101 protein-coding genes, 1 tRNA gene and 2 pseudogenes are annotated in these 104602 nt (G+C 71.1%); 48 read left to right on the top strand and 56 right to left on the bottom strand.

Annotated features, from left to right (window positions below; all coding sequences use genetic code 11):
• Positions 1–51: 51 nt before the first annotated feature.
• A complete protein-coding gene (locus ACFW22_RS17890; protein ID WP_386404979.1) occupies positions 52–516 on the bottom strand; it encodes a GatB/YqeY domain-containing protein in 465 nt (154 codons plus the stop codon).
• A gap of 74 nt (positions 517–590) precedes the next feature.
• On the opposite strand from ACFW22_RS17890, the gene ACFW22_RS17885 reads away from it, so the two are divergent.
• The 3 genes from ACFW22_RS17885 (at position 591) to ACFW22_RS17875 (ending at position 2396) form a co-directional block, all read left to right on the top strand.
• A complete protein-coding gene (locus tag ACFW22_RS17885) occupies positions 591–1529 on the top strand; it encodes a metallophosphoesterase (protein ID WP_386404976.1) in 939 nt (312 codons plus the stop codon).
• A gap of 17 nt (positions 1530–1546) precedes the next feature.
• Positions 1547–2248: a Pr6Pr family membrane protein gene (locus tag ACFW22_RS17880; RefSeq protein WP_386404973.1), complete on the top strand. Its 702-nt coding sequence runs from the start codon at positions 1547–1549 to the stop codon at positions 2246–2248.
• 74 nt (positions 2249–2322) lie between these two features.
• Positions 2323–2396: transfer RNA gene (locus ACFW22_RS17875), tRNA-Pro, on the top strand.
• A gap of 196 nt (positions 2397–2592) precedes the next feature.
• On the opposite strand, the gene ACFW22_RS17870 is transcribed toward ACFW22_RS17875, so the two are convergent.
• Complete coding sequence (locus ACFW22_RS17870) at positions 2593–3372, bottom strand: helix-turn-helix domain-containing protein (protein WP_386405000.1); 780 nt, start codon at positions 3370–3372, stop codon at positions 2593–2595.
• Positions 3373–4501: 1129 nt separating this feature from the next.
• On the opposite strand from ACFW22_RS17870, the gene ACFW22_RS17865 reads away from it, so the two are divergent.
• From ACFW22_RS17865 to ACFW22_RS17855, 3 genes are read left to right on the top strand one after another with little or no spacing between them, the layout of a single operon-like run.
• Positions 4502–4948 (top strand): hypothetical protein, encoded by a 447-nt coding sequence (locus tag ACFW22_RS17865; protein WP_386404970.1) that lies wholly within the window; start codon positions 4502–4504, stop codon positions 4946–4948.
• A 16-nt stretch (positions 4949–4964) separates the two neighbouring features.
• Complete coding sequence (locus ACFW22_RS17860) at positions 4965–7487, top strand: hypothetical protein (protein WP_386404967.1); 2523 nt, start codon at positions 4965–4967, stop codon at positions 7485–7487.
• A 29-nt stretch (positions 7488–7516) separates the two neighbouring features.
• A complete protein-coding gene (locus ACFW22_RS17855; RefSeq protein WP_386404964.1) occupies positions 7517–8263 on the top strand; it encodes a hypothetical protein in 747 nt (248 codons plus the stop codon).
• Between the two features lie 186 nt (positions 8264–8449).
• Here ACFW22_RS17855 and ACFW22_RS17850 read toward each other — a convergent pair whose 3' ends face one another.
• The 3 genes from ACFW22_RS17850 to ACFW22_RS17840 all read right to left on the bottom strand — a co-directional run bounded on the left by ACFW22_RS17850 (position 8450) and on the right by ACFW22_RS17840 (position 11000).
• Positions 8450–9964 (bottom strand): LacI family DNA-binding transcriptional regulator, encoded by a 1515-nt coding sequence (locus tag ACFW22_RS17850; protein ID WP_386404961.1) that lies wholly within the window; start codon positions 9962–9964, stop codon positions 8450–8452.
• Between the two features lie 29 nt (positions 9965–9993).
• Positions 9994–10374, bottom strand: coding sequence for a helix-turn-helix domain-containing protein (locus ACFW22_RS17845; RefSeq protein WP_386404958.1), 381 nt, complete (start codon positions 10372–10374; stop codon positions 9994–9996).
• Between the two features lie 131 nt (positions 10375–10505).
• Entirely contained in the window at positions 10506–11000 is a 495-nt protein-coding gene (locus ACFW22_RS17840; RefSeq protein WP_386404955.1) for a helix-turn-helix domain-containing protein, read from the bottom strand.
• 291 nt (positions 11001–11291) lie between these two features.
• Between ACFW22_RS17840 and ACFW22_RS17835 the strand changes: the two genes are divergently transcribed.
• The 5 genes from ACFW22_RS17835 to ACFW22_RS17815 all read left to right on the top strand — a co-directional run bounded on the left by ACFW22_RS17835 (position 11292) and on the right by ACFW22_RS17815 (position 17103).
• The gene (locus ACFW22_RS17835; RefSeq protein ID WP_386404997.1) at positions 11292–12494 is read left to right on the top strand and encodes a DUF3631 domain-containing protein; all 1203 of its coding nucleotides are present in this window, start codon (positions 11292–11294) and stop codon (positions 12492–12494) included.
• Positions 12495–12833: 339 nt separating this feature from the next.
• The gene (locus tag ACFW22_RS17830) at positions 12834–13778 is read left to right on the top strand and encodes a DUF2637 domain-containing protein (protein WP_386404951.1); all 945 of its coding nucleotides are present in this window, start codon (positions 12834–12836) and stop codon (positions 13776–13778) included.
• A gap of 293 nt (positions 13779–14071) precedes the next feature.
• Complete coding sequence (mobC, locus tag ACFW22_RS17825; RefSeq protein ID WP_386404948.1) at positions 14072–14518, top strand: plasmid mobilization relaxosome protein MobC; 447 nt, start codon at positions 14072–14074, stop codon at positions 14516–14518.
• Complete coding sequence (locus ACFW22_RS17820; protein WP_386404945.1) at positions 14519–16168, top strand: relaxase/mobilization nuclease domain-containing protein; 1650 nt, start codon at positions 14519–14521, stop codon at positions 16166–16168. It begins immediately after the preceding gene.
• A 65-nt stretch (positions 16169–16233) separates the two neighbouring features.
• Positions 16234–17103, top strand: coding sequence for a plasmid replication/partition related protein (locus ACFW22_RS17815; RefSeq protein WP_386404942.1), 870 nt, complete (start codon positions 16234–16236; stop codon positions 17101–17103).
• A gap of 90 nt (positions 17104–17193) precedes the next feature.
• On the opposite strand, the gene ACFW22_RS17810 is transcribed toward ACFW22_RS17815, so the two are convergent.
• From ACFW22_RS17810 to ACFW22_RS17800, 3 genes are read right to left on the bottom strand one after another with little or no spacing between them, the layout of a single operon-like run.
• The gene (locus ACFW22_RS17810) at positions 17194–17547 is read right to left on the bottom strand and encodes a hypothetical protein (RefSeq protein WP_386404939.1); all 354 of its coding nucleotides are present in this window, start codon (positions 17545–17547) and stop codon (positions 17194–17196) included.
• On the bottom strand, positions 17544–18125 hold the full coding sequence (locus ACFW22_RS17805) for a GNAT family N-acetyltransferase (protein ID WP_386404936.1): 582 nt from the start codon (positions 18123–18125) through the stop codon (positions 17544–17546). Before ACFW22_RS17805 ends, ACFW22_RS17810 begins: the two co-directional genes overlap by 4 nt.
• A 23-nt stretch (positions 18126–18148) precedes the next feature.
• Positions 18149–19588 carry a hypothetical protein gene (locus tag ACFW22_RS17800; protein WP_386404933.1) on the bottom strand — a complete coding sequence of 480 codons (1440 nt, stop codon included), beginning with the start codon at positions 19586–19588 and terminating at the stop codon, positions 18149–18151.
• 355 nt (positions 19589–19943) lie between these two features.
• Here ACFW22_RS17800 and ACFW22_RS17795 point away from each other — a divergent pair, with 355 nt between their 5' ends.
• From ACFW22_RS17795 to alaS, 6 genes are all read left to right on the top strand, one after another.
• Entirely contained in the window at positions 19944–20774 is an 831-nt protein-coding gene (locus ACFW22_RS17795; protein WP_386404930.1) for an aspartyl/asparaginyl beta-hydroxylase domain-containing protein, read from the top strand.
• Between the two features lie 42 nt (positions 20775–20816).
• Entirely contained in the window at positions 20817–21689 is an 873-nt protein-coding gene (locus tag ACFW22_RS17790) for a hypothetical protein (RefSeq protein WP_386404927.1), read from the top strand.
• On the top strand, positions 21686–22294 hold the full coding sequence (locus ACFW22_RS17785; RefSeq protein WP_386404924.1) for an LOG family protein: 609 nt from the start codon (positions 21686–21688) through the stop codon (positions 22292–22294). The genes ACFW22_RS17790 and ACFW22_RS17785 overlap by 4 nt, the downstream gene beginning before the upstream one ends.
• The gene (locus ACFW22_RS17780; RefSeq protein WP_386404921.1) at positions 22291–22842 is read left to right on the top strand and encodes an orotate phosphoribosyltransferase; all 552 of its coding nucleotides are present in this window, start codon (positions 22291–22293) and stop codon (positions 22840–22842) included. The genes ACFW22_RS17785 and ACFW22_RS17780 overlap by 4 nt, the downstream gene beginning before the upstream one ends.
• Complete coding sequence (locus ACFW22_RS17775) at positions 22839–23492, top strand: HAD family hydrolase (protein WP_386404918.1); 654 nt, start codon at positions 22839–22841, stop codon at positions 23490–23492. The genes ACFW22_RS17780 and ACFW22_RS17775 overlap by 4 nt, the downstream gene beginning before the upstream one ends.
• A 242-nt stretch (positions 23493–23734) precedes the next feature.
• On the top strand, positions 23735–26389 hold the full coding sequence (gene alaS, locus ACFW22_RS17770) for an alanine--tRNA ligase (protein WP_386404915.1): 2655 nt from the start codon (positions 23735–23737) through the stop codon (positions 26387–26389).
• Positions 26390–26434: 45 nt separating this feature from the next.
• Here alaS and ACFW22_RS17765 read toward each other — a convergent pair whose 3' ends face one another.
• Positions 26435–26995, bottom strand: coding sequence for a GNAT family N-acetyltransferase (locus ACFW22_RS17765; protein WP_177204406.1), 561 nt, complete (start codon positions 26993–26995; stop codon positions 26435–26437).
• Positions 26996–27296: 301 nt separating this feature from the next.
• On the opposite strand from ACFW22_RS17765, the gene ACFW22_RS17760 reads away from it, so the two are divergent.
• The 6 genes and pseudogenes from ACFW22_RS17760 to ACFW22_RS17735 form a co-directional block, all read left to right on the top strand.
• Positions 27297–27866 (top strand): DUF4352 domain-containing protein, encoded by a 570-nt coding sequence (locus ACFW22_RS17760; RefSeq protein ID WP_386404911.1) that lies wholly within the window; start codon positions 27297–27299, stop codon positions 27864–27866.
• A 174-nt stretch (positions 27867–28040) separates the two neighbouring features.
• The gene (locus tag ACFW22_RS17755; protein ID WP_386404908.1) at positions 28041–29714 is read left to right on the top strand and encodes an Eco57I restriction-modification methylase domain-containing protein; all 1674 of its coding nucleotides are present in this window, start codon (positions 28041–28043) and stop codon (positions 29712–29714) included.
• A 12-nt stretch (positions 29715–29726) separates the two neighbouring features.
• Positions 29727–30452: a PaeR7I family type II restriction endonuclease gene (locus ACFW22_RS17750; RefSeq protein ID WP_071281049.1), complete on the top strand. Its 726-nt coding sequence runs from the start codon at positions 29727–29729 to the stop codon at positions 30450–30452.
• Positions 30453–30506: 54 nt separating this feature from the next.
• Positions 30507–31004 (top strand): hypothetical protein, encoded by a 498-nt coding sequence (locus tag ACFW22_RS17745; protein WP_386404904.1) that lies wholly within the window; start codon positions 30507–30509, stop codon positions 31002–31004.
• A 243-nt stretch (positions 31005–31247) separates the two neighbouring features.
• Entirely contained in the window at positions 31248–31970 is a 723-nt protein-coding gene (locus ACFW22_RS17740) for a hypothetical protein (RefSeq protein WP_386404901.1), read from the top strand.
• Between the two features lie 426 nt (positions 31971–32396).
• A pseudogene (locus tag ACFW22_RS17735) lies at positions 32397–32630 on the top strand (serine hydrolase); the annotation flags it as partial.
• A 109-nt stretch (positions 32631–32739) separates the two neighbouring features.
• Here ACFW22_RS17735 and ACFW22_RS17730 read toward each other — a convergent pair.
• Complete coding sequence (locus tag ACFW22_RS17730; protein ID WP_386404994.1) at positions 32740–33336, bottom strand: MarR family winged helix-turn-helix transcriptional regulator; 597 nt, start codon at positions 33334–33336, stop codon at positions 32740–32742.
• 176 nt (positions 33337–33512) lie between these two features.
• Between ACFW22_RS17730 and ACFW22_RS17725 the strand changes: the two genes are divergently transcribed.
• Positions 33513–34052 (top strand): carboxymuconolactone decarboxylase family protein, encoded by a 540-nt coding sequence (locus ACFW22_RS17725; protein WP_386404898.1) that lies wholly within the window; start codon positions 33513–33515, stop codon positions 34050–34052.
• 275 nt (positions 34053–34327) lie between these two features.
• On the opposite strand, the gene ACFW22_RS17720 is transcribed toward ACFW22_RS17725, so the two are convergent.
• The gene (locus ACFW22_RS17720; RefSeq protein ID WP_386404895.1) at positions 34328–34864 is read right to left on the bottom strand and encodes a DUF5994 family protein; all 537 of its coding nucleotides are present in this window, start codon (positions 34862–34864) and stop codon (positions 34328–34330) included.
• 242 nt (positions 34865–35106) lie between these two features.
• Between ACFW22_RS17720 and ACFW22_RS17715 the strand changes: the two genes are divergently transcribed.
• The 10 genes and pseudogenes from ACFW22_RS17715 to ACFW22_RS17670 all read left to right on the top strand — a co-directional run bounded on the left by ACFW22_RS17715 (position 35107) and on the right by ACFW22_RS17670 (position 41814).
• Complete coding sequence (locus ACFW22_RS17715; protein WP_386404892.1) at positions 35107–35379, top strand: hypothetical protein; 273 nt, start codon at positions 35107–35109, stop codon at positions 35377–35379.
• A gap of 118 nt (positions 35380–35497) precedes the next feature.
• Positions 35498–36709: a PP2C family protein-serine/threonine phosphatase gene (locus tag ACFW22_RS17710; protein WP_386404889.1), complete on the top strand. Its 1212-nt coding sequence runs from the start codon at positions 35498–35500 to the stop codon at positions 36707–36709.
• Between the two features lie 154 nt (positions 36710–36863).
• A complete protein-coding gene (locus tag ACFW22_RS17705; RefSeq protein WP_386404886.1) occupies positions 36864–37424 on the top strand; it encodes a DUF5994 family protein in 561 nt (186 codons plus the stop codon).
• 318 nt (positions 37425–37742) lie between these two features.
• Positions 37743–37946, top strand: a complete 204-nt coding sequence (locus ACFW22_RS17700) for a cold-shock protein (RefSeq protein WP_384887224.1) — start codon at positions 37743–37745, stop codon at positions 37944–37946.
• A 443-nt stretch (positions 37947–38389) separates the two neighbouring features.
• Positions 38390–38677: a CBS domain-containing protein gene (locus ACFW22_RS17695; protein WP_386404881.1), complete on the top strand. Its 288-nt coding sequence runs from the start codon at positions 38390–38392 to the stop codon at positions 38675–38677.
• Positions 38678–38765: 88 nt separating this feature from the next.
• A pseudogene (locus tag ACFW22_RS17690) lies at positions 38766–39002 on the top strand (SCO5918 family protein); the annotation flags it as partial.
• 440 nt (positions 39003–39442) lie between these two features.
• Positions 39443–39988 (top strand): RNA polymerase sigma factor, encoded by a 546-nt coding sequence (locus ACFW22_RS17685; RefSeq protein ID WP_386404878.1) that lies wholly within the window; start codon positions 39443–39445, stop codon positions 39986–39988.
• Entirely contained in the window at positions 39985–40485 is a 501-nt protein-coding gene (locus ACFW22_RS17680) for a transmembrane transport protein (protein ID WP_386404875.1), read from the top strand. Before ACFW22_RS17685 ends, ACFW22_RS17680 begins: the two co-directional genes overlap by 4 nt.
• Positions 40486–40539: 54 nt before the next feature.
• Positions 40540–40686 (top strand): hypothetical protein, encoded by a 147-nt coding sequence (locus ACFW22_RS17675; protein WP_384887553.1) that lies wholly within the window; start codon positions 40540–40542, stop codon positions 40684–40686.
• A gap of 792 nt (positions 40687–41478) precedes the next feature.
• Positions 41479–41814 (top strand): hypothetical protein, encoded by a 336-nt coding sequence (locus tag ACFW22_RS17670; RefSeq protein WP_386404872.1) that lies wholly within the window; start codon positions 41479–41481, stop codon positions 41812–41814.
• 306 nt (positions 41815–42120) lie between these two features.
• Here the strand turns inward: ACFW22_RS17670 and ACFW22_RS17665 are convergent, their stop codons facing one another.
• Positions 42121–42315 (bottom strand): hypothetical protein, encoded by a 195-nt coding sequence (locus ACFW22_RS17665; protein WP_386404869.1) that lies wholly within the window; start codon positions 42313–42315, stop codon positions 42121–42123.
• 364 nt (positions 42316–42679) lie between these two features.
• On the opposite strand from ACFW22_RS17665, the gene ACFW22_RS17660 reads away from it, so the two are divergent.
• Entirely contained in the window at positions 42680–43690 is a 1011-nt protein-coding gene (locus ACFW22_RS17660; protein WP_386404866.1) for a helix-turn-helix transcriptional regulator, read from the top strand.
• 68 nt (positions 43691–43758) lie between these two features.
• Here the strand turns inward: ACFW22_RS17660 and ACFW22_RS17655 are convergent, their stop codons facing one another.
• Positions 43759–44472 (bottom strand): 4'-phosphopantetheinyl transferase family protein, encoded by a 714-nt coding sequence (locus tag ACFW22_RS17655; RefSeq protein ID WP_386404863.1) that lies wholly within the window; start codon positions 44470–44472, stop codon positions 43759–43761.
• A 22-nt stretch (positions 44473–44494) separates the two neighbouring features.
• The gene (locus ACFW22_RS17650) at positions 44495–45373 is read right to left on the bottom strand and encodes a glycosyltransferase family 2 protein (protein WP_386404860.1); all 879 of its coding nucleotides are present in this window, start codon (positions 45371–45373) and stop codon (positions 44495–44497) included.
• Positions 45374–45736: 363 nt separating this feature from the next.
• Between ACFW22_RS17650 and ACFW22_RS17645 the strand changes: the two genes are divergently transcribed.
• The gene (locus ACFW22_RS17645) at positions 45737–46846 is read left to right on the top strand and encodes a protein kinase (protein WP_386404857.1); all 1110 of its coding nucleotides are present in this window, start codon (positions 45737–45739) and stop codon (positions 46844–46846) included.
• 71 nt (positions 46847–46917) lie between these two features.
• On the opposite strand, the gene ACFW22_RS17640 is transcribed toward ACFW22_RS17645, so the two are convergent.
• Complete coding sequence (locus ACFW22_RS17640; RefSeq protein WP_386404854.1) at positions 46918–47199, bottom strand: hypothetical protein; 282 nt, start codon at positions 47197–47199, stop codon at positions 46918–46920.
• Positions 47200–47388: 189 nt separating this feature from the next.
• On the opposite strand from ACFW22_RS17640, the gene ACFW22_RS17635 reads away from it, so the two are divergent.
• Entirely contained in the window at positions 47389–49227 is a 1839-nt protein-coding gene (locus tag ACFW22_RS17635) for an alkyl/aryl-sulfatase (RefSeq protein WP_386404851.1), read from the top strand.
• Positions 49228–49266: 39 nt separating this feature from the next.
• Here the strand turns inward: ACFW22_RS17635 and ACFW22_RS17630 are convergent, their stop codons facing one another.
• The 3 genes from ACFW22_RS17630 to ACFW22_RS17620 all read right to left on the bottom strand — a co-directional run bounded on the left by ACFW22_RS17630 (position 49267) and on the right by ACFW22_RS17620 (position 52893).
• Entirely contained in the window at positions 49267–50274 is a 1008-nt protein-coding gene (locus ACFW22_RS17630; RefSeq protein WP_386404848.1) for a YdcF family protein, read from the bottom strand.
• A gap of 95 nt (positions 50275–50369) precedes the next feature.
• Positions 50370–51761 (bottom strand): tetratricopeptide repeat protein, encoded by a 1392-nt coding sequence (locus ACFW22_RS17625; protein WP_386404845.1) that lies wholly within the window; start codon positions 51759–51761, stop codon positions 50370–50372.
• A 289-nt stretch (positions 51762–52050) separates the two neighbouring features.
• Entirely contained in the window at positions 52051–52893 is an 843-nt protein-coding gene (locus ACFW22_RS17620; protein ID WP_386404842.1) for a class I SAM-dependent methyltransferase, read from the bottom strand.
• 71 nt (positions 52894–52964) lie between these two features.
• Between ACFW22_RS17620 and ACFW22_RS17615 the strand changes: the two genes are divergently transcribed.
• Entirely contained in the window at positions 52965–54788 is a 1824-nt protein-coding gene (locus ACFW22_RS17615; RefSeq protein ID WP_386404839.1) for a prolyl oligopeptidase family serine peptidase, read from the top strand.
• A gap of 24 nt (positions 54789–54812) precedes the next feature.
• A complete protein-coding gene (locus tag ACFW22_RS17610; RefSeq protein WP_386404836.1) occupies positions 54813–55553 on the top strand; it encodes an SURF1 family protein in 741 nt (246 codons plus the stop codon).
• A gap of 51 nt (positions 55554–55604) precedes the next feature.
• On the opposite strand, the gene ACFW22_RS17605 is transcribed toward ACFW22_RS17610, so the two are convergent.
• The 7 genes from ACFW22_RS17605 to ACFW22_RS17575 all read right to left on the bottom strand — a co-directional run bounded on the left by ACFW22_RS17605 (position 55605) and on the right by ACFW22_RS17575 (position 62401).
• Entirely contained in the window at positions 55605–56696 is a 1092-nt protein-coding gene (locus ACFW22_RS17605) for a hypothetical protein (RefSeq protein WP_386404833.1), read from the bottom strand.
• A gap of 293 nt (positions 56697–56989) precedes the next feature.
• The gene (locus tag ACFW22_RS17600) at positions 56990–57730 is read right to left on the bottom strand and encodes a SigE family RNA polymerase sigma factor (RefSeq protein WP_386404830.1); all 741 of its coding nucleotides are present in this window, start codon (positions 57728–57730) and stop codon (positions 56990–56992) included.
• A 262-nt stretch (positions 57731–57992) separates the two neighbouring features.
• Positions 57993–59051 (bottom strand): aspartate-semialdehyde dehydrogenase, encoded by a 1059-nt coding sequence (locus ACFW22_RS17595; RefSeq protein ID WP_386404826.1) that lies wholly within the window; start codon positions 59049–59051, stop codon positions 57993–57995.
• Complete coding sequence (locus ACFW22_RS17590) at positions 59048–60328, bottom strand: aspartate kinase (protein WP_386404823.1); 1281 nt, start codon at positions 60326–60328, stop codon at positions 59048–59050. The genes ACFW22_RS17595 and ACFW22_RS17590 overlap by 4 nt, the downstream gene beginning before the upstream one ends.
• Before the next feature lie 350 nt (positions 60329–60678).
• Positions 60679–61347 (bottom strand): DUF5063 domain-containing protein, encoded by a 669-nt coding sequence (locus ACFW22_RS17585; RefSeq protein WP_386404820.1) that lies wholly within the window; start codon positions 61345–61347, stop codon positions 60679–60681.
• 47 nt (positions 61348–61394) lie between these two features.
• Entirely contained in the window at positions 61395–61994 is a 600-nt protein-coding gene (gene recR, locus ACFW22_RS17580; RefSeq protein ID WP_384871225.1) for a recombination mediator RecR, read from the bottom strand.
• Positions 61995–62065: 71 nt separating this feature from the next.
• On the bottom strand, positions 62066–62401 hold the full coding sequence (locus tag ACFW22_RS17575) for a YbaB/EbfC family nucleoid-associated protein (protein WP_386404991.1): 336 nt from the start codon (positions 62399–62401) through the stop codon (positions 62066–62068).
• 266 nt (positions 62402–62667) lie between these two features.
• Here ACFW22_RS17575 and ACFW22_RS17570 point away from each other — a divergent pair, with 266 nt between their 5' ends.
• Positions 62668–63372, top strand: coding sequence for an SLATT domain-containing protein (locus tag ACFW22_RS17570; RefSeq protein WP_386404988.1), 705 nt, complete (start codon positions 62668–62670; stop codon positions 63370–63372).
• 82 nt (positions 63373–63454) lie between these two features.
• Here ACFW22_RS17570 and ACFW22_RS17565 read toward each other — a convergent pair whose 3' ends face one another.
• The 6 genes from ACFW22_RS17565 to ACFW22_RS17540 form a co-directional block, all read right to left on the bottom strand.
• The gene (locus ACFW22_RS17565; RefSeq protein WP_386404816.1) at positions 63455–64105 is read right to left on the bottom strand and encodes a hypothetical protein; all 651 of its coding nucleotides are present in this window, start codon (positions 64103–64105) and stop codon (positions 63455–63457) included.
• A gap of 124 nt (positions 64106–64229) precedes the next feature.
• Entirely contained in the window at positions 64230–64928 is a 699-nt protein-coding gene (locus ACFW22_RS17560; protein WP_386404813.1) for a GntR family transcriptional regulator, read from the bottom strand.
• 68 nt (positions 64929–64996) lie between these two features.
• Positions 64997–66358 (bottom strand): aspartate aminotransferase family protein, encoded by a 1362-nt coding sequence (locus tag ACFW22_RS17555; RefSeq protein ID WP_386404811.1) that lies wholly within the window; start codon positions 66356–66358, stop codon positions 64997–64999.
• A 279-nt stretch (positions 66359–66637) separates the two neighbouring features.
• Entirely contained in the window at positions 66638–67528 is an 891-nt protein-coding gene (locus ACFW22_RS17550) for a glycoside hydrolase family 19 protein (protein WP_386404808.1), read from the bottom strand.
• A 237-nt stretch (positions 67529–67765) separates the two neighbouring features.
• Positions 67766–68416, bottom strand: a complete 651-nt coding sequence (locus ACFW22_RS17545; RefSeq protein ID WP_386404805.1) for an FMN-dependent NADH-azoreductase — start codon at positions 68414–68416, stop codon at positions 67766–67768.
• 199 nt (positions 68417–68615) lie between these two features.
• Complete coding sequence (locus tag ACFW22_RS17540; RefSeq protein ID WP_386404802.1) at positions 68616–69557, bottom strand: NADP-dependent oxidoreductase; 942 nt, start codon at positions 69555–69557, stop codon at positions 68616–68618.
• A 180-nt stretch (positions 69558–69737) separates the two neighbouring features.
• On the opposite strand from ACFW22_RS17540, the gene ACFW22_RS17535 reads away from it, so the two are divergent.
• Together ACFW22_RS17535 and ACFW22_RS17530 are read left to right on the top strand one after the other, a co-directional pair.
• A complete protein-coding gene (locus tag ACFW22_RS17535; protein WP_386404799.1) occupies positions 69738–71336 on the top strand; it encodes a substrate-binding domain-containing protein in 1599 nt (532 codons plus the stop codon).
• Between the two features lie 23 nt (positions 71337–71359).
• Positions 71360–73240: a serine/threonine-protein kinase gene (locus tag ACFW22_RS17530; RefSeq protein WP_386404796.1), complete on the top strand. Its 1881-nt coding sequence runs from the start codon at positions 71360–71362 to the stop codon at positions 73238–73240.
• A 163-nt stretch (positions 73241–73403) separates the two neighbouring features.
• Here ACFW22_RS17530 and ACFW22_RS17525 read toward each other — a convergent pair whose 3' ends face one another.
• A complete protein-coding gene (locus ACFW22_RS17525) occupies positions 73404–74687 on the bottom strand; it encodes an adenylosuccinate synthase (RefSeq protein WP_386404793.1) in 1284 nt (427 codons plus the stop codon).
• A gap of 143 nt (positions 74688–74830) precedes the next feature.
• Between ACFW22_RS17525 and ACFW22_RS17520 the strand changes: the two genes are divergently transcribed.
• The gene (locus tag ACFW22_RS17520; protein ID WP_386404791.1) at positions 74831–75655 is read left to right on the top strand and encodes a diacylglycerol kinase family protein; all 825 of its coding nucleotides are present in this window, start codon (positions 74831–74833) and stop codon (positions 75653–75655) included.
• A gap of 43 nt (positions 75656–75698) precedes the next feature.
• Here ACFW22_RS17520 and ACFW22_RS17515 read toward each other — a convergent pair whose 3' ends face one another.
• Positions 75699–76226 (bottom strand): GbsR/MarR family transcriptional regulator, encoded by a 528-nt coding sequence (locus ACFW22_RS17515; protein WP_386404788.1) that lies wholly within the window; start codon positions 76224–76226, stop codon positions 75699–75701.
• Positions 76227–76289: 63 nt separating this feature from the next.
• Here ACFW22_RS17515 and ACFW22_RS17510 point away from each other — a divergent pair, with 63 nt between their 5' ends.
• The gene (locus ACFW22_RS17510; protein ID WP_386404785.1) at positions 76290–77207 is read left to right on the top strand and encodes an ATP-binding cassette domain-containing protein; all 918 of its coding nucleotides are present in this window, start codon (positions 76290–76292) and stop codon (positions 77205–77207) included.
• The gene (locus ACFW22_RS17505; protein WP_386404782.1) at positions 77204–78772 is read left to right on the top strand and encodes an ABC transporter permease; all 1569 of its coding nucleotides are present in this window, start codon (positions 77204–77206) and stop codon (positions 78770–78772) included. The genes ACFW22_RS17510 and ACFW22_RS17505 overlap by 4 nt, the downstream gene beginning before the upstream one ends.
• An 8-nt stretch (positions 78773–78780) precedes the next feature.
• Here the strand turns inward: ACFW22_RS17505 and ACFW22_RS17500 are convergent, their stop codons facing one another.
• From ACFW22_RS17500 to ACFW22_RS17420, 17 genes are all read right to left on the bottom strand, one after another.
• On the bottom strand, positions 78781–79968 hold the full coding sequence (locus ACFW22_RS17500) for a cytochrome P450 (RefSeq protein ID WP_386404985.1): 1188 nt from the start codon (positions 79966–79968) through the stop codon (positions 78781–78783).
• A 48-nt stretch (positions 79969–80016) separates the two neighbouring features.
• Complete coding sequence (locus ACFW22_RS17495; RefSeq protein WP_386404779.1) at positions 80017–80679, bottom strand: response regulator; 663 nt, start codon at positions 80677–80679, stop codon at positions 80017–80019.
• Positions 80676–81998 carry a sensor histidine kinase gene (locus ACFW22_RS17490; protein WP_386404776.1) on the bottom strand — a complete coding sequence of 441 codons (1323 nt, stop codon included), beginning with the start codon at positions 81996–81998 and terminating at the stop codon, positions 80676–80678. The genes ACFW22_RS17495 and ACFW22_RS17490 overlap by 4 nt, the downstream gene beginning before the upstream one ends.
• 210 nt (positions 81999–82208) lie before the next feature.
• Positions 82209–83078, bottom strand: a complete 870-nt coding sequence (locus tag ACFW22_RS17485; protein WP_386404773.1) for an alpha/beta hydrolase — start codon at positions 83076–83078, stop codon at positions 82209–82211.
• A gap of 92 nt (positions 83079–83170) precedes the next feature.
• Positions 83171–84376, bottom strand: coding sequence for a kynureninase (gene kynU / locus ACFW22_RS17480; protein WP_386404770.1), 1206 nt, complete (start codon positions 84374–84376; stop codon positions 83171–83173).
• Positions 84369–85220 (bottom strand): tryptophan 2,3-dioxygenase family protein, encoded by an 852-nt coding sequence (locus ACFW22_RS17475; RefSeq protein WP_386404767.1) that lies wholly within the window; start codon positions 85218–85220, stop codon positions 84369–84371. The genes kynU and ACFW22_RS17475 overlap by 8 nt, the downstream gene beginning before the upstream one ends.
• A gap of 124 nt (positions 85221–85344) precedes the next feature.
• A complete protein-coding gene (locus ACFW22_RS17470; protein WP_386404764.1) occupies positions 85345–85914 on the bottom strand; it encodes a DUF3152 domain-containing protein in 570 nt (189 codons plus the stop codon).
• Positions 85915–86322: 408 nt separating this feature from the next.
• The gene (locus ACFW22_RS17465; RefSeq protein ID WP_386404761.1) at positions 86323–86736 is read right to left on the bottom strand and encodes a DUF3151 domain-containing protein; all 414 of its coding nucleotides are present in this window, start codon (positions 86734–86736) and stop codon (positions 86323–86325) included.
• A gap of 15 nt (positions 86737–86751) precedes the next feature.
• Positions 86752–88218 (bottom strand): MFS transporter, encoded by a 1467-nt coding sequence (locus ACFW22_RS17460; protein ID WP_386404758.1) that lies wholly within the window; start codon positions 88216–88218, stop codon positions 86752–86754.
• A 113-nt stretch (positions 88219–88331) separates the two neighbouring features.
• Positions 88332–89492, bottom strand: a complete 1161-nt coding sequence (locus tag ACFW22_RS17455; protein WP_386404755.1) for a MalY/PatB family protein — start codon at positions 89490–89492, stop codon at positions 88332–88334.
• A gap of 81 nt (positions 89493–89573) precedes the next feature.
• The gene (fbaA, locus tag ACFW22_RS17450) at positions 89574–90596 is read right to left on the bottom strand and encodes a class II fructose-bisphosphate aldolase (protein ID WP_030206146.1); all 1023 of its coding nucleotides are present in this window, start codon (positions 90594–90596) and stop codon (positions 89574–89576) included.
• Positions 90597–90818: 222 nt separating this feature from the next.
• Complete coding sequence (gene pyrE, locus ACFW22_RS17445; RefSeq protein ID WP_386404752.1) at positions 90819–91358, bottom strand: orotate phosphoribosyltransferase; 540 nt, start codon at positions 91356–91358, stop codon at positions 90819–90821.
• Between the two features lie 10 nt (positions 91359–91368).
• Entirely contained in the window at positions 91369–92193 is an 825-nt protein-coding gene (locus tag ACFW22_RS17440) for an aldose 1-epimerase (RefSeq protein ID WP_386404982.1), read from the bottom strand.
• A gap of 199 nt (positions 92194–92392) precedes the next feature.
• Positions 92393–93217 carry an SRPBCC domain-containing protein gene (locus ACFW22_RS17435; protein WP_386404749.1) on the bottom strand — a complete coding sequence of 275 codons (825 nt, stop codon included), beginning with the start codon at positions 93215–93217 and terminating at the stop codon, positions 92393–92395.
• A 65-nt stretch (positions 93218–93282) separates the two neighbouring features.
• Entirely contained in the window at positions 93283–95073 is a 1791-nt protein-coding gene (locus ACFW22_RS17430; protein ID WP_386404746.1) for a spermidine synthase, read from the bottom strand.
• A 75-nt stretch (positions 95074–95148) separates the two neighbouring features.
• Complete coding sequence (locus ACFW22_RS17425; RefSeq protein ID WP_386404743.1) at positions 95149–95667, bottom strand: DUF2617 family protein; 519 nt, start codon at positions 95665–95667, stop codon at positions 95149–95151.
• A 278-nt stretch (positions 95668–95945) separates the two neighbouring features.
• Entirely contained in the window at positions 95946–96257 is a 312-nt protein-coding gene (locus ACFW22_RS17420; RefSeq protein WP_386404739.1) for a hypothetical protein, read from the bottom strand.
• A 117-nt stretch (positions 96258–96374) separates the two neighbouring features.
• Between ACFW22_RS17420 and ACFW22_RS17415 the strand changes: the two genes are divergently transcribed.
• The 3 genes from ACFW22_RS17415 (at position 96375) to ACFW22_RS17405 (ending at position 98243) form a co-directional block, all read left to right on the top strand.
• Positions 96375–97550, top strand: coding sequence for a pyridoxal phosphate-dependent aminotransferase (locus ACFW22_RS17415; RefSeq protein WP_386404736.1), 1176 nt, complete (start codon positions 96375–96377; stop codon positions 97548–97550).
• 165 nt (positions 97551–97715) lie between these two features.
• A complete protein-coding gene (locus tag ACFW22_RS17410; protein ID WP_384871089.1) occupies positions 97716–97973 on the top strand; it encodes a type II toxin-antitoxin system Phd/YefM family antitoxin in 258 nt (85 codons plus the stop codon).
• Positions 97974–97982: 9 nt separating this feature from the next.
• Positions 97983–98243, top strand: a complete 261-nt coding sequence (locus ACFW22_RS17405; protein ID WP_384871086.1) for a Txe/YoeB family addiction module toxin — start codon at positions 97983–97985, stop codon at positions 98241–98243.
• Between the two features lie 605 nt (positions 98244–98848).
• On the opposite strand, the gene ACFW22_RS17400 is transcribed toward ACFW22_RS17405, so the two are convergent.
• From ACFW22_RS17400 to ACFW22_RS17375, 6 genes are all read right to left on the bottom strand, one after another.
• A complete protein-coding gene (locus tag ACFW22_RS17400; protein WP_386404732.1) occupies positions 98849–100936 on the bottom strand; it encodes a hypothetical protein in 2088 nt (695 codons plus the stop codon).
• 137 nt (positions 100937–101073) lie between these two features.
• Complete coding sequence (locus ACFW22_RS17395; RefSeq protein WP_386404729.1) at positions 101074–101379, bottom strand: hypothetical protein; 306 nt, start codon at positions 101377–101379, stop codon at positions 101074–101076.
• Between the two features lie 13 nt (positions 101380–101392).
• A complete protein-coding gene (locus tag ACFW22_RS17390) occupies positions 101393–102628 on the bottom strand; it encodes an MAB_1171c family putative transporter (RefSeq protein ID WP_386404726.1) in 1236 nt (411 codons plus the stop codon).
• Positions 102625–103155, bottom strand: coding sequence for a hypothetical protein (locus ACFW22_RS17385; RefSeq protein ID WP_386404723.1), 531 nt, complete (start codon positions 103153–103155; stop codon positions 102625–102627). The genes ACFW22_RS17390 and ACFW22_RS17385 overlap by 4 nt, the downstream gene beginning before the upstream one ends.
• A 122-nt stretch (positions 103156–103277) precedes the next feature.
• Positions 103278–103742 carry a helix-turn-helix domain-containing protein gene (locus tag ACFW22_RS17380; RefSeq protein ID WP_386404720.1) on the bottom strand — a complete coding sequence of 155 codons (465 nt, stop codon included), beginning with the start codon at positions 103740–103742 and terminating at the stop codon, positions 103278–103280.
• Between the two features lie 143 nt (positions 103743–103885).
• A complete protein-coding gene (locus tag ACFW22_RS17375; RefSeq protein ID WP_386404717.1) occupies positions 103886–104419 on the bottom strand; it encodes a hypothetical protein in 534 nt (177 codons plus the stop codon).
• Positions 104420–104602 lie beyond the last annotated feature (183 nt).

Genomic DNA, 104602 nt, shown 5'->3' with positions numbered 1-104602 from the left:
CGCCCCACACCATCGGGTGGGGCGCCCTCGCGCGTACGGAACGGACGCGGTTCAGCCCGCGAGCAGCTTCTTCACCGCGGCGGCGACCCGGCCGCCCTCGGCCCGACCGGCCACCTTCGGGTTCACGATCTTCATGACGGCCCCCATGGCACGCGGGCCCTCGGCGCCCGCGGCCTCCGCCTCCTCGACGGCAGCGGCGACGATCCCGTCGAGCTCCTCGTCACTGAGCTGCTTCGGCAGGTACGCGTCGAGCACGAGGCCCTCGGCCTTCTCCCGCTCCGCAGACTCGGCACGACCGCCCTGGGCGAAGGCGTCCGCGGCCTCGCGGCGCTTCTTCGCCTCCTTCGCGATCACCTTCTGCACCTCGTCGTCGGAGAGTTCGCGCTTGGTCTTGCCCGCGACCTCCTCCTTGGTGATGGCGGCGATGGTCAGCCGCAGGGTCGAGGAGCGGAGTTCGTCGCGCTCTTTGATCGCGGCGTTGAGGTCGTCCTGGAGCTTGGCCTTGAGCGTGGTCATGGGGACAAGTGTGGCAGGTGCCCCAGCCGTACCGCCCGCGCATTTCGGCCCAGCGGGTCTGCGACGATGGGGAGATGCGCGCACGGTACGGCACCCCCCTGAAGATCACGGCAGGCCTCACGGCGACGGCAGCCGCCGGACTCGTCTACTCCGCGGGCTTCGAAGCCCGCTCCTTCCGGCTTCGCCGCGTGACGGTGCCCGTCCTCCCGCGCGGCATGCGCGACCTCCGGGTCCTCCAGGTCTCCGACATCCACATGGTGAGCGGCCAGCGCAAGAAGCGGGCCTGGCTGCAGTCCCTCGCGGGGCTGCGCCCGGACCTCGTCGTCAACACCGGCGACAACCTCTCCGACACCGAGGCCGTGCCCGAGGTGCTCGACGCGCTGGGACCGCTGATGGAGTTCCCCGGCGTGTACGTCTTCGGCTCCAACGACTACTACGGGCCCCGCCCCCGCAACCCCGCCCGCTACCTGCTGGAGAAGGTGCAGGGACGCCACGGCCTCAACGGCAACAAGCCCGTCGTCGGCGCCGTCCACAACCCGTGGGAGGACATGCGGGACGCCTTCGACGCGGCCGGCTGGGTGGACCTCACCAACACCCGCGGCCGGCTGAAGCTGCCGCAGGCCGAACTCGCCTTCACCGGCCTGGACGACCCGCACATCAAGCGCGACCGGTACGAGCACGTGGCCGGCGGCCCGGACGACTCCGCCGACTTCACCGTGGGCATCGTGCACGCCCCGTACCTGCGCGCGCTCGACGCCTTCACCGCCGAGGGGTACGAGCTGATCCTCGCCGGGCACACCCACGGCGGACAGGTGTGCATCCCCTTCTACGGGGCGCTCGTCACCAACTGCGACCTCGACACGGACCGGGTCAAGGGACTCTCCACGCACACCGTCGCCAACCGCACCTCCTACCTGCACGTCTCGGCGGGCTGCGGCGCCAACCGGTACACCCCGGTCCGCTTCGCTTGCCCTCCCGAGGTCACCCTGCTCACCCTGACCGCACGCCCCTGAGCACTTAACGTGGGGGCATGCTCACGCCCCGCACCGCGGCCGCATCGGCCGCCGCGACCACGCCCTCCATCGAGCGGCGCCCCATCGCGGCGGCCTTCCGCGGACTGATCGCCCTGACCGCGGCGACGGGGCTGGCCATCGAGTGCGCACACGGAAACGTCCTCGTCGTCCTGAGCTTCTTCACCATCTGGTCGAACATCCTGGTCGCCGTCGTCCTGGGCCGGGGCGCCTTCCGGGCCTGGACCCGCCGCCCACCGCTGCCCGCGCCGTGGACCGGCGGGGCGCTGCTCTGCATCTCGGTCGTCGGCCTCGTCTTCCACCTGGTGCTCGACAACGGGGCCAGCGAGTTCAACCAGGCCGCCGAGATCGCCCGCCTGACCGGAGCGAGGGCCGTCGCCAACCAACTCCTGCACACCGTGACCCCGATCGGCACGGCCCTGGACTTCTTCCTGCTCACGGCTCCCGGCGCGCTCCGCTGGCGCCACGCGGCCCAATGGCTCGCCGCTCCGGGCCTCTACTTCGCGTTCTCCCTGGTCCGCGGCGCGCTGCTCTCCCCCGATGCACCCACCCGCTACACCTACCCCTTCCTCGACGTGACCGCCCACGGCTACACGGGCGTCCTCACCCACGCCGTGGTCCTCGGAGCGGCCTTCTACGTCCTCGGCCTCGCGATCGTGGGACTGGACCGCATCCGACCTGTGCCGCGGCGCCTCGGATAGCGGATTTCGCCTGAGCGCGCGCGTGGGCTAAAGTAATCGATGTCGCCGCGACGTGAAGAACAAAGCAGCGACATCGGGGTGTAGCGCAGCTTGGCAGCGCGCTTCGTTCGGGACGAAGAGGTCGTGGGTTCAAATCCCGCCACCCCGACAGCCGAAATACCAGGTCAGGGGCCTGATCCGCGAGAGCGGGTCGGGCCCCTGAGTGGTTTCCGGGGCCGCCTTGGGAGCCGTTTGGGAGCCGAGTCCAGAAACCTGACCCCCACGCCTCCGTGGCCGCCCTGCTCGCCGCTCCCAGTCACCGCTTGTTGGCGGCCTTCGGCATCCCATCCAACCTGTAGGGGCAGTCATCCACTCTGCGCAAACTGATCCAGCTCGTCCTCGTCCAGGTAGTCCCACCGGCGCCGATAGAAAGCCCTGGCAGCTCGCACCTCCAGCCATGCGTCGTAGTCCTCGTCCTGGCGGAGTTGCCCGGTCTTCCGCTTGATCCTTTCGTCGCGATCACGACGTTCAAGAAACGCGTTAACGGCGGGGTCTCCATCTGGGCATACACACCCACCGGGCCAGGTCGGCGCAGGGTCCCTGCTCGTCGCGATCCGGCTCAGTGCGATACGCCAGCCCATGGAAGCAGCTTCGGTGACAGCGAAGGCGTACAGGAGGACTGTCAACTGCTCCGAGGTGGGCAGGACGCACCCAGCTAAGATCAGCCGGCATGTCGATCGCGGCACACGGTGTCCACGAGCAGCGGTCTCTCGTTCGATCTCGCGAAGAGACGGTTGGCCTACCCTCGCGCGGAGCCTCGCTAGGCCCTGGCCGAGAGCCTCTGGCGTACGGATCTGTCGAAGCCGACGCCCCTGGTCTGTCCGAAGTGGACGAGCCTCCTCAATGGCCGCAGCCTTCCACAGTTGACGGGCTCGCCCCACACGATGCTGACGCGCCTGGTGATCGGCGCGATCACCAACTGCGCGAGCATAGGCTTCCACGACCTGGAGCCGAGGAAGCCGAGACCCAGTGACTGCTTGGCTGAGCGTCGAAGCTCCGCAGTAGTAGGGCTTGGGCCCTGTACGCCTCGCCATCTCGCGGTAAGTGACGCGGCTCGTAGCCTTAAGCTCACGCAGATATTCCACCAGTTCGCGCAGTCGAGGCCCCGCACCGACGTCGATGCTCTTGGCGCAGCGACCCACTGCTACGAACCCTGTTCTGCCCTGGCACAAGCAGTGCGATGACCGACCAGCAACTCGACCAGGGCTGCGGCCAGTGCTGCGGCCGTACCCGAAACCGCGTGGTCAGGGCCAGCGTGAACAGCTAGCACTGATACGAGTACGACGATCACGACCAGCACTGGCGGCGTAGCCCACAGCCCCTCCGGGGACCCCGTAGAACAGAAGATGTACGCGGCGAATGCGCCATCGCGCGAAGGAAAACTGGACATGATGCCCTCCAGAAGTGAGTCTGAGGATTGACGCCTCAACTGCACTGAATGTGCAGGGGCTTGGGGCCACAAACGCCCCCGTCGATGACTCGATCGTCTCAGGCTCACAGACCCTGGGGCCACACCCCAGGGTGTGGCCAGACTGTGGACGTCTGCACTCGAATCAAAAGGCTGGCTCGCCTCCCTCCTGGTCAGCACCCTTTTCAAGGAATTTTGATCCGATCTTGTCCAGGGCCACCCTTACCGCTGGCGGGGCCTGACGGCCGGGCTCCCCACAGCGTCGATCCAGCCTGGCTGTCGCCACGGGCGCAGCACACCGGTCTGCCTTGAGGGCCCCGCTGACTCCTGAGTAGGCACCCCGGGCGTGGGTCCGATGCCCCGCGCACATGTGGCCGCCTCACTCCATGAACACCTTCGGCCGCCGGAAGCATGGGCACCCGGCATCCTGAATCGGACATCGCCCCAGCACGAACACAGATCGAACATCGTGTGGTTCCAGCCGAGGACGAGAGCTGCTGGGGCAAGCCCTTGAAGCCACCAACTCATCACTCAGGCCACATGACGCCACTACCGATTGTCAACACTTGCTCATCGGCCACCTCACCAAAAGACCGATTTCCCGTCTGTCCTTCCCCTTGATCACCCTCGTACGGTGAAGCCCGTTTTTGCCCGCGTACATGCCGGTCGCACCTACCGATGGGAATTGCGGCTGTCGTACGGGCTCAGGGGGAGGAAGCACGCACATGGACCCGTTGGCATTTCCCGTCCTTGCCGGAACGCTGCTGACCGAGGCGGTCAGGTTTCTCTTCGACCGAGCGAGTGCCGTGTTGGACCGGCGTGCAGGTCGAGTACCAGTGGAAGAGCCGGAGCAAGTGCCGGAGCAGCCGCAGCCCCTGCTGGTCAGGGCCCCCGCACTCACTGACGAGCGCGTCACACGCATCACCGGGGCCCATGGCGCGCTCCGCGTCTATCTGTCGCGGCCCGAGTTCCTCCAGGGCGATGACAACGAATTGCGGGAGCTTCTGGGACGCCTTCGTCGGGACCTGGAGGAGGTGTACGGGCGCCGCTTGCCCTTCGGCGACGAGAAGGAGGCGGACCGGCCCGGGGTGGAGGTCTCGCAGAGGGCCGACTCCCTTCGTGGCAAGCAGGTCGGCATGCGCGTCGGCGGCGACATCACGGAACGCGGACGGGCACGCGTCGATCAGGAGGCCGGGACCATCGAGGAGACAGGCGAACAGATCGGCATCGAAGTAGAAGGCACGATCGGCTGAGGCAGGCGGCAACAGCATGAGCTTCGATTACAGCCCTGCTGGAGAGCGCCCGCCGCAGGCCCTGTCCACGGAAAGCGACGGGCGAGAGGGCGAGCAGCCGGCACCCTGGGCGCAACCCTCGTCGGGACCGCAGAATCCAACTACCGAACCGAGCAGCCTGCCCGAGCTGCCACCTTTCCCTCCCGACCCGCCCAGCAACGATGCGTCGACCGTGTCGGCAATCAAGGCGTTGGCAGAGACCGCGGACGCCGAGCGCCCCTCCGACGACAGCGTCCCGCGGCGGCCTACGGTGTGGACACCGACGCGCGACGCGGTGGAGGCGGTCGGGCAGGCCGCCGTGCTGCAACGGGCCTTCATCAACAACGGCGAACAAGTCGGCACGAAGTACGTGTACGAGCAGACCCTCGACTCGCACGCCCCGATCTCGCCCGAGTACCTGGCCGTAGTCCACGAGGTGTATGCCGAGCCCCGTTACGAGGACCGACTGGCGCCCAGCTCCTTTAAGCAAGCTCTTGAAGCCCTGCGTGCGGCAGGCTCCGTCCTGGTCATCAGCCGCCCGCCGAACAGCAGCCGGACCTTCACCGCCTACGCATTGCTCGCTCATCTCCTGGACGACGGCGTCATCGCCGAAGTGCGGCCGCTGCCCTTCGGCGGCTCCAAGCACTTCCCGACCAGGCGCCTTCCACACGACCGCCGTTGCGGGTACCTGCTGGAACTTCCGCCTGACGAGGATGACTTCGCGGTCGAGGAATCCTTCGGGGCCAACCTCAACAAGCTCGTCGAGCGCCTCCAGCGGCGTGACTGCCGACTGATCGTCCTCACTCGCCCCGAGCAGTGGAGGCGCATAAGCCATGGGGCGCCGGACGGCGTCGCCCCGGAGTTGGGCATGGTGGATCCGCGCGACATCGCCGAGCGGTGGCTACTCGGGCAGGAGCCCGACTTTCCAGCAGATCAGTGGCTTGATCACCTGAACATCAAGCCACTTCTTACCGGCCAAGCCCCAACCGATGTGCTCAACCTCGTGCACCTCATGTTGGAAGAGCACCGGGCAGCCCAATCCGCAGCCGCAGATGCATCCGACCCAGGCCAGGCGCTCAAGCATCAGCGGGGCGGTTCGCCCCGCCTGACGTTCGATGAGCAAGTGGCCAACGTTGCGGCTGCCCACAGCAACTGGGAAGACGCGCTGTACATGTGGCACGAGCCCGAGGGGCGCTCCCGTACCAGCTTCGAGCGCAACTTCCTGCTGGCTGCGGCTGTTCTGCGCGGCGATCCGGTCGGACATGTCTACGCCAGGGCGGCGAAGCTGACCGAACAGCTCGACAGCGCAAAGGTCGAGGTGGACGGACAGCGGGAACCCGGAGTCATCGCCATGACGAGGGCCATCGGAGCAGAGCGCGAGGATGACGGCACCCTCACCTTCACCCGCCCGCACTGGGACGACGCCGTCATCGAGTACTTCTGGAACGACCGCCCTCTGGCCCGCACCACGTTCTTGAAGTGGCTCGCACAGGCACCTGTCCTCGACACCAACACGAGCAGGGAAGCCCTGGAGATCATCAGCAGGGATGGTCGGCTTGCCCTGGCAGAGCGCGTGGGCCAGTTCGCTCTGCAATGGGCCGTTCGCCACCGGCGTCAGACGCCGCTGGAGCGGATAGTCGAGGAATGGTACAAGCACGGAACCCCCAAGGAGCTGTGGCCGCTGGCCGTTGAACTCCTGGACTCCGCAGCCATCCACGCAGCCAGCGCTCCCTACATCCATTCGATGCTGCTCGCCTGGTCGAATCGAAGCCAGCCCCACCTGCAGAGAGCCGTTGTAGAAGTGTGTACGGGCGCGTTCGGCCGTCGGCATACCGCCAAGGCGCTGCGTCGACTCAGGAATGTGGCAGCGCAAGGTCGTCCCGACGTGCTCGACGCGTTGCGCGATGCGGTACGCGTCCTATGGGAGGACGCCACCGTACGGCAGATGTTGTTCGGGTATGTCGTCGATTGGTGCAAGTCGGACACGACGAGCCAGACCGTTGGGCACCGCACGTTCACCGCGCTGGCCCTGAACTCCCCGCCCGAGGCAGCCGGCCTTCCGCCGCTCCTCCAAGCCATGTTTGAGGAGACTCCCGACGAGGAGGACTCCTTCCGCCCCACTGTGCAAGGACTTGTGACGGGCTGGCGCACCCTGCTGCGCCAGGCCGCGGGGCCGACAGGGGAACGCGACCTCGACAAAGCCGTCTTCACGTGGCTTGATGCGGCACTGGAACGGCACGAACTCAGGCCGGTCGTCTTCGACACGCTGCGCCAGGCCGTGAACGTTCCAGGTACCGAAGGGCCAATCCTTCGCGAAACTCTGCGCACCTCCGCCCAGTGGTGGGTACAGGGCCAGGACCGCCCTTACACCGAGGAGAAGGAAGACCTCAAACGCGAACTGTCCGCTCTGCTCGACCAAGACCTCATCGCCCGGCGTAATCAGCCGGTCGTGTCTCAGCCCGCCTCGCCAAGCACTCCCGGTGATGAGCCTCAGGACGATGCGGGGGTCGACGCCGCATGAGACGCCGGACCGCCAGGGCTCCTGCCCCGATGACAGAAGACGACGCCAGGTGGACGTCCGTCTTCACGGACCGTCTCAAGAGCATGGACCCGTTGCTGTTCTTCACCGTCGAGATCCGGGTGACCTGGCGCCGCGCCGACGCCACCACGCCGGCGAATCGGCATACAGCTCCACGCCTTGCGAGGAGAGCGATCGAGAAGGCGGCCGAGCTCTGTGACGTCCTCCGCCCCGAAGCCGCTGAGCAGGACATCACCATCGCCGTTCGGACACAGCTGCCCCTCATGGCCGACGGTGTGGTGGTCACCGATGTGCACGTACGCATCAGCGTGGACGACACCACGCGGACTGCCGGTCTCCACTCGGAACGCGTGCAGCAGGAGTACCGGCGGCAGAAGGAACACATCCGGCGCGACCACGAGCTGGACGAGCTGGCACGACGGCAGGTCCGAGCCCGCGAGGCGTTCCTCCGGGAGGAGATCCTCGCCAACCCGGCCGCCGCCCGACTCTATGGGCTTCTGGAGGGGGCGTCGCAGCACTGGTCCCGACTCGGAGGTCCGCCGACGGGCACCGACCTCAACGACCTGGTGCGAGAGGTGCAGCAGTGGCAGCCAGGACAGCAGTGGGTGACGGTGGCACAGCTGCTCCACAACTTCGTTGCCGGCCTGACGGAGGAAGGCCGCAGAGAACTGCTCACCCTCCTTGTCGACGCTGTCCGCGCGTTCGGCGACGAGCACACCGCCCACCACCTCGCACTCCTCTCGGGTGAGGTGCGGTGAAGACGGCGGCACTGCGCTGGGTGCTTGACCCTGTCACCAGTGTGTTGGCTCTGCGGCTGCGCGTACGGGAGCGTGGTCGCTTGTCCTATGACGCCGCCTGGCGCCTTGCACGGGTCATGCGGCATCCAGACGAGATGGGCTACCGCCTTCACGGCCACCGCAGCGACGATACTTAGTGGGAATCAATCAGCGCATGGCGAGACGTGCCCGCAGCAAGTCGTTGAGTACGCGCACCGGTGACGTGGGGCACATCGCCAGGCGAGCATCGAGCGCCGCCTCCCACTGTTCGGTCAGGCCGGCCATGAGGCGGCGGCGCATGCCCGGGGTGACGTGGGCGTAGCGGGCCGAGACGGAGCCGTCGATGTGGCCCATGCGCTCGTCCATGAGGACCTTCTCGGTGCCGAGGTCCTCCATCATCGTCCGGTGGGTGTGGCGCAGGCCGTGGGGCGTGAGGCCCTTGGCGATGGGGACCCAGCAGGCGTCTGCTCGATCGGTGGCGTTGCGGCCCCGGGACGGGACGCCGGGCCACGGTTCGCCGAGGAGCGGGACGGGGCGGGCCTCCTGGGGTGCCTTCTTCGGGTACCAGCCGGAGACCGCCGGCGTGAACAGCCAGGTGGCGAAGCCGTTGCGGCGCCAGTGGGCCGCATGCTCGGACACCGTGCCGCCGCGTATGAAGCCGAGGTCCGCGATGGCCTGCTCCACCTTCGCCCGGGTGGCCTCGGCGACACGGGCGGGGTGGTTGAGGACGTTGGACACCGTGCCCGTGGAGACGCCGGCGCGGCGGGCGACGTCGGCGAGCTTGGCTCCCTGGTGGCCGCCGGTACGGGCAGCGCCAAGACCTCGATAGACGTAGCTCTTGCCGTGGCAGGGGCACGGCGTCGGCTTCATACGGGCGATGTGGTTGGCGACGAGGGCGGAGAGCCAGTCCGGCGAGTCGATGGTGCGGTAGCTGTCGTCCTTAGGCGGGACGCGCACCAGCTCGCCGGTGTCCAGCTCGTACAGCTGCCACTCGACCCGGAAAGATCCGGGCCGGGCGAACTCCATCTCCAGCCCGACCATTTCGGCCCAGCGCATCCCGGTGTAGCCCTTCTGCACCACGGCGACGAACTCGTCATCGCGGCCGGAGAGCAGGGAAGCCCGTTCGGCGGCCAGCAGGATGCCGAGCGCGTCGGTGATGACCTTCTCCGGGCCGCGGTCGCGCGAGCGGCCGGCGCGCTTGCCACGCCCGCGCCGCCTGGCGGCCGGATTGGACGTGATGAGCCCCTCGTCAATCGCGTCCTCGAGGATCAGGTGAAGCGTCGAGCGCCAGGTCTTGACGCTGGAGGCCGCGTACACGGCCCGCTCCTTTTTCTCCCACAGCTCGACGTCCGAGCGCAGGATGCCGGCGAGCGCCTTGTCCTCGAAGTCGGGGAGCAGGTGCTCCTCGATGTGGCGCTTGTAGTTCTGCATCGTCGACGCGGCCAGGTCCTGGGCCTCGTACCAGCGGCTCGCGTACTCGCCGAAGGTCTCCTGGCCCAGGGCCGGATCGCGCCAGTCGCCTCGCCGGTACTTGTTCTCGGCCTCGCTCGCAGCGCGCTGGGCCTCGCCCTTGGTGGCGAACCTGATCGCCTTGCCGCTGTCGTCGACGACCGTGAGGTGCTTGCCGGGCGCGACCTTGTAGCGGCCGCGCCAGTAGTTCGCGCGCTTCTCCGCGAATCCCATGTGTTCCTCCCCTCCTCCTGCGTCGCTTCTTAGGCGGCGGTCCCGAACTGGTCCTGGCGGGCTCGGCGTGGCGGCCGGGCGCGGAGACGGCTCGTGGGCAGAGGTACCGCGGGGAGAGATGTGGGACTGGGAGCGTTCATTTTCGGGACAGCGGCAGTCACAACAGGGGTGCTGGGGACCGCCGGACGGGCCTCGTGCATGCGGATGATCTCCGCGAGGTGGTCGCCGGTGAAGCGGTAGGCGCGGCCGACCCTGGTGTACGGGATCAGCCGTCGGCGGGCGCGGTCCTTGACCCACCAGGCGGAGCAGCCGAGCACGGCGGCGACATCTTCCGGGAGGTAGAGGCGCGGCGGGGCCGTTTCGGCGTGCGGGGGCTGTACGCGGGCGTGGGGTATCGCGGCGTGGCGCAAGCGGGGTCCTCTCCTGGCCTCGACTGATGGGGCGGCAACCCCGGCCGGGCCGGTGTCGTTCAGGGACGGGATGGGCGTGTGATGCGGCCGGGGCCTGGGGTTTGCGGTCCAGGACGGCCTGAAGGAGCGGGTTACGGCTGGGGCGGCAGGCCGAACTCCTCCTGGTTGATCTTCATCATGCTCTCGGCGATGGCGTTGCTGACCACCGCGTTGGCTTCCTCGCGGATGTCCGGGTGCTCGTCGAGGTAGGCGATGAGTTCGGCGTTGACGCGGCGGTGCGCGTGCTGGGCGCGCTGGGCGGCCGCGCTGGCGGCCACGACGGTGTCGATCAGCTCCATGGCGCGGCCGGCGGCGGCCAGGGCCGGCGGGCCGACGAGGTTGGACAGTGACACCCCGAAGACCTCAGCGAAGCCGATGGCCTCGTCGAGGTTGATGCGGCGCTTGCCGTTCTCGATCCGCCATACCGCCGACGGGTTCATCTCGTAGCCAGCCTCGTTGAGGCGGTCGGAGAGCGTGGTGGTGCTCCAGCCACGGTTTTCGCGCTCGGCCTTGATCCGCTTGGCGGCGTTGTCCTCGCCCTTGAGCAGGACACCCTCGGATGCGTCCTCGCCGTCGTCGTCAGGCATTAACCCCTCCTTCCTCTCGCAGCATGTCCCTGCAATTCGCAGCAGCCTAAACAGTACACCACGCTCTGCCGCTTGCATAGCCGCTCTGCGTGTGGCATGGTTGTTGTGCTGGACCGCTGCTGTCCGCAGGAGACCGCCAGCACCTAGCCAGACATGCAAAAAGCCCCCCAGTGCTTGCGACACCGAGGGGCTCAAAGCGCAAACCTCACGCCGCCCATCCCTGAACGACTAGCTGCAAGGCCGGGATTGCCGTCCCGTATGGCCCGCAGATTGAGGAGCTCGATGTCCAGTATGGACGAAGCCACCCCGAACACGCCATCGCTTCCCGTCGAGTGGCCGCCACCCGCCGTACCCGGCCAGCCAGCCGTCCCCGCGCCCACCCCGGACCCCGAGGGCGTAGAGGTTCTGGACCTGCTCCGGGAGACGATCCAGCGCTACGTCGTGATGCCGAGCGACGAAGCGCTGACCGCGACCACGCTGTGGGCGGCGGCGACCCACCTGCAGACGGTGTGGCAGCACGCGCCGCGCCTGGCGGTGGTCGGTCCGGCCAAGCGCTGCGGGAAGTCGCGGCTGCTCGAAGTCCTGATCGAGGCGGTTCACGAGCCGCTGATCACGGTCAACGCCTCCGCCGCCGCGATCTTCCGGTCGATCGGCGAGGGCGACCCGCCCACGCTCCTGGTGGACGAGGTCGACACGATCTTCGGCAGCGCGAAGGTCGCGGAGAAGAACGAGGAGATGCGCGGCCTGCTCAACGCCGGCCACCAGCGCAACCGGCCCACCCTGCGCGTCACCGGCCCCAACCACGAGGTGGTCAAGTTCGACACCTTCGCCATGGCCGCCCTCGCCGGCATCGGCGACCTCCCCGACACGATCATGGACCGGTCCGTCGTCATCCGCATGCGCCGCCGAGCCGAGACCGAGAAGGTCAGCTTCTGGCGGTACGGCCGCGACGACCTGGCGGTCCGCGAGCTCCGCACGCGGCTGGCGGCCTGGCTGGCCTCCGTACGCGAGAAGGCACTCGCCCTGGAACCGAAGATGCCGGTCGAGGACCGTGCCGCAGACACCTGGGCGCCGCTGGTCAGCGTCGCCGACCTCGCTGGCGGACACTGGCCCGTCCTGGCCCGCACCGCGTGCACGGCCATGACCGACTACGAGGCCGGGCGCGACGAGGACGGCGGGCTGAAGATCCGCATCCTCGCCGACATCCGCCGCGCCTTCGCCTCCGAAGGCGACCAGCCGGCACTCCGCACCGGCCGCCTCCTGGAGATCCTCAACGCCGACCCCGAGGCACCCTGGGCCGAACACAGCCCCAACGGGCTCACCCCGCGCGGCCTGCAGATCCTGCTCCAGGACTACGGCATCAAGTCGGCCAACCGCCGCTTCCCCGGCGGCCACCAGGCCAAGGGCTTCACCCACGCCCAGTTCACCGACGCCTGGACCCGCTACTGCCCTCCCAAGGCAGCCCCCGCCCTCCCCGCCGAACCCGGCGCGTGACCCTCCCCGACTCGTCCCACCCGTCCCCGCGCAGGTCAGCGCGGGGACGAGTCACCAACCCGCAACGAGTCGACTCGACATCACCGCCCCACCCGTACCTGCCCTGACCAGCGGCGGGACGAGTGGGACGAGTCCCCACCGCCCACGGCTGCCCACGCCACGGCGGCCACGGCCTTCCCCACCCTGGAGACCACCCCCTTGCACTTCCCTGCCCCAAGCGCCCCGGCAGCGATACGCGCCATCCGCGCCCGCATCGCGCGGCTCACCTCGGCCCCCGAGGGCGAGGCCCTCAGGCAGAACGACGATCGCCGAGCGCCCGCACCCGCTGAGGGTCGTCGCGTGAACCGCGCGGGACGCATCACCCTCGTCATCGGCCTGGTGGCCGTCGTCCTCATGGCCTTCCGGGTCTCGTGGAACGCGCTGTCCGACGTGGCCCGCGCCATCGGCGCCGACTCCACCGCCGCCCTGCTCTACCCGATCGTGGTCGACGGCCTGATGGCCCTCGCGCTGATCGCCACGCTCGTGCTGACCGGAGCAGACCGGAAGTTCGCGCTGCGGGTCCTGGCGACCTACACGATCGCCAGCCTCCTGCTGAACTACGTGCACGGCCTCGTTCCGGCGCTGCACACCGACTCGGTCCAGTGGGGCCGACTGACCGACCTGGACTATGCGAACTGGGCCCTCGTCCTGCTGGCGACCTCGCTCCCGGTCGGGTCGATCTACTTCGGGTCAGACCTCGTGGCCAAGGTCCTGCACCACAACCCCAAGTCGGCCGACTCCTCCGAAACGGCCCCTGGCCAGTCGGCCGGCGACCAGGCCCCAGAGTCGACGCCTGACCAGCCCGAACCTGTCCCCGAGAAGCCGACCGAGTCGACCTCCGTGAAGGTCACCGAGGCACCCGACATGGGGCCGACCAAGGGAGGCGAGTCGGCCCCCGCTGTCCGACCTCCCCGGTCGGCCACCGTGGCGGAGTCGACCGGAGCCGCCCGCCGTCGGGCGACCGGCCGGGTCCCCGCCGCCGCCAAGTCGGCCACCGACCGCACGCGCACAGACGCCGACCTCCTCGACAAGGCCCGACTCCTGACCGCCGACTGGAGCGACGACCGACTCACCGCCGAGCGCCTGCGCAGCGAACTACGCGTCGGCCAAGGCCGCGCCCGCGCCCTGCGCGACCAACTACAGGCCGAGCGCACCGGCCAGGCCGAGCCCGTCACGGCCGACGACTTCAAGGTCGGCCCACTCGACGAACTCGACGTAGCCGCCTCCCCCGTCGGCACCGCATGACCCTCACAAGGCGCCGACAGCCCTGCCCCTCCGGCTGATCCCGTGTCCCCGTGCAGACGAGCACGGGGACACGAAGGCCGTCCCCAACCCAGCACCCAGCTCCGACGGAGAACCGATCCATGCACGACCCGAAGCGCGAACTCCCCACCAACCAGCAGGCAGCCATACCCCCTGCCCCGGGCGGAGCAAGGTATGACGTTGGACCGTCCAAGGGCCGGTCCAACGCGGAAGCCTCCGCCCCGGGGGTGGCGGAGGCGGGTCCCCGGCGCGAGGGCGCACCGGGGACAGGGGGCGTGCGTGCCGCCGACGAGGCCGCGCTGCGCCGAATCGCCCGACGTCGCGCCCGCCAGGACGTGCAGCGCAAGGAGCGTGTCGACGTCCGCTACAGCGTCGACGAGAAGACCGCGATCCTTGCCGAAGCCCGCCGACTTGGTCTGGCCGGCGCGCACCTCGTCGGCGCCATCGTCATGGCGCACCTGAACGGCGACCTCGGCCTGCCCGAGCAGCGCACCCCCGTCGACGACCTGATCGACGAGTACGCGGCCTTGCGCAAGCAGGTCTCCAGGGTCGGCACGAACGCGAACCAGATCGCCAAACGCCTCAACGAAGGCGGGACGACACACCCCATGGACGCCGCTGTGCTTGCCGAGGCCGGACGGCTGGCGGCGTTGGTCCAGGAGGCGGTCACGGCTGTCGACGCCGCCGCCATCGTGGCCGCCACAAACCGCCGGGCGGCCTGATTGATCGCGAACATCGTCAAGCCCGGCCACAAAACACGGGGCGTCCTCAACTACCTCTACGGGCCCGGCCGCGCCAACGAACACACCGACCCCCACCTCGTCGCCGCGTGGGACGACTTCGTGCCCGACCCCGGCCGCAACCCCTGCGCCACCCTCGGCCAGCTCGCCGACGTCCTCGACCTGCGCGTCAAGCAGGCCGGCCACAAGGCACCGAAGAACCACGTCTGGCACTGCTCGATCCGCGCCGCCCCCGAAGACCGCCGCCTGACCGACGACGAGTGGGCCGCCATCGCCCGCCGCGTCCTCGACGCCACCGGCATCGCCCCCGCCGGCGACCCCGACGCCTGCCGCTGGGTCGCCGTCCGGCACGCCGACGACCACATCCACATCGTCGCCACCAAGGTCCGGGGCGACCTCCGTCCGCCACGGAACTGGAACGACTTCCTGCGCGCCGACAAGGAACTCGTCGCCATCGAGAAGGAGTACGGGCTCCGCCAGGTCCCGCGCGGCGACCGCACCGCAGCCAAGCACCCCACCCGAGCCGAACAGGAGAAGGCCCGGCGCACCGGCCGAGCCACAACCGCCCGCGAACGCCTGCGCACCACCGCCCGCACCCTCATCGCAGCAGCCACGACACCGGAGGAGTTCTTCCGCCTCCTCGACGGCTCCGGGGTTCTCGTGGAGATCCAGCGATTCCCCTCCGGCGACATCCGCGGCTACAAGATCGCCCTCGCCGACGACACCAACAAGGACGGCCAGCCCGTCTGGTTCTCCGGCTCCACCCTCGCCCCCGACCTCTCCTACCCCAAGATCCGTGAACGCCTCAGCGCCACCGACACCAGCTCAGCGGCACCATCGGAGCCCCGTGCCTGGCGTCGCCTCGCCCGAGCCACCGACCAGGTGCCCGAGCTCCTCGACCACAGCGAGGACGAGGCCGGGCAGGCGCACATCACCGTGCTCGCCGAAACCCTCGACGTCCTACCCCTGGCTGCCCCTCCGGCCCTGCGGCCCGGACTCCTGCAGGCAGCCACCGCCTTCGAGCGGGCCAGCCGCTCCCGCATCCGCGCCCAGCACCAGCAGGCTCAGGCCACCCGCCGGGCAGTCAAGGCGATTCTGCGTGAACCCGCTCCGAAGGACGGAGTCCTCCTCACGGTCCTCCTCGACGCCCTTCTGCTGGCGGCCGTGGCCGCGCAGCACTGGCACCGCACCCGTGGCCACAGCCAACAGGCGGAGGCCGCACGACAGGCAGCCGAGCATCTCCGGGCCGCGTACAAGGCCGCGGCAGCCGAGCCGCTGGCCGTGATCCACCGGCGAGGAACCGAGCTGCCCGAGTGGCTTCGTCTCCAGCAGGCGGCGACCGTGCGCCGAGCGCTCCCGGAACAAGCCGAACAGATCCTGGCCGAGCCCGGCTGGCCCGTCCTCGCGGCCACCCTCGCCCAAGCCGGCGCGGCCGGCCACAACCCCGCCGCCCTCCTCACCGAAGCCACCACCAGGCGAGAACTCGACACCGCCACCAGCGTCAGCGAAGTCCTCACCTGGCGGCTGCACCGCCTCGCCGACCTGACCCAACGCACCACCAGCCGTGCCCCGGCACCCCAGTCGGCTCTCTACCGCCCCGTCCACACGGACCAGCAGCGCCGCACGCGCTGAATCCCATCCCGCCATCCGACAAGGAGCACACCCTGAAGATCCACCCCGTCACCAGCCTGTTCCCGATGCTCAGCCAGGGCGAACTGCTCGACCTCGCCGAGTCGATCAAGAACGAGGGCCAGCACGAGGACATCGTCCTCGACGCCGACGGCGTCCTCCTCGACGGTCGCAACCGTCTGGCCGCCTGCAAGATCGCCGGCGTCGAGCCCCGCTTCACCACCTACACCGGAGACGACCCCACAGCGCTGATCTTCTCCAAGAACATATTCCGCCGACACCTCAGCAAGGGACAGGAGGCCATGATCACCGTGATGGCGTGTTCATTTTCGGGACACTCCCTGCGGGACCTGGCCAAGCTCCACGGCCTCAGCCGCAGCCGCCTCTCCGCCGCCAACGTCGTCCTCAAGCACTCCCCCGACCTCGCCGAACAGGTCCGCACCGGCACCCTCAGCCTCGACAACGCCTACAACACAGTCTCCGAGCGCAAGGCTCGGGCCACCGCCCTACAGAAGCAGTACGACCACCTCCGCGAGCACGCCCCCGACCTCGCCGAGCAGGTCACCGAAAGCGAGATCACCCTCGCCGACGCCACAACGGCGCTGAACGAGCGGCTGGAGACGGAACGGCTCCGGCAGTACGTGATCAATACCGACACCGTCCGCATCGCCGATGGCGACACCACCCCACCCCTGGCCGAGCTCGTCGAACGGGGAGACATCACCTGGCCCGAGGCACACCAGCGCGCCGAGGAGTTCGCCGTCCACCGACGGGACACCATCCAGCGATCCAGGCAGGCTCTCCACCTCATCGCCGAGCACTGGACCGCCGTCCAGGACCTCGCCGCCCGCCCCGACACCCCCTTCGCCCGGGACATCCTCGACGGCCTCGCCCCCGAAGCCCGCTCCCTCACCCAGGCCCTGATGACCCTGGCCTGATACGACACATACTCCTTGGGGCCGACGTCGAACGCGCGCCCCAAGGGGCTTGTCTCCTCCGAGCAGGACGATTCTCAGGCGATCGATCGGTCAGCGACCACGACGGTGACGACCTCGCCCCCTCCTCCCGGAGCTGTGCTCGGGAGCATGCCTTGGCGGCGCGGGGCGGGCGGACGAATCGTGCGTCCGGAGGGAGTGCCAGATGCGTGCCTGGAGTTCCTTGATGCAGGCACCGCAGGCGTACATGGGTGCCTGGGCTCCGGCGACGGTGGCGGGGCCGATCCACAGGACCCTGGTCTGCTGCTGCCCGCAGTAGAGCCAGCAGACGCCGTCGACCCAGTCATTGCCGTCGTCGGTGTTCGGCGGGTCGGGCAAGCCGCCGCGCGCGAATTCCGCGATCCCGGGGATCACCAGATGGTGCCGTAAGCCGGCCTGGGTGATCACCGGCTCGCCTCCGGCGCCGGACCGGTGCCCAGGTCGCCGATCGGGGTCCACTCGTGCTCCAGGATCGAGTACGTGATCGAGTCCCGCCACGCTCCGCGGACGAAGACGTGGTCGCGGATCCGGCCGTCCTCGGTCATGCCCGCCCGCAGCAGAGTCCGCGCGGACGCCTCGTTGAGAGGTGAGCGGGCCGCCCAGATGCGGTGGAGGCCGAGTGTCTGGAAGCCGAGCGCGCACAGCAGGTGGACGGTTTCCGTCCCCAGGCCCTTGCCCCACGCGGCCGGGTGGAGGGCGAAGCCGATGGTGGCTGCCTGCTGCGGTTCGGTGGCCAGGCGGGCGTAGCCGATCAGACGGTGCTCGCCGCGCCGCGTGATGGCGAGGCAGTACTCGGTCCTCGGGGTGTCCGTGGCGGAGGCGATGGAACGGTCGACGATCGCCTGGACCTGTTCGGGGGTGCGGGGTTCGAAGCTGAGGTGCCGGGTGGCCTCGGGATCGCCGTAGATGGCCAGGAGGGCGTCGGTGTCCTCGGGTTCGACTTCGCGCAGGGCCAGGCGGGGGCCGGCCAGGTGGACAGGGGTCATGGGCGCGGAGCCTACCTGCGGGTTCATCGGACGAGGACGGAGGTCGGGGCGGCGGTGAACGATTCGATCTCCTCGCGCAGACCGGCCGCCGCGCCGCCACTTCGGCGCCCGTCGGCGTGCAGAGCGGCGTGGACGCGCTGGGCGCTGCTGGTGATGCCGAAGTTCCGCTGCTCGATGGGGAGGTCGAGCACAGGGCGGACGGCATCGATGGCGCCCTCGATCTCGCCACGGGCGATGCGGGCGAGGGCGAGGTCGGTCTGCGCGCCGGCCTCGTCGCCGAAGGCCCACTCGTCCTCGGAAGCATCGCGGTACGCGGTGACGGCGGCCTCCGACCGGCTCTCGCCGAGCGCGGGGTCGTCGCCGAGGTGCACGGTGGCCTCGGCGACGTAGTACAGCTGCCGGGGTACGGGGAAGGTCATGATGCCGCCGAAGGCGTCGAGGTCGTCGGGTTCGACGGCCGCGCGGGCTTCCTCAGCCTGCTGGATGGCGGTGCGGGTGGCGTCGGCATCGCCGATCAGGGCGTGGGCGCGGGCGGAGAGACAGGCCAGCCAGACGCTGGTCGTGCCACGGACGTTGCCAGTGACGCCCTGGCCGAGGGTGGCGTAGTCGGCAGCCTCCCCGGGGCGCCCGGCCCAATAGGAGATGAGCGATTGCAGGGAGCGGACCCAGGCACGCATGGCGTGGTGGTCTGCGTTGTCGGCGCACACGAAGGCGGTGCGGGCCTGCATCATCGCGGCGCTCGGGTTGCCCAGGTCGTGGCTGGCCTTGGCGAGCATGCCGGAGGTGATCCCGGCGAGCAGGTACAGCTCGCGGGCCTGCAGAGGCTTGACCCGGCCGTGTTCCAGGAGCCGGAAGGTGAGGTCCTGTACCTCGACCAGGTCGCCGAGCAGGGTCGGCAACGCCAGCTTCGGGTACGCGACGGTAAGCCGCCGCACTTCGTCATGGATCTGGCCCAGGGTCTCCGGGCCGATGCTGCTGCCCTCCGCCATCGCGGTGAACCGAAGCGCACGACGAGCCGCCATCGCGACCTGCCTTTCCAATTCCGTTGTGCCCGCGTCGAAGCGGGGCTCGCTGCTGAACGGGCCGCCGACAGGCAGTGCCGCTGCCTGCTCGGTGGGGAGAAGGACAGGGGCCGGCCGTGGCGGCGGGACTACGAGCGGGGGCCCGGCCGCGGACGCGGTCGATGAAGCGGCCTGCGGTGCGGGAGCGAGAAGGAGATCGACACCGACGTCGAACATCGCTTCCAGCACCCGGCACTGGTCGGGGTAGGGGCGGGTTTTCACCGCGCCGCCGTACCAGCGCTCGAACTGCCGCTTCGAGACCGACAGGCCCCGGAGCCGCGGATCGTTCTCGTGCTCGGCGATCGAGCTCGCCGTCGCTTCGAACCGGAGGCGGAAGGTCTCGTAGACCTGCCAGTGCCGCCGGAGCGTCAAGACCCGTAAGAGCGTGGGAGTTTCAGCCACGGCAGATCCTCTCCGTCCCCGTTCGTCTCCACCCGAAGATAGCCGCGTCGGATGGGCGGGAAACCCGTTCGGTCGCTCCCCGACCGAGATGACGGCGGCCATGACGGTGGTCATGACGCACGGCCGTCACCGACCGGGTCGCCGGCCATCCCGGGATGACGGTTCCATGACGGCGGCGACGTCGTATCCATGCCTCACCGCCCGCCCCCATGCTGAACGCCACTTCGCCGTACGTGCACTTCCGGCGGCGGAGCGTGAGATCGGGAGCTGTCTCAGCCGCTCCGGCCGATCACCCCATCCAGCACCACGTGCCCGTCGGCCCGTTCATGGGCGGGCCGGCGACGGGAGGGAACCGATGGATACCTTGACCGCCCTTGCGGGGCAGATCGCCCAGCTCGATGCCGTCGACTCCGCTCAGCTGGAGCGGATGCGCCACGAGGCCCTGACGGCCCAGGCCCCCTGGAAGGCGGAGTACGGCGCCTACCAGTCCGGGGGCTGGTGGACGACGTCGCTTATGAACGCGTCCGGCGACCCCGCCGACGTGACGATCGGCGACTGCGCCGCCCGGCCGACCGACCTGCTGGCGCAGATGCCGGCCACCGCCGCCCTGCTGACCGAACTCGGCCTGAACTACATGTGGGTGCGGCTCGCCCGGCTGGAAGCCAACACCTTCCTGTGGGAGCACCGCGACTACGACGAGCTCGACCAGGTCGAGCGGCACCGGCTGCACATTCCGCTGCACACCAACACGTCGGCGTTCCTGGTCACCGGCGGGGCCAAGGTGCACATGACCGGCGGGCGGATCTGGCGGCTGACGCCGACGTACGCCCACGGGGTGTGCAACCTGCTGGGCCCGGACCGGGTCCACCTGATCGCCGACGTGTACGCCGACGACGCCTATCGGCGCCTCGCCCGCCGGCCCACGCTGCACCCCGGCTCCGCCGAGCCGCTGCCCTCGGCCGACGCAGCGGTGCTCGCCGAGCGGCTCCAGGCCGCCCGTGGCATGGCCGGCCTCGGCTACACCGACGCGGCCGAGCGGATGCTGCTGCGGCTCTTCTACACCTACGCCCTGCCCGAGGGCGCGGTCTACGACCTGATCGCCGAGCTGCACACCTCGCTCGGCGACGAGGAGGCCGCCACGCGCTGGACGTCGGCCAAACGCCGCCTCCTCGCCCTCACGGCCTGACCGCCCCCAGGCCACTCGCCGACATCCGATCGGAGGACGCACGTGCCCACCCTGCATCTGGCGGAACTCACCTTCGCCAACCGCCCGTCCCAGCTCCCGCTGCTGTCCCGGCTCGCCGACATCCTGGCCACCTCGCCGGCGGTCACGCACCTGATGGTGCGTGGGTCGCTGGCCTGCGGCACCGCCGACCGTCTCTCGGACGTCGACTTCGTCGTCGGTGTCCAGGACGCCGATCTGCCCTCGTTCGCCGAAGCCCTGGACGACCTGATGTCCATCGAGGCTGGCGCCCTGCTGCCCGGTTGGCGCGACACGATCGTCGCCGACCTCGGCGGCGTCGGCATGGTCTTCCTCGTCCCGGACGAGGGGCATCTGCACCAGATCGACCTCTACCTCGCGCCCGCCTCGCGTATCCCACGCCTACGGGCGACGGTCGCCACCGCGTTACTCCTCGACCGCGAGCCGGCCATCGCCCCGGCCGAAGGAACGGCGGCTGCCGAACGGTTCGCGGCCGAGTTCCTCGCCCGGCCCCGTACCTGCACCGAGCTCCTCATCGAGCACCTGGTGCTGGCCGTACTGCTGCACAAGCGCATCAAGCGCGGCCAGCGGTTCGTCGCCTACTCCGAGTGGCACCGCCTCCACACCGCGACGAAGGACCTGATCAAGACGGCCTTGTCCCCCACCTCGCGGTTCTGGGGCTGGTACCAGCTACGCGAGGAGATCGCCGTCACCCCGATCGGCCGGGCCTGCCTCGGCGACCTGGAGGCGGCGATCAGCGGACCGGCTGTCCCCCTCGCCGCCGACGTGAACGCGGCCGTCGAGCGGACGCTCGCCCTGGTCGAGCGGGCCTGCCCCGAGGCGCTGGTCGGGCTGGAGAGCCCGATCGCCGCGTACCGCACCTACCTGGAGCTGATGTGAACGCACTCCACCTCGCGGGCCCGGCCTCCGACCGGGCCCGCGAGGGTCCGACCGCCGTCTTCTTCGGCGGGGTCCGTCCCGCCTCCGGCGAGGAGGAAAAGCTGGCCGAGGAGATCGGCCGGGCCCTGGCCGAGGCCGGCTACTCCCTCCTGCACGGCGGCTACAACGGCCTGATGGAGGCCGCCGCCCGCGGGGTCGCGTCCGAAGGAGCCCTGGTCACCGCAGTGACCCTGATCAACAAGCACGACGAATGGGGAGCGTTCAACCCGCACGCCACCACGTCCGTCCACCTGCCCGACGTCGGCGCCCGGCTCAACCACTACCTGGCCCACGCCGACCTCGTCGTCGCGATGGGCGGCGGCATCGGCACCCTCCACGAGCTGACCGCCGCCGTCTACTACGCGACCACCATCCGGCCTGTACCGACCTTCCTCGCCGGGCCGACCGCCCTGCGCCTGCTCACCTTCCTACGCGAGGAGAAGTGGCTGTACGAGACCCCGACCCGGCCCCTCGGCTTCCTCCACACCGCCGAGTCCGCCGACGCCTTCCGCGACCGCCTCACCGCTCTCAACACGCTCGACACGGCACCGATCGGAGGAGCATGACCACCAGCACCCGGCTGCCCGACCTCACCGCCCGGCTCGCCGAAACCGCCCTCGTCACAGCCCCCTTCCACCTCGCCGACGGCGCCAGGCTCGACAACTACTTCGACGAGTACCGCCTGGCCGCCGATCCCGAGCTCCTGCGCGACACCGCCACCGCCATGGCCACCCTCGTCCCCAGCAACGCCCAGCTCCTCGCCGGCATCGAACTCGGCGGCGTCCCCCTCGTCGTCGCCCTCTCCGCCGCCACCGGCCTGCCAGCCGTCTTCATGCGCCGCCGTCCCAAGGGATACGGCTCCCGCCGACAGATCGAAGGCGCTGCCTTCAACGGCCACCGGACCGTCCTCGTCGATGACGTGGTCCGTTCCGGCGGACAACTGCTCGCCATGGCCCGCATCCTGCGGATCGCCGGCGCACCGGTCAGCGACGCGCTGTGCGTACTTGAGCGCCCGCTGGGCGGCAGAACTCTGCTGACCGAGCACAACATCACCCTCCACTCCCTGCTCACCGAGGATGACCTGGTCGTGTCTCAGACGGGTGATCCGTCGTGAAGCAGGCATTGCTGTTCGACCTCGACGGCGTCCTCGTCGACAGCCGCCACGCCCAACTCGCCACCCTGGCGGGCTTCGCGACCTCTGCCCTCGGTAGACGCATCACCGTCGCCGACCTGCCGGCCGGGGCCGCGACCACCCCGCGCGAGCACGTCCTCGCCGAACTCGGCTACTCCGGAACGATCAACCAGGAGAGCTGGGACGCGGCGACGGCCACCGCCACCCTCACCGCCGAGGTGTTCCCGTTCGTGACCGACACGCTCGCCGCGCTGCGCGCCGCCGACGTCGCTACCGGCATCGTGACCCTGCGAAACCGCCAGCGGGTCAACTGGCTTATGCCGCCCGGCATCCTCGCCCTGATCGACATCGTCGTCTGCTACGAGGACGCGGCGCCGAAGCCCGCGCCGGACGGCCTCCTGCTCGCCCTCGACAAGCTCGGCGTGTCACCCAGCGACGCCGTGTTCGTCGGCGACATGGAGTCCGACATGCACGCGGCCCGCGCGGCCGGCGTGACACCGGTCGGCTCCGGTTGGGGCTTCTCCGACCCGGCGGCGCTCACCCGGGCCGGCGCCGCCGTCGTGCTTCCCCACACCGACGACCTCGCCGGAACGCTGCTGTCCCTGACAGGCGCCAGGCAGCAGGGCGCATAAATCCAAGCGATCTTGACTCGAGACCCGCTACGCTGGGTGGCGCAGTCGCAGCGGACCGTTGCGTCCGGTGTCGGCTGCGCCACCTCAAGCGACGGATCTGGAGTCATGGTCTACACCGTGGGGGCGCGAGCTATCTGCGTCGAGCTGGAGAACTGAGAACCTCTCAGTCCCTGTTCTCGGCCCGGCTCGGCGTGTGATCGACCCCCATCTCTCCACGACTCTTCCGTGAGGGCCACACCACCATGCGCTCGACGCAGATCCGCTCCACCTTCCTGGACTTCTTCACCTCGCGCGGCCACCGCCAGGTCCCGTCCAGCCCGCTCATCCCCTCCGACCCGACGCTGCTGCTCGCCAATGCCGGCATGAACCAGTTCAAGCCGTACTTCCTCGGCGAGGTCACCCCGGACTTCCCCCGCGCCACCACCATCCAGAAGTGCGCCCGCACCTCCGACATCGACAACGTCGGCCGTACGAACCGGCACGCCACGTTCTTCGAGATGATGGGCAACTTCTCCTTCGGCGACTACTTCAAGGCCGACGCCATCGCCTACGCCTGGGAACTCCTCACCCAGGGCTACAACCTGGAGAAGGACCGCCTCTGGATCACCGTCTACCAGGACGACGACGAGGCCGAGCAGCTCTGGCGCAAGATCGGCGTCCCCGCCGAGCGCATCCAGCGCCTGGGCATGGAGGACAACTTCTGGTCCATGGGCGTCCCCGGCCCCTGCGGGCCCTGCTCGGAGGTCAACTACGACCGGGGGCCGGCCTTCGGCCGCGAAGGCGGACCGGCCGTCGACGGCGAGCGGTACGTGGAGATCTGGAACCTCGTCTTCATGCAGTACCAGCGCGGCGAGGGCGACAAGAAGGGCGACTTCCCGGTCCTCGGCGACCTCGCCCAGCAGAGCATCGACACCGGCCTCGGCCTCGACCGGCTCGCCGCGATCCTCCAGGACGTCGAGAACGTCTGCGGCACCGACCTCCTCCGCCCCACCCTCACCACCGTCCAGGAACTCGCCGGCCGCGACTACCCCGGCAGCGGCGAGGAGAAGATCTCCTTCCAAGTCGTCACCGAGCACGCCCGCTCCATCGCCTACCTGATCGCCGACGGAGTCCTTCCCGCCAAGGACGGCCGCGGCTACGTCCTGCGCCGCCTGATGCGCCGCGCGATCCGCCACGCCCGCCTCCTCGGCATCGACCAGGCTGTCCTCGCCCCGGCGACCGCCAGCGTCATCGCCAACCTCGGCGACGTCTGGCCCGAGCTGACCGCCCAGGCCGCCCTCATCGAGCAGGTCGTCACCGCCGAAGAGGAGTCCTTCACCCGCACCCTCGCCCAAGGCACCCGGCTCCTGAACGCCGCCATCACCCGCAGCCGCGAGAACCGGTCCACCACCCTGACCGGGGACACCGTCTTCGAGCTGCACGACACCTTCGGCTTCCCCGTCGAGCTGACCGTCGAAGCCGCCCGCGACGCCGGCCTGACCGTCGACGAGGACGGCTTCGCCGACCTGCTCGCTGAGCAGCAGCGACGCGCCAAGGCCGGCGGCAAGGCCAAAACCGCCGAGGCGCTGCGCCGTCAGGACGCCTACCGCGAGCTCTCCGCCCGCCACGGCCGTACCGACTTCGTCGGTTACGACCGCCTCGACGCTGAGGCCACCGTCCTCGGCCTCATCTCCGAGGGCACCGTCGTGCCCGGCGCCGACCAGGGCAGCACCCTCGAACTGGTCCTGGACCGCAGCCCGTTCTACGCCGAGTCCGGCGGCCAGGTCGGCGACACCGGCACCATCCGCACCTCCGGCGGTGCCCTGCTTGAGGTTCTGGACACCAAGCCCGGCCTGGAGGGCTTCCACGTCCACACCGTGCGTGTCGCCGAAGGCGAGATCCGCACCGGCGAGCAGGCCGAAGCCCTCGTGAACGGCGCCCGCCGCGAGGCCGTCGCCCGCTCCCACTCCGCCACCCACGTCCTGCACGCCATGCTCCGCCGCACGCTCGGCGACCACGCCCGCCAGCACGGCTCCCTCGTCGACGCGGGTCGCCTCCGCTTCGACTTCGCCCACTTCTCCGCCGTCGACCGCCCCCAGCTCGCCGCCATCGAGACCCTCGTCAACGACAGCCTCCTCGCTGACCCCGAGGTACGCGTCTGGCACGCCACGCGCGCCGAGGCCGAGGCCGCCGGGGCGACCGCCCTGTTCGGGGAGAAGTACGGCGACCACGTCCGCATCGTCGACATCGGCGACTTCTCCCGCGAGCTGTGCGGCGGAACCCACATCGGCCACGGCTCCAACGCCGGCCCCGTCCGCATCCTCGGCGAAGCCTCCATCGGCTCCAACCTCCGCCGCATCGAAGCCCTCACCGGCCGCGACGCCCTCGACTACTACGACACCGAGCGCCGCCTCCTCGAAGAACTCGCCGCCCTCCTCGGCACCCGCCCCCAGGACGCCCCCGACGCCCTCCGCAAGCGCCTCAACTCCCTCGCCGCCGCCGAGCAGGAACTCGGCCGCCTCCGCGAGGCCAAGCTGCAAGACCGCGCCCAGCAGCTCGCCGCCTCCGCCCGCACGGTTGTCGGTGGCCGCGTCGTCACCGAGAAGGTGACCGGCCTCGGCCCGGACGAGCTCCGCACGCTCGCCCAGCACACCGCCAGCCTCCTCGGCGCCGGCCACGCCGTCGTCGTCCTCGGCACCGAGCACCAGGGCAAGGCCCTCCTGGCCGCCGCGGTCACCAGCTGCCTCCACGACACCGGCACCGACGCCAGCCGCATCCTCATCCCGGCCGCCCGTACGGTCGGCGGCGGAGCCGGCGGCAAGGGCGCGGTCGCCAGCGCCGGCGGCCGCCGCACCGAAGCCCTCGACGAGGCCCTCACGATCGCCGCCGAGGACGCCACCCGCGCCCTCGCCGCGTAGCGCTCTGATGGCCGGTGCCGCCGCGCACGGCACCGGCCATCCACATCAACGCCCGCGTCGGCCGGGCGTCAGCTCCTTCAGGAGCACCACGCTCTCGTAGTTCGTCACGCCCCACCGCCAGGACCCGACCGGCGCGTAGCCACGTCTGCGATACCAGCCGACCAGGTCCACCGCCTCGGCCGACGTATCGATCACCGCCTGTGAAGACCCGAGCGCGGCGATACGTTCCTCCGCCAGAGCCAGCAGTCGCTGCCCCAATCCCGTGCCCCGGCATTGCGGATCCACCGCCAGCTGCCAGAACGACCCCACACCCACCGGAGCGGGATACCCCTCAGGCAGGAGGTACGGAGCCGCCACCGTCACCGACCCCACCAGCTCCGGACCGCGAACAGCGAGCCAGCACTCACCCCTGCCCAGCCTGTAGGCCGTGTCCTGCACCGACTGATACGAGGCAAAGAAGACTCGGCCTTCGGCGGCATGACCGGCGTAGGCCCGGTGAAGTAGACGGGTCAACCCCACAACGGAGTCACCCTCGGCGAACGGCCGAATGACGACCGGCTCACAGCTGCCGAGCCGTGTCGACGTACCTATGGATGGTCTGTCCACGCGATCAAGTATCGGTCGTAGAGCGACACGCCGCCCGCTGAGCTGCGGGTACGCCCCGGCTGTGCACGACGGGCAGACAACACCCAAGCCAGGATCGCAGTCAGGACGTGTCCTCGCAGCTCACGCGCGCCTCGGGGCGGTCGGACGTAGGTGCGCCTGGCTCCACGCGGCGGAGCCACCAGGCTGTCATGCATTGAAGCCCTGCACCGTACCGAAGATGCGGTGACCTGCCGCGCGGGAGAACATGCCTGTATCCCCGGTGCACGGCGCCCTGCGGGGCGTGAAGGTCCACGGAGGGAACATGCCTCGTCTGCTGGTGCTCGCGCTGACCATGGTCTTGGCCGTCGTGGGGGCTGCTGCTTGCGGCAGCCAAACCGTCACGGAAGCTCCGGCGAGCAGCAACCCCACCCAGCCGAGGACGGCCGAGCAACCGTCATCACCACCCGGTCCCACGCCTACCGTCGCCGTAGTCGGTGACACGCTGAGCGTCACCGGCTTCACCGATGACGCGAAACTCGCCGTGACGGTTGTGAAGGTGGTCGATCCGGCGGCTGGCAAGGACACGCGACCGGAAGCGGGCGAGCGGTACGTCGCTGTGCAGTTCCGGCTGCACAACACCGGCTCCAAGACCTACAACGACGCACCGGACAACAGCGCCAAGCTCATCGACGACCAAGGCCAGCGGTTCAACTCCTGGATCACTGAGACAATCGCCGGTCCGGGCTTCGGCGGAACCGTGACGATCCCAGTCGGCGACACCGCACTCGGGTACATCACATTCAAGGTGCCGGCCGAGTCCAAGATCGCCAAGATTCAGTTCACAATGGAGAGCGGCTTCGCCAACAACACCGGCCAATGGCGGGTGCCGTGACGAGTACGGCCTCGGCCGACTCGCCGAACTCGCCACCACGAGTCGCTCGGCACGGATTCGATCCCACTCCGGGCGCGACGCCGGACAGATCCACCATCTGAGTACTGCGACTATCCGACTACGCACTGTGGATGAAGATGCGGAAGGAGGAGGGAGGAGCGGTACTGTCCTTACGTGGCAACCATCGCGCTCTTTACCGACGACCTCACCCTTCCCGAGTCTCTACAGGAGGCTGTGGAGCACGGTGAGGTGTTCACGCGTGCCTGGGTTGTCGAGCTCATCCTGGACCTCCTCGGCTACACGGCAGACAAGGACCTCTGCGATCTGAGGCTCGTGGAACCGGCCTGCGGTGCCGGCGCGTTCTTGACCGTGATCGCATCCCGAATCAGTGCGTCATGCCGGGCGCACCAGCGGCCCATCGCGGATGCGGTCGACGCGGTCCGCGCCTTCGACCTGCTGGATCGCAACGTGGAGCAGAGCCGGACGCTGATCACGGAAACGCTGCAAGAAGAGGGCTGGGGCCCCAAGGACGCGAGAGAGGTCGCCGCGGCGTGGGTGAAGCGGGGCGACTACCTCCTACAGTCGGACGCAGATCATCGCGCCGACTACGTCGTCGGTAACCCTCCGTATATCCGGCTCGAAGACGTTCCCGACGACCGGATGGCTGCTTACCGCCGGGCCTGCTCCACGATGGGCGGCCGAGCCGACATCTACATCGGCTTCTACGAAGTGGCCCTGCGCAGCCTCAACCAAGGCGGCCAGCTGGGCTTCATCTGTGCCGACCGCTGGATGCGGAACCAGTACGGCCGACGGCTCAGGGAGCTGGTGACCAAGCACTTCAGCATGGACCTCGCCCTCGTGATGCACGACGTCGACGCCTTCGACGATCAGGTTTCGGCCTATCCCGCGATCACCCTCATCTCGAACAAGCCCCAGGGCGCAGCTGTCGCCGCGGACACGAACCGAACCTTCGGAGCGGAGCAAGCACGGGCCTTCGCCACCTGGTACCTAGAGGGCGAGCCGCCAACAGTCGCCACGCCTTCCCACCAAGCCGCTCGCATGCCGCATTGGTTCCCGGAGGAGGACTCGTGGCCGGCCGCTTCGCCGGCCAGGCTCGCGATCCTTGAGGACCTCACCGAGCGCTTCCGACTCCTTGAAGACACCGAGACGGGAACGAAGGTCGGGATCGGCATCGCCACAGGCGCCGACAAGATCTTCCTCACCAAGGACGAGGACTTGGTCGAGGAAGACCGGCTGCTCCCTATGGCCATGGTCCGCGACACCACCAGCGGCACGATCGACTGGGACGGCACGCACCTGGTCAATCCCTGGACGGCCAATGGCGACCTGGTCGACCTCGAGGCGTTTCCGCGCCTCGCTTCCTACTTCGAGAAGCACAGCGATGCCCTGCGCAAGCGCTACGTCGCCGTCAAGCAGCCGCAGCGCTGGTACAAGACCATCGACAAGGTCGACCACCAGCTCACCCGTCGTCAGAAGCTGCTGTTTCCGGACATGAAGCTGAGGATCCACCCGGTCCTCGATGAAGGCGGCCTGTACCCTCACCACAACCTGTACTTCATCGTCTCGGACGTCTGGGACATGCGCGTACTCGGTGGCCTGCTGCTGTCCAAGGTCGCGGAGGCATTCGTGGAGGCGTACGCGGTCAAGATGCGCGGGGGAACCCTCCGCTTCCAAGCCCAGTACCTCCGGAAGATCCGCGTCCCGGACCCGGCGACGATCAGCGAAGGCGACCAGGCCGCTCTCGCCGAAGCCTTCGACAAGCGGGATAGGGAGGCCGCCACCGAGGCCGCTTTGCGTGTCTACGGGCTCGCCGAGCTGCCTGACTAGGAGGAACGGATCTTGACGGTCACCCGCCAAGACTTCGAAGACGCCATCGCGGCGTACTGGGGCGCCAAGCAACTGCAGAACGAGCAATCCGCCATCCGGGACGCGGTAGGGGCCGGCACCGCCGGCTCCGTCCGAGGCGGCAAGCACTTCGACGTCATCGCGACCCTCTTGGCGAAGTTCTTCCTGGACGCCGGCTACCCCGCTTCGAGCATCCGCGTCACCAAGTCACAGGGCCTTGAACTGCCCGGTTACTACCGGCCGCAGAAGCAGTGGGACCTCGTGGTCGTCCACGACAACGTCCTCGTGGCTGCGTTCGAGCTGAAGGCGCTGGGCGGGCCGTCGTACGGCAACAACTACAACAACAGGGTCGAAGAGGCACTGGGCAGCGCCGTAGACCTGCGTCGAGCCGCCCTCGCCGAGCTCTACCCGAAGGAGAAGCCCTGGCTGGGCTACTTCTTCATCATGCAGGACGGCGAAGGCTCCCGGAGGCCGGTCAAGACGGCCAAGGGAGCCCTCCCCGCCGATGAGATCTGGCACGGAACGTCATATCAGGACCGGTTCGGGATCTTCTGCGAGAGGCTCATGGCCGAGCAGCTCTACGACGCCGCGTGCTACGTCACGTCCTCGGCCGAAAACCCGAAGCCGATCGAACTCGTCGAGAGCCTCGACTGGCGCCACTTCTCCGCAGCGATAAACGCCCGCCTCACGTACCTGAAGGACCTCGGCATCCCTGGGTAAGTGCGGCACCTGAGGACGTTGGCAACGCGCGGCCGTCGGGTACGGATGTGAGGCATGGCGACAGATGACGACAGGCGAGCAGCCATACACCTCGCCGGCCAGGCCCACGAAGTCGGTCGCGCGTCCGGGCGAGTTCTCTGGCGCGAGGTACTGCAACGGGTCAGCGGTGGGAGGCTGGGGCGGCGTCCCGACTGGCTGGACGTTCCCCAACTGGATTCACCGTGGCAGGACACCGTCTCGCCCGAACGAATGGGCTGGCGCCAACGAGCGGCCAATCTTCAAGGCGAGTTTGCGTTCGCCGTCGACTACCGGATCTGTCAGCGCTGTCGCATCGGCTGGGTCGAGCAGCCGTACACCCTGCCGCAATACCAACGGTGCGGACTCGGGATTGCTGGCCTGGCCGCGCTGCGTTGCGAGTACCCTGGCCTGTCCTGGCACACTCTCGGCGGCCACCTCAGGGAATCGAAGCGGTTCTGGGTCGCGGTCGGCAAGGACGTACTCGGCGGCTACCAGCAGCGCCGACTCTGCCCACACGTCGAAACGGGCAGGTGATAAGTCAGCACGACCCGGCCATGACACACCGCGATCATCTCGCCACGACTCGTTGAGGAATAGTCGACGAGATGCGCCGGCCGCACGAGGAAGCAGCCGAAGCGGAGCCACACAGCTCCTTCTCCTACCCGGACCGTGAGCGTCGCAGAGCCAGCCTCCAGGAATCTGAGGATCGCACGTACTGCATCTGTCAGTGCCTACGCATAGCGTTCTCCCTGTCCGACCCGAGAACAGGGAGCAGGAATGTTCGATCGCGACGTGAGCTACCCGTGTGCTGTCGCCAGTTACGACGCTGAGGGTGTGGGCGCGGCCATCGACTGGTGCTGCGAGCGCATGGAGGACGGCGACACGCTCACCGTATGGACCAGTCTCAAGTCCAATCTGAGCAACTGCTCCGAGTTGGAGCAACTCGTCGATCGACACTCCAACGTCGAACACGTCACCGGCAGAGGCGGCGGGTTCATCCGTGGAACCGGTCCCGTGCTGATGGCCTGGCCGGACATGACAGACATCGGGAAGCTGGTGCAATTCGGCGGCCGCCGAATCCGGGCGCTCTGCGTCATCACCTGGAACGAGGACGGGATCAGGCCGTGGGTGACAGCCATGAAGCCGTCCATCCTGGGCGATGGCTCGGCGTGGGAGGAGCTGACGCCCGAGATTGATCCAGTCGTCGTCGAGGCGCTGAAGGGCCTCACGTTGACGGTCAATCACAACAACACCATCTCGGCAGGTCACGAGAAGGACATGGTCGTGAGCAGCCTCCTTGCCCTGCACGACGCCGGCATCCAGATGGACGGTGAAGCCATGCAAGGGTGGGCGCTGGCGCATGGCTGGTCGGGGAAGAATCCCGAGCGTCTCGCCAAGTACGTGGAAGACATCAACGCAGGGAAGCGGCCGCGATCCCGACGCATCCTGCGCCCGGACTACATCGACAGTCTTCGACGCCGAGTCGCGGACGGCACGTAGAGCCACTGGCTGACCACGACGCCTACCCATCCATGTGCACCATGCAAGCGGCAGGCACCTTGGGAGCCATCTGGGAGCCAACCCGCTCCCCGAGCCCCTTCGAGAACACCCGAGACCAAGGCATCCCAACCGTCTGATCAGGGAAAACAGCATCCACGCAGGCCAGATCAGCAACCGAACCTCATTCGGGACGAAGAGGTCGTGGGTTCAAATCCCGCCACCCCGACAGCCGTGAGACCAGGTCAGGGGCCTGATCCGAGAAATCGGATCAGGCCCCTGAGTGGTTTTGCAGATCGTTTGGGAGAAATCTGGGAGACGATCTTGGCCGGGTCTTCCAGGAGGATGCGCCATGCGGTTCGAGCAGCAGGGCCGTGACCGCCTGCCAGCTCCTGAGCCACACCGCCGGGCTCCCCCCTCCGAGCCCAGCTGAAGAACCTCTACGGCACCGATCCCGCCGGCATTCGCCGCGGAGTCCTGCACGAAGCCCTCAACCGCCCGCCCGGCGAAGCCGTCGAGTACACCGACCGGGCCGCCCTCATCCTCGACCACCTCGCCGAACACCTCCCCGGCCAGCCCCTCGACCAGCTCTGTGAGACGAGGACCTGGCACCCGCCGGGCATGAACTCCACCCGCTTCGGCCGCTTCCCGCCAGCCTCTCTGCCCGATGCGCCCCGACCGAACTCAACCAGGACACCGGCACCCACCTCAAGGGCACCGTCCACGACTTCTCCGCCCGCCTCCTGGGCGGAGTGCGCGTCCAGGGATCAGGTCAGTCGTCGGCCGTTTGATGGTCGGGGCAGTCGAGCCGGAGGTCGACGTCCCCGAACGCGGCGTCCACGAAGGCGCAGTGGTGCGGATGCCGGAGATCGCCGGGGTGGGCGTCGGGACGATAGAACCGGCAGGTGACGCAGGTGCGGGAGACCGGGATCGCGTGCCACTGCTGGAGGATCCGGATCATGCTGGTCGTTCCGCGCAGCATTGCGGCAACATCCTCCTCGCCGAGCCCGTCGAGCGCCGCGCGCAGCGGCTCGGGGATGGTGGCGAGCCGAGCGGCCTCGGTCCGTCCGGCCTCGGTCAGGACAAGGGTGACGGCACGTGAGTCGGCGGGATCGCGCTGACGGTCGACCAGGTCCTTTCCCGCCAGGGCGCGCACGGCGTCGCTGACGGTCGGCGCGGTGGAGGCCAGCGCCGTGACGATCTCGCCTTGCCTGCGGGGCCGACGGTCACCGTCCAGGAACAGCAGGATGTCGGACTGCAGCGGGGTGAGCTTCGTCGGCCCCGCGTTGTGCCATGCACTCAACCGGACCGCCTGGCCAAGTCGGCTGAGCCCGATGAGCAGTTGCTCGCTGGGGGACAGCCCGGGCATACCACCCACGACGAATCTCCTTCATGACCATCGGGCCGAACACCGAGCCGAACCGCCCTCAACTCCGGCTTGCATTCTAGGCAGAGCCAACTATATTTGGCAGCGCCAACAATTCTTGGCACTGCCAACAAATTGACGTGCGGTCGGACCTGGCCGCCGCCCGAAGGAGCATGCCCATGTCTCGCCTGGCCACCGTCGACCCGGACACCGCCACCCCCGCCGCCAAGGCCCAGCTCGACCGGGTCGAGCGCGCCCTGGGCGCCACGCCCAACATGATGCGGGCGATGGCCTCCTCGCCGGCCGTTCTGGACGCGTACCTCTCCTTCGGCGGTGCCCTGGCCAAGGGGCACCTCTCCGCCGCGGTCCGTGAGCAGATCGCCCTCGTCACCGCCGTGGAGAACTCCTGCGAGTACTGCTACGCGGCCCATCACGTCCTCGGCGCCAAGGCGGGTGTCAGCACCGCGGACCTCGCTGCCGGAGGTCACGCCGAGGCAGCCGACCCCAAGGTCGCCGCCGCCCTGCGGTTCGCCCGCGCCGTCGTCCGCCACAAGGGCTTCGTCACCGACGCCGACATCGAGGCCGTCCGCACCGCGGGCTACGGCGACGGCGAGATCGGCGAGATCATCGGCGCGGTCGCCCTCAACATATTCACCAACTACTTCAATTCCGTCGGCCGCACCGAGCTCGACTTCCCCTCCGTGCCGCTCCCCCGGTAGCACCCGCCCGCGGCCCTGGAACCCTGACGGGACGTCGGGCCGCGCCTGTACGGCGAACGGGCCCCGGTCATTGGAGGTCGGTACTGCCCGAAGACCGACCGGGGGACGCACACCGCGGCCTCGGCCTTCCTTTCCGCGCCGGAGCCACCGCCCGCTCGGCCCTGGCCGAACGCTCGCCCCGCTCGGAATCCACATGCAGACCCGAGCACCGGGTGATTCCCACGCTCATGGAGCGGATTCGACTCCCGTCATCCGCTCGTGAGAGAAGGCCCAGGTCAGTGACCTGGGCCTTCGTCGTCGTCCCGGGTGGTGCCGGCCGACGGGGCCCCGGGACGGGGGAGTTCCGCGAGGAGGATCTCGGCGGCCTGGGTGACGTTGTCGGCGTGGACGGCACGGGCCATGGCCACGCGGGCGGCCTCGGGCGTGGTGGCCGGCGGGACGACCATGAGGGAGAAGTGGTCGTTGTCGCCGCGGGTGATCAGGACGGTGTCGTCGCCGACGGGGAAGGAATCGAGGTGCACGACCTGGTCGTCGACGACCAGGCGGGTCGGGACGCCGTCCCAGGCGGAGTCGTCCAGGCCGGCCCGGGTGATGGGGCCGAGGTGCTCGGTCAGGGCGGTGATCAGCGGCGGGAGCTCCCGCTCGACGTCACGCGAGCGCGGCCACCAGGCGCCGTCCAGGAGGCTCTGCCGGGTCGCCGTCGTCTCCAGCCGGAGCAGCGCGGTGCCCGGCCCCACGGCCCGGTGGACCTCGTCCGGCAGGAGCCGTGGCGGCGTGGCGGCACGGTGGGGGGAGATGCCTGCGTCGGTCATGATCGATCCGTCCGTCCACGGGTGGTGCCGCTGCCGCCCCGACCGGGGTCACGGCGGACGCCGGGCCGGCGGGCGGGACGACGGTCCCGTTTTTTTACCGTACTCCGGGAGGCCGCGCGGAAGCGCCGCTCCGCGCTCTCGAACAAACCTGCACCAGCGGCTTCGGACGTACCGTGGACGTACGGAGGCGCGCCCGCTCCGGTCGTTCGGGCGGGCTTCCGGCCGGAAAGGACGGTGCCGTCTTGGACCGCAACGAGCCAGTAGCAGAAACCCTGCCGCCACCGGGGCACGCCGAAGTCCGGATCGTCTCCGCCACCCCGGACGCCGCCCGGAGGGTGGCCGATGTCCTGCGTCACTGCTTCGCCGGCGGCGAGCAGCGCAGCTACCCCGCCCCCGGCGGGGGCACCCGCCTCCACCTCACCGTCGACACCGCCCGCGCCGCCGAAGCGGCCCGGTCCTGGCTGGCCACCAGCAGGCCCGCGAGCGGCACCGGGCCCCACTCCGAAGAACCCTGAGAAGGCAGCGGAGCCCGACGGGCGCGCGTGGCGGCCCCGGCCGCCACGGAGCATCCTGGAAGTCGCACCGCGATGCCGTCGGATCCGGTTATCGCCCCGCCGCCCGCCTGGAGGCTCGATGACCGGCAGACGGTACGAGGCCGGAGAGCCAGACCGTTCGGAGAGCTTCGGGGAGATGCTGCTGGGCAGGCTCCTGGACCACGCCCATGTGCTGCCGCCCGACCGGGTGGGACGGGTCCTCGCCGACGTGGTCGCCCGAATCGGCGGCAGGGAGGCGCAAATCCTGCTCCAGGACTACGGGCAGCAGCGGCTGGTCCCCCTCGCCGGGGAAGGGTTGGAGGGCGGGGATCCCCTGCCCATCGACGGTTCGGAGGCAGGCCGGTGCTTCCTCACCGCACGCCCGGTCGAGGTGGCGCTCGCCGAGGGGGTGCGGATCCACGTTCCCCTGCTGGACGGCGGCGACCAGGCGGGCGTCCTGGCCGTCACCCTGGACGCGGTCGACGACGACACCCGCCGCATCCTGCGCAGGCTCGCGGCCCTGGCCGCCGACACGATGCAGACCAAGAACGGCTACACCGACCTCTACTTCCGCACCCGCCGGGACGAACCGATGAGCGTCGCCGCGGAGATCCAGTGGTCGCTGCTGCCGCCGCTGGCCATGACGATGCCGCGCGTCGCGGTCGCCGGCGTCCTGGAACCCGCCTACGACGTGGCCGGCGACAGCTTCGACTACGCACTGAACGAAGACGTCTTCCACCTCGCCATGATCGACGCCATGGGCCACGGCCTGGACGCGGCGACCATGGCGACCGTCGCCATCGGCGCGTACCGGCACGCCCGCCGCACCGGCGTCGAACTGTCCGAGATCTACCTCTTCATGGACCGGGCCGTCGCCGAACAGTTCGCCCCCGACCACTTCGTCACCGCGCAGATGCTGCGGCTCGACACCGGCACCGGCCGCCTTCAGTGGGTCAACGCCGGACACCCCTCCCCCATACTGATCCGCAAGCACCGCGTCATACGCCGCCTCGACAGTCCCACCACCCTCCCCGTCGGCTTCGGCGGAGACCAGCCCCAGGTCAGCGAGGTGACCCTCGCTCCGGGGGACCGTATCCTCTGCTTCACCGACGGCCTGATCGAGGAACACGAGACCGGGCAGGAGGAGTTCGGCGAGGACCAGTTGATCGACTGGGTTCATCGGCTGGACCAGGCCGACCGGACCGTACGGGCCGTGGCACGCGACCTGTCCCACACGCTCAGACGGGCCCGCGGCGAGACCACCACCGACGACGCCAGCCTCGTCCTCGTCGAGTGGCGCGGACGGGGGTGACGGGGACTCGGTGCGCCCGGCTCCAGCGCGGAGTGCGGCGGAGTACGTTGGAGTTACCGGGAGCACCTCGCACACCCGCCCCCACGCGGACGTCGTTCCCGGCGATCATTAGGCCGGGGCGCCTGCGGGCGTCCCGGGGACGGGTCCCGGTCTCATGACCAGCGCCACTGCTTCCACCCGCCGGGTACGCCTGGCACTCACACCGCGCACCTCCCTGGCCGGGCTGCTGGACGGCGCCTGGTGGCCGTACTCACGCGACCTCGCCACCGAACTGCCGCCCCTGGTGGACGCGCTGCGGGACCGCTGGGGGCGCATCACGCGCATCACCGCGAATCCGGCGCCCTGGCCCGTCGCCCCGCACCAGGTCCCCGTCGGCGGACACACCGTGCGTGTCCGCTGGTTCGCCGACCAGGCTCCCGACACGATGACCCTGCTCTCGTACGACCGCGGCCGCTGTGACCTGCTGGTGATTCCCCCGGAGGCCGAACCCGTCGCAGCAAGAGGGCTGATGGCCGTCGCCTCTGCCCCGGGCAACCTCCACACCACGGACACCCTGATGGTCGACGAGGACGCCACCGGTCGCCGCCTGCGGGAGGCCCGAGCCGGTGAGGACCCGGGGGAGACGGACGGCGAGGCCTCCTCGCGGCTCCGATCCCTTACCCGCCCCGTCGTCGGGGCACGCATGATCTACCTGCCACAGAGCATGCGAAGGTGACGACCACCGATCTGTCGTCTCCCCGGCCTCTCCACGCCGCGAACGAATATCTGTGCCGGCGGGATGAGAATGCGAGGGGTGGTGCAGCCAGACTTATTGGCGTCCAGAAATAGCGGCTCCATTAAACCGGGACTGACGGATTCCACGTGCTAGTCTCGATTCCAGTTGCAGTTGCGGTTCCCGAAACTTCAGGCCCCCAGTCAAGCCCATCGGCCACTGGGAGTGCTTTCGTCTCCGGTCTCTCCGGCGGGGTAATCATCACGGCGACACGGCATCCGTACAGTGCGGACGCCGATGAGCCCCGGAAAGAGATACGACATGAGCAGTGGCACCGTGAAGTGGTTCAACGCAGAAAAGGGCTTCGGCTTCATCGAGCAGGACGGTGGCGGCCCCGACGTGTTCGCCCACTACTCGAACATCGCCTCCCAGGGCTTCCGCGAGCTGCAGGAAGGCCAGAAGGTCAACTTCGACATCGCGCAGGGCCAGAAGGGCCCGACGGCCGAGAACATCGTTTCCGCCTGACGCTGACGCGCACGACGTGGCTGGGGCCCGCATCCCTCGGGGTGCGGGCCCCAGCCGCATCCCCCTCCGCCGCCCGACCTTCACGCCTTCTCGAATGTGCCTCGGATTTCCCCTCTCCGACCAACCGTCGGGGAATTCATGGACGCACGCCGCACCGATGGGGCCCACATGAACAGCACGGGTGCGAAGTATCGCTTTTTCGGATGCCTGCGAGAGCGATTCCGGATCGAGGCCGAGTGGATCCACTCCGACTCCGCCGTTCCCCCACTGCGACGAATTTCGCCGATCTGGACATGCAGAGACGTTTGCCCGCCGCACCCGGCGCCGAAGGCCGGGACCCGACGCGATGCCTCCGCCCCGTCGTGCACTCAGGATCCCAACCCGAGCGGCCAGGACCCTCGCACCCGGGTCCGACGCCTCTCTTTCCCACCCAGGAGCCGCATGTGACATCGATTCAGACACCGCTCCACCCCGCGAACGCCTCCGGCAGCCCGCCCGCGCCCCGGACCGGCGAGGCAGAGCCGCACGTCTGGGCCGACATGACCGTCGAGGTGGCTCTGGCGGTCATGAGCGGCGCACGCACCGGGCGCCTCGTCGTCCGGGACGACGACGGCCGGCCCACCGGCCTCGTCACCCGGGCCCAGCTCAACGGCTTCCGCGCCACGTCCGCCTACACCGACCGGGTACGGCTGCGCGACCTGCGCCCCGCGGACTCTCCGTCCCGTCCTTGACGACGCGGGCCGAGGCCGAGCACCCGACCCGCCCCACCGGCATACCAGCCGATCGCCTCCCGCCTTCTGCGAACTTCTGCGAGGTCCCATGCGCTGCGTCATCGCCCGCTTCCCGTTCGAGCTGACGCAGAACGGCGTCATGGAGACGATGAAGGACGTCACGCCCGAACCCGCCACCGGCGAGTTCGTGATCATCGGGCGTCGCGAGTACCCCGTCATGCAGGTCGGCGCCGCCATCACCCGCCAGGACCGCCGCGACTTCAGCGCCCGCGAGGTCATCCGTGCCATAACCCGGGTCGGATTCACCTGTCGCACCCGCTCCGCAGCCATGGACGGCTCGACACGGCTCAGGGGACAGGCGTGCGCTCAAGCGCCGGGTGATTCCCAAGGTCATGGCGCGGGTTCGATTCCCGCCATCCGCTCTTCTCCGAAGGCCCAGGTCAACCACCTGGGCCTTCGCCGTCGTCCCCGGTGGTACCGGCCGACGGGGCCGCCGGATGGAAGCGTTCGGCAAGGAGGATCTCGGCAGCGTGGGTGGCGTTGTCGGCAGGAGCGGCGCGGGCCATGGCAGTCCGTGCGGCCTCGGGCGTCGTGCCCGAGGGGACGGCGCCCGGAGCACCGGGGCGCCGGTCGGAGTGGCACGGGCTCGACTTCGCTTCCGGCGGCTCGGCGGGACCCGAGCGGATGGCTTCTTCGGGGATCGTGAACCTTTCGGCCCCGGATGCCGACTGTCTTGGTGACCGTGGTGCGGGGCAGGGAGATGCGGTGGGCGAAGGCAGGCACAACGTGCTCCTGGTGGTGCGCTGCCAGCTCGGGGAACGGGAGGCGTTCCCCGAACTGGTGCGCGTCTGGCACGGACCGGTGTGGCGCTATCTGCGCGGGATGGTCGACTCGCCGCACCTGGCGGACGACCTCGCCCAGGAGGTGTGGGTCGCCGTGGTACGCGGACTGCCCCGGCTGCGGCAGCCGGAGCGGTTCGCCCCGTGGCTGTTCACCATCGCCCGGCGAACGGTGGCCGACCACCTGCGGCAGGCATACGCGACACCGGAGACATCGTGGGTGGAGGCCGACACGGTCGCCGCCGACGACGATCCCCTCAGCGATGTCCTGAACACGATGGAGATCGAGGCCGGCCTCACGGGGCTGCCGCCGCTGGAGCGCGAAGTGCTGATCCTGTTCCATCTACAGGATCTGCCTCTGGCCGCCTGCGCGGAGGTGCTCGATCTGCCGACCGGCACCGTCAAGAGCAGGCTGCACCGCGCGCGCCGCATGCTGCAGAACATCCTGATCGAGAGGACACGCGAGGCATGAGCGAGAAGCATCACCGAGCGCATCACCCGGACGTGCCCGCGGAACTGGAGCGTGCGCTGGCCACGGAAGTCTCGGTGCGCTCCCGGATGCGCTACGTGGCCGTCGGTCTGGCGGGAGGGTGCGCGGCGGCACTGATCGTTGCGCTGTGGGCGACCGAGCCGGCCCCGCTCCCTGCGCGCACCCAGGCCGCTTTCGCCGGAATGATCACTATTGGGCTGGCCTGGGCTGCTTTCTCCTGCTGGGTGCTGACCAGGCGCCGACCGCTGTTCGCTCGTGACCGGGTGCTGGGAGCCCGGCTCGCGCTCGTGGCGACCACGGCGACCGGCGCCGCCGGAACGGCACTGGCCGCGGCGCGTGGAACCGCGGGCGGGGCCCTGGCCGTCGGCCTGGTCGGCGCCTGCCTGGTCGGCGCCGCGGGAACGCTCCTGGCACGGGCGCAGTCCCGTCGCCGTGAACTGCTGCGGTTGCGGGAGACCCTGCGAAGAGGCGCCTCCTGAAAAGCCGGTTCCCTCTGGCTCGACACAGTCATCTACATGACCGAGGAGACCCCTGTGAACGACAAGATTGCACCCATCGGCCCCCTGGCCATCATCCTGCGCCGCCTCGGCGCAGGCAGACGGACCGTCGCGGTGATCTCGGGACTGGTGGGCACCGCACTCCTGATCGGGGCCGGCCTGCTCCTGGCCAGATCTTTCTGAGCCTTCGGCAATCACTCGCTTCGCCCCTTGCCCGCGGTTCTGGTCGGTGTCAGGCGATGCCGACCGGCACGCGGGTCGTCGACCGACTCGTCGTGGTGCGGCACCCACGACGGTGAGCCGTCGCCCCGGCGCGACAGGGCCGTCGTCCCGGAGCGCGAGGGCAAGCCCGCCGGCAGGAAGGAAGGTCTCCGGAGACTCCGGATCAAGGCCCCCCACGCCGGCTACCTCTTGATCACGGCCACCTGGACTCGCTGGTGGTCGGCGGAGGTGCAGGCCGGCCCCTCCGCTGGCACGACCCCGCACGCACCAAACCACTGACCTGCACTGCGCCGGGGCCCGGGCACCAAAGCGCGGAATGACCGAAAACCAGCAGTCAACTTTCGGGCAAGCGTGCGGAATAGCCAGCCACACCGCCCAACCCGCCTGAAATATTCACCTCACTTTCCCATAGCCTCAACATCGACCGCAAGCCTTGAAGCAGAGGGGGAATCGCGAATTCAACGGAGCGAATTTCAGCAATCGGAAGCACGCTCGCGATCTCGGCCTCGACAGTCGCGATGACGTCGAATCCCGCAAGCGCCGCCGTATCCGCGGGCCCGTACACAGGGAAATCCGAAAGCTATATCGCCAAGAACCACACAAGGGGATTCGTCAATATCCCCTGCGTTGTGGAACGTCGACCTGAGGGTGCCGCCACCTGGTCCCCAAGCACGGATTCAATGACAGTCAGATCGCCAACACGGCGGCACGCGGCAAGCAGAGCTTTGGGTTCTACTACACGAACCTGGGTCAGTGTCCGCCCATGACGTTCAAGATCGTCTGGAGCTGGAAAAGCCGTTCGGAGGTCAAGGGGATCCCACTTTCAAGCTGTCAAACATCACATTCTCGCATCAAGGCGACGAACTCACTCTGTCCGCGACCGTGGACATCGCTCCGGACCAAGAACGCAGCGAGCGGTGGCTCCTCGGTCTGGAGTTCTCGAAATTCGATGCCGCCGCCGCACATCCGAACGGGACAGCAGAGACACATTCCTGGTTCGCATTGATGGCGAAGACGAATATCGTCGAATGGTGGCACACGAGGAAAACCGAGCCCAACATGCCCGTCCCTCCCCGCCCCATCGGATAGGTCTTTCCGAGCTCACGGTGAACGGCACATCGCCCACCCGGTGGCCACCGGGTGGCCCGGGAGCCGGCCCGGTCCCCAAGCCCCCGCGACACCGCGCGAGCCCACCGCACGCCAACCCTGTGACCGGGCGAAACGGCAAACCAACCGGTGGGGAACCGGACCGAACCTCATTCGGGACGAAGAGGTCGTGGGTTCAAACCCCGCCACCCCGACAGAGTAAGACCAGGTCAGGGGCCTGATCTGCGAGAGCGGGTCGGGCCCCTGAGTGGTTTTTTGGGGCCGGTGTCCGCACGGCGCCGGCGTCGCTCATCGTCTGCGCGCGGCGATGCCGGCTCCCGCCTTGGCTGCGCACGCGACCAGGCCGAGACCGGCGACGGTCATGACGGCAACGAGCGCGGCTCCGGAGAGCCAGGCGTTGGCGGCGGCGAGTGCCAGCGCGAGCAGCGCGGCGGTCGCACCCAGTTGACCGTTCGTCCCCCTTTGGGGGTTCTCCTCAGACATCGTGCCCGTCCCTCATTCCCCTCTGCCCCGTCGCTGGCGTCGCCGGAGCGGGGCGAAGGCGGGCGGGGCGCGGATCCGTTCCGCGGGGTCGACGCGATGCGCGCGTGCCCACCGGGCCCGGCCTTCCGCGCCGCTGCTTCGCCCGCGGCCCTTCGTCGTTCCGACAGGGAGAAAACTGCCCTACCGAAGAGCCGTGTTCGCGTGGTTCCGGGCGCAGCTTCCTGCACCCGTGCGTGCAGCAAGCTGCGGGGCGGCAGGAGCGAAACCGGTGGATCGCTCCGTTCCCGCTGGCCAGCCGGGGTACGCGTTCCTATGATCGGCCCACCGTGCTGACCACGCGGAGCACCATCACAAGGGGGAGCCATTGCGCGCCGGAAGCCTCGAACACCTGGGAATGCCGGCCGAGGACGAAGAGCTGTACCGGTGCCTGCTCCGCCTCGCGGAAGGAACGCCCCCCGTGCTGGCCGAGCACCTCGGCATGCCGGTCCCACAGGTGGAGGAGCGGCTGGAGCGGCTGGACGCGATGGAGTTGACCTCGCTGGCCGACAACGGGAGCATCCGGCCGGCCCCGCCCGCGATCGCCGTGCAGCGGCTGATCGGCCTGCGGCTGCGGGAGTTGCAGGAAGAGCTGCGGCGGGTGGCGGCCGAGCAGCGGGTCGTCGAATCGCTGCTGGCGGAGCGGGACGCGGGACGTCCGGTCCCGCGCGACGCATCGGAGCGACCGGCCGTCGAGCGGGTGGAGGGGACGCCCAACGTTCGGGCGGTGATCGATGAGCTGACCTTCTTCACGCGGGAGGAGGGTCTGACCACGCAGCCGCACGGGGCGCTCAGCGCGGCCAGCATCGAGGCGTCCCGGCCGCTGGACGCCCGGATCCTGCGGCGGGGCATCACGATGCGCACGCTGATGCGTCCGGCGGCGGTGGAGGACGTCCCGACGCTGGCCTACCTCCAGGAGCTCTCGGCGATGGGGGCGGAGATCCGGATCTCCGAGAAGCCGCTGGAGCGGATGCTGGTCTTCGACCGGAGGACCGCGCTGACCCCGATCGACCCCCGGAACCCGCGCCTGGGTGCCCTGGTGATCCGTGAGGCGGGGCTGGTGGCCCATCTGGTCTCGCTGTTCGAGCGGATGTGGTCGGACTCCGTCACGCTGGCGGAGGCGGTCGCGGCCCGGCCGGGCCCGGAGGGAGAGCTGAGCGGGATCGAACGCAGGGTGCTGGCGAGCATGTGCCGGGCGGAGAAGGACGAGAACGGGGCCCGTGAGGTGGGCGTCTCGGTCCGCACGTACCGCAAGTACGTGGCGGACCTGCTCCAGCGCCTGGGGGCGGCGAACCGCTTCCAGGCTGCCCTGCTGGCCCGCGACCACGGATGGATCTAGGCCACGGATGGAGCGGGTGCGGCCGTCTCCTCCCGCGTGCGGGGGCGCTCAGCCGCGGGCGGGGGCGCTCAGCCGCGGGCGGGGTGCGGAAGCCCGTGGTGCACGCCGACCCCGCAGGGCGTCGGGGAGGCGATCGCGACGGCCGCCGCGTGGTCGGGTCCCACGGAGAGGTCGACGAGGTGCCACCCTTCGACCTCGTGGCGCACGTCGTCCGCCGCGGGGTCACGGCCGAGGCCGGTGCCCAGGCCCTTGAGGTAGGCCTCCTTGCGCGACCACAGACGGGCGAAGGCGGCCGGCCGGTCCTCCGGACGGGTGGCTTCGAGCTCCGCCCGCTCCGCCGGGTGGAGCACCTTCACGAGCTGTTCCGCGGCCTCGGGCGCGGGCACGGTCTCCACGTCGACGCCGATCGGGGTCGACGCGGTTCCGATCACCACCAGCCCCCGGGTGTGGGACAGGGAGAACTCCGGTGATCCGGTGGTGAGGACGGGCCGTCCGTGCGGCTTGTCGCAGCACGGGCAGGGGTCCCGGGCGAAGCGGAGCTCGCCCGGCGCCGCACCGGTCACGGCGGACAGGACGGTCCGGAGTGCGAGGTGCGCGAAGGCGTAGAGGACCCGGTCCGCGTCCCGGACGAAGGCCGCCACCCTGCGGTGCTCCTCCTCGTCCAGGACGGTCAGGTCGAGCGCGGTCGTCGAGTCCGCGGGCGGGACGGGCAGGATCCACACCCGTGCCTCGGTTCCGTCGTCCGCTCCGGTGCCACCGCGAAACATCTCTGCCGTCCCCATGGGGCCCATGCTCCCAGAGGAATCAGATGACCGGTGGGCGGCCCAGACGGGTCATGTGGAGGACCGTGGTCCAGCGCATGGGGGTACGGGGTCCCGCGGAGCGGCGGAGGCCCTCCACGAAGCCTCCGAACCATGCCTTCAGGCCCGGTAGGGAGCGGGTGCGGGCCACGGTCAGCAGGGTCCACACGCCCAGGTAAACGGGGACGAGGGGGGCCGGCAGGTTCCGCTTGGCCAGCCAGACGCGGTTGCGGGCGGTCATCCGGTAGTAGACGGCGTGCCGGGCCGGACTGGTCTTGGGGTGCTGGAGCAGGAGCTCCGGTGCGTAGAGGACCTTCCAGCCCGCGTCGAGGGCCCGCCAGGCGAGGTCGGTCTCCTCGTGGGTGAAGAAGAAGTCTTCCGGCCAGCCGCCGATCCGGTCGAGCATCGGCATCGACAGGCCGTGGCCGCCGCCGAGGAAAGTGGTCACCTCGCCGCCGCGCAGCGGGTCCTTCGCCCCGAGGCGGGGAACGTGCCGGCGCTGGGTCTCGCCGGTCTCGTCGGCGATGCGGAAGGAGACGATGCCGAGGGCCGGGTCCGCCTCGTACAGGTCCACGAGGTGGCGGAAGACGTCCGTGTCGACGAGGAGGCCGTCGTCGTCGAGGTCGACCACGACGTCGACGTCGCCGAACCCGCGCAGCGTCTCGATGGCGACGTTCCGGCCGCCGGAGACGCCCCGGTTCTCGGGAAGCTCGACTCCCATCACGCCCTCGGGCAGCTCCGGGAGCGAGCCGGTGCCATTGCCGACGACGACGATCCGGGCGGCGGGTTCGTCCTGGCGCGCCACGGAGTCGAGCAGCGCCCGCAGCTCGGCAGGGCGCGTGCCCATCGTCAGTACCGCCACACCCACACGAGGTCGTGCCACGACCCACTCCGTTCCCGTGTTCACCGGAAGCCGTTCCGGGCCTGTTCACCGGAGTTCGCTCCGGGCGCGATGCTAACCGGCCGCGACACCTTCCGTTCACCCCCACCTCGGGTGTCGTGCACCGGGCGGGGGCGGCAGCCGCGCGGAAGCGGGGCGGACGGGGGGCGGGGGCGGGGGGCTTCCGGCGGTCGCCCGGGAGCGGGGAGGGAAGGCGCCGGGAAGGGGCCCGGTCGGAGGTCGGACGGGGGCGGGTGGTGGCGGTGGGGGGCCGGAGAGGGGGAGCGCGGCAAGAAGGGGAGTCGGGCGGCTCTAGGCTGGTTCCCTTCCATCAGGTTGATCGATTGTCGAAAGGGTGGTCTCCAGGTGCTGGTCGCGGACCGATATCGGCTTCATGTGTGTATCGGCCGGGGCGGCATGGGCGAGGTGTGGCAGGCCACCGACGAGGTCCTGGGGCGCCCGGTGGCCGTGAAGTTGATGCTGGCCCAGGTAGCCGACCCCTCCGCCGGTGACCGGTTCCGCCTGGAGGCGCAGACCGCCGCACGGCTCAGCCATCCGCACGTGGTGGGCGTCTTCGACTTCGGCACCTGGGACGGAAAGCTCTTCCTGGTCATGGAGTTGGTGGAGGGCGACAGCCTCGCGGGAAGCCCTTCCCAGCCGCTGGTCCTGCCCGCCGAGCGGGTCGCCGTGGTCGCCGCCCATGCCGCTGCCGGGCTCGCCGCCGCCCACCGGCAGGGCGTGGTGCACCGGGACATCAAGCCGGGGAACCTCCTCGTCGATGCCGAGGGCACGGTGAAGCTGGCCGACTTCGGCATCGCCCGGTTCGTCGACGACCCTTCGGCCGCCCTCACGACGACGGGTCAGATCGTGGGCACGGGGCTCTACCTGGCGCCCGAGCGGGCCCTCGGCCAACCCGCGTCGCCCGCCTCCGACGTCTACTCGCTGGGCTGCGTGCTCTACCAACTCCTCACCGGAAACGCCCCGTTCCGGGCGGACACCGCGACCGCCCTGCTCTACCAGCACATCGACGCCGCACCGACGCCGCCCAGTCAGCTCGGGGTGTCCTTGTCCCCCGACTTCGAGACCTACTTGCTGAGCCTGCTCGCCAAGCAACCGGAGCAGCGCCCTCCTGCGCAGTCGATCGCGGACTGGTTCTCCGCCGGCAGCTGGCGCGCCTACCCCCGGGCCGCAGCACCGCGCCCCTCCCGCCCGGCGCCCCAGGCCGCCGGATCGACGCCCCTGCCGATGACCGCACCGGTGCACGCCGCCGCACCGACCCCCCCTCCCGCGAACAGGCCCCCCGCGCCGCGGAGCAGGTCCGCCGCCGCGCCCTCCGGCCGTCGGCGCGAGCGCACGTCGAGTGCCGGCAGCGGGCTCGCCGAGCTCTCCCGGCGCCGCCCCCGCAAGACCGCCGCGGTGGCCGGGGCGATCGCCTTCGTGGTCTTCCTGCTCATCGGGATGTCGCTGCTCTCCTGAGCCGCCCTCTTGAGGAGCCCTCCCGAGCCGCCCTCCCGAGGAGCGCCCGGCAGCAGCGCCCGGCACCCCCTTCAGTACGGTCGCGGTGCCATCACCTGCGGCGCCCCGCCGTCCACCGGGAGGAGCAGACAGCGCGGCACGCCGGGTCCCGGGGTCGCCCGTACGGACAGCGGGGTCGGCGGATCGGTCGGCAGCTCGACCTCGACGGTCACCGGCCGGTCGTCCCGGGTCGTGGCATGGCCGGTCTCCTTGCCGTCGACGAGCACCTCGACGACCGGGGTGTGGCCGGTCTGCACGGTCACGGAGACCGAGTGCCCGAGGTAGTCGATGTGGAAGTGGTGGCGTCGCCTCATGGGCCACCTCCGTACCGCAGGGGTGGTGCGCGCGTCGCCGGAAGGGCACGCGTACCTCCAGACTAGGTACGGTCCACCGCTCCCGCAGGGCCGGCAGGGGTCTCCGCGCCGACGTGCGGCCGTCGGGACCCGGTGGTCAGATGGTGCGGTACGCCGATCAGCGCCCGCGCGGAACGGAGCACCAGGCACATGAGCGACTCCCTGCCCTCCTTCGAGGACACGACCGACTTCGCCGACGCAGACCGGGGCTTCCTCGGCGCCCTCGTGCCCGGTGTGGTGAAGGCCGACGACGGCCGGGTGGTCTGGGACAACGACGCCTACGCCTTCCTCGACGCGGAGTGCCCGGACACCGCGCACCCCAGCCTGTGGCGGCAGGGCCGGCTCAATGCCCGCCAGGGCCTCTACGAGGTCACCGAGGGCATCTACCAGGTCCGGGGCCTGGACCTCTCCAACATGACGCTGGTCGAGGGCGAGCGCGGAGTGATCGTCATCGACCCGCTGATCTGCGTGGAGACGGCAGCCGCCGGGCTCGCGCTCTACCGGGAGCACCGCGGCGAACGCCCGGTCACCGGCGTGATCTACACCCACTCGCACGCCGACCACTTCGGCGGGGTCCGGGGCGTCCTGCCGCACGGCACCGAGGCGGGCGTGCCGGTCCTCGCGCCGGTGGGCTTCCTGGAGCACGCGATCAGCGAAAACGTCTACGCAGGCAATGCGATGACCCGCCGGGCGAGCTACATGTACGGCGTCGGACTGCCGACGGCGCCGGACGGGCAGATCGGCGTGGGGCTCGGGCAGAACACCTCCACCGGCACGATCAGCCTGATCCCGCCGACCCTGGACGTCACCGCGACCGGTCAGGAGGAGACCGTCGACGGGGTGCGGATCGTCTTCCAGCTGACGCCGGGCACCGAGGCCCCGGCCGAGATGAACTTCCTCTTCCCCGACCACCGTGCCCTGTGCCTGGCGGAGAACGCCACCCGCACCATGCACAACGTGCTGACCCTGCGGGGCGCGGTCGTCCGCGACGCCCGGATCTGGGCCCGTTACCTGGACGAGGCCGTGGAGTACTTCCACGGGAGGTACGACGTCGGCTTCGCCTCCCACCACTGGCCCACCTGGGGGCACGACGCGGTGGTGCGGTTCCTGGAGGAACAGCGCGACCTCTACGCGTACCTGCACGACCAGACCGTCCGGCTGCTCAACGAGGGGCACACGGGCGTCGAGATCGCCGAGCGGATCGAGCTGCCGCCCGCCCTCGCCAAGGCCTGGCACGCCCGGGGCTACTACGGTTCGCTGAGCCACAACGCCAAGGCGGTCTACCAGCGCTACCTCGGCTGGTACGACGGGAACCCGGCCCACCTGTGGGAGCATCCGCCGGTGGAGCTCGGGCGGCGCTACGTGGAGGTCGCGGGCGGGCCCGCCGAGGCCGTCGCCAAGGCCCGCGGGTACGCCGAGGACGGCGATCCGCGGTTCGCGGCGACCCTCCTCAACCACGTGGTCTTCGCCGACCCGGAGAACGAGGAGGCGAAGCGGGCCCTCGCCGAGGTGTACGACGAGCTCGGGTACGGGGCCGAGAACGCCACCTGGCGCAACTTCTACCTGCGCGGCGCCCAGGAGCTCCGCGAGGGCGTCACCGGTGACATGGTCGACATGACCAATCCCGAGATGTCGGTGGCCCTCACCGTCCCGATGCTGATCGACTCGATCGCCGTCGCGATCGACGGACCGCGCGCCTGGGACGAGGACCTGACGATCGACCTGGTCCTGACGGACGGTCCCCCGGAGGGGGGCGAACGACGGCGGCTGACCCTGCGCCACGGCGTCCTCACCCACCGGGCGGTCGACGAGCCGCGCACGCCCGCCGGGCTGGTCCTCACCCTCGCGAAGGTGCAGCTCCTCGGCCTCCTCGCCGGCCGGGACCTCCAGGAACTCGGGATCGGGGTGGAGGGAGATCCGGCGCTGCTCGCCCGTCTCTTCTCGTACGTCACCAAGCCCGACGCCCAGTTCCCGATCGTCACCCCGTGAGCGGGCCCGGGAGACCAGGACGGGCCGGACGGCACCTGCTCAGCGCACCCCCCACGCCAGGACCCCCAGCAGGACCAGCACCAGACAGATCCCGAAGTTGACCCCCTTGTACTGGAGGAAGACGGCGACGAACTCCCGCAGGGTCGCCGAGGGCCAGAAGTAGGCGGCGGTCGGCGAACCCACCACCTGGCCGTCCAGGCCCGCCTTCCGGGCCATCAGGGCGGCACGGAAGGCATGGAAGTTGTTGGTGACGATCACGCAGGAGGAGCCGGGGCGCTCGCGCTCCATCAACTCCTTGCTGAAGAGCATGTTCTCCTCGGTCGTGCGCGAGCGGTCCTCGCGCACGACCGCCGCGGCCGGGAAGCCGCCGTCGATCAGGTGGTCGGCCATCGCGTGGGACTCGGGCAGCTCCTCGTCGGGGCCCTGCCCGCCCGAGGTGATGAGGACGGGCGGCTCGCCGTCGCGCTCGGCGAGCTTCTCGTACACCTGCCGCCCGCGGTCGAGACGGCTCGCGAGCAGCGGCGGCACCCGACGGCCCCCGACCAGGCCGGAGCCGAGGACCACCACGTAGTCGGCGTCCCGCCGCAGCCTCATCCGGCCGTACAGGAACGCGTAGCCGACGAAGCAGACGAAGAGGAACGAGACGTAGCCGAGGACCAGCAGGGTGGTGCTCGTGAGCAGTCCCAGGACCGGCGAGCCGGTGAGGGCCGTCGCCACCGTCAGGGCCATCACCCCGAACATGCCGAGGCCGGCGAGGAGCGCGAGCAGGTTGGCCGGGCGCCTGCCCTCCTTGCGCACCATCTTCACGCCGTTCGCGCAGAGCAGCCCGGCGAGGACGACCGGTCCGATGCCGAGCACCAGCAGCAGGGCGACCATCACGGTCTCGGCGAGCCCGGGCCGGGTCTCGTCGATCCTCGCGAGGAGGCCGATCCCGAGGAAGGTGACGGCGAGACCGAGGTACACGGCGTTGCCGAAGCGGCGTCGGTCGCGCAGCACACCGCCCCCGAAGAGCAAGAGAAAGACGGCGGCCACGACGAAGGCGAACATTCCGGCATCGTAGACACCGGCGCGGACAGCGCGCGGCGCCCCGCCCCTCGCAACGGGTCCCGCACCCCGTCCGTCGCCATCCGTCGCAGCGGGTCCTACGCCTCGCCCGCCAGCGCGAACAGGCCGCGCCGTGCCCCCTCTTCGTACGCGCTCCGCAGCTCCGGATCGTCGAGCAGCGACCGGAGGGCCGTCTCGCTCCGGTTCCGGGTCACGGCGCAGTACTCCGCCGGTCGGTACGACTCGTCGAAGACCGAGGAGCGCAACAGGTCGACCGCGCCGAGCAGATGGGCCGCCGAGTCGCGCTTCCCCTCCATCACCCGCATCTGGGCGAGGAGTTCCGCCGCGCAGGCCGCGCCCGCCGCCGAACCGAGCCGCAGGTGTTCCCGCAGCGCCGTCCTGGCGTACTCGGCGGCCCGCGCCTGGTCCCCTTCCCACGCACCGAGTTCGGCCCGCACGTGGTACGACCAGGCGTCGGCGAACAGATCGCGGCCCACCCGGACCCATCGGCTCTCGCGGTCCAGGTCCCCCTCGTCCAGCGCCTCCTGCGCGGCCTCCGGATCGGACCGGCACAGGGCCAGTGCGAGGCCGACCCAGCAGGCCCGCCGGGTGGGGCCGAACTCCGGTTGCCCGTCCATCTGGTCCAGTGCGTCCCTGAACTCGGCCGCCGCCGCACGGGCGCGTCCCTGGTGGAGGGCCGTGGCACCGCGCAGATGGGCGAGGACAGCCAGGCACTGCCCGTCGCCGTCCCGTACGGCCGCCGCCCACGCGCGGGCGAGGAGCGGGTCGGCGTCCTCGGGACGGCCCGCCTCCAACTCCAAGAAGGCGGCCAGCCAGAGGGCGCGGGCGGACGGCGGCCCCGATTGCAGGTTGAGGGCGTGCCACAACCGGGCGCGGCCCTCGGCGTTCCTCCCGCAGGCCACCCACAGGAACCACAGGGAGACCACGATCTCGACGGACGTCCCGGCCTCGGTTCCCGGCGAGGACGGTGCGGTGGTCGGGTCCATGGCGGCCGCCAGGTCGGGCAGGTCCCGCAGCGCGAGGTCCCGGGCATCGAGCTGACGGCCCCGCTGCCACCAGTCGGCGGCCCGGCGGGCCACCTTCACGCACCACTGCCGGTGACGGAGCAGCACCGCCGGGCGTTCGCCGCGTGCGGTGAGCCGGCGGGCGCCCACGGCCCGCATCGGATGCGGCATCCAGTAGCGGGACGGCCCGGCCTCGCCGTCGAACAGGTCGTCCACGGGGAGCAGGGCGAGGGGGGCGAGGCGGTCCAGGGCGACCTCGACCGCCCGGGCGGACAGGGGGGCGGCCGCACAGACCTCGCGGACGGCCTCCCGGGCGAAGGGTCCCTCGAAGACCGACAAGCGCTCCCACAGCAGCCGCTCGACCGGCCCGCAGCCCTGGTAACCGTGCTCGGCCGCGGCGATCTGCTCCGCGCCGACGAGTTCGCCCCACAGGCGCTCGGTCTCCGCCGGCTCTCCTGCCGCCATGTGTGTCAGCCCCCGTGTCGCTCTCCCGTCCCCGCCGTGGCGACGGGGGACGGGCCCATTGAAAACCAGCCAGCTTCGCGGCCTGAACGCGTACGTCCTGATCCACATCCTGGGGCCTCCCGGCGCCGGGGCCCAGGGTTTTCGGGGGATCGGTCGAAGAGACCCGCGCACACCGGGGAATCCGCCCGACCGGAGGCGGTCACGCGTGTTCTGATGGATCGGTGGAATTCGCCGTGTTCATGATGCTGCCCGGCCTCGTCGTCCTGCTGACCGCGATCGCCTTCGCCGATCAGTTCCTGCGCCTGGCCGGGCGCGAGGCCTTGATCGAGTACATCAGGGGAACCCGGGGTCGGTCCACGGGAAAGCGGTAGTAGCCGTCCTCGTGCCGCTGGAGGGCACCGTAGCGGGGGAAGAGCGAGACGTCGTGCTCGTGCAGGAACTCGATGCGCAGGCCCGCCTTGGCGAGCGCCGTGACGACCGCGCCGACCGGGTGCACCCACTCCACGCTGCGGTTGTGGACGGTGACCGCGTCGAGGTCGGCGTACGTTCCCGGCGTGGTGTCCACCCATGGATCGCGGACGAAGTAGTCGTGCACCACCCGGCTGCCGGTCTCGTCGTCGAGGGAATCGGTCAGCGGATGGAACTCGGCCAGGTAGAGGAAGCCTCCCGGGGCGACGAGGGAGGCGGCGGTCTCGGCCCACCGGTCGATGTCGGGCAGCCAGCACAGGGCTCCGGTGCCGGTGTAGACGATGTCGTACGAGCGGTCCGGGACGGCCTCCGCGGCGTCGTACACGTCGGCGGCCACGAAGGCGGCCCGGTCCTGCGACAGGTCCAGGTCGGCGGCGAGCGAGCGGGCCGCCTCGACGGCCGGTTCGGAGAAGTCCAGGCCGACGACGCGGGCGGCGCCGCGGCGGGCCCAGGAGAGGGTGTCCAGACCGATGTGGCACTGGAGGTGGAGCAGGGAGCGCCCGGTGACGTCGCCGACCTCGGCGAGCTCGAACCCCCGCAGGGCGTCCTTGCCCGCGCGGAAGGAGTCGAGGTCGTAGAAGGCTCCCGCCGCGTGGATCGGGACGCGCTCGTCCCAGCGCGCGCGGTTGGCCTCGCGCCAGTCCTCGGGGGTCGGGGAGTACATGGCGGCGAGGTTATCCACAGGCTGAGGGGGGCGCGACCCGATTGTCGGCCGCCCGGAGCATGATGGGAGCCATGACCACGGAGAGCAAGCACATCGACGTCCCCCTGTGGGAGCAGCGTTTCCGGGCGCCCCGCGTCTCACTGCCCGAGTGGGCCGAGGAGGCACCGGACCGTTCGCTGTTCGTGTCGAACGCGACCGGGACGTACGAGTTGTACGCCTGGGACCGGACGAGCGGCGAGCAGCGACAGGCCACCGACCGGCCGAACGGGACGACGGACGGCATGCTGTCGCCGGACGGCCGGTGGATCTGGTGGTTCGCGGACACCGACGGGGACGAGTTCGGGGTGTGGATGCGCCAGCCGTTCGCGGGCGGCCCGGACGAGCCCGCCGTGCCCGGTCTCGCCGCCTCCTATCCGGCCGGTCTCGCCCTCGGCCGGGAGGGCACGGTCGTCGTCGGCCGGTCCACGGACGAGGACGGTTCCACGGTCCACCTGGTGCGCCCGGGGGCCACCGCACCGGTCGAGGTCTACCGTCACCGGGAGTCGGCGGGCGTCGGCGACCTGTCGCACGACGGCTCGCTGATCGCGGTCGAGCACACCGAGCACGGGGACGCGATGCACTCCGCGCTGCGCGTGCTGCGGGTCACCGACCAGGGGGTGGAGGGGGTGGCCGAGCTCGACGACACCAAGGGCGGTACGGAGGAGCTGGGCCTGGCGGTCCTCGGCTTCGCGCCGCTGGCCGGGGACACCCGACTGCTCGTGGGCCACCAGCGGCGCGGCCGTTGGGAGCCGATGCTCTGGGACGTGGCGACGGGCACCGAGACGGACCTGCGGCTCGACCTGCCGGGCGACGTGTCGGCGGAGTGGTACCCGGACGGCTCGGGCCTCCTGGTCGTGCACGGCTTCGAGGCCCGCAGCGAGCTGTGGCGGTACGAGATCTCGACGGGCGCCCTGGTCCGGGTGGACACCCCGACCGGTTCGGTGTCGAGCGCCACGGCCCGGCCGGACGGCTCCGTGGAGTACCTGTGGTCCTCCGCCGCCGAGCCGCCGGTGGTGCGCTCCACGGCCGGTGGCGTCGTCCTGGACCCGCCCGGCCCGAAGGCCCCGCCGTCCGTGCCGGTGGAGGACGTGTGGGTGGAGGGTCCCGGCGGCAGGGTCCACGCCCTCGTGCAGCGGCCGGTGGAGGGCGAGGGCCCCTTCCCGACGGTCTTCGAGGTGCACGGCGGCCCCACCTGGCACGACAGCGACGCCTTCGCGTCCGGCCCGGCCGCCTGGGTGGACCACGGGTACGCGGTGGTGCGGGTGAACTACCGGGGTTCCACGGGGTACGGCCGGGAGTGGACGGACGCGCTCAAGCACCGGGTCGGGCTGATCGAGCTGGAGGACATCGCAGCGGTCCGTTCCTGGGCCGTGGACAGCGGCCTCGCCGACCCGGAGCGGCTCGTCCTCGCCGGCGGTTCCTGGGGCGGCTACCTCACGCTGCTCGGTCTGGGCACCCAGCCGGACGACTGGGCGGTCGGCCTCGCGGCGGTCCCGGTCGCGGACTACGTGACGGCCTACGAGGACGAGATGGAGGCCCTCAAGGCACTGGACCGGACGCTCCTCGGCGGCTCCCCCGAGGAGGTGCCCGAGCGCTATGCGGCCTCGTCGCCGCTCACCTACGTGGACGCGGTGAAGGCCCCGGTGCACATCTCGGCGGGCGTCAACGACCCCCGCTGTCCGATCCGCCAGATCGACAACTACGTCGACCGGCTCGTGGCCCGGGGTGCGACGCACGACGTGTACCGGTACGACGCGGGCCACGGCTCCCTGGTGGTGGAGGAGCGGATCAAGCAGGTCGCCCTGGACCTGGACTTCGCGGCCAGACACCTGGGGACCCGGCCTGCGGGGGGCTGAGTCCGCTTGCGTACCGTGGGGGGCGTGTACCGGTTCCTGAGAACGCCCCGCTGGTGGGGGATCAACGCCTTCGTCCTCCTCGCGATCCCGTTCTGCGTGTTCATGGGCACCTGGCAGCTCGGCAAGTTCGAGGACCGCGTCGACTCCCACCGGGAGGCCGAACAGCGGCCGGCCGCGAGCGCCCTGGGGGCCGAGCCGCTGGAGTCCTTGCTGCCGGTGGACAAGGAGACCTCGGGCCGTTCGGCGCGGGCCAGCGGCCGGTTCGGGGAGCAGTTCCTCGTACCGGACCGCGAGCTGGACGGCCGGACCGGCTCGTACGTCCTGACCATGTTGAGGACGGACGGCGGCCGATCCCTGCCGGTGGTCCGGGGCTGGCTCCCCGAGGGCGCGGAGGTCCCCGCCCCGCCGACCGGCGAGGTGACGGTGGTGGGCGCGCTCCAGGCCTCGGAGAACGCCGGCACGAAGGGCGTCCGCACGGCGGGCGGGCTGCCCGAGGGGCAGCTCGGCATGATCAGCGCGGCATCCCTCGTGAACCTGGTCACGGACGACGTCTACGACGCCTGGATCACCCTCACGGACTCCCCCGCCGGGCTCACCCCGGTCCCGGCGGTGGCCGCGGCGGGCACGGGCTTGGACGCGAAGGCCTTCCAGAACCTCGGCTACACGGCGGAGTGGTTCGTCTTCGCCGGCTTCGTCGTCTTCATGTGGTTCCGTCTCGTGCGCCGCGAGGCGGAGGCCTCCCGCGACGAGGCGCTGGGCCTGTAGCCCTGGGGGCCGGGCGGGGCCCCGCGCCCGGTGGGGGCGGGGCCACTGCACTCAGGAGGCGGCCAGGACCCCGGTCCGGTAGATGGTGCCGGAGCAGGCGTTCGGAAGGGTCGCCGCGGCCATCGGCCCACCCGGCTCCGCGGTGTGGCTGACCAGGACGCTGCCCTCGGCCGGCGCCCCGTCGTCGAGGACGAGCTGGGGGCCGAGGCCCGTGCCGTCCTCCGCTTCGGCGGCCGGCCCGGTGCCTCCGGAATCCGTTCCCGCGCTCGTCTCCGGTGCGGCCGTCCCGCTCGTCGGGGTGGGCGTCGGGCTCGGCGTGACCGGCGGCTCGGACGGAGCGGTCGGGGTGGGCGTCGGCGTCGCACGGGGGCTCGGGCAGGTGTCGCTCGGCACCCAGACGAACTTCACCTCGTAGCCCTCGTTCGGCTTCAGCACGAGGGACGACAGCTCCTGCGAGGGGTCGGGCAGTCCGCTGCCACCATCCCCCGCGGTGTGGCGGACCACCGAGATCCGCCCCGGGTCCGCCGCCCCCCGGGCCTCGAAGCCGACGATGCCCGAGCCGTCGACCAGACAGTCCCGGTCGGAGACGTTCACCGTGCGGAAACTGCCCTGCATCCTGCCCCCGCTGCTGGGAGCCGCGGTGTTCACCGCAGTGACCGCGAGCTGGTCGACGGCGCACCGCGGGGTGCCGCTGGGCTTCGCGCCCGGCGCATCCGGCTGGCCCCCCTCGGTGGCACCGGTACCGGGCTGCTGCGTCTTCCCGGCCTGGGAATTGCCGTCACCGGGCCCGTGCGCTGCGCTGCTCGTGGGGGCCTCGGTGCTCTGGCCCCCTTCGGTGCCGGTCTCGATGCCGGTACCGCCATGGGACTGCTCGCCGTGGCCGGCGTTCACGGGGTTGGCGGCGGAGATTCCGCCGGACGCGGCGACGTGCACGAAGGCGGGGACGGCCGTGCCGATGAGGACGGCGGCAGCAGCCGCACCGACGACCACCTGCCGCCTGCGGGCGCGCCGGGCGGGCACGGCACGGCGGAGGTGCTCCAGCGAGCCGAGGGAGGGTTCCATGCCGCCCACCGCGTCCTGGAAAAGCCGCCGCAGCGCGAGCTCCTCGTCGCCCTCGCCGGGCCCGGGCTCGATCTTCACCATGCGCTGTCCACTCAGCTCGTCACGTTCTTCCAGGGCATCCTGCTCGTCTGCGGCGGGGACGGCAGCATGACGCCCGCCCTCCCCCGCCGCGCCCCCGTCACACACCGTTTCCACAGCGTGTGCCGTTCCGGTGCCACACACCGTCTCTGCGCCATCGGCCTTCTCGATGTCACACACCGGCTCCGTGCCACGGGCCGGATCCCCCTCGGGCGCGCTTGCGGCGGCACGCCTCTCGGGGACGTCGTCGCCCTCACGGCCTTCGTGGGCGACTCCGTCCCTGTCTGATCGCTGGCTCACGTGGTCGCTCCCATGGCGACGCGCAGTGCCGCGATGCCACGCGAGCCGTAGGCCTTCACCGAGCCCAGGGATATGCCGAGCGTCTCCGCGACCTGGACCTCGGTCATGTCGGAGAAGTAGCGCAGGGCGAGCACCTCGCGCTGGCGCCGCTGGAGTCCGCGCATGGCCTTGATCAGGTCCTCGCGCTCCAGTTGCTCGTACGCCCCCTCCTCCGCGCTGGCCATGTCCGGCATCGGCTTGGACAGCAGCTTCAAGCCGAGGATGCGGCGGCGCAGTGCGGACCGGGAGAGGTTCACGACGGTCTGCCGCAGATAGGCGAGCGTCTTCTCGGGCTCGCGCACCCGCTTGCGGGCCGAGTGGACGCGGATGAACGCCTCCTGGACGACGTCCTCGCAGGAGGCCGTGTCGTCGAGGAGGAGCGCCGCGAGGCCGAGCAGCGACCGGTAGTGGGCGCGGTAGGTCTCCGTCAGGTGGTCGACGGTGGTGCCGGTGGTGCCGGTGGCCGCTGCGGCCGTCTCGGCGCTCTTCCGGGGCCCGGGGATGCCGTCCACCCCGGCGGTGCGGGATTCGGTGGGCACGGGTGCGATCACCGGCATGCCGCCGAATGCGCGCGGGCGCCGGGACGGCCGGACCGCGGAACCGCGCACGGGGCCGACGGCGCCGCTCCGCACGGGGAGCACCGCCGTGCCCGCGCGGCGCAGCGGGGCGATGGTCGCGATGTCGAGTACCTCTGCCACGCCTGTTGGACACGCGTCCCCCCCAAAGGGTTGTACGCGTCCGCCACGCTTTTCGACGACGATCCGTTCGTCCTCATGCGTAACCGTTCTCCCCCGATGCCCCCGTTTTCAGCGTGTCCTGCGCCACACGGTTGTGGGTGCGCGCAGAGACGCGCCCCGCCCGACTCTGGTTGCGGCACGGGGGAAATGCATCCTCGAACACGGCATCGCCGCAGTTCAAGAGGTATTTGACGCCTTTTTGCTCACAGAACGTTCACCGATCCTACAAAGCCGTGGCGATCGATTCGGCGATCTGGAGCGCGTTGAGGGCGGCGCCCTTGCGGAGGTTGTCGGCGCAGACGAAGAAGTCGAGCGCCCTCTCGTCGTCCATGGAACGCCTGACCCGACCGGCCCAGACGGGGTCGGTGCCGACGACGTCGACGGGGGTGGGGAAGTCGCCCGCCGCCGGGTCGTCACAGAGCACGACGCCGGGCGAGGTCGCCAGGACCTCGTGGGCGCGCCCGACCGGAACGGGGCGTCCGAAGCGGGCGTGCACCGAGACGGAGTGGCCCGTCACGACGGGCACCCGGATGCAGGTGGCGGCGATCCGCAGGGCGGGGAGGTCGAGGATCCGGCGGGTCTCGTCGCGGACGCGCTCCTCTTCGGAGGAGGCTCCGTCGGTGCCGGGGGTGCCCGCCCAGGGCAGGACGTTGAGGGCGAGGGGGCCGGGGAAGGGTCCGGTGTTCTCCCCGACGACGCGGCGCACGTCTCCGGGGTGGGTGCCCAGGTCTCCGTCGCCGGCCACCAGGCCGAGTTGGGCCCGGAGCGCGTCCACGCCCGCCTGCCCGGCGCCGGCCCCGCCGGCGGCCTGCTGGGCGGTGACGACCAGTTCGGAGAGGCCGAACTCGGCGTGCAGGGCGCCCACGGCGACGACCAGCGCGAGGGTGGTGCAGCCGGGGCTCGCGACGATGCCCCGGGGACGGACGCGGGTCGCGTGCGCATTGATCTCGGGGACGACGAGCGGCACGTCGGGATCGCCCCGGAAGGCCGCGGAGGTGTCCACGACGACGGCGCCCTTGGCGGCGGCGATCGGTGCCCACTGCTCCGCGACGGCCTCGGGGACGAGGAGGAGGGCGAGGTCGACGCCCTCCAGGTTCTCCTCGTCCAGTGCGAGGACCTCGCACTCCTCCCCCCGCACGGAGGCCTTGAGGCCGACCGAACGGGAGGAGGCGAGGAGACGGATCTCACCCCAGACGTCCGCGTGGTGCGTGAGCATCTGGAGCATCACCGAGCCGACGGCTCCGGTCGCACCGACGACCGCGAGCGTCGGCTTCGGCGTCATCGACCGGTGCCTCCGTAGACGACGGCCTCGTCCGAGTCGCTGTCCAGACCGAAGGCGGTGTGGACGGCGCGCACGGCCTCGTTGACGTCGTCGGCGCGGGTGACGACCGAGATGCGGATCTCGGAGGTGGAGATCAGCTCGATGTTCACGCCCGCGTCGGACAGCGCGCGGAAGAAGTCCGCGGTGACGCCGGGATTGGTCTTCATTCCCGCGCCGACCAGGGAGATCTTGCCGATCTGGTCGTCGTAGCGGAGCGAGTCGAAGCCGATCGCGGTCTTCGCCTTCTCCAGCTCGTCGATGGCCTTGTGGCCCTCGGCCTTGGGCAGGGTGAAGGAGATGTCCGTCAGACCGGTGGAGGCGGCGGACACGTTCTGCACGATCATGTCGATGTTGATCTCGGCGTCGGCGACGGCGCGGAAGATGGCCGCGGCCTCGCCCGGCTTGTCCGGCACGCCGACGACGGTGATCTTCGCCTCCGAGGTGTCGTGGGCGACACCCGAGATGATGGCCTGCTCCACCTTCTGGTCCTTTGCGTCGGAGAGCGGTTCGTTGCTGACCCAGGTGCCCTGCAGCCCCGAGAAGGAGGAGCGGACGTGGATCGGGATGTTGTAGCGGCGTGCGTACTCGACGCAGCGGTGCAGCAGCACCTTGGAGCCGGAGGCGGCGAGCTCCAGCATGTCCTCGAAGGAGATCCAGTCGATCTTCTTCGCCTTCTTCACCACGCGCGGGTCGGCGGTGAAGACGCCGTCGACGTCCGTGTAGATCTCGCAGACCTCGGCGTCGAGCGCCGCGGCGAGCGCCACGGCGGTGGTGTCGGAGCCGCCGCGGCCCAGCGTGGTGATGTCCTTCTTGTCCTGGGACACGCCCTGGAAGCCCGCGACGATGGCGATGTTGCCCTCGTCGAGGGCGGTGCGGATGCGACCCGGCGTGACATCGATGATGCGCGCTTTGTTGTGAACCGAGTCGGTGATGACACCGGCCTGGCTGCCCGTGAACGACTGGGCCTCGTGACCCAGGTTTTTGATCGCCATGGCCAGCAGGGCCATGGAGATCCGCTCTCCGGCGGTCAGCAGCATGTCGAATTCGCGTCCGGCAGGGATCGGGGATACCTGCTCGGCGAGATCGATCAACTCGTCCGTCGTGTCGCCCATCGCGGAAACCACGACGACCACCTGGTGGCCGTTCTTCTTGGCGTCCACGATCCGCTTGGCGACGCGCTTGATGCCTTCGGCATCGGCAACGGAGGAGCCTCCGTACTTCTGCACGACAAGGCCCACGTGCGCTCCTCGCTCAGTTTGTGCCGCAGCCGGCGCTGCGATCGCCTCAGTTTATCGAGGGCCCCGGAAACGCCAGCGTGATATCGCATGCTGAGATGAGGTGCTCGGAGAGTGATCACATGAGCCGATCTCCCGCCCATCGGACCGCCTCCGGGCCCGGGCCCGGCCGCGGATTCACCCCGGCCGCAGGCGCCGAGGGCCCTCCGCCCCGGCCCGCGGAGGCCGTACCGGTGCCCCGGCCGGACGGATGAACGGCACCGGCCCCCGCCGCCGGAGGGGCGACGGGGGCCGAGGGGCCGGGACGCGCGTGTCGGGCGCCGCCCCGGGAGGGGTCCGGGCCTTGCGGTCCGCTACTTCCGGACGGTGCGGGCCCGCAGGCCCAGCGGGGCGGCGATCTCCTCCAGCATGACGCGGCCCGCCTCCTCCGCGAGGTCGTCCTCGGTGAGGTCCTCGTCCGTGTCGAGGCCGTCGAGGGCCGCGAGCGGCTGGTCGAGGCGGACGTGGGACACGAGGGACTGGAGGGCGCGGAGGGTGGCCGAGGCGGTGGGGCCCCAGTTGGAGAAGTACGAGAACTGCCACCACCACAGCGCCTCGCTGGTGCGGCCCGCCCGGTAGTGGGCGAGGCCGTGACGCAGGTCGGTGATGATGTCGGCGAGGTTGTCGGAGATCCGGGCCGGCACGGGGGCCTTGCGCGGCTCGTAGGGGTCGAAGACCTCGGAGAAGACGTCGACCGGGTCCAGGATGACCGCGAACCGCTCCCTCAGCTCGTCCACGTCCGGCTCCGGGCCCGTGTCCGGTTCGTAGCGCTCGTCGGGGACGATGTCCTCGTGCGCACCGAGCCGGCCGCCCGCGAGGAGCAGCTGGGAGACCTCCAGGAGCAGGAAGGGGACCGCACTGTCCGGCTCGTCGCCCTTGGCGACCTCGGTGGTCGCGACGATGAAGCTCTCGATCGAGTCGGCGATCTGGACCGCGAAGTCGTCCGGGTCCTGCGTGACGGAGTGCAGTGTGGCGTCAGACATCGAGCAGCCTCCCTGAGAGCGCTCGGGGGAGCGCGCCGGCCCTGTCGTCATACATCTAGCAGCCTCCGCCCCTCGAAGGCACGGCCGAGGGTCACCTCGTCGGCGTACTCCAGGTCGCCGCCGACCGGGAGACCGCTGGCGAGCCGGGTGACCTTCAGCCCCATGGGCTTGATCATCCGCGCCAGGTACGTCGCGGTGGCCTCGCCCTCCAGGTTCGGGTCGGTCGCGAGGATCAACTCGGTGACCGTGCCGTCCGCGAGCCGCGCGAGCAGTTCGCGGATGCGCAGGTCGTCCGGGCCGACGCCCTCGATCGGGCTGATCGCGCCGCCGAGGACGTGGTACCGCCCCCGGAACTCGCGCGTCCGCTCGATCGCCACGACGTCCTTGGGCTCCTCGACCACACAGATGACGGCGAGGTCGCGGCGCGGGTCCCGGCAGATGTTGCACTGCTCCTGCTGCGCCACGTTGCCGCAGACCGCACAGAACCTGACCTTCTCCTTGACCTCCAGGAGTGCCTGCGCGAGCCGCCGGACGTCGGTGGGCTCGGCCTGGAGGACGTGGAAGGCGATCCGCTGCGCGCTCTTGGGACCGACGCCGGGCAATCTGCCCAGTTCGTCGATGAGGTCCTGAACCACGCCTTCGTACAACGGAACGCCCTTCTCGGAGGTGCTTGATTCCTACGGTAGTGGCTGGAAACCAGCCTTAGAAGGTGTACGGGTCAGAAGCCCAGGCCCGGCATCCCGCCCATGCCCTGCGCCAGCGGACCGAGCTTCGCCTGCTGGAGCTGCTGGGCGTTCTCGTTGGCGGCCTGGACGGCGGCCAGGACCAGGTCGGCCAGCGTCTCCGTGTCCTCCGGGTCGACGGCCTTGGGGTCGATCACCAGGCCGCGCAGTTCACCGGAACCGGTGACGGTGGCCTTCACCAGGCCGCCGCCCGCCTGGCCGTCCACCTCGGTCGCGGCGAGCTCCGCCTGGGCCCGGGCGAGGTCCTGCTGCATCTTCTGGGCCTGCTGGAGAAGCTGCTGCATGTTGGGCTGGCCACCACCGGGGATCACGGTCACTCACTCCTACGGGTCTTCGGACGTCGGTACGCCGAGCCTACGTGCTTGCCGACCGGGGTGCCGACGCAACACTTTCGAGTGAGAAACTGCGGGCTCCTCTACCTGATCAACACCCTCTTGCGGGCGGAGATCCCGGGATTCCGGGCCCATCGCCCACCATTCGGCGGTAGGAAGGGCAGGCACCACGTGCACCGCACGTCACAGAAGGACACGAGCGCTGAGCTGAACAGAGGAGTCCCCCGGTGAGCCAGCAGCCGGAGATGCAGCCGCCGGGGCAGCCCGGGGGCGACGTCCAACGTGATCTGACCGGTACGCCGTTCCCCCTGGGCGACTGGGGAGAGCCGGCCGAGCGGCTCGACGAGCTGTACCGCTGGGTCGAGGGCAATGCCCTGCGCACCATCGAGTGGTACCTCTCCGACCGCGTCTGGAAGCGCCGCTGCGCCCGGATCCTGCGGGTCGGCACGGCCGTCGGAGTGATCGCGGGCGCCGCGCTCCCGCTGCTCGACCTGACCGGGGCCGCCGAGGGCACCGCCGGCTGGGGCTACCTGTCGTTGCTGCTCGGTGCCGCCTGCATGGCCTGTGACCGGTACTTCGGGCTGACGTCCGGCTGGATAAGGGACGTGGCGACGGCCCAGGCCGTGCAACGCCGACTGCAGACGCTGCAGTTCGACTGGGCCTCGGAGAGCGTCCGCGAGGTCCTGGGTCCCACGGAGGGCACCGCGAGCGAGGCGGCCGAGCGGTGCCTGGGGGTGCTGCGGCGCTTCTCGGAGGACGTGACGGAGCTGGTCCGGGCGGAGACCGCGGACTGGATGGTCGAGTTCCGCTCGGGTCCGGCGCCGCTGGCGCTCCAGTCGGTCGGCGTGGTGCCGCCCCGGGCGGAGAGCCCGCCCCCCTCGGGCCGTTTCCCGCTGCCGCCGGGCACGCGTCCGAACATGCCGCGCCAGCGCCCCCCGGAGACGCGCTAGACCGTGCCCGGAGGGCTCCGACGGGTTCGGGCACGGCCGGGGTCCCCGAGCCCGTCGGAAGGCCTCCGGGGCGTCCGGCGCCTCAGCTCAGGATGATCATCGATCCCTGGGCCAGGCTCCGGGTCGCCGCCGCGTGCAGACCCAGCCAGACGTGTCGTTCCCGTGCGAAGGGGTGGTCGCCCCGGGGGACGGCCGCGGCCGGCTCCTCCAGGGTGGTCGGCCGCTCCGGCGGCTCGGGGGCCGCCGGCGGGTTCGCCGGGTCGATTCCGATCGCCGGCGCCACGAACTCCAGCTCCCGCAGCAGCCCGTACGAGGAACCGAGCGGGCCGCCGCCCTCGAGGAGTTCGTCGCTGGCGAGCGGCACCGGGAAGTCCACCGGCACGTACGCGCCGGCATGGTCGTAGTGCCAGACCAGGTGCGACTGCTGGGCGGTCGCCTCGAACATCTCCAGGAGCTGCTCGTAGTCCCCGCCGAGCTCGCCGACCGGCTCGACCGGTAGCCCGCACATCTGGAGCAGGTAGGCGCGGCGGAGGAAGTGCAGGGCCGCATAGTCGAAGCCGGCGACCGGAGCGACGTCGCCGGAGAGCCCCGGCATGTACGCGTAGACGGGCACGGTCGGCAGGCCCGAGGCGGTCAGCACGGCGTCGTAGGCGGCGATCTCTTCCGCGAAGGGGTTGTCGGGGCTGTGGCACAGCACGTCGACGAGGGGGACCAGCCACAGGTCACAGGCCAAGGGAGGCTCGCTCTCCGTCAGTTGCAGGGACGGCCAGGGTAGTCGGCCGGGCCGACGAGGCCCACCCGTTGGGGACCTGCCCCCTGCGGCCCGGGCTCAACCCGGCCCGGTGCCGCGATGCGGATCACCCCGCCCGCCGTTCCAGGCGGTCCGCCCATTCCATCGAGTGCGCGTTGTAGTCCCGGACGACCTGGACGGCGGCTCCGGCGTCACCGCGGGCGATCGCGTCGACCAGGTCCACGTGCCCGCCCCAGAGCCAGCCCAGGAGGTCCCGTTCGGAGCGCAGGTGGGGCACGGAGAAGACCCAGGCCTGGACGCGGAGCCGGTGGAGGAAGTCGGCGAGGTACTCATTGGCGGCGACCAAGCGGCCCAGCTCGCGCCAGTAGCGGATGTCGTAGCCGATGAGGACGTCGAGGTCACCGGCGCGGGCGGCACGGGCGGCGGCCTCGCCGCGGCGGCGCACCGAGACGAGCGCGACCCCGATGCCCCGTTCGGCTTCCGGGGCTGGGGGCGTCGCGGGCGCGTGCCGGCGGAAGATGCCGTCGACGACGAGCATCCGGGCTTCGACCATGCGCCGGTAGTCGTCGACCGAGTACTGGTGGACCCGGAAGCCGCGGTGCTGGTCGGAGTCGAGGAGGCCCTGTGCGCAGAGGTCGACGAGCGCTTCCCGCACGGGCGTGGCGGAGACCCCGTACTGCTCGGCGATCTGCTTGACGGTGAATTCCCGGCCCGGCTGGAGACGGCCTGCGAGCACTTCGTCACGCAGCGCGTCCGCGATCTGCTGTCGCAAGGTGCTGCGGGTGACAGCTCCGCTCGCGGGCATCGTTTCGGTCCCCTCCGTCCGGTTCCGGACACCCTAGTCCAGACGGAAGGGACCTCTCCGTTCCGTGTTTACGCGGTGTGCTCGTCGGCCACCGAGAGGGCCGCGTCGAGGGCGGCGAGGCCCTCCTTGACCTCGGCCTCGGAGACGTTGCAGGCGGGAACCGCGTGGGTGCGGTTCATGCTCACGAGGGGCCAGAGGCCGTTCTTCTTGGCGGTGTCGGCGAAGGCGGCCATCGGCGCGTTGGCCTCGCCGGCCGCGTTGTACGGGACGAGGGGCTCGCGGGTCTCCCTGTTCTTCACCAGGTCGAGGGCCCAGAAGACGCCCATGCCGCGGACCTCGCCGACGGACGGGTGGCGTTCGGCGAGCTCGCGCAGCCCGGGACCGAGGACGTTCTCGCCGATGTGGGCGGCGTTCTCGACGACCTTCTCCTCCGCCATCACGCGGAGGGTGGCGACGGCGGAGGCACAGGCCAGCGGGTGACCGGAGTAGGTCAGGCCACCGGGGTAGGGCCGCTTGTCGAAGGTGGCGGCGATCTCGGCGTTGATGGCGACGCCGCCGAGCGGCACGTAGCCGGAGTTCACGCCCTTGGCGAAGGTCATCAGGTCGGGCACGACGCCGAAGTGCTCGGCGGCGAACCAGGCGCCGGTGCGGCCGAAGCCGGCCATGACCTCGTCGAGGATGAAGACGATGCCGTACTTGTCGCAGATCTCGCGGACACCGGCGAGGTAGCCGGGCGGCGGGGTCATGATGCCGGCGGTGCCGGGCACGGTCTCCAGGATGATCGCGGCGATCGTCGCCGGCCCCTCGAAGGCGATCGTGTCCTCCAGGTGCTGGAGGGCCCGGGCGCTCTCCTCCGCCTCGGTGGTGGCGTAGAAGGGCGAGCGGTAGAGGAACGGCGACCAGAAGTGCACGACGCCCGCGGAGGCCGTGTCGGAGGGCCAGCGGCGCGGGTCGCCGGTCAGGTTGATCGCCGTGGAGGTGGCGCCGTGGTAGGAGCGGTAGGCGGAGAGCACCTTGGTCCGGCCGGTGTGCAGCCGGGCCATGCGGACGGCGTTCTCGACGGCCTCGGCTCCGCCGTTGGTGAAGAAGATCTTGTCCAGGTCGCCCGGGGTGCGCTCGGCGATGAGGCGTGCGGCCTCGGAGCGGACGTCCACGGCGAAGGAGGGCGCGAAGGTCGCGAGCTTCCCGGCCTGCTCCTGGACGGCGGCGACGACCTTGGGGTGCTGGTAGCCGATGTTGGTGTAGACGAGGCCGCTGGCGAAGTCGAGGTAGCGGTTTCCGTCGTAGTCCCAGAAGTACGAACCCTCCGCGCCGGCGATGGCGAGCGGGTCGATCAGTCCCTGTGCGGACCAGGAGTGGAAGACGTGCGCGCGGTCGGCGGCCTTGACGGCCGCGCCGGCCTGGGGATCGGGTTCGACATGAGGGGTCATGCACCGAAGGGTAAGGAACCGCAGGTGGGACCGGCCATGAACATCTTGTCCACCGAGACCGCGGCGGACCCGACACGTTGCCGGGCCGTCTCGCCGTCCGGGCGGAAGGGCCTCGGGAAGCGGGAGGGAGGGGGAGCCGGAAGCCGCGCGGGAGGGAGGGAGCCGCGCGGGAGGGAGGGAACCGGGAAGCGGGCGGAGCACCCGGGCCGCCCCGGTGGTGCGGGAGGGGCGGCCCGCAGTCGTGCGGACCGCCCCTCCCCCGTGTGCGGGGAACCCTGATCAGCAGTACAGGTTCGACCCCGCGGGGACGCCCAGGACCTGGGTGAACCGCTGGTAGGTGGTGACCCGGCTCTGGACCTGGGCCGGGTTGCCGCCGTTGCACTCCAGGCTGCCGTTGATGGAGCGGATGGTCTCGCCGAAGCCGGCGCCGTTGACCATGGCGTTGTGGGCGGTCATGGTGCCGGGACCGTTCTGGGTGTTCCAGTACCAGAGCCCGGTCTGCATGGCGACGGCCGGGTCCTGCTCGACGCGCCAGGGGTTGTGGAGCAGGTCGATGCCGAGTGCGTCGCCGGCGGCCTTGTAGTTGAAGTTCCAGGAGAGCTGGATGGGGCCGCGGCCGTAGTAGGCGGCCTGGCCGGCGGGGCAGCCGTAGGGCTGGCTCGTGTCGCAGTAGTGGGGGTAGTTGGCGGTGTTCTGCTCGACGATGTGCACGAGGCCGCCCGTCTCGTGGGAGACGTTGGCGAGGAAGGCCGCGGCCTCCTGCTTCTTCACCGTGTCGCTGCCGGTGGTGGCGAAGCCGGGGTAGGCGCCGAGGGCGGCGGTGAGGCCGGCGTACGTGTAGAAGGGGTTCCGGTTCGGGAACATCTGGTTGAACTGGGCCTCGGAGACGACGAATCCGGAGGGGTTCGGGTCGGTGCCGCCGCCACCGGTGCCGCAGGCGCCCTCGTCGCGCCAGACGTCGGAGGAGCCGGGCCGCTCGTTGAGGGTCCACCACTTGGCGTACCAGTTGTGGCCGTTGTACGAGGCGGTCATGCCGCCGGTGTAGACGCTGCCGGAGTTCCAGGCGCCGACGCAGGCCGGGGCGGCTCCGGCCGAGGCGACGGGGAGGAGTGCGACAAGGCCGACGGCCGTACAGAGCGCGGCCATCAGGGTGACCAGTTTGCGCAGCATGCGTGCTTCCTTCCGGGTGGGGTCCGGGCGGATTCCGGGCGGGAAGGCACAGCGAAGCGGTATTGGTCTGAACCTGTCAAGGTCTAGACCAAAACATGGAACGGATGGGGCCCCACGGGCGGATGTGGCCACGACGCCACCCCCACGGACCGCCCCGGTGCCGCAGGAGCGCGGGACGGCCCCGCGTCCACCGCGGGGCCGTCCCGGAGCGGTCCCGTCCCCCGACGGGACCGACCGCTACGCGACCGGCTGCAGCGCCGGCTCCTGCGCGAGGGCCTCGACGGTCGCGAGGGCCTCGGCGCGGGAGTCCTCGAACAGCGGGACGAGCTCGGCCATCGCCGGAACGAAGGGGGCCATGGTCAGCTCGGGCAGGACGAAGGTGACGTCCAGGCCGAAGCCGTCACCGAGGGCCTGTCGCAGATAGCCCTCGACGTGGTCGTTGCCGTGCTGCGGGGTTCCCTCGCGGTAGGAGCCGCCCCGGCTGGCGACGACGACGGCCCGCTTCCCCGCCAGCGAGGGGTGCTCGGTCAGCGCGGTGCGCCCCACGACGAAGACGTGATCGATCCACGCCTTCAGGGTGGAGGGGATCGCGTAGTTGTACATCGGGGCGCCGAGCAGGATCACGTCCGCCCGCTCGGCCTCCTCGACCAGCTGCCGGCGCAGCGCGAACGCGGCCTGCTCCTCGGTCGACCGGTCGGCCGGGGCGGTGTCGTCGGCGTAGTAGGCGGCGGCTCCCAGATGGGGGATCGGGTCGGCCGCGAGGTCGCGGTAGATCACCGCACCCCCGGGGTGCGCCGCCTCCCACGCCTTGCGGAAGGCGGCGGCGACGGCACGGGAGTGGGAGTTCTCACCGTTGAAGGACGTGTCGATGTGCAGCAGGGTGGCCATGGCTCCGTCTCCTGGTTTTCACGGTCCGTGTTCTCGGCAGGCAAGGGAAATCCTGCTTCCTCAACCAAAGTTGAGGTCCAGCGACTGTGACTCGGATCACGACGCCCCTCGCGTCCCGCACGCCGAAACGCCGAACCCCGAGCGACGGCCGGGGCGTCGCTCGGGGCGAGGGAAAACGGAGGATGACGGGACGATCGGGTCAGATCATCAGGATGATCCGGCCGGGTCGGTGCCCCGCCTCCGCCCTGCGGTGGGCCTCCGCGACCTCCTCCAGGGGCATCACGTCCGCCACCCTGGTGATCAGCTCCCGGTCCGCCACCTTCCGCAGGCTCTCCGCGAGCCTGGCGGCGTCCGGTACGGCCCGAACGGCCTCGACGCGGACGTCACGTTCGGTGACCGGCACCCGGTCCGGGGCGAGCGCGGCGAACACGCCGCCGTCCTTCAGCGCGGGAAGCAGGGCGTCGCCGACGATGGCCCCGTCGAAGACCCCGTCCACGCCCTCCGGTTCGCCCGCGAGCACCTTCGCCACCACGTCCTCCGGAGTGCCGCGCGTCACCACCTGCTCCGCACCGAGGACCCTCAGCTCGGCCTCGTCGCCCTCGTGGGCGACGGCCACCACCCGCAGCCCGGCTGCCGAGGCGTACTGCACCGCCAAGCGGCCCACCACGGCGCTCGCGCCGGTCACCAGCAGCGTCGCGCCCGCCGGGAGCGCGAGCCGGTCGAGGCCCTGCTGGGCGGTGGCGGAGGCCAGCGGAAGGGAAGCGGCGACGGTGAAGTCCACGTCGTCCGGGACCGGGGCCAACCACTCCGGTTCGGCCCAGATGACCTCCGCGTAGGTGCCGTCGCCCGTCAGGGCTTCGAACCAGGGGTGGAAACCGGCCACCCGGGTCCCGGGTTCCATCCCGGGCACGGGGTCGAGCAGCCTGCCGGCGAAGTCCGTGCCCAGGACGAACGGCGGCTTGAGCGCGCCGACCGCGTCCGCGTACAGCCCCGCGCGGATCCGCAGGTCCGCCTGGTTCACTCCGGCCGCCTTCAGACGCACCCTCACCTTGCCCGGAACCTCCCCGGCCGCGGGCTCGGGCCGGCGGGCCATACTGAGCACCTCGGGTCCGCCGTAGGCGGTCACTTCGACGACACGCATGGGGTACTCCTCAGACGGAAGGCCCCCCGGTGGCCATTACACCCACGCTCCAGACGCCCGGCAACCCCTGTCCGTCCACCCGGGGAGGTGCTGCTGAACGATCTGAACGAACGGCGAAGTCCGCGTGGCGAGCCGCTACGCCGCCCCCGTCTTCGCACGGGCGTCCGTACCGTCCCGGCCATGGAGTGGATAACCGCAGAGAACGTGATCGCCGTGGGAACGGCCCTCGTCGGTGTCCTGGTCACGCTCGCCGTCGTCTGGATCGACCGGTTCTCACCGCAGCGCAAGCGGCTCGGCTACCGGGTGCAGCTCAACACCCCGCTCCACCGGGAGGAGAACCGCGACAGCGAGGTCATGACCGTGCGGGAGGGCCAGGTGGTGGGCATGGCCACGCCCGCAGACGGCTCCACCCTCGTCCTCCTGCGCATCGAGAACGACCGGGAACTCGACATCGGCTCCGAGGACTACGGGGCCGCCGCCGAACCCCACGGGCTGAAGGTCACCTTCGGCGAGCGGACCGTGCAGGGCGTCGTCGCCACCGTCTCGGCCGGTTGGGACTCCATCCGGGACGACCTGGAGCGCTCCCCCGCGCTCGGCCGGAGCGGCAACGCGGTCCTCGTCCCCAAGGTCGCCCTGGAGCGCGGGCAGTACTTCAAGCTGCTGGTCCAGCTCTCCGGCGGGGTGGCCGACCAGCAGGTCAAGATAGACGGGAGCCTCCAGGGCGGCAAGATCCGGCGCAACAGGAGCGCTTCCCCGGATGACAAGCCCGCCCGCTTCAGCCCGACCGCACGGGCCGTCACCATCGTCCTGACCACCTGTGTCGTCGCCCTGGCCGCGATCATCGTCAGCGAGCGGACCCCGCCGCCGATCGGCTGCGCCCGGGGCCGGGTCACCCTCACCGGGTCGACCGCCTTCGCCCCCGCCCTGCGGGAGGTCGCGCGGCAGTACGAGAAGGACTGCGAGGGCTCGACGGTGGCCGTGGACGTGCACGGCTCCACCGCCGGCACCAGAAGGCTCGCCGAGGCGGGGGCGAAGGCCGGGAAGGGCTCGCCGGCCCTGATCTCCTTCTCGGACGGGCAGAAGCCGGGCGGTTTCCCGGAGCTGCGGGAGACCACCGTCGCCGTCTCGCTCTTCACCCTCGTCGTCCACGACGGAGTGCCCGTCGAGGACCTCTCCCTGGAGCAGGTGCGCCGGATCTACCGGGGCGAGATCACCGACTGGGGCCAGCTCGTCCCCGGCGTCCACCAGCCCGTCCTCCTCATCAGCCGGGACGCCAACTCCGGCACCCGGCAGGTCTTCCAGCGCCGCGTCCTCGACCGCAACGAACCCGCGAACTCCTCCCAGGACTGCCGGACCCTCGACGACCCCGCCTCACCGGTCATCCGCTGCGAGCTCGACTCCACCGAGCAGGTCCTGAGCACCGTCGCCAAGCTGCCCGGTGCCATCGGCTACGCCGAGCTCCGGGCCACCGACGGCCGGAAGGGCCTGCACCGGGTGGCCGTCGACGGACGCCGGCCCGTCGTGGACGAGCTGGGCGAGTCCGACTATCCGTACCGAGAGGTCGAGTACGCCTACACCTGGGGCGTGCCCCCGGTCGACTCCCTGGCGTCCAGCTTCCTCGCGTACCTCCGCTCGGGCCGCGGCCAGGACGTCGTCGGAGCCCACGGGCACCTGCCCTGCGGGACCCCGAAGGGGCTGTGGGCGTGCGGGGCGGATCGAGGGCCCACCGGGGCGGACGGGGCGGCCGGCGGGCGGGCATCGACCGGGGCGGCCGGCTGACCCTTCTGGCATGCTCTGGCGACGTGGAGTCATTGAACGCGGAAGATCCGGTCAGCGTCGGCCCGTTCCGTCTGATCGGCCGTCTCGGGGTCGGCGGCATGGGCCGGGTGTTCCTGGCGCGCTCGGCCGGCGGGCGGACCGTCGCGGTCAAGGTGGTGCACGCGGAGCTGGCCGCCCAGGACGAGTTCCGGCAGCGGTTCGCGCGCGAGGTCGCCGCACTGGAACGGGTCGGTGACACCGGCACCGCGCCGGTCCTCGGCTCCGACACCACAGGCGACTCGCCGTGGGTCGCCATCGGATACGTACCGGGACCGTCGCTGCGGACCGTGGTCGGCGACGAGTTCGGGCCGCTGCCGCCCGCGACCGTACGGGCCCTGGCCTCCGGACTCGCCCGCGCCCTCGACCACATCCACGCCGCCGGACTCGTCCACCGCGACCTCAAGCCGTCCAACGTGCTGCTGACCGTCGACGGGCCCCGGATCATCGACTTCGGCATCGCCCGCGCCGTCGACAGCACCTCCGTCGGCGGCAACCTCACCACCACCGGAGCCGTCGTCGGCTCCCCCGGCTTCATGTCCCCCGAGCAGGTCCGCGGCGACCGCGTCACCCCCGCCTCCGACGTGTTCTGCCTCGGCTCCGTGCTCGTCTACGCGGCGACCGGCCGCGCCCCCTTCGGCACGGCGGACAGCGGCGTCCACGCCACGATGTTCCGCATCGCCCATGACGAACCCGACCTGACGGACCTGCCGGCCGAACTCTCCGGACTCATCCGGGCCTGCCTCGCCAAGGACCCGACGGGCCGGCCCACGGCCGCCGAGATCGCCGAGGCCCTCCCGGTCGCCGACCCCTGGCTCCCGGCGGACGTGCTGGCCAGGCTGGGACGCCACGCGGCACGGCTGTTGGAGGCGGAAGCCGCCACGGAGGGGACCGCACCCACCGGTGCCGCTCCTCCCCCGCAGCCCACCGGCACCGCGCACGGCACGCCCGACCCGGCCGCCGCCGACACCAGCCCCGCCGCTCCCCGACCGCGGCGCCGTCGCACCGCCCTGGTGGCCGCCACCACCGCCCTGGTCCTCTCGGCGGCGGCCACCGTCGCCTATTCCGTCTGGCCCGACCGGAACGCCCGAGCCGGGGCGAGCAGCGGAAAGAACGGCACCGCCCGCCCCGCCGGCATCGTCCCGGACGCCTTCATCGGCGCCTGGGAAGGCGTCCTCAAGGGCGGTGCGAACGCCCCGAAGGAGACCCGGCGGATCGAGATCGCCCAGGGCCCGGCGGGCGCCAAGACGGCCGTCTACACCCATGTCACCGGCGAGCTGCTGTGCATCGGCCGGGCTCCCCTGGTCTCCGCCACCGACGGCGAACTGCTCCTCGGCGAGGCGGAGGTCACCGCGAGCGTCCCCGCCCAGCGCTGCACCCCGGCGGCCCGCCAGAGCCTGCGGCTGCTCTCCGCCGACGTCGTCTCCTGGGGATCGGGCGTCGCCACCGGCACCTTCCAGCGGGTCAGGGCCGGAGCGGACGTCGTCCCCGCCGGCCTCGTCGGCACCTGGAAACAGGACCCGGACACGGTGACCCAGCCGGAACCCGACCGCTGGTCCTACCGGCTCGTCATCAGCCAGGGCCCGGTCGGCGCCCCCCTGGTGCGCTTCGAGCACTCCTACCCGCGCATGGACGACCAGGGCAACCTCCTCGCCGAGAACGTCAACTGCGCCTCCACGGCCGTCGTCGGCGGCTCCGGCACTCTCCTCGTCATCGGCCCGGAGACCCGCGACCGGGACGTCTGGGACTCCGAGTGCGCCGAGAACGGCTCCGGCAACCTCCGCATCGTCCGGTACCAGGGCAAGGAGGAGCTCCACCTGTACGGGATGGACTTCGACGGGGAGCCGGCCGAGTTCGTCCGCGACTAGCCCGGCTCCACGGGTCCCCGCGTTCCCCGGCGGGGACCGGACCCGCGGGCCGCAGGGCCCGGCCGCGGAAAGGCCGCGGGGGCGACGCCCGGGTCCCGGACGTCGCCCCCTCGGCGCGTGCCCGCCGTTCCGCCGGAGCGGACGGGCGAGCGGGCGCGGTCGCCTAGAGGAAGGAGTTGATCTCGATCGTCTCCGTGCGGCCCGGTCCCACGCCGATGGCCGAGATCGGGGCGCCCGACATCTCCTCCAGTGCCTTGACGTAGGCCTGCGCGTTCTTCGGCAGGTCCGCGAAGGTCTTCGCCTTGGTGATGTCCTCGGACCAGCCCGGCAGCATCTCGTAGATCGGCTTCGCGTGGTGGAAGTCCGTCTGCGAGTAGGGCAGCTCCTCGACGCGCTTGCCGTCGATCTCGTACGCGACGCAGACCGGGATCTGCTCCCAGCCGGTGAGCACGTCGAGCTTGGTGAGGAAGAAGTCCGTCAGGCCGTTGACCCGGGTCGCGTAGCGCGCGATGACCGCGTCGAACCAGCCGCAGCGGCGGTCACGGCCGGTGGTGACGCCCCGCTCGCCGCCGATGCGGCGCAGCGCCTCGCCGTCCTCGTCGAACAGCTCGGTCGGGAACGGGCCCGCGCCGACACGGGTCGTGTAGGCCTTCAGGATGCCGATGACCCGGGAGATCTTCGTGGGACCGACGCCCGCGCCCGTGCAGGCGCCGCCCGCGGTCGGGTTCGAGGAGGTGACGAAGGGGTAGGTGCCGTGGTCGACGTCGAGGAGCGTGCCCTGGCCGCCCTCGAAGAGCACGACCTTGTCCTCGTCGAGCGCGTTGTTGAGGATGAGCGTGGTGTCCGCGACGTACGGCTTGATCTGCTCCGCGTACTGGAGCATCTCCTCGACGATCTGCGCGGCGTCGATGGCCCGTCGGTTGTAGAGCTTGGCGAGGAGCTGGTTCTTGCCCTCCAGCGCCGCCTCCACCTTCTGGGTGAGGATCGACTCGTCGTACAGGTCCTGGACCCGGATGCCGACGCGGTTGATCTTGTCGGCGTAGGTCGGGCCGATGCCGCGGCCGGTGGTCCCGATCTTGCGCTTGCCGAGGAACCGTTCCGTCACCTTGTCGAGGGTGACGTTGTACGGGGTGATCAGGTGAGCGTTGCCGCTGATCAGCAGCTTGGACGTGTCCACGCCACGATCGTTCAGTCCGCTCAGCTCGGAGAGCAGGACCGCCGGGTCGACGACGACACCGTTCCCGATCACCGGGGTACACCCCGGCGAGAGGATTCCGGAAGGGAGGAGGTGGAGCGCGTACTTCTGGTCGCCGACGACGACCGTGTGGCCGGCATTGTTGCCGCCCTGGTAACGCACCACGTAGTCCACGGATCCACCGAGCAGGTCGGTGGCCTTTCCCTTGCCCTCGTCACCCCACTGAGCACCGAGCAGCACAAGTGCGGGCACAGGCGTACACCCCTTCCGGGTGGGGCATGTCCAAGGTCAGGGGGCGTACGCCGCCTCACCGGTGTGCCCCGGAATAGACGAAGCCCCTGGCGCAATAGCGCAAGGGGCTCTTGCACAAAGATGCTACCCGAGGAAGGACCGAGGTGTCGGATCACGACCAGCTGCTGGTCATCGTCGACCCGGTCGCCCGCCGAAATGACGGCGAGTCCGTACGGATCGCGAAGGATGTGCTGTCCGCCGGCGCAGAGGCGAAGATCTGCCTGCCGGACGGCCCCGAGGAATTCTCCCGGGCCCTGGCCCGACGCGGTTCGCGACGGATCGTGGTGCTCGGCGACGACCGCGCACTGCTGCGCACGGTGGCCCTGCTGCACCAGGGGCGGGACCTCGCCGACGGGGCCCTCTCACTGGTGCCGATCGGCACACCGGACACCCTGGAGGTGGCCCGTGCGCTCGGCGTGCCGCACTCCACGCCCACGGCCGCCCGCGCGGTGCTGCACGGGGCCGTACGCCGCCTGGACCTGCTCGCCGACGACAGCGACGGCGTCGTCCTGGGCGACCTGCTGGTGCCGGCCGTGCCCGCCCTGGCCCCGACGACCCCGTCCGTCTGGGACGCCTGCCGCTCCCTGGTCCGCACGCTGGTCCGGCCGGCCCCGGCGGCACTGGCCGTCCGCACCCACCGGCTGCGGGTGGAGGCGGACGGGGTGCTGCTCGCCGATGTCGACGCCCCCGTGGAGGGGCTGACGGTCCGGCCCGTCTCGGGTGCGGTCGAGGTGACCGTCCGCCCCCGGGCCGCTCCGCCCCGCCGGACGACCGCCCACAGCCTCACGGTCTCGGGCCCCGACTTCCGCTACCGCGCGGACGGCCGGCTGATCGGCCCGGTCCGTCGCCGCACCTGGACGGTGTTGGCGGGGGCGTGGGGGCTGACCCTGCCCCGGGAGGTCGCCCACGAGGTCCGTGCGACGCGGTGAACGGGAGGGCCGGGCGACCGCCGACACGGCGGAGACCGGAGGCTCAGGGCTCCGGGACGGCCCCGGGCCCGTCCGCCGTCCGCGCCTCCTTGTGGGCGCGCCAGCGGTCCATGATCCCGAGCATCTCGGTGTGCAGGAAGGCGAAGAACTCGGCGGTCTCCGCCGTGCGGCGGCCCGCCGCCGTGTCCGGGCCGAGGGCCTCGGCGCCTTCTTGGAGGACCTTCTCCCAACGGACGAGGACCTGGTCGCGCCGGGTGAAGGTCTCGTACCAGAGCTCGTTGTGGAGGACGTACCGGTCGCGGCGGGTGCCGGGGTCGCGCTCGCGGCTGACCATGTCGACCCGGGTGAGGTAACCGATCGCGCCGGAGACGGCGGCCGGGCTGATCTGCAGCTGCTCGGCGAGCTCGGCCGCGGTCAGGGAGGCGGTCTCGGAGGTGAGGAGGGCCGCGAAGACGCGGCTCGCCATGCGCTGCATGCCGGCGGCGGTCATCTCGGCCGCCAGGCGTTCGACGAAGCGGGACAGCGCCTGCGCACTCCCGTCTTCCCCGGCGGTCGTCGTCATCTCGCTCATCCTCCAGACTTTATACGGTTCCTTAACTTCACAAGTTTGTGAACATCCCGTACGTTCTGAATCATGACGAAGGCAATCAGCGTCGCGGGGCTCCACAAGTCCTTCGGGCGCACCCGTGCGCTCGACGGTCTCGACCTCACCGTCGGAACCGGCGAGGTCCACGGCTTCCTCGGCCCCAACGGCTCCGGGAAGTCCACCACCATCCGGGTCCTGTTGGGCCTGCTGCGGCCCGACTCCGGCAGCGCCCGGCTCCTCGACCGCGACCCCTGGCAGGACGCGGTCGAACTGCACCGGCGGATCGCGTACGTCCCGGGCGACGTGACCCTGTGGCGCAACCTCTCCGGCGGCGAGGTCATCGACCTCTACGGCCGGCTGCGCGGCAACGGGCTCGACCGGACGCGCCGGGCCGAGTTGATCGAACGCTTCGAGCTGGACCCCACCAAGAAGGGCCGCACCTACTCCAAGGGCAACCGACAGAAGGTCGCGCTCGTCGCCGCCTTCGCCTCCGACGCCGACCTGCTCGTCCTGGACGAACCGACCAGCGGCCTCGACCCGCTGATGGAGGAGGTCTTCCAGGGCTGCGTCGAGGACGCCCGCCGCCGGGGACGGACGGTCCTGCTGTCCTCGCACATCCTCAGCGAGGTCGAGGCCCTCTGTGACCGGGTCAGCATCATCCGCAAGGGCAGGACCGTCGAATCGGGTTCGCTCGCGGAGCTGCGCCACCTGACCCGGACCAGCATCACGGCCGAACTCGCCGGCCCCCCCGACGGCCTGGCCCGCCTCCCCGGCGTCCACGACCTCACCCTCCAGGACGTCGAAGGAGGGCGGGGCAGCCGGATCAGCCTCCAGGTCGACACCGACGGACTCGACGCCGTCCTCCGGTCCCTGACCGCCTCGGGCGTGCGGAGCCTGACCTCCACCCCGCCCACCCTGGAGGAGCTCTTCCTCCGCCACTACGCGGACGCGGGGGCGACGGCATGAGCGCCCTCGCCGGCACCGGCGCCCTCACCCGGCTCGCCCTGCGCCGCGACCGGCTGACGATCCCCGTCTGGGCCCTCGTCACCGGCGGCCTGGTCGTCAGCGGCGCCGGCTCCCTGGAAGGGCTGTACGGAACGGCCGCGGAGCGGTCCGCCCTCGCCGCCTCCATGACCGCCAACAGCTCGATGCGGGCACTGTACGGACCGGTCTTCGGCGACTCGCTCGGCGGTCTGGTCGCCTGGCGCTTCGGCACCTTCGGCGCGGTGCTCGCCGCCGTCGCGAGCCTGATCGTGGTGGTCCGCCACACCCGTGAGGAAGAGGAGACGGGACGTCAGGAGATGCTGTCCGCCGGTGCGGTGGGACGCCGGGCACCGCTCACGGCCGCCCTCCTCGCCGCGCTCGTCGTGAACGCCGCCGTCGCCCTCCTCGTCACCGCCGGCCTCGCCGGCCAGGGAGCGGCCGGAGCCCTCGCCCTCGGCCTGGCGATCGGCGGCACCGGGATGGTCTTCGCCACCGCCGCCGCGCTCACCGCCCAGCTCACGGAGAGCGCACGGCTCGCCAAGGGCCTGGCCTCGGCCGTGCTGGGCCTCGCGTTCGTGCTGCGGGCGGCCGGGGACGCCGGTACCGCGGACGGCGACTCGGTCCTCACCTGGCTCTCGCCGATCGGCTGGGCCGAACACGTCCGCGCCTTCACCGGCGAACGCTGGTGGGTGCTGCTCCTGATCGCCGGTGCCGTCCTCGTCCAGACGGCGGCGGCCTACGCGCTGACCGCCCGCCGGGACATCGGCGCGAGCTTCCTCGCGACCCGGCCGGGCCCGGCCGAAGGCAGACTCGCAACGGCCGGGGCGCTCGCCTGGCGGCTCCAGCGCGGTTCGCTCCTCGGCTGGTCGCTCGGCTTCCTGCTCGGCGGCCTCGTCTTCGGCGGGATGGTCGAGGGTGCGGCCGACATCGTCGGCGACAACGAGCGGGCCCGCGAGATCTTCGAACGGATGGGCGGTCAGACGGCGCTCACCGACGCCTTCCTCGCCACCATGGCGTCCCTCTTCGGGATGGTCGCCGCGCTGTACGCGGTCGGGTCGGCGCTGCGACCGCACGGCGAGGAGACCTCGGGTCGCGCCGAACCGCTCCTCGCCCACCCCCTCGGCCGGGTCCGCTGGGCCGCCGGGCACCTGGTCATCGCCTTCGGCGGTGCGGCCCTGATCCTCGCCCTCGCCGGACTGGGCCTGGCCCTCTCCTACGGGCAGGACCTGGGCCCGGTGCTGGGTGCGGTGCTCGTCCAGCTTCCGGCCGTGTGGACGCTCACCGGGCTCGCGGTCCTGCTCTGGGGCGCCGTCCCGAAGGCCGCGACCGCCGCCTGGGGCGTCGCCGGCCTCTGCCTGGTGCTCGGCTGGATCGGCCCGGCGCTCGACCTGCCCCGGGCGGTCCTGGACCTCTCCCCCTTCGGGCACCTGCCGAAGCTCCCGGGGGCGGAGGCGGCCTGGACCCCGGTGCTCGCGCTGACGGTCCTGGCGGCGGTGCTGACCGCGGCCGGTCTCGCGGGGCTGCGGCGCCGGGACCTCACCGGCTGAGCCCGGGGTCAGACCTCCACCAGCAGCTCCTCGAAGCCCCGGATCACGTACCCCGGTCGCCACACCGGGTCGGCCGCGAGCCGCAGGTCCGGGGCCCGGCGGAGCAGTGCGGCGAAGACCGCCGTGAGTTCGAGGCGGGCCAGCGGGGCGCCGAGGCAGTAGTGGATGCCCGCACCGAAGGTGACGTGCGGGTTGTCGGAGCGTTCGAGGTCGAGGACGTCGGCGGTGGGGCCGAAGCGGGCGGGGTCGCGGTTGGCGGAGCCGAAGAGGAGGGCGACCTCGGAACCGCGCGGGATGGTGACGCCGCCGACCTCGATGTCGTCGAGGACCCAGCGCTCGAACATCTGGAGGGGCGTGTCGTAGCGCAGGAGTTCTTCCACAGCTGTGGACAGCGCCTCGGGGCGCGGACGGACCCCCTCCTTCAGGAGGGTCCACCACCCGTTGACCGTGGTGTTCACGGTGGCCTCGTGGCCGGCGTTGAGGAGCAGGACGCAGGTGGAGACCATCTCCTGTTCCGTCAGCCCCTCGACCGCGACCAGGGAAGAGATCAGGTCGTCCCCCGGGCTCTTGCGCCGCCGCGCGATCAGCTCCCGCAGGTAGTCCGAGAACTCCAGCGAGGCCCGCACCGCCCGCCGGGCCGTCTCCTCCGAGGGGTCCAACTCGAACATCCCGCAGATCGCCGCCGACCAGGGCCGCAGCATCCCCCGCTCCTCGTCCTCCTCCGGAACCCCCAGCATCTCGGCGATCACCGCCACGGGCAGCGGCTCGGCGACCATCGCCAACAGGTCGCCGCCGCCCGCCGCCACCAGCTCGCCGACCAGCCGATCGGCGAGCCCCCGTACGGTCGGGGCCAGGTCCTCCACCGTCCTCGGGGTGAACGCCTTCGAGACGAGCCGTCGGATCCGACCGTGGTCGGCCGCCTCCAGGTCGAGCAACCCGTGGTCGTTGAGCGTGTGGAAGGGCTCGTGCGCCGGGTCCGGCGCCGCCCTCCCGAACTCCTCGTGGGTGAACCGGTGGGTGTACGTCCGACCGAGGCGCCGGTCGCGCAGCAGCGCCGACACGTCCTCGTGGTGCGGGATCAACCACTGCCGCGTCGGGGCGTACCAGTGGGCGCGGCCGGCGGCGCGCAATCGGGCGTAGGCGGGGTAGGGATCGGCGACGAACTCCGCCGACCAGGGATCGAAAGCAGCGTCCACAGGGTCCATGCCCGGACGCTACCGTCCGGGCACCGCCGCGGGACCGGCTCAGCCGCCGACGCGCACCAGGCCCGCCTCGTACGCGAAGACCGCCGCCTGGGTGCGGTCGCGCAGGCCCAGCTTCACCAGGACCCGGCTGACGTGCGTCTTGATCGTCGACTCGGCGACGACGAGCCGGTCGGCGATCTCGGCGTTCGACAGGCCCTGTGCGATGAGGACGAGGACCTCCGTCTCCCGCTCCGTCAGCTCCCCGACCTGCACCGCGGCCGGCGGACGCGACGAACTCCCCGGCGTCTTCGCGAACTCGGTGATCAGACGCTTCGTCACGGTCGGCGCGAGCAGCGCCTCACCGGCCGCGACGACCCGGACTCCGTCCGCGAGTTGACGGGCCGAGGCGTCCTTGAGGAGGAACCCGGAGGCCCCGGCGCGCAGCGCCTGGTAGACGTACTCGTCCAGGTCGAAGGTGGTCAGGACGAGGACCTTCGCCTCCTCGTCGGCGGCGACGATCTCCCTGGTGGCCTCGATGCCGTTGAGCTCGGGCATCCGGATGTCCATGAGGACCACATCGGGCCGGAGGACGGCGACCTGCTCGACCGCCTCCCGGCCGTTGACCGCCTCGCCGACGACCTCGATGTCCGGCATCGCGCCGAGCAGCACCGAGAAGCCCTCGCGCACCATCATCTGGTCGTCGACGATCAGGACCCGGATCACGCCTGCTGCTCCTCACGGCCCACGGGGACGAAGGCGGTCACCTCGTAGCCGCCGTCGTCGGTCGCCCCGGCGGTCATCTCCCCGCCCAACATCGTCACGCGCTCCCGCATGCCGGCGATGCCGTGGCCCGCCCCGGGCGAGGGCTCGGCGGGACCGCGCGCCGGTCCGTTGACGACGCGCAGACCCAGTCCGCCCAGGACGTGACTGACCTCGACCTTCGCGGGTGCGCCCGGCGCGTGCCGCAACACGTTCGACAGGGCTTCCTGGACGATCCGGTACGCGGAGAGCTCCACGCCCTGCGGCAGCTCGCGCACCGCGCCGGTCACCGTCTTCGTCACGTCGAGCCCGGCCTCCCGGACGTTGTCGACCAAGGCGTCCAGGTCGTCGAGCGTCGGCTGCGGGGCTTCGGGCGCCTCGTAGTCCTCGGCCCGGACGACCCCGAGGATCCGGCGCAGTTCGGTCAGGGCGGCGACCGCGTTCTCACGGATGGTGCGGAAGGCCTGCTCCAGTTCCGGCGGCGGGTTCTCCACCCGGTACGGCGCCGCCTCCGCCTGGATGGCGACCACGGACATGTGGTGGGCGACGACGTCGTGCAACTCGCGGGCGATGGTGGTGCGCTCCTCCAGGACGGTCCGCTTGGAGATCTCCCGGAGGGTGACGGTCTCCTGGGCGGTGACGTCGCGGCGGGCCTGGCGACGGACCTGGACGAGGGTGACGGCGAGCAGCGCGAGGGCCGCGACGAAGAGCATCGGGACCGAGTCGGATCCGCGCCCCACCCCGAGGAACGCCTCGGTGAAGAGGGCGTAGCCCGCCGTCACGGCCCACATCCAGGCCGCTGCCCGGGGGCCGGTGCGGGCGGCGACGACGGTGAGGACGACCAGGTGGGCGGCGAAGGCGTTGTCGGTCCAGGGCCAGCCTCCCCAGTGGTCGCTGAGGAGGGACAGGAAGGGGGTCACGGCGAGCGAGGCCCAGAAGGCGAGGACCGGCCTGCTCAGCGTGGCGAGCACGATCGCCGGCGGCACCCAGGCGAAGAGGAAGGCCGCCGGTGCGAAGCCGACGGCGCTGCCGTCGGAGCCGATCGCCAGGACGACGAAGGCGCAGAAGGCGACCACCGCGTGCGGGAACAGGCCGGCGTGGCCGCGTATCCGCCCCGGCAGGCGACGTGCGGGGCCGCTGTCCACGTCCATGCGCGGCAACGGCCGGTAGGCGAGGGCGTCGTGGAGGAGTTCCTGGCGCAGCCCTTCGAGGGCCGCCTGCACCAGGCGGAACTCGGGGCTGCGGCTCGTCTCGGACGAGTGCGTCTGGGTCACGCGGAACACCGTACGCACCGGGCCGCACGGGGTCGTCCGGCCCGGTGCGGATCCTTCGGGGTCCTCCTTGAGGACGAGGACGCCCCCCGGTCGGACCGGGGGCGTCCTCGTCGCCGGGTCAGGAGACCGAGCGGAACGTGGTGCCCCCTCCCGCGTAGGGGTCCGTCGTGGTGCGGGTGGCGGAGGTGCCGTTTCCGGCGCCCCTCGACGGCCCACGGGTCACCAGGCCAGCTGGGCGATCTCCTCCGCAACCACCGCGCACGCGTCCGCCGCCGGGTCGATCAGCGGGAAGTGGCCGACCTCCTCCAGGAGCGTCATGCCGACCTCCTCGCCCGCCTTGGACGCCGCCTCCGCATACGCCTCGGCGACCGCGTGCGGCACGACCACGTCCTCGCGGCCCTGCACCAGGATGGTGGCGATGCCGGTGGGGAGCAGGACTGCGGGATCCGTGGCGGCCGAACGGCCGGCGAGCTCCGCCTCCCCGCCGAGCAGTTCCGTGACCGCACCACCGCACACCCCCAGCTCCACGGCCCGGGCGAAGTGGGCGATCGGGGCGAGGGCGACGACCCCGCGCAGCGCCGGCGGAGCGGGGAGCCGCCACGGGGAGCCGGCGGGCAGCACGTGCCGGGCGGCAGCCCACAGGGCGAGGTGGCCGCCCGCCGAGTGGCCGGTGAGGACGGTCCGGTGCGGATCGGCCTGCGGCAGGTGCACGGCGGCCAGGTCGGGCACGGCGTCCAGGGCGGCGGCCACGTCGTCGAAGGTCTCCGGCCAGCGCCCGGCGACCGGGGCCGTGCCGCCCTGGCGGGGGATGTCGCTGCCGCGCCGGTACTCGACGCTCGCCACGGCGAAGCCCCGACGGGCCAGGAAGTCCACGAACGGGGTCAGGTGCTGCCGGTCGTACGGGGCCCGCCAGGCGCCCCCGTGCAGGGCGATGACGAGCGGGGCGCGGGTGCGCCCGTCGCGCGGGGCGTAGAAGTCGACCACCTGGTCCGGGTGGTCGCCGTACGCGGCGGAGGCGTCCGGGGCGACGACCGGGTGCGAGAAGGCCGACGCCTCTTCGGCGGCATCGCGCGCGGCGGGGTCCGGCATGCTGTTCCAACCTCTCGGATACGCGGCCGAATTGGCCTGACCTGCGGGGACGGTACCAGCACCGGGCCCCGCAGATCAGGCCGCGTTCGGGCCTACGCCCCGGCGGTCCCGTCCAGGACGTCCGCCAGCGTCCGGGCCGCCCGCTCCGCGTCCGCGAAGCCCACGTACAGCGGGGTGAAGCCGAACCGCAGGATGTCCGGCCGGCGCAGGTCGCCCACCACGCCCCGCTCGATCAGCTCGGCCATGACGGCGGGGGCACCGGCACAGGCCAGCGCGACCTGGCTGCCGCGCTCGGCGTGCCCGTCGGGCGTCACCGACCGGACCCTCCCCTCGGGGACGTACGCCCGCACGCACTCCAGGAAGAAGTCCGTGAGCGCCAGGGACTTGGCCCGCACGTCCTCGACGGCGACCCCGTCCCAGACGTCGAGCGCCGCTTCGAGGGCCAGCATGGAGAGGATGTCGGGCGTACCGACCCTGCCGCGCACGACGCCTTCCGCCGCCGCGTACCCGTGGGTCATGCCGAAGGGGTCGACGTGCGAGTTCCAGCCGGGCAGCGGTGAGTCGAAGGCGGCCTGGTGGCGCTCGGCGACGTACAGGTAGGCGGGTGCACCGGGGCCGCCGTTCAGGTACTTGTAGGTGCAGCCGACGGCCAGGTCGACCCCGTGGGCGTCCAGTCCGACGGGCAGGGCGCCCGCGCTGTGGCACAGGTCCCAGACGGCGAGCGCGCCCGCCGCGTGGAGCGCGGCGGTGATGCCGGGCAGGTCCTGCAGCCGACCGGTGCGGTAGTCGACGTGGTTGACGAGCGCGAGGGCCGTGCGACTGCTGACCGCGGCGGGCATCCCCGCCGGGTCGACGGGCACGATCCGGTGGCCGGTCATCCGCGCCGCGGACTCCGCGATGTAGCCGTCCGTGGGGAACGTCGTCGCGTCGACGAGTATCTCGTCCCGGTCCCCGCCGCTCAGCCGGGCGGCGCCGACGACCGCCTTGAAGACGTTCACGCTCGTCGAGTCGCCGACCACGACCTGCCCCGGGGCGGCGCCGACGAGGGGGGCGATCCGGTCACCGATCCGTTCGGGCGCGGTCCACCAGCCGGACTCGCCCCAGGAGCGGATGCGGAGCTCGCCCCACTCGCGGGTGATGACGTCGGCCATGCGGGCCGGGACGTGCGCCGGCAGTGCGCCGAGCGAGTTCCCGTCGAGGTAGACGGTCCCCTCGTCGAGCGCGAACTTCTCCCGGTGCTTGCCCAGTTCGTCGGCCGCGTCCAGCCGGGCGGCCTTCTCCTCGTAGGACTCAGACATGGCTGCGCGCCGTCCACAGCTCCGGGAACACGTTCTTCTGGGCCCGCTTCTCCAGCCAGGCCACGCCCGCCGAACCTCCGGTTCCGGTCTTCGCGCCCATCGCCCGGCGGGTCGCCACCAGGTGGTCGTTGCGCCAGCGCCAGACCAGTTCGGCGACGTCGCTCAGGGCCTCGCCGAGCCGGACCAGCTCGCCGTTCTGGTCGGCGTCCGTGTAGATCCCGGCCCAGACCGCCTCGACCTCGGGCGAAGGCTCGTACCGCTGCGCCAGGTCACGGCCGAGGACCGACTCCGGCACCGGCAGTCCGCGCCGGGCGAGCAGCCCGAGGACCTCGTCGTACAGGCTCGGCTCGTGGAGCGCCTTCTCCAGTTCGGCGTGGACGCGGGGCGCGCCCCGGTGCGGGACGAGCATGGACGCGGACTTCTCGCCGAGCAGGAACTCCATCCGCCGGTACATGGCCGACTGGAAGCCGGAGCCCTCGCCGAGCGCCGCCCGGTAGGCGTTGAACTGGCCGGGGGTGAGCTGGGCGAGCGGACGCCACGAGTGGTTGAGGGCCTCCAGCTCGCGCACCGAGCGCTTGAGCGCGTCCATCGCGACGGGAATCCGGTCCTCGCGCAGGGCGCGGCTCGCGGTCTCCCACTCGTGCACGATCACCGTGAACCACAGCTCCATGACCTGGGTGGTGACCAGGAAGACCATCTCGCCGGGGTCGTCCGAGCGGAGGTGCTGGAGGTGGGTGAGGACGTCCGCCTGGACGTAGTCCTCGTACGGCGTCGTGCCCGCGAAGTCGAGGTTCGGGTCGTCGACGACCGAGCCGGCTCCGGAGGCATCGGGGAAGGTGGACATTTCTGTCTCCTCGATACGAACTACCGGGTAGCGGTCCGCTCCACCGCGTGCGCGCTCTGCGGCGCGCCACGGGAGCTCCGGTCCCCTCGGGAGGCGTGCTCCTTCGCGCGCCCTCCCATGCGCATCATGACACGATCGGCCCCGTGATGTAGCTCCCGTCTTCGTCGTACGGAAAGGCGTTCGATCGACAGCCGTTGAGTCCCTTGATCTGCTGCATCATCGCGGGCGCGGGTTTGCCCGGTCCCGGGCAGGCCATGTGGGTGCGGATGCCGATCTCGTGCCCGACCTCATGGTTGATGATCAGGTGTCGGTACTCGTCCGGCTCTCCCGCGAAGGTGGGCGAGCCGAGCATCCACCGCTTGAGGTTCACCACGACGCCGTCGGTGGTCTCGCAGTTCAGCTCCCCGTGGGTGTTGAGGCCCTGGCGGAGGCAGAGCGCGTCGGCCGTGTCCGGGGTGGCGATCCTGATGACGAAGTCGGCGTTCCCCGAAACCAGCTGGAAGCGCCCCCTGCCGTGCGCGGCCCAACCGCGCGGATGGGCCAGGATCCGTTGGATCTCCGCGGCCGTCTCGCGCGCCGACAGCTCGATGCCGTCCTCGACCTGGACCCGGTAGCGACGCAGCACGCCGGAGGTGCCCACCGGGGAGCCGTTGGCCTGCGCGGTGGTGAAGGTACCGGCGCCGGACTGCGGCACGGTGGTCTTCTTCGGTGTGGGCGTGGGCGTGGGCTCGGACGTCGTCCTCTCGGCAGCCGGCGTCGGCGTCGGTGTCGGTGTCGGTGTCGGTGTCGCCGCCGTGGGCCGGGGAGCGGCCGTGCTGCGGTCCGCCGCCGGGGCCGACACGTCTCCCGTGTCCCCGCCGCCGAAGTGCGCGAGGGCGGCCCCGCCACCGAGCGAAAGGGCGGTCAGCAGCAGGACGGGCAGGACGAAACGGGTGGGAGGTGTGCGCCTCCGCCTCGTCCGACGGCGTTGCTTGTGTGCAGCACGTTTCCCCACGACAGGCCTTCCCCCTTGTGCCTTGCAGTCCTGGGGATCGTAGCGACCGTGTCGAACGCCCTTTCCTCCGCGCAGGAGGAAAGGGCGTCCGGGGCGGGCTGCGGGGAATCAGCCGAGGGTCTCGGCCGCGGTCTCCGAGGAGTCCCGCAGGAAGGTCGTGCAGCGCTCGTACTCCTCCTTCTCACCGATCTCCCCGGCGGCCCGGGCCAGGGCGTGCAGTGCGCGGAGGAAGCCGCGGTTGGGCTCGTGCTCCCACGGCACCGGGCCGTGGCCCTTCCAACCGCTGCGGCGCAGCGCGTCCAGGCCGCGGTGGTAGCCGGTACGGGCGTAGGCGTACGACTCGACGACCGCACCGCGCTCGAAGGCGTCGTCGGCGAGCTGTGCCCAGGCGAGCGAGGACGTCGGGTACTTCGCGGCGACGTCCGCCGGCGCCGTGCCGCTCGCGAGCAGTTCGCGCGGCCCCGGGTCGTCGGGCAGGTGGGTGGGGGCCGGTCCCCCCAGCAGGTTCTCGTGGATGGCCATGGGCCCCAGTCTGCCTCAGGACCCGGGCCCCGGTCCTTCCCGTTCCCCCGGATCCAGCGGTGGTGCCGTCACCCCGCAGTGGACCTTGCACTCCGGGTGGCAGTCCGCCGCCGCGGCCGGGGTGCGCAGGGTCGTCCAGGCGAGGAGCGCCCCCACCACCAGGATCCCCGCACACATCGGCATCGCCCGCCGGAACGTCGCCCCGAATTCCTCTGCCGAGCGGTACGCCTCCGGCCCCATCCCGGCCAGCAGCGGCAGCGCGGCCACCGCGATCAGCCCGGCGGCCCGGGCCGCCGCGTTGTTGATGCCGCTCGCGAGCCCCGCCCGCGCCACCTCCACCGAGGCGAGGACGGTCGCGGTCAGCGGCGCGACCAGGGTGGTCATGCCGAAGCCGAGCACCAGCAGGGCCGGCAGCACGTCACGGACGTACGAGGCGTCCTCCCCGACCCGCAGCATCAGCAGCATCCCCGCCGCGCACAGCAGCGGCCCGACCGTGAGGGGGATCCGGGGCCCGATCCGCTCCCCCAACTCGCCGGACTTCGCCGAGAGCAGCAACATCAGCACCGTCGTCGGCAGCAGGGCCGTGCCGGCGCCGAGCGCCGAGTACCCGGAAACCACCTGGAGCTGGAGCGCCGCCAGGAAGAAGAAGCCCCCGAAGGCCGCGTACACGCACAACGTGACCAGGTTGACCGCGGTGAACTGCCGTGAGCGGAAGATCGACGGAGGCACCATCGCCCGCTCCCCGCGCCGCCGCTCCACCACCACGTACCCGGCGCCGACCAGCACCCCCGCCGCTCCGGCCCACCAGGCCGCACCGATCAGCGCATAGGTGACGAGGGCGAGCGCCGCCGCGCCCAGCACCGCGCCGAGCACGTCGAACCGGCCGTGCGCGGTCTCGTCCCGGGACTCCGGCACGTGCCGGAGGGCGACCGGCACGCAGACGGCGGCGAGCGGCACGTTCAGCAGGAACACCCACCGCCAGCCGGGGCCGTCCACCAACCAGCCGCCGACGAACGGGCCGATCGCCGCCCCCACCCCGCCGAAGCCCGACCAGAGCCCGACCGCCCTCGCCCGGTCGTCCGGGTGGAAGCTCGCCTGGATCAGGGCGAGCGAGCCCGGCGTGAGCAGTGCGCCGCCGATGCCCTGGAGGGCACGGGCCGCGATCAGCACCCCGGCGTTCGGGGCGACCCCGCACAGCAGGGAGGCCAGTGCGAACCACACCACCCCGATGACGAAGACCTTCCGCCGTCCGAACCGGTCGCCGAGCGAACCGCCGAGCAGGATGAGCCCGGCCAGGGTCAGCAGATAGGCGTTGACCGTCCACTGGAGGACGGCGAGGTCGGCGCCCAGGTCGGTGCCGATGTGCGGCAGGGCGACATTGACGACGGTCGAGTCGAGCAGCGCCATCCCCGAGCCGAGGACGGTGGTGAACACGATCCACCGCCCCGTCCCCGAGGCCATCCGCACGTCCCGCGCACCCATGCCTGCCATGGTCCCCGCGACGGGGGCCGCGTGCACCTCGCCGCGGGCTTGTCGTCAGGTGCACCTCCCCCGCGGGCGCGTCGCCGGGTCGGTGCCCGGGGGACGGTTCCGCCTCAGGCCGTACGCAAGCGGTTCGCGGCCCGCACGAGGGCGTCCACCCCCCGTTCGGCCTTGCTCCGGGGACAGCCGAGGTTCAGTCGGACGAAGCCGGGAGCGCCGTACACCCCGCCCGGCATGATCGCGACCTTCTCCGCCGTCACCAGCTCTTCCTGGAGCCGGTCCTCTTCGATCCCGAGCGGACGCAGGTCGATCCAGGCCAGATAGCCGGCCTGCGGCGGCGCCCAGTCGACCTCGGGCAGGCCTTCCGCCAGGCGGTCCCGGACCATCCCCATGGTGCCCGCCACATAACCGCGCAGCGCGTCCAACCAGGCCGCGCCCCGGCGGTAGGCGGCGATGTGCGCGGTGAGCGACAGCACCGCCGGCGAGGCGAGGCCCTCGCCGGTCTCCATGCGGCGGATGAAGGCCGTGCGTTCCTCGGGGTCGCCGACGATCCCGTACGAACCGGAGAGCGCCGGGAAGTTGAAGGCCTTGGTGCCGGAGGTGACCAGGGCCCAACGGCGACTCCGGTCGGCCCCGGCGATCCGGGTCCAGGGGACGTGCCGGTGGCCGTCGGTCGTGAGGTCGGCGTGGATCTCGTCGCTGATGACGGCCACACCGTGCCGCTCCGCCAGCTCCGCGAAGGCGGTGAGTTCCTCCTCCGTCCACACCCGGCCGGTCGGGTTGTGCGGGGAGCAGAGCAGCAGCACGCGGCTGTCGGGGCGGGCCAGCTCCCACTCCAGCGCCTCCGGGTCCCCGATCGGGACGCCCCTCAGCTCGCGGCCGAGACCGGTGACGGCCTTGCGGAAACCGTCGTACGTGGGGGTGTGGACGACGATGCCGTCACCGGGCTCGGTCCACATCTGGAGGAGCTGCGAGAGCTGGGAGAGCACCGAGGGCGCGTACACCAGCGCTCCGGGATCGATCGCGGCACCGTACCGGCTCGCGTACCAGTGGCGTATCGCCTCCCGGAAGTCCCCGAGCCGCCAGTCCGTGTAGCCGAAGACACCGTGGTCGACCCGCTCGCGCAGGGCCGCGAGGACCTCCGGCGGAGAGGCGAAGTCCATGTCGGAGATGGTGAAGGGCAGCAGCTCGGACACGCCGAAGCGATCCGCGATGCCGTCCCATTGGACCGAACTGGTCCCGTGCCGGTCTATCTCCCGGTCGAAGTCGTACATCGGGCGCTCCCGTCGACGCACGGGGCCCGGCACCTCGGGAGGTGCCGGGCCCGTCGCTCACACGTGCCTTCTGGTCCGTGCTTACTTCAGCTTGGTGCCGGTCGAGCGGAGCGCGGCGCACGCCTCGGTCACCCGGACGGCCATGCCGGCCTCGGCCAGCTTGCCCCAGGTGCGCGGGTCGTAGGTGGACTTCTTGCCGACCTCGCCGTCGACCTTCAGGACGCCGTCGTAGTTGCGGAACATGTGGTCCACGACCGGACGGGTGAAGGCGTACTGGGTGTCGGTGTCGAGGTTCATCTTCACGACGCCGTTCTCGAGCGCGGTCGCGATCTCCTCGGCCGTGGAGCCCGAGCCGCCGTGGAAGACGAAGTCGAACGGGTCGGCCTTGCCGAACTTGGCGGCGACACCCGCCTGGAGGTCCTTGAGCAGCTCGGGGCGGAGCACGACGTTGCCCGGCTTGTAGACGCCGTGCACATTGCCGAAGGACGCGGCGAGCAGGTAGCGGCCCTTCTCGCCCAGGCCGAGGGCCTCGGCGGTGCGGATGGCGTCGTCGACGGTGGTGTAGAGCTCGTCGTTGATCTCGTGGCTGACGCCGTCCTCCTCGCCACCGGTCGGGGTGATCTCGACCTCAAGGATGATCTTGGCGGCGGCGGCCTTCGCGAGCAGCTCCTGGCCGATGGCCAGGTTGTCGGCGAGGGTCTCGGCGGAGCCGTCCCACATGTGCGACTGGAACAGCGGGTTCTCACCGCGGGCGACGCGCTCGGCGGAGATGTCGAGCAGCGGACGGACGTAGCCGTCCAGCTTGTCCTTCGGGCAGTGGTCGGTGTGGAGGGCGACCGTGATGTCGTACTTCGCGGCGACGATGTGTGCGAACTCGGCCAGGGCAACGGCGCCCGTGACCATGTCCTTGTTGTACTGACCGCCCAGGAACTCGGCACCGCCGGTCGAGATCTGGATGATGCCGTCGCTCTCGGCCTCCGCGAAGCCGCGCAGAGCAGCGTGCAGGGTCTGGGACGAGGTCACGTTGATGGCCGGGTAGGCGAACTTGCCTGCCTTCGCCCGGTCGAGCATCTCGTTGTAGACCTCGGGGGTTGCGATGGGCATTCGTCCGCTCCTTGTGATGTGCGGGGTGTGTGCGTTGCTGTCCCTGACCTAGGGGCGACGTCATCGTCGCGGCCCATCTTTCCAGACTCTTGTGTGGGCTCCCACGGTCACGGCACGACAAGGGGCGGGGGGTTTCACGTGAAACCCCCCACCCCTTGACAAAGATGCAGGTCAGGACCGTTTCTCCGGGAGTCCGGGACCTAAGTCACGACTTCGCGGCGGTTACGCCAGGCCGAGATCGTCCAGCTGGTAACCGGTGAGGTAGGTGAGGCCCGCCCCGGCGATGGCGTCGGCCGCGCCCCGGTCCACGATCGTGGCCACGGCCACGACCTCGCCGCCCGCCTCACGGACGGCCTCCACCGCGGTCAGCGGCGAACCACCGGTGGTGGAGGTGTCCTCGACCACCAGGCAGCGGCGGCCCTTGACGTCCGTGCCCTCGATCCGGCGCTGCATCCCGTGCGCCTTCTGCGCCTTGCGCACGACGAAGGCGTCGAGGCGCTGTCCGCGTGCGGCGGAGGCGTGGAGCATCGAGGTCGCGACCGGGTCGGCGCCGAGGGTGAGCCCACCGACGCAGTCGAAGTCCAGGTCGGCCGTGAGGTCGAGCATGACCTGCCCGACCATCGGCGCGGCCTCGCCGTCCAGCGTGATGCGACGCAGGTCGATGTAGTAGTCGGCTTCCAGACCCGAGGAGAGGGTCACCTTGCCGTGCACCACGGCCTTGTCCTTGATCTGCTGGAGCAGCTCAGCGCGTACGTCAGTCATGACCAGCAGCTTAGAGCCGTCGCCAGGTCCAGGTGCTCTCGACCTCCAGGGGGTCGATCGGGGTGACCAGGCGCGGCAGGGTGTTGAGCCCGTTCGGCGGACCGGACTGCGGTTCGACGCAGACGGCCTCGGCGGGCTCGTCGTAGATCACGACCCACTCGGCCCGGCTGGCGACCTCCAGCTCCAGCTCGCCCGGCCACGTGAGGGTGACGTCGACGCCGTCGGGCATGCCGAAGCAGTCGTCCCAGACGCCGGGAGCAGGGTGTCCCTCGCGTGCGCGGAGCAGGGCGCTCGGGGAGGGGTCGATGCGACGACCGGTGGGAAGGTGGTTCTCCCCGCGCTCCTCCTGCCAGGCGGGGGTGAAGTCGATCCGCACGTCCTGGCCGCCCCCGCCGAGGTTGCGCAGGAACCAGGGGTGCCAACCGGCCTGCGCCGGGAAGGAGTCCTCCTGGGTCTCGACGCCGAAACGGAGGGTGAGGGAGTCCTCGGCCAGTTCGAAGACCTGGGTGACCACGCCCCGGTACGGCCACGGGGCCCCGAGCTCACAGGTGAACACGGCCTCGGCCGCAGAGCTCCGGGCGGTCTTCCAGGCGAGCTCGCGGACGGTGCCGTGAATCGCGTGCGGGGGCGCGTTGAGCGGAAGTCGGTGTGTGGTGACGCCGTTGCGGAAGCGGCCGTTCTCGGTCCGCCCGCACCAGGGCGCCATCGGGAAGGCTCCGTACCGTTCGCCCTGGCGCAGCACCTCGGTTCCGCCGATGCGCAGGCTCTCGATCCGGCAGCCGTGCTCGGGGTTGATGGTCAACTCGGCGTCGCCCGCCGTCAGTCGCGTCTGCATGCTCACCCCCACGACCCTAATCGTGCGGCACCGGGAACGGGGGCGGCCGTGCCGACGAGGGCGCGGAGGCCCCGACGCCGTCCGGGGCGGCGGAGGCGTCCGGGACGGCGGAGGCGTCCGGGACGGCGGAGGCGTCGACCGTCCGACGGCCGGCAGGACGGAGCTTCCCCGGCCCCGGGGCGGCCCGTGGTCCGCCGGTTCAGCGACGGCGGCGCAGCGCTCGGCCGACGACGACGGCGGAAGCGAGCGCGAGGGCCGCGGCCGGTGCGATCCAGCGCAGCGTGGCGCCGGCGCTCATCGCCTCGGGAGCGGGCACGGGGGCGTACCGGCCGCGCGGCGGTGCGTGGTCGACCTCCTCGGCGCTCCGTCCGATCATGGTCCGGCGGGCATGGGCGGCCTCGACCGCGGGCTGTGGGGCGGGGAACTCGATCGAAGCCGAGTCGAGGACCGGTTCGAGGGTGGACGGCGGCACCGGGGCATCGGCTCCGGAGCCCTCCTCGGTCGGCTCCTCCGCCCCGTCGTCGACCCCGTCGTCGGCCCCTTCACCGCCCCCGTCGTCGCTCGCACCGGCCCGGACGGCATCCGGCTCCACCGGCTCTCCGGCCAGCGCGGCCAGGGCCTCCACGAACTTGTCGAGCAGCTTGGCAGCCGCTGCGGAGCGTGCTTCCCCGGTCGCCTCGGCAAGCCGCCCGTCCGCCGTGAGCGCACCGGTGAAGCTGAGGCTGGTGCCCTCGGCCACCGGAGTGAGGACGACGGTGAGGGACAACTCGGCCGACCCCTTGCCGCGGGCTTCGGTGCCCTGGCCCTCGTAGGTGATGGCACCGTCCCGTTCGACGACCCGCAGGGCACCCCGATAGGTGATGGTGTTGCCGCCCACCCGCACCTTGAGCCGGCCCGTGAGCGGGACCGCCTCCACGTCGGCGTCCTGTTGGAGACCGGGCACGCAGCGCACCACGCGGGCCGGGTCCGCCAGCGTCACGCGCAGGGCTTCGGACGGGACCGGAACGAACACCTCATGCTCCATGGAAACCGAGCCTACTCAGGAGGGGGCGCGGAGTCGCCTGTTTGTCCTCGGGGGTGTCCCGCCGGTCAGGCGCCGTACCGGGGGTGCACGAGGGTCGACGGGGGCGGTGCGGCACCGCGGGTCCGCTCGGCCCGGCCTGCCGCGGCCTCCAGACTGCCCGGGCCGAGGGAGCGCAGCCGGGGCGCATCGGGGGCGAGGCCGAGGGCGGGCGGGCGGTCGCCCCGCACGGCGAGGAGGAAGCCCCAGTCGCCCGGGCCGCGCCCGGTGCCGCTGACGCGGTCGGCGCGATCGGGTCCGGCGGCGAAGCCGGGAGTGCGCCCGCTCGCGCTGTACGGGCGGGTCGCGAAGCCGACGGCGCGCAGGGTGGCGTCGACGGTCCAGTAGGTGCGCGGCCGGTCGGTGGCCGACCCGGCGTGCACCACGAACCGTCCCGAGTCGGCCAGGACCCGTGCCACCAGGCCGTAGAACTCCTCCGAGTAGAGCTTGGCGCTGGGGGTGATGCCCGGGTCGGGCAGATCGGAGACCACCACGTCGTACCGTTCCTGCAGAAGGGTGACGGCACTCCTCAACCAGTGGAAGGCGTCCGCGTGGACCACTCGGACGCGCGGGTCGCGAAAGGCCCGTGCGTTGAGCGCGGCGAGCGCCGGGTCGGTGCGGGCGAGGCGGACGACCCCCGGGTCGAGCTCGACGACGGTGACGGAGCGCACTCCGGGGTAGCGCAGGACCTCGCGCGCGGCCATGCCGTCGCCACCGCCCACGATCAGCACGCGTGCGTGCGCGCCGTTCATCGCGGGGTGGACGAGCGCCTCGTGGTAGCGGTACTCGTCCCTGCCGGAGACCCTCAGACGCCCGTCGAGGAACAGGTCGGGCAGCTCCTGGCCGCCCCCGGTCACCACGACTTCCTGGAAGTCGGTGTGCATGGCGACGCGCACCCGCTCCCCGTACACGGCCCGGCGCGCGGCCTGTTCGAAGTGGTCGACGAGGACGGTGGCCGTGCCGAGGACGGCGAGCACGACCAGGTTCACCGCCAGGAGCAGCGACCGGGAGCGGCGGGTGAGGTCGCGGCGGAACACCCAGAGGACGAGGCCGCCGCCCGCGATCGCGTTGACCGCGCCGGTGACGAGCGCGCCGGTGAGCTGGCCGAGCCAGGGCAGCAGCAGGAAGGGGAAGGCGAGGCCGCCGACCAGGGCACCGACGTAGTCGGCGGCGAAGAGGTCGGCGACCGTCCCGGCGGCGTCGTCCTGTTCCCCCGGCGAAGCCTCGCTGCGAGGGCGTCCGGACCGCCCCCGGCCTGCCGCGCGGAAGCGCCGCGCCCTGCCACGGGGCCCCGACAGGCGGAACCGGCCTGACCGGGCGGGTTCGCCGGAGCGCAGGGAACGCCGGGCCGGATCGGTCCGGCCTGCGGGTCGCTGTATGAGCGACATCAGGAGGGGGATCTCCGCGCCGATGAGCACCCCGATCGCGAGCGAGAACGCCACCAGCACGTAGCGTGATTCGCCGAGCCAGGCGAAGGCCGCGTACAACACCATCGCCGAGCAGCCGCCGACCAGCGCGAGCCCGGCCTCGACCAGGCCGAAGCCGACGGCGGCACGGCACCGCAGCCGCTTGGCGAGGAGCGACCCCACTCCCATCGCGAACACCATCACGGAGAGCACGACGGATGCCTGGGTGACGGAATCGCCGATCAAGTAAGAGGCCAGCGCGACCAGTTCGAGCTCGTAGACCAGGCCGCAGGCGGCGCAGACGAAGACGACCGCGAGGACCGGGAAGCGAACCGTCTCGCGCGATCGCTCGGCCCGCCGCACGGGTGGCCGCCGGACCCGCTCGGGCGGCACGGTCACGGTCGGCTCGATCATGACCGTAACGCTACGTCACGACACGTGCGCCTCTTGTCACCCACACGAGTGCACATGGGCGTGCAAGAGGGCGCATCAGAGCGTGGCGGGCATGCGCGCGCCGATGCGGGTCCTGGTCACCACCAACTGGCCCTCCTGCGGGTAGGCGTGCCAGGTGCGCCAGTGCACCTGGCTCTCGTGGCGCTGGGCCAGCATCGCCGTGAAGGCGTGCGGGGAGCCCGGGAAGGTCCCGGCCAGCCCGTGCGGATGGTCGGCGACGAGCGCGAGCAGTTCCTGTGCACGCCCCGCGAAGGAACCCGGCGACAGGGTCTCGACGTGCGCGGCGAATTCGTATTCCCATTCGCCGACGCGCTTGGACACGCCGAGCGGGAGCGGGGTGCTGCTTCCGGGCATGCAGGCCACGGTCTCCGAGCAGTGCCGCCCCGCCTCCTCCAGAAGGACCTGATGGGAAGCGCCGAGCAGCCGCAACTGCAGCGTGGCGCCGGCGAGTTCGAGGTCGAGAACGGCAAGCGCGGGCAGCGGCTCGCGCCCGAGGGCCCAGGCCAGGTCGGCCGCACGCGTATCGGTGTAGGAGGTCTTCAGGGTGGTGAGCATGGGTCGGCTCCGCAAACACGGTTTGACGGGTGGGCCGGGGGCGCCCCGGAGAAGGTTCTACGGGAGTGGGGAATCGCCGGCTCGGGTCCACACACGGTCCGAGGGCTGTCTCTGTCAGGAGCGAGAGAACCACGGACCTCGGGCGACTCGCAGCGTTTTTACCCAACTTGCCGTGGTTTCCAACCCCTTCGGGGACCCCACAGTTCACTTGTTCAATCGAAGTCGATCGACATGTCCGCACCAACGACTGGCCCCGCCGACCACGGGGCGCCGAGGACTCAGCAACCACCGCCACAACTGGAGCCGCAGGAGCTGCTGCTCGACCCGCAGGAACTGCTGCTGGAGCCGCAGGAGCTGCTGCTCGACCCGCAGGAACTGCTCCCGCCGTCGACCCAGGCGCCGCTGCCCGCCCGTCCCCCGGTCCGGCTGACGGACCGCAGGGCGGGCCGCGCGGCGGGCCGGCCTGCCGACCGCACGGCGGAACGGCTGACCGGCCGCAGGGCGGGCCGCTTGCGGCCGTGCCGGCGCAGGACGTGGAAGAGCAGGCCCGCGAAGGCCAGCGCCGCGATGACCAATCCGATGATTTCCATGGGTGGTACCCCCCATTCTTCTGTACGGGTGGGATGCCCCGGCCCTCACGCGGCCAAAGCCGACTTGAGCAACTCCAGAGCTTGGCCCCGGAGGGACTTGGCCCCAGGATGGCGGTCATGACACGACCGCTGCTCAATCGCCGCCTCGCCGAGTTCGGAACGACGATCTTCGCGGAGATGTCCGCGCTCGCCGCCAGGACCGGGGCGATCAACCTCGGCCAGGGTTTTCCCGACACCGACGGCCCCGAGGAGATCAGGGAAGCAGCGGTCCGCGCCCTGCACGACGGTCGCGGGAACCAGTACCCGCCGGGCCCCGGCGTCCCGGAACTGCGCCGGGCGGTCGCCGACCACCAGCGCCGCTTCTACGGCCTGGGGTACGACCCCGACACGGAGGTCCTGGTCACCGCGGGCGCGACCGAGGCCATCGCCGCCGCCCTGCTCGCCCTCGTCGAGCCCGGCGACGAGGTCATCGCCCTGGAGCCGTACTACGACTCGTACGCCGCCTGCATCGCGATGGCCGGAGGCACCCGCGTCCCCGTCACCCTCCGCCCCCACGGGGACTCCTACGTCCTCGACCTCGACGAACTGCGGGCCGCCGTCACCGACCGGACCCGGCTGATCCTGCTCAACACCCCGCACAACCCGACCGGGACGGTCCTCACCCGGGCCGAGCTGACCGCCGTGGCCGAGCTCGCGGTCGAACGGGACCTCCTGGTCGTCACGGACGAGGTCTACGAGCACCTCGTCTTCGACGGTGCCGAGCACCTCCCCCTCGCGACCCTGCCCGGCATGCGCGAGCGCACCGTCACCATCTCCTCTGCCGGCAAGACCTTCTCCTTCACCGGATGGAAGGTCGGCTGGGTGACCAGTACCCAGGAACTCGTCACCGCCGTCCGGTCGGCGAAGCAGTTCCTGACCTATGTCGCCTCCGGCCCTTTCCAGTACGCCGTCGCCGAAGCCCTGCGGCTGCCCGACACGTACTTCAATGCCTTCCGCGAGGACCTGCGGGCCAAGCGGGACCTGCTGTGTACGGGACTGGCCGACGCGGGCTTCGGGGTCTTCCGGCCGGCCGGAACGTACTTCGTCACCGCCGACATCCGCCCGCTCGGCGAGAGCGACGGCATTGGCTTCTGCCGGTCCCTCCCGAAGCGCGCGGGTGTGGTCGCGATCCCCAACGCAGTCTTCTACGACGACACCGAGGCGGGCACCCCCTATGTCCGGTTCGCGTTCTGCAAACGCACCGAGGTGCTGATGGACGCGACGGAACGGCTCCGCACGGCGTTCGCGCACTGACCGCCGCCCTACGGGGCCGGTCGTCGCACTCCTCGTCACCGGCCGGCCCTCACCCGTCCGGATCTTTCGGGCCGGAGTCCCGCCCGCTCGCAGCCGTCATCCTGGCGCTTGCCCACACCGCAGGGATAGACGTACAATTTCTTGTACGTGAAGGGAGGGTCGATCATGAAGACCATGACGTATTCCGAGTCGCGCGCGCGGTACGCCGAGGTGCTCAACTCCGTCACCGACGACCGCGAAGAGGTCGTTATCACCCGGGCCGGACACGAGCCGGTCGTCATCGTCTCCCTTGAGGACTACGAGTCCCTGAAGGAGACGGCGTACCTGCTGCGAAGCCCGGCGAACGCCCGGCGCCTGCTCGCGTCCATCGACGAGCTGGAGAGCGGCGGCGGCACCGTACGCGAGCTGACGACCGACGCATAAGGGCCGCGAATGAAGATCACCTTCTCCTCCCGTGCATGGGAGGACTACCTGTGGTGGCAGCTTCAGGACCGGAAGATCCTGAAGCGCATCAATACGCTCATCGCGGACATCGCCCGGAGCGGCAACGAGGGGATCGGCAAACCGGAACCGCTCAAGCACGGATTCCAGGGCTATTGGTCGCGCCGCATCAACGACGAGCACCGACTGATCTACAAGGCCACCGAGGATGGCGTCCTGATCGCTCAGTGCCGCTACCACTACGAGAGCTGACACGGCTCAAGGACCGAGCAGAGCCCCTGCCGGTCCCAAACACGCCGCCGCCCTCTGCTACCAGGTCGCCCGGCTCCTGGACGGCGACCCCTTCGTGCTGCTGCTCCTGCGGGGCCGCGGCGAGCGGAAGTTGATCGACGAGCTCGGCCGCCGCAACACCACCCGCGCCGCCTCCGAAGCCGCCACGTCCACGGCGACCGCAAGTGCGGGCCCGGCCGCGCTCCCGGCCCGGCCAGGTGATCCAGCCGGCCCTGCCTTCAGCGCCCGTGGCGCGCTGCCGCCCCTGCCCGATCCGCCGCCGCTTGCCGACCGGCCCGGCAGTGGCCCCGCGCTGGTGGATTCCGCCGTGCCTGAGCCCGGTGTGGCCCCGGCCGCCCTCGAGCTGCTCGCCGCCGACGCCGCGACGCGCGCCCACCATCTCCTCGCCGGAGCTCGCGGCGCACGGCACGCCGACACCGCCCCACCCGCCTTCGCCGCCTCTCGTCCTGAACGCCAGGCGGCATACCCAGCCGAGGACGTACGGCGCCGGAACTCGCCTGTTGTCCAGGCTCCTCGCCGGTGCCGGTCTTCCCGGCACCGGCGGCCATGGGCGATGCCGTCGTCGGTCAGCGGCGCCGCTTGCGACCGCTCCTGCCGGCGGGGCGCGCCCGCTTGTGGGCGCGGCCGGGACGGGCGGCAGGTGCGCGCAGCACTTCGGCAGCCAACCGGCCGAGCTCCTCCATACCGGCCCGGTCGGGGTGCGCGGAGTCCAACGCGGCGGCGATCGCGTCCCTGATCTCCGGACCCTGGGCTCGCAGCGCCTCCTCGGCGCCACCCGAGCCGCCCGCCAGCTCCACGAGCTGGAGCAGGTTCTCTGCGAGCACCAGCAGGTGCTCGGTGTCGGTCATGTCTTCCGGAGACAGCAGCTCTCGCTGTGCCAGCGTGTTCAGTGCCAGCGGCGCGAGCTGGGGATCGCGGCGCAGCGTGCGCAGCAGCCGCTCGCCCTCGCCGTCCGGCAGCGCCGTCCACAGCGCGCCGAGCATCGCCTGCGCACGCGTGCGAAAAGCCATGGCTCTTACCGCGTCGGTCAGTTGCCGCAGTGCTGCCTCCCGCTCACCGCGCGCCGCGATCCAGCCGGCCAACTCCGCCTGGGCGGCATCCGGCGGGTATTCCTCGGCCAGCACTCCCAGCAGCCCGCCCGCCGACGCCTGGGCCAGTTCACCGATCAGGGGTGCGTCGCGGCCGTCGGCCAACAGCCGCTGCCGTACGGCCCGAGTGCCGAGATCGGTGAGGCGGATGAGCTCAACCGGCCCGGCGGTCAGCTCCTCGCGCCGCCGCTCAGCCCGCTCCCGCGCCACCGGGTCCGGGGTCCGGTCTGCGACGCCCAGCAGTTGTGCCACCTCCGGCGGCATGTCCGGGGGCAGCTCCGGTCCGGCGGCGGAGAGGTCGACGTCGAGGAACACCGGGTCGGCCATCCCCCGGTCGCGCTCGATCGCGCCCAGGTCGTCCAGCAGATCGAGCACGGTGTGCAGGTCCCGGTCGGCGTGCTCGAACCACATCCGGTGCTGGAGGTCCGACCCGCCGTCGAGCTGGAGGGAGGCCCGGTAGACCAGGTGCACCGTGTCTCGCAGCCGGGGCCAGGGCATCGGGTACGGCAGGCTGTAGAGCGTGTTCAGCACATCTCCCAGCACGTCCTCGTAGACATCGAAGAGCATCGACTCGACGTGCCAGCCGCTGCGTGCCCCGATCAGGGCCTGCCGCAGCTCGAAGCACGCGTCGAAGGCGCGCAGCCACATCCGAAGCGGGTCGGCCAGCAGCGGACGGGACCTGGCCACCGCGTACAGGCGCCCTTTGACCACCCGGACCAGTCGCGCCTTCTTCGCCCACTCCGTCAGCAGTCCCAGCCGTGGCAGGTCTGCCGAGGAGCGCACCCCGTCGGTCTTGTCCCCGGTGCCAAGTGCGTCCACCAAGTCGCGGGCATCGGCCATCCGCAGCCGTCCCGTCGCCGTCACGGGGCGGCCGTCCTGTCCCGCCCACTCGGTGAGCCCATGCAACTGCACCACGGTCTTCGACGCCTCTGCCCGTCGGCGCAGTTCGTCGTCCTCGGGCAGTGCGACGGGCAGCTGCGGCTCGGCACGGGCCGAGCCGGACAGCGCGCGACCGCTCAGCCGCCGTTCCATGATCGCGTCAAGGGCCCGCTCGTCGTAAGCGGCTTCTCCGCGCCGCGCCCGGTCCGCGAAGCGCTGCATCGCCGCCCCGTCCCGGACGTCCACGCTCTGCTCGGCGGCCGTCGTCGCCCAGAACTTCGCCAGACCCCAGCGAGTGCGGTCCGCCATCGCAGCCGGGTGCTGCTCCGCAACCTTGTCGACCGCGGCGAGGCATTCCTGGAGTGCGGGGCCGCGCGGGTCCGCCAACCGCTCGGCGTGCACATAGCGCAGCAGTGTGCGCAGTGTGCCTGGGGCGTCGGAGCGTTCCTCCCCAGGGAGCTCGGTGACGTTCTGGGGCAGCCAGGTGAGCAGGAGCTCCTCCACGTGGCGCGGCTGCCACAGACCCAGTCGGCCGTCGGCGGTCGCTCGGTGCCGGTAGTCCAGAATCGCCTCGGCCGTGAACCCGTCCACCGGCTGCCCCTGTTCCCCGGCCCACCGGACCAGGCGGTCGACCAGCAGCCCACGCGCCGCCTCGAACTCCTGCTCGGCCTCCGGCTCGAACCTCATCCGCATGTCGCCCGTCCCGCCTGTCCGCACCAGTGCTCGCGGCAGCACGCTACCGCCGAATCACGGTCGTCGGATCGGCCGCGGACGAACGGCTCCAGCCTCAGGGGGTCGGCCACCGGCCCCCTGGCCGCTGAAGGCTATTCGGTGTCCTTCGGGTGTCGCGGGGAGGCGTACACCAGGATCACGGTCGAGGTATCCGAACTCACCAGGTAGCGGACCCGGCCGGCGCTGGTGACCTCGTACTCCCACTGCTCCAGCTCGGAGCCCTTCCATTCCCTGGTGGCGTGCCTGCCGCGGAGCCGGTGCTGACGGTTCCCGTCGTCACGCGACAACGGGTCGGTGCGCAGCGCCTCAAGGCAACGGTGGGCACTGGGCAGCACCGCGCGGCGCCGTTCCGGTACGCGATCGCCGAGGCGCTGCGCCTGCCGGACGCACGCACGCACCAGGAGTCCTTCGTCAGCGGGCGTTCGCCCCGGCAGTGCCGGTAGGGACGTCCTGGAGCGCGGTGGCGACCCGGATCACCGCGGGGTTCACGAAGGACCGGGCGACCAGTTCCAGCCTGGCTCCCTGCTCCTCCCCGTCGCCGACGTCGTCCGGCTCCGATCCGCTGCCAGCGGGCAGGGGCGTCTCCCGTTCCGGCAGCACGTCCGTGCAGGAACGCTTCCGGTCCAGGGCGCTCCGGAGGCAGACCGCCTCCACCGCCGCGTCCAGTCGTGCGTCCGTCAGTCCGGCGGAGGCCAGACGGCGACGCGCCTCGGCACGGACGGCCCCGTCGCAGAGGGGGGCGAGCACGAGTATCCCGTCGCTGATCTCGATGATCCGCCGGTAGAGGAGCACGTCCGGCGCACCGGACAGCTCGGGCGGCAGGGGCAGGACGACCTCCGGGACGGCCTGCCCGATCGCCTCCCACAGGGGACGGAGGCGGCGCAGTCGGCGACGGCGCCGTCGGGCGCGGCCGAGGTCGACCAGCCCCGGCCAGGCGATGCCGGCCACGATCAGGAGCAGCGTGAGCGCGAGCAGGGTCTGTGTGGTCGCGAGCATCCCTCCGATGCTCAGTGGCCAGAAGTCCCGTTGGCCCGTGACCAGGAAGGCCGCCCGGTGGGCCACGTAGAGGAAGCCCGAGGCGGTGGCCGCGCACAGGAAGTTCAGCGACGTCCTCAGCGGGCCGGGCGGCGCCTGGATCCGGTACCGGTAGCAGAGCCTTCCGGACACGGACATGCCCCAGCCGAGGTAGAGCAGGTAGACGCTCCAGTACGCGTAGATCGGTGTCGTGGGCGCCTGGGTCAGGAAGTGGGCCTCGGCGTCCGGTCGGGGGCTCAGGAAGAAGGCAGTGGACAGGGCCGCCGCCACCACCGGGAGGGAGAGCGTCCGAACGGTGCTCCGGCGGGAGCCGGAAACCGACCCCTCGACGGTGCCCCGGGTGAGGTGGCGGATGAACGCGATGAGGCAGGTCATGGCGGAGAGCGAGAACAGGTGGGTCAGGAGCGTGGTGACGCCCTCCGCCCCGGTGGCCGTCTCCAGCGCCCTGCGGATGCCGGGCACACCGACCGTGATGGACAGCGTGATCAGCGTGACCATGCCGCTGAGCAGCGCGGACCGGGGGTCCTTGGTGAGCGTCCGTCGCAGGGAGTAGACGGTCGCGATCCACAGGGGGCCGAGCAGGACCACTTCGAAGGGGCGGATGACGGTCACTCGGATGCTCCGGGCCCGAGGATGCGGGCCAGCTCGGAGAGTGCGGTGCCGGGTCCGTCGACCGCCTGGGTCCTGGTCCTGCTGTGAATGAGGGTGGCGAGCAGCTCGGCCTCGCGTTCCTGCACTTGGGAGTAGTCGGTTCGACCGCGGGCGAGAAGGCGGCGGACCATGGAGGGGTCGAGGCCGGCGAAGAGCCGTTCGACGCCCAGGGACGCGGTCTCGCCCTCCGTGCTCCCGTGGTCGAGGAGCAGGTGGGCGATCTCGTGGAGGATGATGTGCTTCTGGTGCAGCCCGTGGGTGGACGACTCGTAGAAGATGTGGTCCGTGTCGCCCAGGCTCAGCAGGAGACCGCAGACGCCACTGGTCCGGCCCGCGCCGGCGGGGAGCGGGGAGAGCGTCAGGGTGCGGCCGCGCCGTTCGGAGATGGTCCGGCAGAGTTCGTCGACGGTCTGCGGCCGGTCCAGTCGAAGGCCGTCCAGTATGCGTGCGCACCGCATGTCGAAATCACGCCATGACTCTTGGCGCATCGTGCCCCTCCCCCGACCGCGGTGGGGGTCCGACTGCGAAACGCCCCCTCGCAGACGCGAGTATAGGCAGCCGGGGCGGCGACCGCTGGGGGGTTTGCGCAGGTCGGAGTGTGGGCGCTCGGTCAGTCGGCGCGCGGTTCCGCTGCGTCGGGCGCCGACCGGCCCGTGCGGGCGGCCTGCTCGACCAGGCTACGGACGAGGTCGATCCCCTGCGCGGACGAGGTGGCCACGGCAGCCGCTCGCATGGCCACGGCGCGGACGTCGTGGCGGCGCATGGCACCCAGCAGGGCGAGCTGTGCGATCGTCTGCTCGGCGACGTCGTCGTCGATGAAGTAGGCGACGGGAACGCCGAAGAAGGAGGCGATGGCCCGCAGCGTCCCGATGGTCGGGTTGCTCGCCTTGCCGTTCACGAGCATCGAGAGGCGGCCGACGCTCAAGGACGTGCCGTCGGGTTCGTCGGCGTTCCTGATGCCGTCGACGACCTCCTGCAGCGTGTGGCGCCTCCCCAGCGGCTGGACGTTCTCGAAGAGGTACTCGAGGCGCTCGGCGAGCACCCGCGCTTCGTGGTCTTCCGTGCCGTCCGCCATCGTCCACCCTCCCATCCACGTGGTCCCGTGCCGTGGGGGAAGTATGACCCACCCGAGGGTGGCCTGGTGAAGACCGTGGTCCCGGGCGGCGGGAGCGGCAGATCACCCCGCCGCTCCCGCCGCCCGGTCGCCCTGCAGACGGATCAGACGGCCAGGGCGATCGCTTCCATGGCGCGCGCCTGGCCGGTGGTGCCGACCTGGATGTACGTGCCGGAGACGGCGCCCTGCCAGCCGAGGCCCGACAGGTGTGCCTGGCCTGCGACCTCGCCGGTGCCGACCTTGATCTCCACGGCCTCGATCGGCAGGTTCTTGCCCGTGGTGCCGATGCCGATGACCGTGCCGTCATTGCCGCAGACCCAGGACTGCCACCCGACGTTCCGGACGTGGGCGCGGGCGCACAGGCCGCCCGTGCCCTCCGTGGCGATGTGGAGCGCTTCCAGGTTGCGGGCCTGACCGGTCGTGCCGGCCACGGACCCGTTGCAGACGGCCGCCTGCCAGCCGACGCTCTGGACGTGGGCCGCGTAGCAGATGGCGCGTGACGCGGTGCTGCTCGCCGCGGCGGAAACGACGTCCGACGCCTGGGTCGCGTCCGCTGCGGCGGCGGGCGCGGCACCGGCCAGGGAGCCGCCGAGGGCGAGGGTGGCGGTGGCGAGAGCAGCAGCAATAGACTTGCGCATTTAGTGAATCCCCCGAATGCTGAATGAAGAGTTCTTGCCTGGTGAACATCACCAGATGCGATCATCCTGCCTTCGGGGCGACGCTGGAGTCAATCTTTATTGAAATTACGGCTGGAAAGCTCCCTGCCCTGGAGCGGCCCGCACGCGCAAGAGCCCGGCCGGGACGGTGACCCTGGTGGTCGC

Origin of the sequence: Streptomyces sp. NPDC058872 (assembly GCF_042743065.1) — a bacterium.
Taxonomy (GTDB): Bacteria; Actinomycetota; Actinomycetes; order Streptomycetales; family Streptomycetaceae; genus Streptomyces.
The sequence above is the reverse complement of the archived record's forward strand: the minus strand, read 5'-3'. Positions and strand labels throughout refer to the sequence as shown.

What these genes read in the sequence shown, in the direction of transcription:
- ACFW22_RS17890 (WP_386404979.1), bottom strand. Translation starts at nt 516, where the DNA reads ATGACCACGCTCAAGGCCAAGCTCCAGGACGACCTCAACGCCGCGATC.
- ACFW22_RS17885 (WP_386404976.1), top strand. Translation starts at nt 591, where the DNA reads ATGCGCGCACGGTACGGCACCCCCCTGAAGATCACGGCAGGCCTCACG.
- ACFW22_RS17880 (WP_386404973.1), top strand. Translation starts at nt 1,547, where the DNA reads ATGCTCACGCCCCGCACCGCGGCCGCATCGGCCGCCGCGACCACGCCC.
- ACFW22_RS17860 (WP_386404967.1), top strand. Translation starts at nt 4,965, where the DNA reads ATGAGCTTCGATTACAGCCCTGCTGGAGAGCGCCCGCCGCAGGCCCTG.
- ACFW22_RS17855 (WP_386404964.1), top strand. Translation starts at nt 7,517, where the DNA reads ATGACAGAAGACGACGCCAGGTGGACGTCCGTCTTCACGGACCGTCTC.
- ACFW22_RS17850 (WP_386404961.1), bottom strand. Translation starts at nt 9,964, where the DNA reads ATGGGATTCGCGGAGAAGCGCGCGAACTACTGGCGCGGCCGCTACAAG.
- ACFW22_RS17840 (WP_386404955.1), bottom strand. Translation starts at nt 11,000, where the DNA reads ATGCCTGACGACGACGGCGAGGACGCATCCGAGGGTGTCCTGCTCAAG.
- ACFW22_RS17835 (WP_386404997.1), top strand. Translation starts at nt 11,292, where the DNA reads ATGGACGAAGCCACCCCGAACACGCCATCGCTTCCCGTCGAGTGGCCG.
- ACFW22_RS17815 (WP_386404942.1), top strand. Translation starts at nt 16,234, where the DNA reads ATGCTCAGCCAGGGCGAACTGCTCGACCTCGCCGAGTCGATCAAGAAC.
- ACFW22_RS17805 (WP_386404936.1), bottom strand. Translation starts at nt 18,125, where the DNA reads ATGACCCCTGTCCACCTGGCCGGCCCCCGCCTGGCCCTGCGCGAAGTC.
- ACFW22_RS17795 (WP_386404930.1), top strand. Translation starts at nt 19,944, where the DNA reads ATGGATACCTTGACCGCCCTTGCGGGGCAGATCGCCCAGCTCGATGCC.
- ACFW22_RS17780 (WP_386404921.1), top strand. Translation starts at nt 22,291, where the DNA reads ATGACCACCAGCACCCGGCTGCCCGACCTCACCGCCCGGCTCGCCGAA.
- alaS (WP_386404915.1), top strand. Translation starts at nt 23,735, where the DNA reads ATGCGCTCGACGCAGATCCGCTCCACCTTCCTGGACTTCTTCACCTCG.
- ACFW22_RS17760 (WP_386404911.1), top strand. Translation starts at nt 27,297, where the DNA reads ATGCCTCGTCTGCTGGTGCTCGCGCTGACCATGGTCTTGGCCGTCGTG.
- ACFW22_RS17745 (WP_386404904.1), top strand. Translation starts at nt 30,507, where the DNA reads ATGGCGACAGATGACGACAGGCGAGCAGCCATACACCTCGCCGGCCAG.
- ACFW22_RS17740 (WP_386404901.1), top strand. Translation starts at nt 31,248, where the DNA reads ATGTTCGATCGCGACGTGAGCTACCCGTGTGCTGTCGCCAGTTACGAC.
- ACFW22_RS17730 (WP_386404994.1), bottom strand. Translation starts at nt 33,336, where the DNA reads ATGCCCGGGCTGTCCCCCAGCGAGCAACTGCTCATCGGGCTCAGCCGA.
- ACFW22_RS17725 (WP_386404898.1), top strand. Translation starts at nt 33,513, where the DNA reads ATGTCTCGCCTGGCCACCGTCGACCCGGACACCGCCACCCCCGCCGCC.
- ACFW22_RS17720 (WP_386404895.1), bottom strand. Translation starts at nt 34,864, where the DNA reads ATGACCGACGCAGGCATCTCCCCCCACCGTGCCGCCACGCCGCCACGG.
- ACFW22_RS17710 (WP_386404889.1), top strand. Translation starts at nt 35,498, where the DNA reads ATGACCGGCAGACGGTACGAGGCCGGAGAGCCAGACCGTTCGGAGAGC.
- ACFW22_RS17705 (WP_386404886.1), top strand. Translation starts at nt 36,864, where the DNA reads ATGACCAGCGCCACTGCTTCCACCCGCCGGGTACGCCTGGCACTCACA.
- ACFW22_RS17700 (WP_384887224.1), top strand. Translation starts at nt 37,743, where the DNA reads ATGAGCAGTGGCACCGTGAAGTGGTTCAACGCAGAAAAGGGCTTCGGC.
- ACFW22_RS17680 (WP_386404875.1), top strand. Translation starts at nt 39,985, where the DNA reads ATGAGCGAGAAGCATCACCGAGCGCATCACCCGGACGTGCCCGCGGAA.
- ACFW22_RS17665 (WP_386404869.1), bottom strand. Translation starts at nt 42,315, where the DNA reads ATGTCTGAGGAGAACCCCCAAAGGGGGACGAACGGTCAACTGGGTGCG.
- ACFW22_RS17655 (WP_386404863.1), bottom strand. Translation starts at nt 44,472, where the DNA reads ATGGGGACGGCAGAGATGTTTCGCGGTGGCACCGGAGCGGACGACGGA.
- ACFW22_RS17640 (WP_386404854.1), bottom strand. Translation starts at nt 47,199, where the DNA reads ATGAGGCGACGCCACCACTTCCACATCGACTACCTCGGGCACTCGGTC.
- ACFW22_RS17635 (WP_386404851.1), top strand. Translation starts at nt 47,389, where the DNA reads ATGAGCGACTCCCTGCCCTCCTTCGAGGACACGACCGACTTCGCCGAC.
- ACFW22_RS17630 (WP_386404848.1), bottom strand. Translation starts at nt 50,274, where the DNA reads ATGTTCGCCTTCGTCGTGGCCGCCGTCTTTCTCTTGCTCTTCGGGGGC.
- ACFW22_RS17625 (WP_386404845.1), bottom strand. Translation starts at nt 51,761, where the DNA reads ATGGCGGCAGGAGAGCCGGCGGAGACCGAGCGCCTGTGGGGCGAACTC.
- ACFW22_RS17620 (WP_386404842.1), bottom strand. Translation starts at nt 52,893, where the DNA reads ATGTACTCCCCGACCCCCGAGGACTGGCGCGAGGCCAACCGCGCGCGC.
- ACFW22_RS17615 (WP_386404839.1), top strand. Translation starts at nt 52,965, where the DNA reads ATGACCACGGAGAGCAAGCACATCGACGTCCCCCTGTGGGAGCAGCGT.
- ACFW22_RS17605 (WP_386404833.1), bottom strand. Translation starts at nt 56,696, where the DNA reads ATGGTGAAGATCGAGCCCGGGCCCGGCGAGGGCGACGAGGAGCTCGCG.
- ACFW22_RS17595 (WP_386404826.1), bottom strand. Translation starts at nt 59,051, where the DNA reads ATGACGCCGAAGCCGACGCTCGCGGTCGTCGGTGCGACCGGAGCCGTC.
- ACFW22_RS17585 (WP_386404820.1), bottom strand. Translation starts at nt 61,347, where the DNA reads ATGTCTGACGCCACACTGCACTCCGTCACGCAGGACCCGGACGACTTC.
- ACFW22_RS17570 (WP_386404988.1), top strand. Translation starts at nt 62,668, where the DNA reads ATGCAGCCGCCGGGGCAGCCCGGGGGCGACGTCCAACGTGATCTGACC.
- ACFW22_RS17560 (WP_386404813.1), bottom strand. Translation starts at nt 64,928, where the DNA reads ATGCCCGCGAGCGGAGCTGTCACCCGCAGCACCTTGCGACAGCAGATC.
- ACFW22_RS17555 (WP_386404811.1), bottom strand. Translation starts at nt 66,358, where the DNA reads ATGACCCCTCATGTCGAACCCGATCCCCAGGCCGGCGCGGCCGTCAAG.
- ACFW22_RS17550 (WP_386404808.1), bottom strand. Translation starts at nt 67,528, where the DNA reads ATGCTGCGCAAACTGGTCACCCTGATGGCCGCGCTCTGTACGGCCGTC.
- ACFW22_RS17545 (WP_386404805.1), bottom strand. Translation starts at nt 68,416, where the DNA reads ATGGCCACCCTGCTGCACATCGACACGTCCTTCAACGGTGAGAACTCC.
- ACFW22_RS17540 (WP_386404802.1), bottom strand. Translation starts at nt 69,557, where the DNA reads ATGCGTGTCGTCGAAGTGACCGCCTACGGCGGACCCGAGGTGCTCAGT.
- ACFW22_RS17535 (WP_386404799.1), top strand. Translation starts at nt 69,738, where the DNA reads ATGGAGTGGATAACCGCAGAGAACGTGATCGCCGTGGGAACGGCCCTC.
- ACFW22_RS17515 (WP_386404788.1), bottom strand. Translation starts at nt 76,226, where the DNA reads ATGAGCGAGATGACGACGACCGCCGGGGAAGACGGGAGTGCGCAGGCG.
- ACFW22_RS17510 (WP_386404785.1), top strand. Translation starts at nt 76,290, where the DNA reads ATGACGAAGGCAATCAGCGTCGCGGGGCTCCACAAGTCCTTCGGGCGC.
- ACFW22_RS17505 (WP_386404782.1), top strand. Translation starts at nt 77,204, where the DNA reads ATGAGCGCCCTCGCCGGCACCGGCGCCCTCACCCGGCTCGCCCTGCGC.
- ACFW22_RS17485 (WP_386404773.1), bottom strand. Translation starts at nt 83,078, where the DNA reads ATGCCGGACCCCGCCGCGCGCGATGCCGCCGAAGAGGCGTCGGCCTTC.
- kynU (WP_386404770.1), bottom strand. Translation starts at nt 84,376, where the DNA reads ATGTCTGAGTCCTACGAGGAGAAGGCCGCCCGGCTGGACGCGGCCGAC.
- ACFW22_RS17475 (WP_386404767.1), bottom strand. Translation starts at nt 85,220, where the DNA reads ATGTCCACCTTCCCCGATGCCTCCGGAGCCGGCTCGGTCGTCGACGAC.
- ACFW22_RS17465 (WP_386404761.1), bottom strand. Translation starts at nt 86,736, where the DNA reads ATGGCCATCCACGAGAACCTGCTGGGGGGACCGGCCCCCACCCACCTG.
- ACFW22_RS17460 (WP_386404758.1), bottom strand. Translation starts at nt 88,218, where the DNA reads ATGGGTGCGCGGGACGTGCGGATGGCCTCGGGGACGGGGCGGTGGATC.
- ACFW22_RS17455 (WP_386404755.1), bottom strand. Translation starts at nt 89,492, where the DNA reads ATGTACGACTTCGACCGGGAGATAGACCGGCACGGGACCAGTTCGGTC.
- fbaA (WP_030206146.1), bottom strand. Translation starts at nt 90,596, where the DNA reads ATGCCCATCGCAACCCCCGAGGTCTACAACGAGATGCTCGACCGGGCG.
- pyrE (WP_386404752.1), bottom strand. Translation starts at nt 91,358, where the DNA reads ATGACTGACGTACGCGCTGAGCTGCTCCAGCAGATCAAGGACAAGGCC.
- ACFW22_RS17440 (WP_386404982.1), bottom strand. Translation starts at nt 92,193, where the DNA reads ATGCAGACGCGACTGACGGCGGGCGACGCCGAGTTGACCATCAACCCC.
- ACFW22_RS17435 (WP_386404749.1), bottom strand. Translation starts at nt 93,217, where the DNA reads ATGGAGCATGAGGTGTTCGTTCCGGTCCCGTCCGAAGCCCTGCGCGTG.
- ACFW22_RS17430 (WP_386404746.1), bottom strand. Translation starts at nt 95,073, where the DNA reads ATGATCGAGCCGACCGTGACCGTGCCGCCCGAGCGGGTCCGGCGGCCA.
- ACFW22_RS17425 (WP_386404743.1), bottom strand. Translation starts at nt 95,667, where the DNA reads ATGCTCACCACCCTGAAGACCTCCTACACCGATACGCGTGCGGCCGAC.
- ACFW22_RS17420 (WP_386404739.1), bottom strand. Translation starts at nt 96,257, where the DNA reads ATGGAAATCATCGGATTGGTCATCGCGGCGCTGGCCTTCGCGGGCCTG.
- ACFW22_RS17415 (WP_386404736.1), top strand. Translation starts at nt 96,375, where the DNA reads ATGACACGACCGCTGCTCAATCGCCGCCTCGCCGAGTTCGGAACGACG.
- ACFW22_RS17410 (WP_384871089.1), top strand. Translation starts at nt 97,716, where the DNA reads ATGAAGACCATGACGTATTCCGAGTCGCGCGCGCGGTACGCCGAGGTG.
- ACFW22_RS17405 (WP_384871086.1), top strand. Translation starts at nt 97,983, where the DNA reads ATGAAGATCACCTTCTCCTCCCGTGCATGGGAGGACTACCTGTGGTGG.
- ACFW22_RS17400 (WP_386404732.1), bottom strand. Translation starts at nt 100,936, where the DNA reads ATGAGGTTCGAGCCGGAGGCCGAGCAGGAGTTCGAGGCGGCGCGTGGG.
- ACFW22_RS17385 (WP_386404723.1), bottom strand. Translation starts at nt 103,155, where the DNA reads ATGCGCCAAGAGTCATGGCGTGATTTCGACATGCGGTGCGCACGCATA.
- ACFW22_RS17380 (WP_386404720.1), bottom strand. Translation starts at nt 103,742, where the DNA reads ATGGCGGACGGCACGGAAGACCACGAAGCGCGGGTGCTCGCCGAGCGC.
- ACFW22_RS17375 (WP_386404717.1), bottom strand. Translation starts at nt 104,419, where the DNA reads ATGCGCAAGTCTATTGCTGCTGCTCTCGCCACCGCCACCCTCGCCCTC.